Source organism: Streptomyces sp. NBC_01454 (genome assembly GCF_036227565.1).
Taxonomy (GTDB): Bacteria; Actinomycetota; Actinomycetes; order Streptomycetales; family Streptomycetaceae; genus Streptomyces.
In genome coordinates this window covers 1-115,343 of sequence record NZ_CP109461.1, presented here as the reverse complement: position 1 = coordinate 115,343, position 115,343 = coordinate 1, and the positions used below count along the sequence as shown (strand labels likewise).

General features: G+C 66.5%; 97 protein-coding genes and 5 pseudogenes (1 of these 102 running past the window's edge). 33 read left to right on the top strand and 69 right to left on the bottom strand.

Annotated elements, in window-relative coordinates; all coding sequences use genetic code 11:
* On the bottom strand, positions 1-2,062 hold the 5' portion of the coding sequence (locus tag OIU81_RS37175; protein ID WP_329142683.1) for an Ig-like domain repeat protein. 239 nt of this gene lie to the left of the window's left edge; only the first 2,062 of its 2,301 coding nucleotides appear in the window; its start codon is at positions 2,060-2,062; the stop codon falls past the left edge of the window.
* 724 nt (positions 2,063-2,786) lie between these two features.
* On the opposite strand from OIU81_RS37175, the gene OIU81_RS37170 reads away from it, so the two are divergent.
* The 3 genes from OIU81_RS37170 (at position 2,787) to OIU81_RS37160 (ending at position 7,474) form a co-directional block, all read left to right on the top strand.
* The gene (locus OIU81_RS37170; RefSeq protein ID WP_329142684.1) at positions 2,787-3,857 is read left to right on the top strand and encodes a tyrosine-type recombinase/integrase; all 1,071 of its coding nucleotides are present in this window, start codon (positions 2,787-2,789) and stop codon (positions 3,855-3,857) included.
* The gene (locus OIU81_RS37165; RefSeq protein WP_329142685.1) at positions 3,854-6,187 is read left to right on the top strand and encodes a tyrosine-type recombinase/integrase; all 2,334 of its coding nucleotides are present in this window, start codon (positions 3,854-3,856) and stop codon (positions 6,185-6,187) included. Before OIU81_RS37170 ends, OIU81_RS37165 begins: the two co-directional genes overlap by 4 nt.
* A 106-nt stretch (positions 6,188-6,293) precedes the next feature.
* Positions 6,294-7,474 (top strand): IS3 family transposase gene (locus OIU81_RS37160; RefSeq protein WP_329142686.1). Its coding sequence is split into 2 segments (ribosomal slippage): positions 6,294-6,561 and positions 6,561-7,474, totalling 1,182 coding nucleotides; the frame shifts between segments, so codons are not numbered across the junction.
* On the opposite strand, the gene OIU81_RS37155 is transcribed toward OIU81_RS37160, so the two are convergent.
* The 5 genes and pseudogenes from OIU81_RS37155 to OIU81_RS37135 form a co-directional block, all read right to left on the bottom strand.
* Positions 7,435-8,229: an ISL3 family transposase gene (locus tag OIU81_RS37155; RefSeq protein WP_329142687.1), complete on the bottom strand. Its 795-nt coding sequence runs from the start codon at positions 8,227-8,229 to the stop codon at positions 7,435-7,437. The genes OIU81_RS37160 and OIU81_RS37155 overlap by 40 nt on opposite strands.
* 1,043 nt (positions 8,230-9,272) lie before the next feature.
* The gene (gene istB, locus OIU81_RS37150) at positions 9,273-10,064 is read right to left on the bottom strand and encodes an IS21-like element helper ATPase IstB (protein ID WP_116211604.1); all 792 of its coding nucleotides are present in this window, start codon (positions 10,062-10,064) and stop codon (positions 9,273-9,275) included.
* Positions 10,064-10,957 (bottom strand): annotated as a pseudogene (locus OIU81_RS37145) (Mu transposase domain-containing protein); the annotation flags it as partial. The gene istB and the pseudogene OIU81_RS37145, both read right to left, overlap by 1 nt.
* 33 nt (positions 10,958-10,990) lie before the next feature.
* Positions 10,991-12,171 (bottom strand): IS3 family transposase gene (locus OIU81_RS37140; protein WP_329142686.1). Its coding sequence is split into 2 segments (ribosomal slippage): positions 10,991-11,904 and positions 11,904-12,171, totalling 1,182 coding nucleotides; the frame shifts between segments, so codons are not numbered across the junction.
* 66 nt (positions 12,172-12,237) lie between these two features.
* Positions 12,238-12,864: pseudogene (locus OIU81_RS37135) on the bottom strand (IS21 family transposase); the annotation flags it as partial.
* 593 nt (positions 12,865-13,457) lie between these two features.
* Here OIU81_RS37135 and ltrA point away from each other — a divergent pair.
* The 3 genes and pseudogenes from ltrA to OIU81_RS37125 all read left to right on the top strand — a co-directional run.
* Positions 13,458-14,324 (top strand): annotated as a pseudogene (gene ltrA / locus OIU81_RS37130) (group II intron reverse transcriptase/maturase); the annotation flags it as partial.
* A 53-nt stretch (positions 14,325-14,377) separates the two neighbouring features.
* Positions 14,378-14,671 carry a group II intron maturase-specific domain-containing protein gene (locus OIU81_RS42510; RefSeq protein WP_443074897.1) on the top strand — a complete coding sequence of 98 codons (294 nt, stop codon included), beginning with the start codon at positions 14,378-14,380 and terminating at the stop codon, positions 14,669-14,671.
* A gap of 327 nt (positions 14,672-14,998) precedes the next feature.
* Positions 14,999-15,466, top strand: coding sequence for an SCO5717 family growth-regulating ATPase (locus tag OIU81_RS37125; RefSeq protein WP_329142688.1), 468 nt, complete (start codon positions 14,999-15,001; stop codon positions 15,464-15,466).
* A gap of 879 nt (positions 15,467-16,345) precedes the next feature.
* Here OIU81_RS37125 and OIU81_RS37120 read toward each other — a convergent pair.
* Positions 16,346-16,918: a hypothetical protein gene (locus OIU81_RS37120; RefSeq protein WP_329142689.1), complete on the bottom strand. Its 573-nt coding sequence runs from the start codon at positions 16,916-16,918 to the stop codon at positions 16,346-16,348.
* Positions 16,919-17,917: 999 nt separating this feature from the next.
* Positions 17,918-18,943 carry a DNA-directed RNA polymerase subunit alpha gene (locus OIU81_RS37115; protein WP_329142690.1) on the bottom strand — a complete coding sequence of 342 codons (1,026 nt, stop codon included), beginning with the start codon at positions 18,941-18,943 and terminating at the stop codon, positions 17,918-17,920.
* A 598-nt stretch (positions 18,944-19,541) separates the two neighbouring features.
* On the opposite strand from OIU81_RS37115, the gene OIU81_RS37110 reads away from it, so the two are divergent.
* Positions 19,542-19,769, top strand: a complete 228-nt coding sequence (locus OIU81_RS37110) for a DUF6225 family protein (RefSeq protein WP_329331978.1) — start codon at positions 19,542-19,544, stop codon at positions 19,767-19,769.
* 858 nt (positions 19,770-20,627) lie between these two features.
* Here the strand turns inward: OIU81_RS37110 and OIU81_RS37105 are convergent.
* Positions 20,628-20,768: a hypothetical protein gene (locus OIU81_RS37105; RefSeq protein WP_329142692.1), complete on the bottom strand. Its 141-nt coding sequence runs from the start codon at positions 20,766-20,768 to the stop codon at positions 20,628-20,630.
* A 10-nt stretch (positions 20,769-20,778) separates the two neighbouring features.
* Positions 20,779-20,952, bottom strand: a complete 174-nt coding sequence (locus OIU81_RS37100; protein WP_329142693.1) for a hypothetical protein — start codon at positions 20,950-20,952, stop codon at positions 20,779-20,781.
* 131 nt (positions 20,953-21,083) lie between these two features.
* On the opposite strand from OIU81_RS37100, the gene OIU81_RS37095 reads away from it, so the two are divergent.
* Positions 21,084-21,266, top strand: a complete 183-nt coding sequence (locus OIU81_RS37095) for a hypothetical protein (RefSeq protein ID WP_329142694.1) — start codon at positions 21,084-21,086, stop codon at positions 21,264-21,266.
* Here the strand turns inward: OIU81_RS37095 and OIU81_RS37090 are convergent.
* Complete coding sequence (locus tag OIU81_RS37090; protein WP_329142695.1) at positions 21,247-21,756, bottom strand: helix-turn-helix domain-containing protein; 510 nt, start codon at positions 21,754-21,756, stop codon at positions 21,247-21,249. The two genes, OIU81_RS37095 and OIU81_RS37090, sit on opposite strands and share 20 nt — an antisense overlap.
* A 424-nt stretch (positions 21,757-22,180) precedes the next feature.
* On the opposite strand from OIU81_RS37090, the gene OIU81_RS37085 reads away from it, so the two are divergent.
* The 19 genes from OIU81_RS37085 to OIU81_RS36995 all read left to right on the top strand — a co-directional run bounded on the left by OIU81_RS37085 (position 22,181) and on the right by OIU81_RS36995 (position 54,180).
* Positions 22,181-22,573: a hypothetical protein gene (locus OIU81_RS37085; RefSeq protein ID WP_329142696.1), complete on the top strand. Its 393-nt coding sequence runs from the start codon at positions 22,181-22,183 to the stop codon at positions 22,571-22,573.
* A 138-nt stretch (positions 22,574-22,711) separates the two neighbouring features.
* Complete coding sequence (locus OIU81_RS37080; RefSeq protein WP_329142697.1) at positions 22,712-24,016, top strand: hypothetical protein; 1,305 nt, start codon at positions 22,712-22,714, stop codon at positions 24,014-24,016.
* Between the two features lie 58 nt (positions 24,017-24,074).
* Positions 24,075-26,276, top strand: a complete 2,202-nt coding sequence (locus OIU81_RS37075) for a phage tail tip lysozyme (protein WP_329331973.1) — start codon at positions 24,075-24,077, stop codon at positions 26,274-26,276.
* 194 nt (positions 26,277-26,470) lie between these two features.
* Positions 26,471-27,472, top strand: coding sequence for a hypothetical protein (locus OIU81_RS37070; RefSeq protein WP_329142699.1), 1,002 nt, complete (start codon positions 26,471-26,473; stop codon positions 27,470-27,472).
* Positions 27,469-28,170, top strand: a complete 702-nt coding sequence (locus OIU81_RS37065; protein WP_329142700.1) for a hypothetical protein — start codon at positions 27,469-27,471, stop codon at positions 28,168-28,170. Before OIU81_RS37070 ends, OIU81_RS37065 begins: the two co-directional genes overlap by 4 nt.
* A 74-nt stretch (positions 28,171-28,244) precedes the next feature.
* Positions 28,245-29,033 carry a hypothetical protein gene (locus tag OIU81_RS37060; protein ID WP_329142701.1) on the top strand — a complete coding sequence of 263 codons (789 nt, stop codon included), beginning with the start codon at positions 28,245-28,247 and terminating at the stop codon, positions 29,031-29,033.
* The gene (locus tag OIU81_RS37055) at positions 29,030-29,740 is read left to right on the top strand and encodes a hypothetical protein (protein WP_329142702.1); all 711 of its coding nucleotides are present in this window, start codon (positions 29,030-29,032) and stop codon (positions 29,738-29,740) included. Before OIU81_RS37060 ends, OIU81_RS37055 begins: the two co-directional genes overlap by 4 nt.
* Positions 29,741-29,803: 63 nt before the next feature.
* Positions 29,804-30,328: a hypothetical protein gene (locus tag OIU81_RS37050; protein ID WP_329142704.1), complete on the top strand. Its 525-nt coding sequence runs from the start codon at positions 29,804-29,806 to the stop codon at positions 30,326-30,328.
* A complete protein-coding gene (locus tag OIU81_RS37045) occupies positions 30,328-31,365 on the top strand; it encodes a hypothetical protein (RefSeq protein WP_329142706.1) in 1,038 nt (345 codons plus the stop codon). The genes OIU81_RS37050 and OIU81_RS37045 overlap by 1 nt, the downstream gene beginning before the upstream one ends.
* 94 nt (positions 31,366-31,459) lie before the next feature.
* Positions 31,460-33,748 carry a relaxase MobL gene (gene mobL, locus OIU81_RS37040; protein ID WP_329142708.1) on the top strand — a complete coding sequence of 763 codons (2,289 nt, stop codon included), beginning with the start codon at positions 31,460-31,462 and terminating at the stop codon, positions 33,746-33,748.
* Positions 33,749-33,885: 137 nt separating this feature from the next.
* Entirely contained in the window at positions 33,886-34,434 is a 549-nt protein-coding gene (locus OIU81_RS37035) for a hypothetical protein (RefSeq protein ID WP_329142710.1), read from the top strand.
* 189 nt (positions 34,435-34,623) lie between these two features.
* Positions 34,624-38,919, top strand: a complete 4,296-nt coding sequence (locus tag OIU81_RS37030) for an AAA family ATPase (protein WP_329142712.1) — start codon at positions 34,624-34,626, stop codon at positions 38,917-38,919.
* A gap of 142 nt (positions 38,920-39,061) precedes the next feature.
* Complete coding sequence (locus OIU81_RS37025; RefSeq protein WP_329142715.1) at positions 39,062-41,128, top strand: hypothetical protein; 2,067 nt, start codon at positions 39,062-39,064, stop codon at positions 41,126-41,128.
* A gap of 137 nt (positions 41,129-41,265) precedes the next feature.
* Positions 41,266-45,318: a type IV secretory system conjugative DNA transfer family protein gene (locus OIU81_RS37020; RefSeq protein ID WP_329142716.1), complete on the top strand. Its 4,053-nt coding sequence runs from the start codon at positions 41,266-41,268 to the stop codon at positions 45,316-45,318.
* 177 nt (positions 45,319-45,495) lie between these two features.
* A complete protein-coding gene (locus OIU81_RS37015) occupies positions 45,496-51,042 on the top strand; it encodes a hypothetical protein (RefSeq protein WP_329142718.1) in 5,547 nt (1,848 codons plus the stop codon).
* A gap of 1 nt (position 51,043) precedes the next feature.
* On the top strand, positions 51,044-52,783 hold the full coding sequence (locus OIU81_RS37010; RefSeq protein ID WP_329142720.1) for a hypothetical protein: 1,740 nt from the start codon (positions 51,044-51,046) through the stop codon (positions 52,781-52,783).
* Between the two features lie 41 nt (positions 52,784-52,824).
* Complete coding sequence (locus OIU81_RS37005) at positions 52,825-53,190, top strand: hypothetical protein (protein ID WP_329142722.1); 366 nt, start codon at positions 52,825-52,827, stop codon at positions 53,188-53,190.
* A 133-nt stretch (positions 53,191-53,323) separates the two neighbouring features.
* Positions 53,324-53,722, top strand: coding sequence for an HU family DNA-binding protein (locus OIU81_RS37000; RefSeq protein WP_329142724.1), 399 nt, complete (start codon positions 53,324-53,326; stop codon positions 53,720-53,722).
* A gap of 137 nt (positions 53,723-53,859) precedes the next feature.
* Positions 53,860-54,180: a hypothetical protein gene (locus OIU81_RS36995; RefSeq protein ID WP_329142726.1), complete on the top strand. Its 321-nt coding sequence runs from the start codon at positions 53,860-53,862 to the stop codon at positions 54,178-54,180.
* 424 nt (positions 54,181-54,604) lie between these two features.
* Here the strand turns inward: OIU81_RS36995 and OIU81_RS36990 are convergent, their stop codons facing one another.
* The 6 genes from OIU81_RS36990 to OIU81_RS36965 all read right to left on the bottom strand — a co-directional run bounded on the left by OIU81_RS36990 (position 54,605) and on the right by OIU81_RS36965 (position 57,605).
* Positions 54,605-54,847 (bottom strand): hypothetical protein, encoded by a 243-nt coding sequence (locus tag OIU81_RS36990; RefSeq protein WP_329142730.1) that lies wholly within the window; start codon positions 54,845-54,847, stop codon positions 54,605-54,607.
* Between the two features lie 23 nt (positions 54,848-54,870).
* Positions 54,871-55,212, bottom strand: a complete 342-nt coding sequence (locus OIU81_RS36985; protein WP_329142732.1) for a hypothetical protein — start codon at positions 55,210-55,212, stop codon at positions 54,871-54,873.
* Positions 55,213-55,287: 75 nt separating this feature from the next.
* Entirely contained in the window at positions 55,288-55,800 is a 513-nt protein-coding gene (locus OIU81_RS36980) for a hypothetical protein (RefSeq protein WP_329142734.1), read from the bottom strand.
* Positions 55,793-56,185: a hypothetical protein gene (locus OIU81_RS36975; RefSeq protein WP_329142736.1), complete on the bottom strand. Its 393-nt coding sequence runs from the start codon at positions 56,183-56,185 to the stop codon at positions 55,793-55,795. The genes OIU81_RS36980 and OIU81_RS36975 overlap by 8 nt, the downstream gene beginning before the upstream one ends.
* 619 nt (positions 56,186-56,804) lie before the next feature.
* A complete protein-coding gene (locus OIU81_RS36970) occupies positions 56,805-56,930 on the bottom strand; it encodes a hypothetical protein (protein ID WP_329142738.1) in 126 nt (41 codons plus the stop codon).
* Between the two features lie 102 nt (positions 56,931-57,032).
* Entirely contained in the window at positions 57,033-57,605 is a 573-nt protein-coding gene (locus OIU81_RS36965; protein WP_329142740.1) for a hypothetical protein, read from the bottom strand.
* Positions 57,606-57,844: 239 nt separating this feature from the next.
* On the opposite strand from OIU81_RS36965, the gene OIU81_RS36960 reads away from it, so the two are divergent.
* Positions 57,845-59,065, top strand: a complete 1,221-nt coding sequence (locus OIU81_RS36960) for an IS110 family transposase (protein WP_329142742.1) — start codon at positions 57,845-57,847, stop codon at positions 59,063-59,065.
* A 20-nt stretch (positions 59,066-59,085) separates the two neighbouring features.
* Here the strand turns inward: OIU81_RS36960 and OIU81_RS36955 are convergent, their stop codons facing one another.
* The 4 genes from OIU81_RS36955 to OIU81_RS36940 all read right to left on the bottom strand — a co-directional run bounded on the left by OIU81_RS36955 (position 59,086) and on the right by OIU81_RS36940 (position 61,248).
* Positions 59,086-59,769, bottom strand: a complete 684-nt coding sequence (locus OIU81_RS36955) for a hypothetical protein (protein WP_329142744.1) — start codon at positions 59,767-59,769, stop codon at positions 59,086-59,088.
* A gap of 70 nt (positions 59,770-59,839) precedes the next feature.
* The gene (locus OIU81_RS36950) at positions 59,840-60,484 is read right to left on the bottom strand and encodes a hypothetical protein (RefSeq protein WP_329142746.1); all 645 of its coding nucleotides are present in this window, start codon (positions 60,482-60,484) and stop codon (positions 59,840-59,842) included.
* Positions 60,481-60,729, bottom strand: coding sequence for a hypothetical protein (locus OIU81_RS36945; protein WP_329142748.1), 249 nt, complete (start codon positions 60,727-60,729; stop codon positions 60,481-60,483). The genes OIU81_RS36950 and OIU81_RS36945 overlap by 4 nt, the downstream gene beginning before the upstream one ends.
* 51 nt (positions 60,730-60,780) lie before the next feature.
* On the bottom strand, positions 60,781-61,248 hold the full coding sequence (locus OIU81_RS36940) for a hypothetical protein (protein WP_329142750.1): 468 nt from the start codon (positions 61,246-61,248) through the stop codon (positions 60,781-60,783).
* Positions 61,249-61,509: 261 nt separating this feature from the next.
* On the opposite strand from OIU81_RS36940, the gene OIU81_RS36935 reads away from it, so the two are divergent.
* A complete protein-coding gene (locus OIU81_RS36935; RefSeq protein ID WP_329142155.1) occupies positions 61,510-62,706 on the top strand; it encodes an IS110 family transposase in 1,197 nt (398 codons plus the stop codon).
* Positions 62,707-62,836: 130 nt separating this feature from the next.
* Here the strand turns inward: OIU81_RS36935 and OIU81_RS36930 are convergent, their stop codons facing one another.
* The 16 genes from OIU81_RS36930 to OIU81_RS36855 all read right to left on the bottom strand — a co-directional run bounded on the left by OIU81_RS36930 (position 62,837) and on the right by OIU81_RS36855 (position 79,974).
* The gene (locus OIU81_RS36930; RefSeq protein ID WP_329142752.1) at positions 62,837-63,418 is read right to left on the bottom strand and encodes a DUF262 domain-containing protein; all 582 of its coding nucleotides are present in this window, start codon (positions 63,416-63,418) and stop codon (positions 62,837-62,839) included.
* A gap of 104 nt (positions 63,419-63,522) precedes the next feature.
* Positions 63,523-63,873, bottom strand: coding sequence for a hypothetical protein (locus tag OIU81_RS36925; RefSeq protein ID WP_329142754.1), 351 nt, complete (start codon positions 63,871-63,873; stop codon positions 63,523-63,525).
* A 267-nt stretch (positions 63,874-64,140) separates the two neighbouring features.
* Complete coding sequence (locus OIU81_RS36920) at positions 64,141-64,530, bottom strand: hypothetical protein (protein ID WP_329142756.1); 390 nt, start codon at positions 64,528-64,530, stop codon at positions 64,141-64,143.
* On the bottom strand, positions 64,527-65,228 hold the full coding sequence (locus OIU81_RS36915; RefSeq protein ID WP_329142758.1) for a hypothetical protein: 702 nt from the start codon (positions 65,226-65,228) through the stop codon (positions 64,527-64,529). The genes OIU81_RS36920 and OIU81_RS36915 overlap by 4 nt, the downstream gene beginning before the upstream one ends.
* Positions 65,225-65,554 (bottom strand): hypothetical protein, encoded by a 330-nt coding sequence (locus tag OIU81_RS36910; protein WP_329142761.1) that lies wholly within the window; start codon positions 65,552-65,554, stop codon positions 65,225-65,227. Before OIU81_RS36910 ends, OIU81_RS36915 begins: the two co-directional genes overlap by 4 nt.
* Positions 65,555-65,806: 252 nt before the next feature.
* Positions 65,807-66,987 (bottom strand): IS3 family transposase gene (locus tag OIU81_RS36905; RefSeq protein WP_329142510.1). Its coding sequence is split into 2 segments (ribosomal slippage): positions 65,807-66,720 and positions 66,720-66,987, totalling 1,182 coding nucleotides; the frame shifts between segments, so codons are not numbered across the junction.
* A gap of 24 nt (positions 66,988-67,011) precedes the next feature.
* On the bottom strand, positions 67,012-67,233 hold the full coding sequence (locus OIU81_RS36900; RefSeq protein ID WP_329142763.1) for a hypothetical protein: 222 nt from the start codon (positions 67,231-67,233) through the stop codon (positions 67,012-67,014).
* A gap of 386 nt (positions 67,234-67,619) precedes the next feature.
* Positions 67,620-70,418, bottom strand: a complete 2,799-nt coding sequence (locus tag OIU81_RS36895) for an ATP-dependent helicase (protein WP_329142765.1) — start codon at positions 70,416-70,418, stop codon at positions 67,620-67,622.
* A gap of 455 nt (positions 70,419-70,873) precedes the next feature.
* On the bottom strand, positions 70,874-71,539 hold the full coding sequence (locus OIU81_RS36890) for a hypothetical protein (RefSeq protein ID WP_329142767.1): 666 nt from the start codon (positions 71,537-71,539) through the stop codon (positions 70,874-70,876).
* 38 nt (positions 71,540-71,577) lie between these two features.
* Complete coding sequence (locus OIU81_RS36885) at positions 71,578-71,946, bottom strand: hypothetical protein (RefSeq protein WP_329142769.1); 369 nt, start codon at positions 71,944-71,946, stop codon at positions 71,578-71,580.
* Entirely contained in the window at positions 71,943-72,293 is a 351-nt protein-coding gene (locus OIU81_RS36880) for a hypothetical protein (protein WP_329142771.1), read from the bottom strand. Before OIU81_RS36880 ends, OIU81_RS36885 begins: the two co-directional genes overlap by 4 nt.
* A 156-nt stretch (positions 72,294-72,449) precedes the next feature.
* Positions 72,450-74,360, bottom strand: coding sequence for an AAA family ATPase (locus OIU81_RS36875; RefSeq protein ID WP_329142773.1), 1,911 nt, complete (start codon positions 74,358-74,360; stop codon positions 72,450-72,452).
* Between the two features lie 176 nt (positions 74,361-74,536).
* Positions 74,537-76,222 carry a hypothetical protein gene (locus tag OIU81_RS36870; RefSeq protein WP_329142775.1) on the bottom strand — a complete coding sequence of 562 codons (1,686 nt, stop codon included), beginning with the start codon at positions 76,220-76,222 and terminating at the stop codon, positions 74,537-74,539.
* A 108-nt stretch (positions 76,223-76,330) separates the two neighbouring features.
* Positions 76,331-77,572 (bottom strand): MoxR family ATPase, encoded by a 1,242-nt coding sequence (locus OIU81_RS36865; protein ID WP_329142777.1) that lies wholly within the window; start codon positions 77,570-77,572, stop codon positions 76,331-76,333.
* A gap of 339 nt (positions 77,573-77,911) precedes the next feature.
* Positions 77,912-78,970, bottom strand: coding sequence for a hypothetical protein (locus OIU81_RS36860; RefSeq protein ID WP_329142779.1), 1,059 nt, complete (start codon positions 78,968-78,970; stop codon positions 77,912-77,914).
* Positions 78,971-79,065: 95 nt separating this feature from the next.
* Positions 79,066-79,974, bottom strand: coding sequence for a hypothetical protein (locus OIU81_RS36855; RefSeq protein WP_329142781.1), 909 nt, complete (start codon positions 79,972-79,974; stop codon positions 79,066-79,068).
* A 270-nt stretch (positions 79,975-80,244) separates the two neighbouring features.
* Here OIU81_RS36855 and OIU81_RS36850 point away from each other — a divergent pair, with 270 nt between their 5' ends.
* Entirely contained in the window at positions 80,245-80,715 is a 471-nt protein-coding gene (locus OIU81_RS36850; RefSeq protein WP_329142783.1) for a LysM peptidoglycan-binding domain-containing protein, read from the top strand.
* A gap of 105 nt (positions 80,716-80,820) precedes the next feature.
* Here OIU81_RS36850 and OIU81_RS36845 read toward each other — a convergent pair whose 3' ends face one another.
* The 3 genes from OIU81_RS36845 to OIU81_RS36835 form a co-directional block, all read right to left on the bottom strand.
* Entirely contained in the window at positions 80,821-81,033 is a 213-nt protein-coding gene (locus tag OIU81_RS36845; protein WP_329142785.1) for a hypothetical protein, read from the bottom strand.
* A 501-nt stretch (positions 81,034-81,534) separates the two neighbouring features.
* Complete coding sequence (locus OIU81_RS36840) at positions 81,535-82,053, bottom strand: hypothetical protein (protein WP_329142787.1); 519 nt, start codon at positions 82,051-82,053, stop codon at positions 81,535-81,537.
* A 285-nt stretch (positions 82,054-82,338) separates the two neighbouring features.
* Positions 82,339-83,103, bottom strand: coding sequence for an ATP-binding protein (locus tag OIU81_RS36835; protein WP_329331959.1), 765 nt, complete (start codon positions 83,101-83,103; stop codon positions 82,339-82,341).
* A gap of 511 nt (positions 83,104-83,614) precedes the next feature.
* Here OIU81_RS36835 and OIU81_RS36830 point away from each other — a divergent pair.
* The gene (locus OIU81_RS36830; protein ID WP_329142789.1) at positions 83,615-84,592 is read left to right on the top strand and encodes a nucleoside hydrolase; all 978 of its coding nucleotides are present in this window, start codon (positions 83,615-83,617) and stop codon (positions 84,590-84,592) included.
* Here OIU81_RS36830 and OIU81_RS36825 read toward each other — a convergent pair.
* A complete protein-coding gene (locus OIU81_RS36825; RefSeq protein ID WP_329142791.1) occupies positions 84,582-86,792 on the bottom strand; it encodes an ATP-binding protein in 2,211 nt (736 codons plus the stop codon). The two genes, OIU81_RS36830 and OIU81_RS36825, sit on opposite strands and share 11 nt — an antisense overlap.
* Positions 86,793-87,867: 1,075 nt before the next feature.
* Here OIU81_RS36825 and OIU81_RS36820 point away from each other — a divergent pair.
* Entirely contained in the window at positions 87,868-88,329 is a 462-nt protein-coding gene (locus OIU81_RS36820; protein ID WP_329142793.1) for a helix-turn-helix domain-containing protein, read from the top strand.
* A 36-nt stretch (positions 88,330-88,365) separates the two neighbouring features.
* Here OIU81_RS36820 and OIU81_RS36815 read toward each other — a convergent pair whose 3' ends face one another.
* The 16 genes and pseudogenes from OIU81_RS36815 to OIU81_RS42500 form a co-directional block, all read right to left on the bottom strand.
* Complete coding sequence (locus OIU81_RS36815; RefSeq protein WP_329142795.1) at positions 88,366-89,043, bottom strand: hypothetical protein; 678 nt, start codon at positions 89,041-89,043, stop codon at positions 88,366-88,368.
* Positions 89,024-89,650: a hypothetical protein gene (locus tag OIU81_RS36810; RefSeq protein WP_329142797.1), complete on the bottom strand. Its 627-nt coding sequence runs from the start codon at positions 89,648-89,650 to the stop codon at positions 89,024-89,026. Before OIU81_RS36810 ends, OIU81_RS36815 begins: the two co-directional genes overlap by 20 nt.
* A gap of 95 nt (positions 89,651-89,745) precedes the next feature.
* Positions 89,746-90,219, bottom strand: a complete 474-nt coding sequence (locus tag OIU81_RS36805) for a hypothetical protein (protein ID WP_329142799.1) — start codon at positions 90,217-90,219, stop codon at positions 89,746-89,748.
* Positions 90,220-90,245: 26 nt separating this feature from the next.
* Positions 90,246-90,626 carry a hypothetical protein gene (locus tag OIU81_RS36800; RefSeq protein WP_329142802.1) on the bottom strand — a complete coding sequence of 127 codons (381 nt, stop codon included), beginning with the start codon at positions 90,624-90,626 and terminating at the stop codon, positions 90,246-90,248.
* Positions 90,627-90,628: 2 nt separating this feature from the next.
* A complete protein-coding gene (locus tag OIU81_RS36795; RefSeq protein WP_329142804.1) occupies positions 90,629-91,024 on the bottom strand; it encodes a hypothetical protein in 396 nt (131 codons plus the stop codon).
* Positions 91,021-91,359: a hypothetical protein gene (locus OIU81_RS36790; protein WP_329142806.1), complete on the bottom strand. Its 339-nt coding sequence runs from the start codon at positions 91,357-91,359 to the stop codon at positions 91,021-91,023. The genes OIU81_RS36795 and OIU81_RS36790 overlap by 4 nt, the downstream gene beginning before the upstream one ends.
* 89 nt (positions 91,360-91,448) lie before the next feature.
* Positions 91,449-92,629, bottom strand: a protein-coding gene (locus tag OIU81_RS36785; RefSeq protein WP_329142686.1) for an IS3 family transposase whose coding sequence is annotated in 2 segments (ribosomal slippage) — positions 91,449-92,362 and positions 92,362-92,629 — 1,182 coding nt in all. Because the reading frame shifts where the segments join, the coding sequence is not laid out codon by codon here.
* A gap of 24 nt (positions 92,630-92,653) precedes the next feature.
* Positions 92,654-92,848, bottom strand: a complete 195-nt coding sequence (locus tag OIU81_RS36780) for a hypothetical protein (protein ID WP_329142808.1) — start codon at positions 92,846-92,848, stop codon at positions 92,654-92,656.
* Between the two features lie 110 nt (positions 92,849-92,958).
* Positions 92,959-93,135 (bottom strand): hypothetical protein, encoded by a 177-nt coding sequence (locus tag OIU81_RS36775; RefSeq protein ID WP_329332037.1) that lies wholly within the window; start codon positions 93,133-93,135, stop codon positions 92,959-92,961.
* A 206-nt stretch (positions 93,136-93,341) separates the two neighbouring features.
* Positions 93,342-93,803, bottom strand: a pseudogene (locus OIU81_RS36770) (HU family DNA-binding protein); the annotation flags it as partial.
* 90 nt (positions 93,804-93,893) lie between these two features.
* Positions 93,894-94,241 (bottom strand): hypothetical protein, encoded by a 348-nt coding sequence (locus OIU81_RS36765; RefSeq protein WP_329142810.1) that lies wholly within the window; start codon positions 94,239-94,241, stop codon positions 93,894-93,896.
* 72 nt (positions 94,242-94,313) lie between these two features.
* Positions 94,314-94,586, bottom strand: coding sequence for a hypothetical protein (locus OIU81_RS36760; RefSeq protein ID WP_329142812.1), 273 nt, complete (start codon positions 94,584-94,586; stop codon positions 94,314-94,316).
* A gap of 36 nt (positions 94,587-94,622) precedes the next feature.
* A pseudogene (locus tag OIU81_RS42505) lies at positions 94,623-95,701 on the bottom strand (IS630 family transposase).
* Positions 95,702-95,962: 261 nt separating this feature from the next.
* A complete protein-coding gene (locus tag OIU81_RS36745) occupies positions 95,963-96,229 on the bottom strand; it encodes a hypothetical protein (protein ID WP_329142814.1) in 267 nt (88 codons plus the stop codon).
* Positions 96,222-96,734 carry a hypothetical protein gene (locus OIU81_RS36740; protein ID WP_329142816.1) on the bottom strand — a complete coding sequence of 171 codons (513 nt, stop codon included), beginning with the start codon at positions 96,732-96,734 and terminating at the stop codon, positions 96,222-96,224. The genes OIU81_RS36745 and OIU81_RS36740 overlap by 8 nt, the downstream gene beginning before the upstream one ends.
* Positions 96,735-96,736: 2 nt before the next feature.
* Complete coding sequence (locus OIU81_RS42500; RefSeq protein WP_443074896.1) at positions 96,737-96,988, bottom strand: hypothetical protein; 252 nt, start codon at positions 96,986-96,988, stop codon at positions 96,737-96,739.
* A 212-nt stretch (positions 96,989-97,200) separates the two neighbouring features.
* On the opposite strand from OIU81_RS42500, the gene OIU81_RS36735 reads away from it, so the two are divergent.
* A complete protein-coding gene (locus tag OIU81_RS36735; RefSeq protein ID WP_329331954.1) occupies positions 97,201-97,470 on the top strand; it encodes a hypothetical protein in 270 nt (89 codons plus the stop codon).
* On the opposite strand, the gene OIU81_RS36730 is transcribed toward OIU81_RS36735, so the two are convergent.
* The 12 genes from OIU81_RS36730 to OIU81_RS36675 all read right to left on the bottom strand — a co-directional run bounded on the left by OIU81_RS36730 (position 97,440) and on the right by OIU81_RS36675 (position 115,205).
* On the bottom strand, positions 97,440-98,120 hold the full coding sequence (locus OIU81_RS36730; RefSeq protein ID WP_329142820.1) for a MazG-like family protein: 681 nt from the start codon (positions 98,118-98,120) through the stop codon (positions 97,440-97,442). The two genes, OIU81_RS36735 and OIU81_RS36730, sit on opposite strands and share 31 nt — an antisense overlap.
* A 775-nt stretch (positions 98,121-98,895) precedes the next feature.
* A complete protein-coding gene (locus OIU81_RS36725; protein ID WP_329142822.1) occupies positions 98,896-99,384 on the bottom strand; it encodes a hypothetical protein in 489 nt (162 codons plus the stop codon).
* Positions 99,385-99,938: 554 nt separating this feature from the next.
* Positions 99,939-101,807: a DEAD/DEAH box helicase gene (locus OIU81_RS36720; RefSeq protein WP_329142823.1), complete on the bottom strand. Its 1,869-nt coding sequence runs from the start codon at positions 101,805-101,807 to the stop codon at positions 99,939-99,941.
* A 21-nt stretch (positions 101,808-101,828) separates the two neighbouring features.
* On the bottom strand, positions 101,829-102,116 hold the full coding sequence (locus OIU81_RS36715) for a hypothetical protein (RefSeq protein ID WP_329142825.1): 288 nt from the start codon (positions 102,114-102,116) through the stop codon (positions 101,829-101,831).
* Positions 102,117-102,703: 587 nt separating this feature from the next.
* Positions 102,704-103,030, bottom strand: a complete 327-nt coding sequence (locus tag OIU81_RS36710) for a VRR-NUC domain-containing protein (RefSeq protein ID WP_329142827.1) — start codon at positions 103,028-103,030, stop codon at positions 102,704-102,706.
* On the bottom strand, positions 103,030-103,497 hold the full coding sequence (locus OIU81_RS36705; RefSeq protein WP_329142830.1) for a hypothetical protein: 468 nt from the start codon (positions 103,495-103,497) through the stop codon (positions 103,030-103,032). The genes OIU81_RS36710 and OIU81_RS36705 overlap by 1 nt, the downstream gene beginning before the upstream one ends.
* A gap of 142 nt (positions 103,498-103,639) precedes the next feature.
* On the bottom strand, positions 103,640-106,813 hold the full coding sequence (locus tag OIU81_RS36700) for a hypothetical protein (RefSeq protein ID WP_329142832.1): 3,174 nt from the start codon (positions 106,811-106,813) through the stop codon (positions 103,640-103,642).
* 66 nt (positions 106,814-106,879) lie between these two features.
* Positions 106,880-107,029, bottom strand: coding sequence for a hypothetical protein (locus OIU81_RS36695; RefSeq protein WP_329142833.1), 150 nt, complete (start codon positions 107,027-107,029; stop codon positions 106,880-106,882).
* Between the two features lie 93 nt (positions 107,030-107,122).
* Positions 107,123-108,964 carry a DNA primase family protein gene (locus tag OIU81_RS36690; protein ID WP_329142835.1) on the bottom strand — a complete coding sequence of 614 codons (1,842 nt, stop codon included), beginning with the start codon at positions 108,962-108,964 and terminating at the stop codon, positions 107,123-107,125.
* A 2,427-nt stretch (positions 108,965-111,391) separates the two neighbouring features.
* Entirely contained in the window at positions 111,392-112,411 is a 1,020-nt protein-coding gene (locus tag OIU81_RS36685; RefSeq protein WP_329142837.1) for an ATP-binding protein, read from the bottom strand.
* Positions 112,408-114,492 carry a Mu transposase C-terminal domain-containing protein gene (locus OIU81_RS36680; protein WP_329142839.1) on the bottom strand — a complete coding sequence of 695 codons (2,085 nt, stop codon included), beginning with the start codon at positions 114,490-114,492 and terminating at the stop codon, positions 112,408-112,410. Before OIU81_RS36680 ends, OIU81_RS36685 begins: the two co-directional genes overlap by 4 nt.
* A complete protein-coding gene (locus OIU81_RS36675) occupies positions 114,489-115,205 on the bottom strand; it encodes a TnsA-like heteromeric transposase endonuclease subunit (RefSeq protein WP_443073916.1) in 717 nt (238 codons plus the stop codon). Before OIU81_RS36675 ends, OIU81_RS36680 begins: the two co-directional genes overlap by 4 nt.
* Positions 115,206-115,343: the final 138 nt, after the last annotated feature.

Here is a 115,343-nt window from a genome sequence, read left to right as displayed (position 1 = left end):
ACCAGGGCAGCGGGGGGAAGTCCAGCGTGTAGCAGGCCGGGTGCGCCGTGAACGTACCGCCGGAGGGCTGGACGGTGACGGTGACCGGTGTGGAGGTGACGTTGGTGCAGGTGCAGGCGGTTCCGGTGGCGGTGACCGTGGCGATGAGGGTGTTGGCGCCGGGGGTGGTGAAGATGACCGGGCTGGTGGCCACCCCGGAGGCGTTGGTGAGCGCGAAGCCGATGATCGCACCGTTGCTGGTGAACGTCACCCCCGCGTTCGGCACCGGCGCCCCGTTGCAGGTGACGGTGGCGGACACGGTGGTGGGCTGGCCCACCGTGACGGTGCCCGCGGGGGGCGTGAGGGTGACAGCGCAGGTGGAGGGCGGCTGGACGGTGACGGTGACCGTGCCGGACGACGTGGTGAAGCATGCCTGTCCGCTGTAGGCGGCGTTGATGGTTCCCGATACCAGGGTGGTGGAGGTGAAGCATGCTTTGCCGGTCGCATCCACCGCAACGGTTTGGTTCAGTCCGCCGGGGCCGGTGAACACCACACTTCCGGTCGGGATGCCTGCGCCGGGGGCGGTGGCGGTGACCTGCGCGCAGACGGTCACGGACTGTCCTGGAGTGGACGGGTTCGGGGTGGCTGTCACCGTCGTGGTGGTCGCAGAGGTGGTGACGCTCAGCGGTGTGAGGGCAGACCCTGAGCCGAGGTAGTTGCTGTCGCCGCTGTAGACGGCCACCACCTGATGCACCCCGGCAATGAGCGGAGTGGTGAGCACGACGGTGGCCTGGCCCGCAGCGTTGACGGTGCCGGTCAGCGCCGGGCCGTCATCGCTGACGATGAACGTCACCGTTCCCGTCGGAACGGGAGTGCCACCGGGCGGAACTGTGGACACCTGCGCCGTCAGCGTCACCGGCTGACCGCACGGCACCGGATTCGGGCTCACCGACACCACCGTCGACGACGTCGGCTGCGCCGTGAAGGTGTAGTTCAGCGCGTTGCTCGGCCCACCGGGAGTGGTCACGGTCACCGGCACGGTGCCCAACCCCGCAGGAGCCGTCACCGTCAGCGACATACCACCCGGGCTCACCACGACGCTCGTTCCCGGCGTGGCCCCGAACAGCACCTGTGTCGCGCCGGTCAGGTCAGTGCCCGTGATGGTCACCGTATTGCCCCCTGCGGGCACTCCCTGCGCCGGACTGAGGAAGATCAGATGCGGGACCGGCGGAAACACACTCACGTTACCCGAGTTCCTGTTGGTGACGTAGATGTTGCCGTTGGGCGCCACCGCCACCGCCTCCGGCTGGGTGCCGGCGGGGAGGGTGGTGGTGACGGTGTTGGTGGCACTGTCGATCACCGTCACATTGCCCGAGGTAGCGTTGAGGACGTAGACGTTGCCGTTGGGCGCCACCGCCACCGCCCGCGGACCGGTGCCGGCAGTGAGTGTGGTGGTGACGGTGTTGGTGGCACTGTCGATCACCGTCACATTGTTCGAGCCGAAGTTGGCGACGTAGACGTTGCCGTTGGGCGCCACCGCCACCGCCCGCGGAGTGGTGCCGGCGGTGAGGGTAGCGATGACGGCGTTGGTGGCACTGTCGATCACCGTCACATTGCCCGAGTTCCTGTTGGTGACGTAGACGTTGCCGTTGGGCGCCACCGCCACCGCAGTCGGATTGGTGCCGGCGGTGAGGGTAGCGATGACGGTGTTGGTGGCACTGTTGATCACCGTCACCCTGTTCGAGGGACCCTTGGGGACGTAGACGTTGCCGTTGGGCGCCACCGCCACCGCATTCGGACCGATGCTGGCGGGGAGGGTGGTGGTGACGGTGTTGGTGGCACTGTTGATCACCGTCACATTGCCCGAGGTACCATTGGGGACGTAGACGTTGCCGTTGGGCGCCACCGCCACCGCCACCGGGCTGGTGCCGGCGGGGAGAGTGATAGCGGCGAGCAGCGCCATGTGCTGCTGCGCTCCAGCCACGCTCCCGGCGCCGAGCGCGGCCAGCCCTGCAGCTGCTTGCCCTTGGGCGAGAAGAGCGGAGATCTGCGGCGGCAGCCACAGTTGTGCGTTTGTGTTCATGGTCAGGGAGCCTCTCGATTCGCTCTGAGCGGCACTGCCCATGCGGCCGAGGCATGGACAACGCCAGATGACGTCGGCACCAGAACGCCTTGCTCCCGAAAGGGCGGCACCACACAGCACGAACGAACCGAATGATCGCATAGTGGGCTGCTCATCCAGGAGGGATGGGCAGCCCACCGGTTCACATCCATTAGGCATCTGGCACGACAGTCAACCAACCCTTCAGACGCACATTCACCCGACCGGCCCACCACCCCCGCCCGACTCTCCACAACGCAGAGCCCCACAGCACCAGAGCAAGACAGCAAAATCCCCCACCTGCACAGCCAACGAGACCGACCTTCCCTCACAGCGTAGAAACCGTGACTGCAGGGGAAGTTGGAAGTCATGGCGGACAAAAGGCGGGAATTCGACACGGAGTTCAGTGCGGGGGCTGTGCGGATCGTCACCGAGACCCGCAAGCCGATCGCGCAGGTCGCCAAGGATCTCGGTATCAACGAGACCACGTGTCCTCGTACTCGTCTGAGTGCACCACCGAGTACAGAGTTAGGCTCTGTTGCTGATCTTGTGACGTGGCCCGGTTCAGGTCCGTAGGAGGATTCGGGTGCGGAGGAGGTCGGGTTTGGCTCGGCGGTACCCGGTGCGCTTGAGGAGCTTAAAAGTTACGTGGAATCTGCCGGGGTGATCATGTCTCCCTGGTGCAACCACGGACTTGGGAGATGGCTTGAGCGGCACGACGGTGCTCACAGAGAAGTGGCCGGTGCTCGGCCGGCACGCGCAGGCGGCGGCCTGGCTGACGGTCTGGACGGATCTCGGACGTGCGCCACGCACGATCGACGCGTACGGGCGGGGACTGGCCGAATACCTGCTGATGTGCGAGCGGGAGGATGTCGATCCGGTCACCGCGAACCGTTCCCATGTCGCCGTCTACGTACGGGAGTTGAGCTCGCGGCCGCACCGCCGGGGCGCGAACGTGATCTCGATCGACTCGGGGGCGGGACTGGCGAACGCGACGATCCAGCAACGGCTCGTGCCGGTCCGCCTGTTCTACGACTTCCTCATGGAAGAGGGGCTGCGGGAATCCAACCCCGTCGGCCGCGGTCGGTACACCCCCGGCCGACGGAACGGCGGTCCGCAGCGCGGCCTGGTGCCCCGGCTGACGAAGCTGCCGTGGATTCCCGGAGAACAGCAGTGGCTCAGCGTCCTGGAGATGGCCAAGCGCGAGCCCGTACGCAACCGCGTGATGCTCGCCCTGGCCTACGACGCCGCCCTGCGCCGCGAGGAACTGTGCTCACTGCGGACCGACGACGTCGATCCGGCCCACCGCACGCTGCGCATACGGGCGGAAACAACGAAGAACCGGCTGGAGCGGGTGGTGCCCTACTCGGCACCGACCGGGATACTGCTGTCGGACTACCTCGCCCACCGCGCCCGGATCAGCCGGGCCCGAGGGCCGCTGTTCTTGTCGGAGTCGCGGCGCAATCACGCCCAGCCGCTGAGCCTGTGGACCTGGTCAAAGGTGGTCCGACGGATCGCGCTGACCTCCGGCGTCGAGCGGTTCTCCACGCATACCACCCGGCACCTGTGTCTGACCGATCTGGCCCGCATGGGCTGGGAGTTGCACGCGATCGCGTCGTTTGCCGGACACCGTCACACCGACTCCACGCTCCAGTACATCCACCTCTCCGGCCGGGACCTGGCGGAAAAGCTGGCCCGCGGCATGGACCATATTCACGCCTGGCGAATACAGATGCTCATCGCCCCGGCCGGCGCGACGGCGGAGGTGTCGCGGTGAGTGCACCGTCGCTGGTCATCGCCACTGAGGACGCCGGTGGTCGCTGGTCCTGGCCGATCGTCCCGGGCCGCTACGACACGACCGTCGCGGTCCGTCCTGTTGAGGCACGGGCCGTTCTCGAGCTCGGCGTGCGCAATCTGCGCCGGCTGCAGTACCACGACCCGGCCGCACCGGGCTGGCGCGTGATCGCACGGCTGTTGGGACCGCTCGAGGCGGTCAACGCCGCACTCGACTCGCCGCCCACCCCGCACCGCCGACGGGCCATGCTCGACGTGATCGCCCTGCTGCTGACGCACAGCGCGGAGACCGGACGGGCCTACTGGGGCTGGACCATGCAGGAATGGACCCGTCTACTCGGCCGCACCCAGGCCGAGTTCCGCCAGCACGCACCCGGCTGGGCCGGGGACGAAGTCCGCCCCTACCTCGCGGCGCACGCCTACCTGCTCGGCTCTTTCAACGAGTTCCACCGGCTCAGCAGTTTCCAACGTCTCACGCTGTCCTGGCGGATCTTCGGACGCGACCGCGTCACCAGCGAGATCACCCGCATCCGCACGGTCCTTCGCACCTGGGGCTATCAGCTGGGCCAGGACGACGACACGCTGCTGCCGGCGGTCGCCTGCCAGCTGTTTCTGCTTAATCACAGCCCGCACCTGGAAGACATGGGCACCGCGCTGTTCGACAGGGTCCGCCGCGAACGGCTGCTGGAGGGCTCCCAGCTGAACACCCTGCACGCTCTGCAGCGAGCGGTCGCCGAGCTCGGTTTCTGCGAGCCGCCCCTGCAGAGCACCGGCCGCCACTCGGTGCGGGCCACTGGCGGCGCCAAGATCTGGGAACAGTGGGCCGACCGCTGGCACGACACCTCCACCCTCACCCCGCGCGTCCGCGGCAGCATCCGCTCCACCCTCCTGCGGGTCGGCCGGTGGATTGCCGCCGAACAGCCCGACGCCGCCGATCCCACCGACTGGACCCGGCAGACCTGCGCGACCTGGATCGCGGCACTGGACCGGATGAAAGTCGGCGACTACGTCCAGCGCGCGGTCGGTCTCAAGGACCGGCTCGGCAAGCCGCTGGAGGCGCCCACCAAGGCCGGGCAGATCACCGCGCTGCGGACCTTCTTTCGGGACTGCCAGGAGTGGGAGTGGCTGCCCCGCCGGTTCGACCCACTACGCGCTCTGGCGATCCCCCGCAGCATCACCGCCCTCCTCGGCCCCGATCCACGCGTGATCGCCGACGAGGTCTGGGCGAAGCTGTTGTGGGCCGGTCTCAACCTCGATCCCGCGGATCTTCCGCAGACCCGGTCCGGGCACTTCCACCCCTTCGAACTGGTCCGCGCGGTCACGCTGACCTGGCTGTTCTCCGGCCAACGCAGCAACGAGATCGCCCGGTTGAGGCTGGGCTGCATCCGCTGGCAGCAAGACGGAGATCCCATCGCGGGCGACTCACAGCAGGTGCTGGCCCGCGATGCGGTCTGCCTGCTCGACGTCCCAACCCACAAGACCGGCACCGCCTTCACCAAGCCGGTCGACCCGATCCTCGGCCAGGCCATCGACGCCTGGCAGGCCGTCCGCCCGGACCAGCCGAAGTTCACCGACCGCCGCACCAGCGAGCACGTCGAGCTGCTGTTCGCCGTCCGGGCCCGCCGGGTCTCCACCAGCTACATCAACAACACCATCATCCCGATGCTCTGCCGCAAGGCCGGAGTCCCGGACGCCGACGTCCGCGGGAACATCACCAGCCACCGATCCCGGTCCACCATCGCCAGCCAGCTCTACAACGCCAAGGAACCGATGACGCTGTTCGAGCTGCAAGCCTGGCTCGGCCACCGATCGCCACAATCCACCCAGTACTACGCGAAGATCACCCCGAACACTCTGTCCAAGGCGTACTCCGAAGCTGGCTACTTCGAGCGGAACGTCCGCACCATCGAGGTCCTGGTCGACCGCGACGCGGTCGCCTCCGGCGCCGCCGCGACCGGCGAACCCTGGCAGCACTACGACCTCGGCCACGGCTACTGCACCTACACCTTTTTCGAGCAGTGCCAGCACCGCATGGCCTGCGCACGCTGCGACTTCTACACCCCCAAGGACTCCACAAGAGCCCAACTCCTGGAAGCCAAGGGCAACTTGCAGAAGATGGCTGTCTCGATCCCACTCACCGAGGATGAGCAAGCAGCCGTCACCGACGGCCAGACCGCGCTCGACCGCCTCCTCGACAGACTCGCCGACACCCCCACCCCCGCCGGACCAACACCCCGACAGCTCGACGTCCCGGTCGGCGCCACCCTCCTGCCGATACTCGACGTCCGCCAGGGCAAAGCACAGCAAGCTTGACAATTCTGATTCCACAGAATCGTCCTTGTGACCTGCCGGGCGTTTCCCCTTGAGCGTGGACACCCTGATCATTGGATCGTGATGATCCATAGGACAGGAGTTCCCGTTGGGGACGTCGAAGTACTCGCCTGAGTTCCGGGCCGATGCCGTCGCGCTGTATCACTCGAGCCCGGGTGGGACGTACGCGTCGGTGGCCAAGGACCTGGGCGTCAACCACGAGACGCTCCGCACGTGGGTGCGGGATGCCGAGCAGGCCGCCCGGCCCGGGGCGGTGGAGGCCACCGCGATGGAGAAGGAGAACCGGCAGCTGAGGGCGCGGGTGAAGGAACTCGAGCTCGAGCGGGAGATCCTGCGGAGGGCCGCGAAGTATTTTGCGGCGGAGACCAGTTGGTGAGCAGCCGCTTCCAGTTCGTCGAGGATCACCGTGGCGCCTTCGGCGTCAAGCGGCTGTGCCGGGTACTCGCGGTCTCGCGTTCCGGCTTCTACCGGTGGCTGGCCGGCGCATCCGCGCGGGCCAGCCGGGCGAGGGCGGATGCCGAGCTCGCCGAGCGCATCAACCGGATCCATCAGGAATCGGACGGCACCTATGGGGTTCCGCGCGTCACCGCCGAGCTGAAGGAGGCCGGGAAGCCGGTCAATCACAAGCGGGTCGAGCGCGTCATGCGCAAGTTCCACATCGTCGGGCTGCACCTGCGCAAGAAGGTCCGCACCACCATTCCCGAGCCGTCGGCGACACCGGTGCCGGACCTGCTCCAGCGGGACTTTGCTGCCCCGGTGCCGAACACCAAGTACGTGGGCGACATCACCTATCTCCCGATCGGCAACGGCCAATTCCTTTATCTGGCAACGGTGTTGGACCTGTGCTCGAAACGCCTGACGGGCTGGTCGATCGCCGACCACATGCGGACCTCGCTGGTCACCGACGCGCTCAGGGCCGCAGCGAGGGCCCGCGGCGGGGACGGCCTGCGCGGGGCGATATTTCACAGCGACAACGGGGCGCAATATGTGTCGAAGGAGTTCGCCCAGGTCTGCTCGGAGCTGGGCGTGACCAGATCGCGAGGCACGGTCGGCACAAGTGCGGACAACGCCGCCGCGGAGAGTCTGAACGCGACCATGAAGCGCGAAACGCTCCAGGGCCGCAAGCGGTGGAACGGGGCCAGTGAGGCCCGCCTCGCGGTCTTCCGCTGGGCGACCCGCTACAACACCCGCCGACGGCACTCCCGCCTCGGCCAGATCAGCCCGATCACCTACGAACAGCGATCAACTACGCTGGCCACCGCCGCATGACAACCGGTGTCCACGATCACGGGGAAGGCCCCGGTCTTTTCGACGGCCTCGCCGAGGTTGTGCCACAGATGCCAGGCGTCTGCGACCTGCACCGCTTGCGGGGCTCCGCTGCGGGTACCCTCGGCGTAAGCTCCGGCCCGGTCCCGGCAGATGATTTCCACCTCCGGATGGCTCTTCAGCCATGCGGCCAGCGGCCCGGCATCCCGGCCGGGCAGCACGTCCACCGGGCGCCGCCTCTCCAGGTCCACCAGGATCGTGGCGTACGAATCGCCCTTGCGCAGCGCGAAATCGTCGACACCGAGCACGCGGATCTCTCCCACTGGTTCTTCCGGCGCGGCGCGGACCAGGCGTAACAGCGTGTCCTTGGCTACGCGCAGGCCCAGCACACCGGCCAGGCGGGCGCCCGCGCGGCCGGCCAGCGCGAGAGCGATCGAGGTCAACTGCTCACGCACGAGTGGCGTGTAGCGGGCATGTGGGCTCGTTAACCCTGCAATCTGTTCGGCGAACGTCGCCGCCGGGCACGCCGGATTCGAGCACTTGAACCGACGCACCAGCAGCTCGATCACCACTCCGGCCCCACCGACCGCGGCGTCCGCGAGCCGTCGCATGTACCGGCCGTGCACCCGTCCCGACGCACTACCGCAGTGCGGGCAGTTCGCACCTACCGAGCGGGCCCGGGCATGCATCGTGACCACCCCGGCCACGGCCCGCTCGACCAACTCCACCACGACGCCGGCCAGATGAGGGAACAACACCTCGAAACTCCGCGAAGAACACGCGAGCCATGATCACAGCCACCACTGACACTGCCTGCGTCACAAGATCAGCGCCAGAGCCGGAATCCGTGAGCGGCCAGTACGGCCGCCACGTCATGCGTGACCTGTTCGCTGAAACGCGGGGCCGCGCCCGAGGCCGGGGCTGGGACCGGATAAGCCCGATCCCAGCCCCCGATGAAGTCCATCACTCGACCGACTCCCCGACCATCAGGGCCTTGGCGCGGTAGGCCACGCCCGAGGACACCTGGCCGTTGAAGGGATTGGCCCAGGAGTTGGCCATCACCGGCCGCACCGTGCGGCTGGCATGACACAAGTAGCACCCGAACGCTCCCGAGCAGTCAAGGCGAATCAGAGCGCCCCAGAGCGACAGATACGCGTGCGGCCCGTAGTGGCGACCCCAAAGGGGAATAACTAGCATGCCTCTGGGCAAAATGAAGCGGAGAGCGGCGGAGGGCGATGATTCACCGCACTCGGAAAGCCACCCTCTCGGCGCCAGCGAGGGTGGCTTTCCACTTGCCGCAGCAGCCAACGACAGTCGCCCAGACCAGCCCAGGGCCCAGCGATGACCACGAGCGCCGATACCTAGCCCCGCGGCGGCCGGAACGCACCAGCCGGGACCGCAGGTGGGACAGCACAGGGACCGCGGCCTGTCCGGGGCGGTTCAGCAGAGCGCCCTGGAACAAGCACGCTCGTGAGCGACCTGCCAGCGGTAGACCCAAAGTGGAGTAACTCCGCACATTCCTGGACAGAATGGAGCCAAGGCCGGTGGGCTGCGCAGATCACACCACGCCCCGAAAGCCACCCTCCCGTGGGCGTGAGGGTGGCTTTCCACTTACTGCGAGCCGGTGACAGCCGTCCAGACGGGCCCAGGGCCAGCAGCGTCGTTGCATAACCCTCACAGTGGCCGGATGTCAACGGCCTCTTGGGGCGCCCCGCTGGCGGCCTGGAGACATCCCCGCTGGTGGACGGCATGATCGCCCCACTCGCGGCCAGATGTTCTCCCCGCCTTCGGTCGGTGTGGATCAGCTGAAGGGCTTCACGCCCTTCCCGGTGGTGGCCTCGGTGAGCCGGAACGAATCACCCTGGGTGACAACGACATGAGCGTGATGCAGAAGGCGATCGACAGTCGCTGTGGCCAAGGTCTTGGGCATGATCTCGTCGAAGCCCGAGGGGTGGAGGTTGCTGCTGACCGCGATCGAGCGCCGTTCGTAGGCGGCATCGACCAAGCGGTAGAAGCCCTCGGCGGCGTCCTCGGAGACGGGCAGGAGCCCGATGTCGTCCACGATGATCAGATCTGAGCGGATGATCCTCGCGAGCGCTCGGGCGATGGAGTCGTCCGCGCGGTGGCGGCGGACCAGAGAGCCGAGGTCCTCGATGGTGAACCAGGAGACGGCCAGGCCGGCTTCGACCGCGGTCTGACCGAGGGCCTCGGTGAAGTGGCTCTTGCCCGTGCCGCTTGGCCCGCAAATACAAAAGGACTCCCGGCGGCCGACCCACTCCAGGGTCTTGAGCGCGTCCTGGGTGGCCCTGGGTATCGAGGACTCGGTCTCGCGCCAGTCGCCGAAGGTCTTGCCGGTGGGGAAGCCGGCCCGCTTGCGGCGGGTGTGCAGGTTGGCGCGGTCTCGTCCGGCGGCCTCCTCGGCGAGAAGGACGCGGACGACCTCGGCCGGGTCCCACCTCTGGGCCTTCGCGGTGGGGATGATGTCGGTCAACGACCGGCGGATGTGCGGGAGTTTGAGCCGCCTGGTGAGCTCGATGGCCTCGGCGAGGGGGTCGCCGTTGGTGCCGGGAACGGTGCGAAGAGGGGTGGCCATCAGTCGAGATCGCTTTCGTCGTACTCGGAAACGTCCGAGGCGGTGGTGGACTGGCCGAACGCGGACCAGGCGCCGGTGCCGGGCTGCAGGGAGTGGTCCTCGCTGCGGCGGTGGAGCTCGGCCGGTCCATGGACGGCCTGGTAGTCGAGGATGGACAACAGGTCCTTGTCGGCGAACCTGCCGGTGACCGCGGCGGTGCCGAGCGCGCGGTCAACTTCCGCTGCGGAGTGCAGTTTTGCCAGGGCGACGACCTCGGCCATCTTCGCCTTGATCCGCCGGACTCCGGCGGCCGCAGCCTCGATGAGCCAGCTCGCGGCGCCGGGGCCGAGGGCGAGGAACGCGGCCTCCTCGGCGCTGGTGGCCTTCGGGATGCGGTCGCCCTGCTTGTCCTCGCGGGGCGGGTAGTGAGCATCGTCCAGGACCGGAGATCCCGGCTCACCGCGGCGGTGGCGGGCGACCTCGCGGGCCGAGCCGGTCTCGCCGACTGCGGTGACGATCAGCTCGTCGCCGTGGAAACGGGCCCAGACCCGGGTGTCGATCAGCTCGTGCGGGACCGAGTAGCGCACCGCCTCGACCGAGATCGTCGCGTCCCAGCAGACCCGGCGGGTGGTGCCGAACGCTGCGGTGAACGGGCTCTTCGGCAGCGGGTGCAGCCGCTGGACTTCCTCGGCGAGCCGCTCGACGGGCTTGCGCCGAATCGCCTTGTGAATACGGGAGTTAACCTCTTCACAGAACGCCCGGCAGGCCGCCTCCAGCTCGCCGAAGGTCTGGTACTGCTCGCGCAGATTCACGTCCTTCGGCACGAGATCTGCCTTCGCGATCTTCACCGTGGACTCCGAGCCGCCCTTCGTTTCCGGATCCGCCGGCAGGCAAGTACGTATGGTCGTGCCGTAGGGGGCCTTCCCCGTGATCGTGGACACCGGTTGTCATGCGGCGGTGGCCAGCGTAGTTGATCGCTGTTCGTAGGTGATCGGGCTGATCTGGCCGAGGCGGGAGTGCCGTCGGCGGGTGTTGTAGCGGGTCGCCCAGCGGAAGACCGCGAGGCGGGCCTCACTGGCCCCGTTCCACCGCTTGCGGCCCTGGAGCGTTTCGCGCTTCATGGTCGCGTTCAGACTCTCCGCGGCGGCGTTGTCCGCACTTGTGCCGACCGTGCCTCGCGATCTGGTCACGCCCAGCTCCGAGCAGACCTGGGCGAACTCCTTCGACACATATTGCGCCCCGTTGTCGCTGTGAAATATCGCCCCGCGCAGGCCGTCCCCGCCGCGGGCCCTCGCTGCGGCCCTGAGCGCGTCGGTGACCAGCGAGGTCCGCATGTGGTCGGCGATCGACCAGCCCGTCAGGCGTTTCGAGCACAGGTCCAACACCGTTGCCAGATAAAGGAATTGGCCGTTGCCGATCGGGAGATAGGTGATGTCGCCCACGTACTTGGTGTTCGGCACCGGGGCAGCAAAGTCCCGCTGGAGCAGGTCCGGCACCGGTGTCGCCGACGGCTCGGGAATGGTGGTGCGGACCTTCTTGCGCAGGTGCAGCCCGACGATGTGGAACTTGCGCATGACGCGCTCGACCCGCTTGTGATTGACCGGCTTCCCGGCCTCCTTCAGCTCGGCGGTGACGCGCGGAACCCCATAGGTGCCGTCCGATTCCTGATGGATCCGGTTGATGCGCTCGGCGAGCTCGGCATCCGCCCTCGCCCGGCTGGCCCGCGCGGATGCGCCGGCCAGCCACCGGTAGAAGCCGGAACGCGAGACCGCGAGTACCCGGCACAGCCGCTTGACGCCGAAGGCGCCACGGTGATCCTCGACGAACTGGAAGCGGCTGCTCACCAACTGGTCTCCGCCGCAAAATACTTCGCGGCCCTCCGCAGGATCTCCCGCTCGAGCTCGAGTTCCTTCACCCGCGCCCTCAGCTGCCGGTTCTCCTTCTCCATCGCGGTGGCCTCCACCGCCCCGGGCCGGGCGGCCTGCTCGGCATCCCGCACCCACGTGCGGAGCGTCTCGTGGTTGACGCCCAGGTCCTTGGCCACCGACGCGTACGTCCCACCCGGGCTCGAGTGATACAGCGCGACGGCATCGGCCCGGAACTCAGGCGAGTACTTCGACGTCCCCAACGGGAACTCCTGTCCTATGGATCATCACGATCCAATGATCAGGGTGTCCACGCTCAAGGGGAAACGCCCGTAGTGCCTCGCGACCTCGACAATCTCCGGGTTACGGACCGCGATCCCGGCGACGTGGTCGGTGGTGACCGTCTTCTCGTTGTCCGTGAGGACGTAGGCCGGGACCCCGCCGATCCTTCGCAGCGTGGCGTCCAGACAGGCGGTGACGGTCGGCAGCGTCTTGTCCCAGATCGGGATGACGACGCGGAAACGAGACCAGGCCAGCCACGCGCAGAACAGGGTCGTCTTCCTGCCCTTGATCACCGGGCCGTCGCCGAAGTCGTACTGAAGCCAGAGCCCGGGCTCGGTCACCCACGGTCGATAGACCCGCCGCCGACCTGCCCTGAACTGGGCTTTTGCCTCGGCGACGGTGCGGCGGGTGGTCCGTTCCCCGCCAGTGAAGCCCATCGCGGCGATCCTCTTGTGGACCACGTCCGCGCGGATCTTGCCCTGCGAGCGGACCACCAGCTCCTCGATCTTCGGCAGATAGTCGTCGATCTGCCGGGCCCGGTGGCGGCGCTTGTCGGGCTGCTGTCCTGCGGCCCGCATCTTCACATACCGGGCCACCGTGTGGTGGTCGCACCCGGCCAGCTCCGCCGCGGCGCGGTAACTGCCCGTGAGGTCGTAAGCCTCAAGGATTTCCATGATCTCGTGTGCCACGAACGCGGAAGGAGCGCGCAATGTAGGCAAGCTCTCTCAAAGCGATGCTATGTGAGAGATGAAGGAATTGGCCCTTCGGAGCCGCCTTGCAGGAGGAGGCTTCAAACCCCCACATGCTGCGGAAGCGGTGACGCGACCGTGGTGAGCGATGTGGAAAAGGCGCCCGAGAGGCGTCAGGTAGGGATCAGGAAGACGAACGCAAGTGAACCACTGCTGAAGTGTCGTTATGGAGAATCAAGTGGCATCGAAACCGGGCCCTGAGATTGTGTCCGGGATAAGCCTGACGGGAAACCTGTCTACTGGTCAGGCGGTGTCCGGCATGGAGGTGGCGTGAGCCTGATCTGCCGCTCTCGCATGGAACGTGGGAAGGCACGTCCCGACACAGCACTCGCCCAAGGGTAGTGCGAGAGGGAGCCCTCCAAGCGGCTGAACCGCAAGGAGCTGAGTACCGTCGCGGGACGCGTTGGCGGACCGGTCCGTAGTAGTGCCGAAGCCTCTGTAATGGGGGTGGAGCGAAGGGACCGGGTCATCCGTGGCTGTGTGTGTCAGGTCAACCGGACGTTCTCCGGGAGGAGCCGATGGACAAGCTGAAAGCACCGGACAAGCCGTTCAGTATCTCCAAGTGGGAAGTACTGGAGGCATATCGGGAGGTGAAAAGGAATCAGGGAGCACCAGGGGTGGATGGGCAGTCCATCGACGACTTCGAGGAGGATCTGAAGGGCAACCTTTATAGAATCTGGAACAGGATGTCGTCAGGGACGTACTTTCCTCCTCCGGTGCGTGCGGTGGAGATCCCGAAGCAGCATGGTGGAGGCACGAGAATGCTCGGCATTCCCACCGTGGCGGATCGTGTGGCGCAAACCGTAGTAGCCAGACACCTGGCAGTCCGCGTGGAGCCTGTGTTCCACAAGGATTCCTACGGATATCGACCTTATCGGTCGGCCCTTGACGCGGTGGAAACCTGCCGACGGCGCTGCTGGAAGGACAACTGGGTTATCGATCTCGATATTCAGAAGTTCTTCGACAGCGTCCGGTGGGACCTCGTTGTCAAGGCTGTGGAGGCTCACACCGACGCCGTTTGGGTGAAGTTGTATGTTAAGCGGTGGCTCGAAGCGCCGCTTCAACTGCCCGACGGCACCTTGCAGAAGCGGAGCCAAGGAACCCCTCAGGGATCGGCGGTTTCGCCCGTGCTGGCGAACCTGTTCATGCACTACGCGTTTGACATGTGGCTCGCCCGGAACCACCCGGACGTCACGTTCGAACGCTATGCCGACGACGCGGTCGTGCACTGCATCAACATCCGCCAGGCGCGGAGGGTGTTGGCAGGGCTCACGGACAGGATGGAAGAAGTCGGGCTGCGGCTGCATCCCGACAAGACCAGGATCGTGTACCTCAAGGATGGGAGGCGACGTGGCTCGTACGAGAACACGTCGTTCACCTTCCTCGGATTCACGTTCCGAGCCCGCGGGGCGCGGAACAGGGACGGTGAGAGAAGAAGATCAGCCGGGAAGTCCGCTCGTGGCGGCTGCACCGGAAGACCCAGTTCACCTTCACCGAACTCGCCCAGCGGATCAACCCCGTTGTACGCGGGTGGATGCAGTACTTCGGCGCGTTCTGTCGCTCCGCGCTGTATCCCCTCCTCCAGCGCATTAATGCCTACCTGTTGCGCTGGGTCCGCAGGAAGTACAAGCGGCTCCGGGCATTCAAGAAGGCCCACAGGTGCTGGAAACGCGTGATCCGCCAGTACCCCAGGCTCTTCGCCCACTGGGCATGGATGCCGGACGTGTGGTGACCAGGACGACAAGAGCGGAGTGACGAGAGATTGTCACGCTCCGTTCTGAGGGAGCCCGGAGGTGAGATCCCTCCGGGCCACCCGACCCTGCTGTTCTTCACCCGCTCCAGCGTCGTCGAGCGGGATTACTCGGAGCGAGCGGGGAGAAATCTGGCCGTACACGGGAACCCATGCCGTACGTGGGGAAAACCGTGGCCATAGATTGCGCCGTATATGGCCGCCACCAGGGAGCTTACGGAGACCGCCGTCAGCCGGATCGCGGCAGGTGGGACCGTAGGTGGGACGGCGGACTGTCCAGGGTGGTCTAGAGCGGACTACCCTCGCGGCATGAGCATGCCGACAGGCCACCCGTTGCCGCCCTACCAGCTGGCGGCCGGCAAACTGCGCAAGCAGATCCAGGAAGGCAAGCTGAAGCCCGGCGACCGGCTCCCTTCCTCACGCGAACTGCGCGCGGAACTCGGCATCGCCAACGCCACCGTCCACAGCGCCCTACGGGTACTGCGCGATGAGGGGCTGGTCTACTCCGTCCCCAACCGCGGCACCTACGTCAGCGACCCCACCAGCGCGGAACACACGGGCCAATTCAAGATCGATTACACCCCGCCCGCCTGGTACAGCGCCGCCAAGGAAGAGACCGCCTCCGCCAACAAGACGGCCCCCTCCTCCGTGACCGACGTCCTCACCCAGACCCTGGAGCAGCTGCGCGAGATGGCTGCGGAGATCACCGCCCTCAAGCAGCACGTCGAGACTCTTGAGGGCAAGGTCCAGAAGCTAGAGCAGAAAGACGCTCGCTGAGGCGACCGGCACGCTCACGCACCTCAGCCATCTCCCGGTTCAACTGCGCAGCCGCCTCCGCGATCGCAGCCAGCAGCCTCAGATCCGTCTCGTTCACGGCGCACATCCCCGATTCGTCTGTCATTTCGCTTCCACCCCAGTTAGCGCCCGCGTCCTTACCAACCCGCGCACCAAATCGGTTGGTTGAGGTAGCGGAAGCGGCACAACCACCCTGGTAAGCCCCCGGAAGCCTTGGTAAGCACGGTCCCGCTCACCACGCACCGGCACCCGGCCTACGCACTGTCGCCTGACACCAGCACCACCTTGCGGGCAGCGCACAGCCGCCACAGCGGCATATCCCGCCCACCGGCCGGCATCACCCCGGGGACCCGCCACAGGGGAAACAGACCGCAGCCGCAGCCCGCATGACGGCACGTTTCTGCACTCACCGCTCACCGCGAACACGGCGCACTCCTCCACTCCGTCGGACCCATACAGGTGGGCGGAGAAGATACGCGTAATAGCCACCACTTCGTAGCAGAGCGTGACGATCGAATGCGATGAGTGTGCGTACGTTCCGTGATCTGGCCCGGACCCCGCTGCCGGGTTCGCCTCTGTCTATGGTGGCCGCTGTCAGTCGGTACCGGCGGCGGCACCAGCGCCCCGCAGACCTACACCCGGCTGTCGTCGCCCGGCATCTGACGCCCGGGACACCGGGGCCGGCCGTCGCTGATTGCCAACGGCCTGTCGGACAAGGCACCCTTGCTGACCGGCCACATGTCCCCCAACTCACCCGTCCGAGCGACAACAAGAATGCCATACCGTCCGAAACTGCACTCGGAAGCTCGTCCGGTACGCGGGCCTGTTGCTTGGCGTCCCCCAGCTCGTGCTGCTGGTGCGTCACCGGTCCGTCTGTGCATCGCCGTCGTCAGCCAGGTCTCGGGTTTGCGAGACGTACCTTGTCAGCTCGTCCGCGGCGTCATACATCGCCGCGGACTGCCGGGCTGCCTCTCCGGCGTCGAAGCGGTCGGAGTCGAGGCCCATCGCGATCTCTGCGGACGCGGCGAAACCGTGGCCAGCCACCCTCAGCGCCAGTGCGGTCACCGCCATCTGCTGGTAAGCGCACGGCAGCCTGTCGATATTGTGTTCGGCGAACTGCGCGAGAGAGAACGACCGGGACGCCTCCGCCGTCAGCATCGCCGACGCACTGCGCTCATACCCGGTCAACCGGCCCCTGTCCACATCGGCCTGCAGCTCGCCGCCACGCAGCCCCTCCTCAATCTGCTCCACCAGCGCCTTCAGGACGCCGAGGAACTGCGCAGCCTCACCCCGCTCTCCCCTCGGGTGGTGTTTCCCTGGAGACCGGTTGACCCTGATCCCCGCACTGAGTGACTCGATCGCCCGCTTCAGACGAAGCGCTTCCGGCAGTGGGATCACGTGAGCACGGGCACCACGCGATTCGTCATTGCTCATGCCCCAGCAGCGTAGTGAGCCCGAGCCCAGCAGACGGCGACAACGGACACACCTCACCCGCTACAAAGCGCAGCACAGAGCGCCACGCCCAGGGGTATTCCGCACCGTCGGGCTCCAGGCGTGCGGATCCCTCGATTCTGCGGCCGGTAGAGTCCGACGTCGCAGCGCTGCAGAGTTGGTGACCACCGTGATCGCCCAGGACCCGAGTTGGTGGTGGTCAACGCATGGCCTGTACCACTGTCCCGTGCGGCGGCGTCGGGATCATGAGGGCCGGCCCTTCGGCGGGCTGGTAGCGGGAAGCCATGCCCAGAAAAAGAGCAAACAGGGCCGGAGCGTGACCGCCGACCCCGACTGGGGGCTACTTCGATGCGGCGGAGCACGCCGGCGCCCGCGCGGCCTCCGCCCGCGACCTGGCCCAGCTCGGCCGCCCCGCAGGACCACGAGCTTGCACTTCGAGCACGCGCTCAGACTCAGGAAACCAGGGTTCGACCGGACCAGGTCAGGGACCGCGTCGGTCTCGATGCCGGGGTCGCCCGGGCGGAGTCGGCCTGCGTGCTCGGGGCGGGCACGGCCGCTGCCACGCCCTGGCCGTCCACAGGTGTCCGACGTGCCCGGGCCTGGTCATCGAGGGCCGGCAGAGCGCCCACGACCCGCCAGGCCCCTGGGGTGGGGGCAGACGATCCGCAGGAGGCAGGAATACTCAGTGCGACCACGCGCCGCTGACCGTGCATCTGACGGTGATCGCGCAGTCCAACCGGCAACGGGAATAGGCCGTTTGGTAGTCTCTTGCGGCTCAGTGTGGTGGTGGGCCGACGATCGAACCGATCGCCCCGCCGACCGCGACGACGAGCAGCAGGAAGAGCAAACATCCCTTGGTGGAGAACTGCACGATGACCCCCTTTGTCGCTCTGTATGAGGAACCATCGGTGCAGCGGCCGGTTCAGCGGGCGGATGGATCGCTTTAGCTGGGCCGCTGGCGACTCTCGTGAACTGCTCTGGTCAGTACAGTTCGGTCTCGACGAACCCGGCGTCTGCCGCCTCGGCGAAGCTGAAGGCGGCGGCAGCAGCAACAGGGTCGAAGGGTAGCAGCGGGCTGTCTTTCAGCGTCAGGCCCATGCCGGCCAGCTTCGCCTTGACCTCGTCGATCGACTTCGCCCCGAAGTTGCGGACCTGGAGCAGCTCCGCTTCTGATCGGGCCACGAGCTCACCCACCGAGTGGACGGCCTCACGCTTGAGGCAGTTGTAGGAGCGGACCGACAGTTCCAGCTCCTCGATGGGCAGCGCCAGGTCCTCAGTGAGTGCGGCGTCCGTCGGCCACGGGCCCATGTCGATGCCCTCGGCGTCGACATTCAGCTCGCGCGCCAGAGCGAACAGCTCGACCAGGGTCTTGCCGGCCGACGCCATGGCGACGCGCGGACGCATGGACTGCTTGGTCGCGACGTCGACGATCAGCTTGTCGAAGTCGGTGCGCTGTCCGACACGGGTCGCCTCGACCTTGTAGGTGACCTTGAGCACCGGGCTGTAGATCGAGTCGACCGGAATCCTGCCGGTCTCCTGGCCCACCTGCTTGTTCTGGACGGCAGAGACGTAGCCGCGACCGCGCTCGACTGTCAGCTCCATCTCCAGCTTGCCCTTGCCGTTGAGCGTGGCGAGGACCAGGTCGGGGTTGTGCACCTCGACACCTGCCGGCGGGGCGATGTCCCGGGCGGTGACCAGGCCCGGGCCCTGCCTGCGCAGGCTCATCACGGCCGGCTCGTCGTGCTCGGAGGAGACGGCGAGCTGCTTGATGTTGAGGATCAGGTCGGTGACATCCTCCTTGACGCCCGGCACGGTGGTGAACTCGTGCCCAACGCCGTCGATCCGGACGCTGGTGACAGCAGCGCCGGGGATCGAGGACAGGAGCGCGCGGCGCAAGGAGTTGCCGAGGGTGTGGCCGAAGCCCGGCTCCAGCGGCTCGATCACGAACCGCGAGCCAGACTCGTCAACAACCTCTTCGGTCAACGAGGGACGCTGAGCGATCAGCATAGAGGTGCTACCTCCGTTCGGCGCTCGCCATGTGACGCCGTAGACCCAGCAAGGATAGAGGCGAGACGGCGTCACAACAGGTCGCACCGCCCGGTCCGGGGTGGTCGACGAGTTCTTTACCCCGAGCAGACACGGAATTGGCCTGCACGTATCGGCAGGGGGTGCCGGTCAGGTCAGCGTCCCTTCTGCGGGTCAGACGTTGGCCAACGAGAGACCAAGCAGCGGCCAGAAAACGGCATGGCTACCTGTTGTTCACCGTCAACCTCTACCCGCATAGACCGTGGTCTTGGCGCCATGGCGTCAAGAGCGCGGATCCAGCCGGGCCCGACCACTGAGCCCCCATGCGATCGACACAACGACTCGCCTCCGCGACCACCGCCATCGCGCTGACCGCCGCAGGGCTGGCCCTCGCCACCGGCAGCGCCCGCCCCGCCCCGCCCCGGCGGGGCGGGGCGGGGCGGGGCGGGGCGGGGCGGGGCGGGGCGGGGCGGGGCGGGGCGGGGCGGGGCGGGGCGGGGCGGGGCGGGGCGGGGCGGGGCGGGGCGGGGCGGGGCGGGGCGGGGCGGGGCGGGCAAAGCTGCCTCCTAGCCTGCTCGGTATGACTGACACCTTCGAGCACGCTCCCCGAGTGTGGACAGCGGGGCAACTGCGGGACGCGCTGGACAGCGTGCCACACGACACACCGGTCAGCATCGGCGTCGCGGACGGCCCCGGTGACTTCGATTGGTACAGCCACTTCGTGCTCGTGGGCTTCGAGACGGGGATCCCGAACGGCCCGCCGGTGCCAGGATGCAGCCGCAGGGCACCGAGGTGGACTACATGCTGATGGCGGACTATCCAGCAGGCCGCTACCACCACGCCGAAGCCTGACCCCGACGACCATGTCCATGATCGGCGAACCCTCCAGGCCGACACCCGAAGACCGGGGCGGCTCACCTGGCGCAGCCATGATGCACGCATTTCGTCGGTCGAGTCGGTCACCGTACGAAAGACGATTCGGCGCAGCACAGACGCCCGAGATGGTCACAGCCCCGCCGGGCACCACGACCAGGGCCACTCACCCCCTCATCATCCGGAGTGGCACATTCCTGCCCACAACGTCCCCATCCCGAACGGCAATCAACACGCGGCGAGTCGCGACAAGCTCGCGAACCAGGCTGGCCAGTGGTGTGGGGAGGAGGCCGGCGAACTGCCGAATGCAGTCGTGACGACGTCCCCGTCAGCGTGGACGTCGGTGACCGTGATGTGAGATACACACCCTCAGCAAGGAGCAAAAAGCCCCTCTGACCTGGGCATTTGGCTTGATCACTAGAATCGAGTCCTAGCCTATGCAATGTCCACCTGGTCTGCTGTGGTCCATGGCAACGGCGAATGTCCAGGTCAGGGGTTCTCGCGTGCTTCCGTGCGCTCTCGTGTGTGAGAGATGTGTGAGACGAGGTGAGACGAAGAGCCGTTTGGTCGCACGGCACCCCGACGGGTCTCCGGTGCGGCGGGACACCCCGCTCCGACCGGCCCTGCGCAGAACTCCGGCCGGCCGGGTGGCTTGCCCATCGTCTCGGGGGTAGAGCCGAGTGATCGTCACAGCGCTGGCGACCTCGGGGGGGGGCCTGCGCAGGCGGCCTTGGTGCGCCGCCGAGAGGACGAGCGATCATAGGTAGGGTCGGTCACTCGAGGGGGACGCCGGTCAGTCCTCATCAAAGGGTAGCGCCGGCTCGTCGCCCCCGAGGCCCCCGTCGTCGTAGACGGCTTCGGAAGCGACTCTGTCATATGCATCAGCGAGGTCTGCGCCACTTGCCCCGAGGATGCTCTCCCAGTCTGTTCCCATGGGTGCGACTCTATTCGAGCTCCTGGAGGAGCTTGGCGATGTGGGCGTTGATCTCGTCGGCCCAGGCGAAGATCCGCTCCTCCTCTTCAGGGGCGATGCGCGAGAGCGCCGGCGGGCGAGGATGGCACTCTCGCGTATCGGCTCGACGAGCAGGTCTGCGGCGTTGACGCGGCGCGAGACTCATCACGAGCTCGCACCTGGCCTCGTCCGTTCCTCACGCTGCGGGCGACGTACCGCAATAGAGGGGACGCCCGGATTCACGAGACTGGTGTACGTGGCTACGCGCTGCACACGCGCACGAGGGAGGCCTTGAGGGTGGATCCGTTGGCGTACGGTTCCACAGTCTGCGAGCTGGTCACATCACTCAGGCAAGGCGTGGGCGCGAGCACCGAGGAGATCATGCGGGCCGTCCGGTGGCGAAAGCTCGAGACGGTGAACGTCTACGGTCGGGAGTTCAACCCGGCCGCCCGCAACAGCGTCATGCGCCTGGGTCTGTGACCTCTCCAGCCGATTTGTTGCGGACATCACGCATCCGGGCGTCGAGAGCTGCCTGGGTCTCAGGGTCGAGCTCGTAGTCGCTGGCGGTTTCAGGGTTGACGTCCAGCGCGTGAGAGTGGAAGGCCTCCCGCTCGGCGGAGAGTTGCTGGATGGTCTGGGTGATCCGGTGGATCTTCTGGCGCAGCCTCTCCCATTCCTGCTCGGCGAGGGCGAGCTCGGCGAGCTGGTTCTGGATCTCAGTCTCGTTCTCGCGGGCGTAGTTGTCGCTGACCAATGTGATCAGAGGAACCCCGAGAGCCTCGGCAGCGGTGACCGCCTCGTCGAGCCTGACCGCGCGGGTCTGCTGCTCGATGCGTGTGATGGCGGTGGAGTCGACGTTCGCGCCGAGCAGCTCGGCCATGCGCCGCGCCAGCTCTGCCTGGCTGATGCCGAGGCGTTCGCGTTCTTGACGAAGCCGGCGGGCGAATAGGTCCCCGGGCAGTGGGTTCATGGCGGTTTGGTACTTCCTGGTCAAGATCGCGATCGACGGGGCGTGTGAGGGTGACCCGCCTCGAAATCGAGCAGGCCAGCGTCGCAGCAGTGCTGGAGCGGCACATTACACATCTCGCACTGCGGATTCCACAGGCGTCCGCCACGGCGCTGCGGTCACGCGCCACGATGCCGATTCACCTCGTTTCCGAGTCCCTTTGGACTCTTTATCGATACACCTTTTGCACGCCTCTGCCGTCCGCTATTCGAATGGGGTAGATTAGTCACTGCAGATGCGCACGTATACGAGCAAGCGGGGGAGTCGACAGCATGCCACCGATCACTTCAGTCTCTATCGCCGCCCGTCCGGGTGGGCGAGCTGCGCTTGTTGCCTTGTGACTCACTGTCATGCCACCGAATGATTCGAAAGGTGAGAGGAAAGAACCATGACGAAGATCTACGAGGCAGCCGTCCTCACACATGCCTCCCTGCCGAATGCAGCCTGGGACCTGACCAGCTTCCTGACGAACGCCAAGTCCCAGATCCAGCTCTGGGGCGGTTCTCTGCTCATGCTGCTCGGTGCTGTCGGCCTGGTCTGGGGCGGCGTGCTCCTGATCAAGAAGCTGATGGCCAACCCGCAGTCCGCGGGTCAGCAGCAGGGCTGGGGCACGATCGCGCTCCTCATTCTCGTCGGCGGAGCCCTGGGCACCGGCGGGTGGGCGCTGATTTCGACGGTCGGTTCCGGCGGCCAGCAGACCATCACGGACCTCGGCGGCGGCACGGTGATCGTCCAGACCGTCGATCAGTTCAGCGACTTCCTGAGCGGCCCTTCCAAGTAAGAGGCCGTCACAGGCCGCGCACACGACCGGGGACAGAGGCGTCGAGCGAATCCGGTCGGTTGAGGTGCAAGGCCTCCTCCGGCCCGGTTCGCCATATCCGGGCCCGCAGCACGGTGCAGGCACGAAAGAGAGCAGAACATGGGGATCAAGGACAAAGCGCTGGCCTTCAGCAGGAAGTTCAAGCTCGACTCGCACCACGCGATCGAGCGTTTTGGGGTGTTCTTCGGCATCTTCGCTGTCACGGGCGTCATCGTGATCAGCGCATCGGGGGCCTCGGCGTACCAGGCGGAGCATGACTCGCTGTCGCAGACGGCTCTGTACACCAGCGACTTCAAGACCTCGAAGACGAATCTCGACGGCACCGTCGACGGGGTCTATACCAACGAGAGCGGCAACAAGGCGCTCGTGATGATGCACTTCAGTCCGACCGCTCAGATCTCGTACAACGCCGCGGACTACAGGGCGTTCCTGCTCGGGTCGGACACCTCACTGAACAGCGAGTCGGTCAGCACCAGCGGGATCAAGGGCTCCTTCTACGCCTTCGGCTCGACCGGCTACGTCGGGGTCCTCCTGAACGCCGACCGGCCCTTCGACCGCCAGGTGTTGAACCTGACGGTCCGTGCGAACGCTGAACTCACCACGCCCGGAGCGGCGCAGGCGCAGAGCAGCGGCAAGCTGGCCGGCGACGAGACCTTTTCCAAATACGACCAGTGGCGGGTCTTCTTCAACCCCGGCGCATCCGGGGTCCGGAAGATCGCGGCGCTCAACGCCCTGACCTTCGACCCGGCGCAGGCCTACTACGAGGTCGCACTCAAGGAGAAGGAGGCCGACGCCAGGGACGCCCTGGACCAGAAGCTCGTCGAGATGCGCACGAATCTGACGCAGATTCAGTCGTACACCTCCGACCTGCAGACGACGAAGATCGACGGCCTGTTCCTGCGTCCGCCGACCGTTCCGGTCTCGATTGCCACCGACAAGATCACGGGCGTCTCCGCGGCCGAGGCCAAGGACGGCGTCTCGACGCTGGCACTGCAGACCAAACACGTCGTCCCGGGCGGCTTCGACCTCAACTGGCGTGCAGGCAACGTCTACGACGGCTACCTCGACGCCCTGGTGCCGGCCGGTCAGAGCTACGCCCAGTTCTTCACCAAGAAGCGTGACGAGGGCTCGGATCCGACGAGCCAGCAGATCTCGGGCATGCAGTGGACCCTTTCGGACGGCACCAGCCTCACCAAGGACTACCAGTCCTCTGACGTGACGATGCGCCCTCTCATGAACATCATGAACAACCTTTCACAGGCGTATCAGAACTACTCCAGAAACAAGTCGCAGTACGAGTCGGATCTGTCGCTCGACCTGCTCCGACTGGACGCGAGCCTGCGGGACGTGCAGTCCAATAGCACCATTCGCGACGACAAGGAGTTCCTCACCACTCTCCATTGAGTGTGGTGAGGAAGTGACGCATCCCGTTACCTGGCATTGAGCCAGAAAGGAAAGCGACATGGCCACCGACAAGCCGAATCGGAGTCCCAAGAAGGGGACGACGAAGGACCAGCCGAGCACGTCGGTGAGTCAGGGGATGCCCCGGCAGGGTCGCGGGACCAAGAGTCTCGGCCCCAAGGAGGGCATCGAGAAGCCTCCCGAGGACAAGGCCAGCGCGCCCAAGCAGCTCCCGGGGCCGGGAGCTGATTCTTCTGGTCCTTCTGGCGCGGTGAACACGACGCCGAAGATGCCAGAGGCCGCGCCGAAGATGCCGGACGCTGCAAACACCGCAGGCACGGCGGCCGGTGCCGCGAATGCCGGGTCGAAGATCAAGCAGGGCATGAACGGCGTCGCCGGGAACATGGCCGGAGGCGCAGCCCAAAAGGCGATCGAGGGAGACGGCAGCAGCGCGGCCCGCCGTAACGCCGGGCGTTACGCAGGAGCTGCCGTCTCCGGTGCCGTGGCCGGCGCACAGGCTGGCGGGCTTCCGGGAGCCGCCGTTGGCGCAGCGAAGAACGTCGGCGTCGAGGGGGCCCAGGACGCGGTCAAGGGCGTGTCCAAGGTCACCGGTGGCAGCCCGGACGCCAAACCGGCCGACCAGCGCGAGCTAGGTGCCGGTGGCACGGGCTACGAGCGCGGTGCGTCGAAGGGCGACGAGGGCCTGGGCTCGAAGGCGGCCAAGGGCGTCGCCGTCGGCGGTGGCGCGGCTGCGGCTCCGCCGGCCATGGGGGTGGTCATGGCCATGGCCCTTCTGAACTGGCTGAAGTCCATGTTCTTTGCGGCCATGGCAATGGCCATCAACGCCGGGAAGCTGCTGTGGACGCTCATCGTCAACATCGTCAAGGCGGTTGGTCATGCGATCGCTGCGCCGTTCATGGCGATCGGCAGCTTTATAGCCAAGGGGGTCGGCGCGGTCCTGGGCGTCGCCGTCACGGCGACGATGGCCCCTGTAGCGGCAGCGATGTCGGGCGTGGCCGCGGTGACCGCCACCGTTGCTCTGCTGGGCACGGTCTTGACCGGCGTCCTCAACTCGACGGCGCTGACCGAGGGCAGCATCAAGGTGAACGGGACGGGGTGCGTCGTCAACGCGGGTAGCGTCGGCAACGGTTCCGGGGCCACCGTCCCGGCGGGCGTGGAGAAGAACGCCAAGGAGATCTACTCGGTGCTCAGCAGCTGGGGTATGCCGATGGAGAACATCGCGGGCATCCTCGGCAACTGGTCGCAGGAGTCCGGGATCGACCCGACGAGCGTGCAGAACTTCCCCACGGGGACATATGCCATGACCGCCGAGAAGGCCAGCGCTGCACAGAACACGGACAAGGGCATCGGTCTCGGGCAGTGGACGTTCGGCCGCAACACGCTGCTGCGCCAGTACGCGAAGAGCAAGGGCGTCGACTGGTACACCATCAAGGCCCAGCTGGCCTTCATGGTCGATGGCGACAACCCGGGCGACGCCACGGTCTTCAAGGACATGCTCAAGAAGTCGCAGGGCTCGCCGCGTGCGGCGGCGCTGCACTTCCACGAGAACTGGGAGCGCTCCGCTGACGGCGCGGCCGGGCTCACCGCACGAGGCGACAACGCCGAGATGTGGTTCGGCAAGATGAGCGGCTGGTCGGTCGACAGTTCGATCGTGGGCGGCGTCAAGAAAATCGTCGGCGGGATCATCGAGAACATCGGCAACGGGATCAATACGATCCTGGGCAACTGCACCTCCAAGGGCGGCAGTTCCGTCTCACTGAAGGACGGCGGGATGACGCAGAAGGAGGCGCAGGCCCTGGTCGACCTCTTCAACAAGGAGGGCGACAAGTTCCTCGACGGCCGCTACGGCGACCAGGGCGGGCCTGGCTCGTGCGGGCACGACCACGCGATGAACTGCACGAGCTTCTCGACCTATTTCGTGAACAAGTACACGACGTTCCAGACCTACCCGGCCGGTGACGGCAAGCGGACGGCGTACACGATTGCGGAGGAGACCGGCAAGAAGATGCAGTCGACCCCGGTCCCCTACTCGGTCGGGTCCTGGCCGGGACACAGCCCTGTCGGCCACACCCTCGTGGTGCTCGGGGTCCAGGGCGACAAGGCCATCGTCGGCGAGGCGGGCTACTGCGCCTACATGGGCCGGGTACGGGTCGACAGCGCGGCGCGGATGGCGGCCGAGGGCTGGAAGTTCGTGGATATGTCGGATCGGATGCTCCCCTCCTACAAGATCAAGAAGGCCTGATGCGCCGCATCTGATCTCGGAGCGAGAAGCCGGTGCCCGGATCGCTGGGCGCCGGCTTCTTCATGCCTGGGACAGAGTGGACTTCCGGCTCACCTTTCGCCACCCTGTCGAATGGATTCGTACTCAGCCATGAATGGCATTAGAGATAGGCTTGAGTCATTTATGAGAGCAATGTCAAGTGAGGAGTGTGTTCCGTGGCGACAGCCGATGGGGAGTTCGAGAGCGCGAGCCCAGAGCAGGGGAACGACAACGTGGTGTCGACCGGGCCGACGCCCGAGGAGAAGCCCACGGCACCGAGGACGCGCAGGAAGCTCACCGGTGTCGAACTCGAGGAGCGCTTCACAAACTGGACGATGCGTCGGCGCGAGAAGATCCAGGCACGCACCCTGGAGGGCCACTCGCGCCTGATTCGGCGCGGCGTAGCCGCGGTGATGGGAGTGGGGATCCTCGCTCTGGTCGTCGCCACGGGGGTGACGGGCGAGAGCTTCAAGACGACCACGGCTGACACCGAGGCCCGGATCGTCCAGCTCAAGGGGAAGCTGGCCGATGCTCAGTCCACACCCGTGAAGGCAGACGCCGGCGCGCAGTTGTTGAAGCTCACGAAGGCGGCAGCCGCCGACGCGAAGAAGGTCGCGACCGGGCAGCAGATCTTCGCTCAGCTGTATCACCAGTCCAGCGTCCAGCCCAGCCCGAACAACGGGGCCCCGAACCAGGCCACGCTGGAGATCATCAAGCACCGCCGGGAAATGGCGCCGCTGTTCAGCAGGGACTCCTTCCTGATCGATGACAAGGAGGCGTACAGCCTGTCGTCGCTGACACCGTTCGATGCGACCTCCGAGATCGATCCGCGCCACGCCTGGTACATCCGCTACGCCGGCCAGAACGCAGCTGCCCCGAGCACGTACGCATGGAAGGTCGAGACGGTGATGCCAGACCTGAGCATGAAGAACGGCTCGGGCGCGTCAAACCAGGCAAAGGTCGTCTGGCTGTGTCGGGACACGAAGAGCGGCGAGGTGCTCGCCTGGGCGAGCGCTCGCTACGTGCACAACGGCACGACGGGGGCCTTTGACCACTTGGCGCTCGTGATGACCGCCGCCGGGGCTCAGTACGAGAACCCCGCGATCAAGATGACGGCCGGGTCCGGAGTCCGTGAATTCAGCGGCAGGGGCACACAGAAGAAGGGCGGGAAGCGATGACGGAGCAGACGGCAGCACCCACGCGGCGGGGATTCTTCCGGCGCAACCTCTCGGTCCTGGTGACGACAGCGGTCCTCACGGTCGTCGCGACGGTTGCCGGCGTGACCTGGAGCAGCCAGCACGCGGCCCTGGCTGAGCAGGAAGCCCAGATCAACGACGTCGAGGGACGGCTGGCAGGCATCCAGAAGAAGAACGCCGAGCAGGTGAACGCGGATGTTACGGCGGCCCTGGGTGTCAGCCAGAACCGGCTGAGCACCGACGGTGAGCACATCAAGGCGCTGCTTTCGATGGTCTTCACGTGGGACTCGGGACAGAGCTACGAGGCGGCGCGCGCGAGCCTGAAGAGCCGGTTCGGCCTCGCCGAGAACGAGACGTTCCTGAAGTCGTTCATGCCTCCGTCGAGGTTCAACGAGGACTCCCAAGGGCGGCGTTACTACTACATCGACACAGTCGGCCTGAACTCGGCCCTCGGCGCGGATCCGGACATCGAGGTCGTCGACGTCAAGGCAGGCGTCTACACCTACGCCGTCCTGGCCGACGTCGAGGTCACCTCCGACGCGGTGTCCCAGAACAAGGCGAGCAAAGCCAGCGTCACGGCGCACCGGCGCGCGCTGCTCCTCGTCACGGTCGACGCCCAGGGCAAGGTCTCGGATCTCTCCGGCGTCCCGGCGAGTGGCGAGACTCGCTATTCCGGATGACTCAGACTCTCTTTTGATTCGCCTTGTTGATAGAGTTGTCTTGATATTCGAGTGGAACGGCGAGTTGAGGGCTAATGGCATCGACACAGGCCGATGAGTCGAGTGGAGGCGCAGTACGCAAGACGCACTTCGTCGCGACGTCCGCGTCCTCGCAGGAGGGCGCGGACACTCCTGAGCAGACGGAGCCCGCGGGCGGCCTCCGCAAGCGCACCCTCGTGGCCGGCGTGAGCATGGGTGTGGGCGCACTGCTGTGCTTCGTACTCTCCGCTGGGTTCTCCGGCGGTCAGAGCGCGGTGAGCGATACAGCTGCGCCGAAGATCCCCTCTGTGCAGGAGCAGATCAGGATCACCGAGGCGAAGACGGCGGCACTACCGAAGGCCGACGACGCCGAGCGTGGTTTGACCGCGGCCCTGACGGCGACTGGTCAGGTCGCGAAGCTGCAGAACGACTACCGCTACCTGACGCCCAGCGTGGCGGCAGGCGGCGGCACGCTCGACACGGCGATGTCTCAGTCGACGCTGCGCAACCTCATCCCCTACTTCGCCCCCTCGGTGCACCAGGCGGACCTGGGGCCGTGGTACCTGCTCGCCAGTGACAAGGACGTGGCGGCCGGCGTCGGGATCCCGATGAGCTTCAACTCCGGCTTTGAGTGGGTCGCCCAGGTGCCCTACCTGGTCAACGACGACAGCACCATCACGGTGACCTGGCTGGCGATGGAGACCAGGACAGGTGCGGGCGAGAAGCCGGCGGTGCTGGCCTGGGCCCGCGCCGATTACGACCTGGTCCGCAAGGCGTTCGTGAACATCCAGACCGGCACGACGGCCACCGGCGAAGCCTTGAAGCAGGAGGTGAAGGCACCGTGAACGAGGAGATCAAGGACAGGCTGCGCCAGCACACCGGGAAGATCCTGCTCGGCGGTACCGGGGCGCTGCTCGCGCTCTCGGTGGTCACGCTCGGAGCCAGCCTGCTCAGCGACGGCCCGGCCGCGTCGGGCACCCAGGCCGATGCGGTTAATCAGAAGCTCGAAGGCAACCTCGGCGACGCCCAGGCCAAGCTGGCAACACAGCACACGGCACTGCTGGTTCAGCTGCCGGGCATGGACATCGAGCGGGTGAACCGTGACAGGGCGACGGGCCGGTCCCTCCTGCTCAGCCTCACCGACAGCTCGGCGTCGACCCGGACCATCAAGGAGCAGCAGGTACTGCTCGACGCGCGCTACGGCTTCCTCGACCACAAGTCCCGGGTGCTCACCGAGTTCGTGCCGGAGTGGATGACGGCGACCGGAGCCACGAAGGGCGCTGGGACGACGTACACGCTCGCCGATCTGGACATCGATGTGAGTCGGGTGCAGGGCCTGAACTACTCCTACACGGGGGTGGCCCGGCTCGATCCAGTCCGCGTTGGACCGAAGCAGAACAGCGCTGCCAAGAGCGAGTTCGTGGTCTTCACCTACTCCACCTCTCAGGTCGGCACGGTGACGTCGCTGGACGCCTATCGGGCCTCCAGCAAAACCCGCGACGCCCTCGCTGCCGCCAGCGAGGAACACCCCTCCCCCAAGCCGACCGGGTGAGCGAAGCGCCCACCGCTTCAGCACGCACCCCAGAAGACCCCAACGAGACGTAAGGACACGAACATGTCGACCCAGAGCCTGGAGAAGACCGAGACGACCGCCCCGACGAGCACGGCCGCGACGGCGAAGAAGACCACGGCGAAGCCCGTGAAAGAACAGAAGCACTCAAAGCTGCGCACCGGATGGCGGCGTCTGGCCCCGAAGAAGGAGACCGGCAGGTTCTCCGTCGTGGTGTGGGCGGGGTTCTTCCGGGCCATCGTCCTTCTCACCGACTACCTGCTGGCGTTCATCACGGCCGTGGTCATCATCCCGCTGCTGGGCGCATGGCTGCACCAGCAGTCGGGCGCATCCCGGGGTGCGCTCAATGCGGACGGAACCATCGCTATGTGGCTGATGCCGCTCCTCTTCCTGGTCGCACTGCTCGCCGCGGGCGAGATCGTCGTGATGCGCGGCATGTGGCGCTGGGCAACGCGGATGATCGCGAAGATCCGGGACGCCCGGGGCGAGACGACCGGGGCCGACGTCACACCGAAGTCCACGACCAGGACCACCAACCAGAGCAAGACCAACCGCAAGAGGAGCAAGTGATGCGCACCGCAGGACTGACGATGAACGACGTATGGGCCCACCGTGTCCTGCGTGAACGAGGAGTGGAGACGTACCGACTGGAGGGGGTGACCACCGAGCTCAGCGTCATGGTCGAATCGCTCGACCTCAAGCACCGGGGCAAGGAGGAGAACTACCGCCCGTATCTGCACATGACGGGCGAGTTGCGCTCGGTCACCCCGGCCAAGGCCCTGCCGTTCGGCATCTCCCAGGTGACCTACTCCCCCGGCCAGGGCGAGAAGGTAGACGCCTTCTACGAGTTCGACGACCAGCAGCTGGTCGTGCTCGCCAGCAAGGGCTACTTCACGAGCGGCTTCGCCGTGCCCGAGCAGGTCACCGGGATCGAGTGGGAGCTGCCGGCCACGGCGGACATGCTTGTCCTCGCTCCGTCGGGGGCGCAGACCGAAGGCGATGCGCCCGTGGTCTTCACCCAGATCCACGACATAGGGGGCCTGGAGATCGATCTCGAGTCCAGCGGCTACGACCTCGCCGGCTACTTCGCCGACCACTCCAAGGACGGCGTCCCGCAGGCTGAGGCCGTAGTCAATGCACGTGGTATGAAGGCGCGCTCGGACGCGATCAACTCGCTGTTCACCGAGGACGAGCTGGGCCTGGACACCGAGGTCAAGCAGGTCGTCGGAGCGCCCGTGCCTGAGGCAGCGCCGGTCGCTGACGGCATGAGCGCGCGTCTGCAGCAGATCGAAGCGGAGATCGCCGCCGAACGGGAGCAGTACCAGACCGAGCGCGCGAGCACCGAGGGCACCACGGAGAACCTCTACCGGGAGCGCGTGGCTGGGGCTCTGCACCGGGCCGAGGAGCAGGAGGAGCCGTTGGCTCCCCCGGCCCCGGCCCGTGAGGCGCAGCGCGATCTGAACCTGGATCTGGAGGAGCAGCCACAGGAGACCCGGCGACCTGAGTTCAAGCCCGCTCCGAGTCTCGACGAGCGCAAGCGCCAGGTGACCCAGCGTGCGGCCGACCTGGAATTCGGCGAGGACGGCGAGCAGAGCCTGGGGACTTGAGGACGGATCAGCCATGGCGAGCGCGGCCCCGGTTGCTGGCGAACAGCAGCCGGGGCCGTAGTGCATCGGTACCGAGACAGGAAGGAGAGCGACGATGGGCCTGAAGCAGGACATCATCGTGGTCAACGAGTTCAGTGTGCCGCTGCCCGGAGGCAAGGGATCGCGCGGTGCGACGCCGGGCAACTACGTCACCCGGTACATGGCCCGCGAGCAGGCGACCGAGTCGCTGGCTCCTATCCAGCGACTGCGCACCGACGACTTCATCCTGCGCTACATGGCGCGGGAGTCGGCCGTCGAGCGCGCCGGCATCTCGCGGGGCGCGGCGAAGCATGAGATGCGCCAGGCCCAGGGTGCCGGCGGCGTGGCCTTCGGCTACGGCTCGGTCTCACTCTCCGACGAGCAGCTGCGCGCGGCCGGCAAGGATATCCAGCAGCACTTCGAGAACGGCAAGACCGTGCTCAAGACAGTGTTGTCCTTCGACGAGGAGTACCTGCGGAAGCGCAAGATCGTCGACGAGGACTTCCACTGCGAAGCCCGCGGCGACTACCGCGGTCACATCGACCAGATGAAGCTGCGCATGGCGATTGTGCACGGTCTGGAGCGGATGAGCTCGGGCACCAGCGGCTTCGACGACCTGCGCTACGTCGGGGTCATCCAGGTCGACACCGAGCACGTGCACTGCCACCTGGCCATGGTCGACGGCGGCCGGGGCCAGGTGACGAAGAACGGTACGCAGCGCGGCAAGCTCCTGGACCGGCACAAGTCCAGGCTCCGCCGCGGTGTTGACGCCTGGCTCGATGAGAAGCAGGCGGTGGTTCATCTCTCCAGCGCCGTCGGCTACGAGCGGCGCAACGTCACCACCTTCATCAAGCGGTGGGCGCACGAGCGGATCCGCGCCGAGTCCCTGCCGCAATTCCTGCTCGCCTGCCTGCCGGCAGACCGAACGTTGTGGCGCGCCGGCTCGAACGACGCCCGCATGCGCAAGGCGAACCAACTGGTGACCGAGCTCGTGAAGGAGCAACTCGACCGTGCCGGATCCCCGATGCCGGAGGCCATGGAACGCATCGTCGACTACGCCAACGAGCGCCGTGCCAAAGAGTCTCTGAGCACGGAGGAATGGCAGAAGCTCGTCGAGCAAGGACGTACGCAGCTCATGGAGCGCGCCGTCAACGGCGTCTATCAGATGCTGCGGGCGATGCCGGAGTCGGAGCTGCGGGTGCGCACACCGATGCTCGAAGTCATGGGGATGGACTACCAGCAGATGGCGGTGCTCGCCGCGGACCGGCAAGGCAAGGACGAGAATGCTGAGGCCGACTTGGTCTCCTTCGGCTTCCGACTGCGCAGCTACGCCTCACGCCTGCAGCACCACCGGGAGAAGGCCGGGGTCTACCGCGACCTCGCGCACCAGTGGGAACAGGCCGAGAAGGCCGACGTCGCCGACGAGGACTCGCGCCCGCTCTACGACTTCTACTGCTTCGAGGAGAACTACCACAGGCGGCTGATGAGCAAATACCGGCACTTCCTGCCCTTCCTCGGGGACGCCGGCCAATGGTACGAGCAGCAGCAGGACGTGGCGGCCTACGGCCAGCGGCTGTTCTCGCTCATGGCGCTGCGCGCGGATGCCTCCCTGCAGCGGATGAAAGACTCCGAGGAGGCCGAGAACCTGGGCCGGGCGATCTACGATCAGGCCGGCGGCCGGCTTCTGACCGAGGGCAAGCGCGGCCGGGCGGTGCTGGACGCGCGCATCCGGACGATGAAGCAGTCCTATGACCAGAAGCTGGACGGCCTGCGGGCTGATCTCGCTTCCTCCGGCCTGGTGCTGCGCGTGGGGTCGAGCGCCGAGGATCCGGCGAGTACGGAGACCGACGCGGTCAGCACGGACTTCAAGATCGTCGCCGGTGCCGCCTATGACTTCGCCGAGGTCAAGGCCCTGGACCTGCACCACCTGGAATACGACTTCGTCACCGACATCGAGATCGGGCCGCAGGCACGCCAGACCTTCGTCGAGACGACCAGGGATCGCCGCCGGCTGCTGCTGGCGGCGATGGACTACCTGGACCAGTCCGGCCAGGCCGAGGCAATTCCCGATCTGCCGGTGGACGATGTCGCGGCGATGACACGGGTCTCCCGGGAGCTGACGCCTCAGCAGACGGACGAGGAATCCGGCACGCTCGTGTTGCGTTCCCGGATCGCGGAGCTGCGCGCCGAGCGCGAGCAGGCCGAGCGGATGCGGCGGTCCAAGGCTTCGTCGCTCGACGCCGGCCTCGTCGTGCGGGTCCAGGCCCAGGCCGATCAGGCTGTGACCACAGCGGATGCCGGAATGGCATTCGACTCACAGTCACCTTCCATCCCGACCAACTTGGAACGCGAGCAGAAAGACTAGTCACAGGTCTTGTCGAATGCTCTATAACAGTATTAGCGTGAAGAGCGTTCGGCAGGGACTCAATGCCTTGTCCAGGCGATGTGACTAATCGCGGCCGACTTGTCAGAGGCAGTCGGAACAAACGGAAGGAAGAGATCATGGCACTTCTCAAGGGCAAGGGCGCGATGACCGGAGTCAATCTCATCGCGAAGGTCTACAACAATGGCGTCACCAAGGACGGCAAGTCCCAGTACGTCGACGTCCAGCTCGACGCTCGAGATCCGCGCGGTCCGGAGCAGACGAACCTGCATCTGAAGTCCGATCGGGTTCAGGGTGAGGACGGCAAGGTCCGCTACAACAACGGCGCCCCGTACTCCACCGGTCAGATGGAGGAGATCATCAAGGCCGCGGATCCGAACACCGAGCCGATCCTGAACAAGGACGGCAACGAGGTCGGCACCATCTACGGCTTCAAGGGCAACGTGATGCCCGCGACGCGCGGAACTGGCCTGGTGGTCAACACCAAGTCCGTCGAGGCCTCCGAGTTCAAGGTCGACGACAAGACGCTGGACAACCAGTTCGCGTCCATGCGCGCTGCCCGCGAGGCACGGGCGGCGGCCAAGGAGTCGCAGGCTCAGGCCCCGGCTCCCGAGGCCAAGCAGGAGCAGGCAGCCGAGGTCGAGGTCGACAACCCGGCGGTCGGCTGAGACCGAGGTCGGGTCAAGCCTTATCGGTGAGTGAGCGACCCGCGACCAGTACACGGAACGAAAGGCCCCGGAGTCCATTCCGGGGCCTTTTGCGTTACCCATTGAATATCCTATCGAATGCGACTCGTGATACGATTCTGACTGATTTTTCAGTTGAATCCTCAGTCCAGTCGAGAGGTCTTGCGCGGCATGTTTCACGAGGCACAGCTCGATGAGCGCTACCCACTCCTGTCCAAGCTCTCGGAGCCACTGAAGAAGGCCGAGCGTGACATCGTCGGCCGTGAGCACGAGACGATGCAGTTGCTGGCTTCCATGAGCCGGCCTGAGCTGTGCAATGCACTCCTGCTGGCCGAAGCCGGTAGCGGAAAGCTGCTGCCGCTGGGCACTCCGATTCCGACGCCGTCCGGATGGACGACGATGAGCGATCTGCAGCCCGGCGACTTCGTGCTCGGGCGCGACGGCAAGCCGACCAGGGTCTCGTACGTCTCCGAGGTCGACGAGACGCCGGCGCTGTACGACATCGCACTGAGCGACGGTCAGGTGGTCACCGCCTGCGCGGATCACCAGTGGCTGGTGGCGTCTGTCTCCGGACGGGCGGAGTCGTATCCGACGAATGTCGCGACGACGCAGGCGCGTCGCGATCGCGTCCAGGTCCGCAGGGAGGCTCTCCTGGCATTGGCAAAGGGCGACGTCCCCGAGTTCTCCACGGCAGGCGAACTGATCAACTTGATCAGCGAGATTGAGGGCGTGACGTGGCACAGGCCCACGGGTCTGCACACGTACCTGTCGAAGGAGGGTGTGGAGCGGCGCGATGCGACGCGGACCACGGAACAGACCTGGAAGGGCGGCACTCGGACCTCTACGGTCCATGTACACGAGTTCAACACCCAGATAGCGCTGAAGGCACTGTCCGAGCAGGTCTTCCGCCGTACGTCGTGGGGCACCAACGGCGAACTGCAGGAGTCGGTCTTCACAACCCAGCAGATGGTGGACGCTGGTGTGCTGTGCGCGGGAGGCAAGCGCCGCCGGTTCTCCATCCGTATCACCGAGCCCCTGGATCTGCCGGAGGCCGATCTACTGGTCGATCCCTACGTCCTCGGAGCGTGGCTCGGCGACGGTTCAGTGGGGAAGGGAAAGTTCACCCAGTCCGATCTGCTCGCCGACGGCGAGACGTTGTCCGACATGGACCACCTGATCGAGCAGACCGACGCGGCGGGCTACAAGCCGCATCGGTTGACGAGCGATGACAAGACCGTAGGTGCCGAAGGACTCCGGGCGCAGCTGCGCCAGGTCGGCGCGCTCAGGCGCAAGCACATCCCGATTGTCTACTTGCGTGGGTCGATCGAGCAGCGCTTGGCGCTGCTGCAGGGGCTCATGGACACGGACGGGATGATTGACGAACACGGCATATGCGAGCTGGCTTTCTCCGACGAGGCGCTGGCGCTTGGCGCCGAGGAGCTGATCCGCTCGCTGGGCATCAAGGTGAATCGTACGGAGTCGGCTGCGGGATACCGCAACGCCCACGGCGAGCTCGTGAAGTGCAAGCCGCTGCACCGCATGGTGTTCACCACGGCGCAACAGGTGTTCCGTCTGCCGCGCAAGGCCGATCGTATGCCGCGCACGACGCGTTCGACCCAGGAGCGGCTCTACATCACGGACATCTCCCCCGCGCCGACCCAGCCGGGTAAGTGCATCCAGGTCGACAACGAGGACCACATGTATCTGTGCGGCCCCGGGTTCGTGCCGACGCACAACACCGCCCTGGTTCAGGCCACGATGCTGGTGGACATGGACCGCCTCTACCTGGAGGTGGACCCGGCGCGCATGATCTCCGAAGCGGGCAACGCCGAGAACATGGCCGCGAAGCTCAAGGGCTTCTTCGACGAGGCCGAGGACTTCGTCAAGGACGAGAAGCACGAACTGGTGCTCTTCATCGACGAGTTCCACCAGATCATCCAGCTCTCCGACGCCGCCGTCGAGGCGATCAAGCCGGTCCTCGCGGCTTCGGGAACCCGAGGCATCAGGATCATCGCGGCGACGACCTACGAGGAGTTCCACAAGCACATCTCGCCGAACCAGCCGCTCGTCGAGCGCCTGCAGCGCATCAATCTCAACCCGCCCGACCAGGCGACGACCATCAAGATCCTGCAGGGCATGGCCGAACGGTACGGCGTGGCCGACGAGTTCTACGACGACCACATCTTCCGGCAGATCTACGAGTACACCCAGCGCTACATGCCGGCCAGCGCCCAGCCGCGCAAGTCGATCCTCGTGCTCGACTCCATGGTCGGCTGGCATCGCCTGACGCACCGGCCGATGGACCGGGACCTGCTCTCGGACGTGCTCATGGAGTCCCTGAACGTGAACGTCGCATTCCGGGTCGACGGCGCGAAGATCAAGCAGCAGCTGGACGCCAAGGTGTTCAGCCAGGACTGGGCGACCGGCGCGGTGGCGCGCCGTCTGCAGTTGTCGGTGGCGGACCTCAACGACAAGGGAAAGCCGATGGCGAGCCTGCTGTTCACGGGATCGACGGGAACGGGGAAATTCTGCATCGACTCGACGCAGGTTCCTGTCTACTCGAGCGACGGCGAGACCACCTGGAAGCTGCACGGCGACCTGGTCCCGGGCGACAGAGTGTTCGGTCGCCAAGGTCGCCCGGTCGAGGTGCTCGGACACTTCCCGCAGGGCATGCAGGACGTCTACCGGGTCACGCTCTGGGACGGCCGGACTCTCGACGTTGGAGGACCGCACTTGTGGACGGTCTACACAGCCAAGCAGCGGTCGAAGAAGCATGCGGGCAAGGACGTCGCGCCGATGGTTCTGAGCACGCGGGAAATGGTCGAGCGTGGCGTCGTGCGGACCTACCCCGGCGACTCTCGGGAGCATCTGAGGTTCTTCATCCCGGCGAACGGACCGGTGCACTGGCCGGAGCAGGACTTCGACGTCGACCCGTACGTCTTGGGCGTCCTCATCGGCAACGGGTGCCTCACTGAGACGCAGCTGACGCTCTCGTCTGACGGGGACGACGCCGACCACACCGTGTGGACGGTGGGCGAATGGCTGGGATCGGCACCGAAGTCGTACGGGCACAGCTACAGCTGGGTCTTCCCTGTCGGCGTTGGCCCGGTGGACGACCGCCGCGATTCGCTATACCAGACGAAGGACGTGCTTGCCTCGGTTCCCGATCTGATCGGTGCGCGGTCGGCGGAGCGCCGTATCCCGGAGAGGTACAAACACGGATCGGTACAGCAGCGGTGGGCACTGGTGCAGGGTCTTTTCGACACCGACGGATCGATCGGCGGCTCGAACGACCGCTTCAACGTCTCGTACTCGACGTTCTCCAAGGGGCTCGCGGAGGACCTCAGGGAGGTGCTGTTCTCGCTCGGCGTCTCGAACACGATCAAATCGTGGACACGCACGAAGGAGGGCGGGCGCGAACTGGCCGAGTACGGCGTGCACGTGAAGGTCGGCAACGAGGATAAGGCCCGGTTCTTCTCCCTCCCCCGCAAGCACGAGATCGCACGGCGGGCGGTCATCGAGACCTCGGGTCGTAAGCGCGTGAAGAAGTTCGACATGGTCGGCATCGCGTCGATCGAGAAGCTGCCGGAGCAGCAGAGCTCGTCGTGCATCTACGTCAACGACGAGGAGCACCTCTACCAGGCTGGTCAGTTCGTGGTCACGCACAACACGGAGCTCACGAAGCAGCTGGCGCGACTGCTGTTCGGCGATGACCAGCGGCACCATATCCGGTTCGACATGACGGAGTACGCCGAGGACTCGTCGTTCGCGGCGTTCCGTTCTGAGCTCACCAAGCGCGTGTGGGACCGCTCCCACGCTGTACTGCTTTTCGACGAGGTCGAGAAGGCCTCGGCGATGGTGACACGCGTGCTGCTGCAGGTGCTCGACGACGGCCGACTCAACGACGACAACAACCGCGAGGTGAGCTTCCTCAACACCTACATCGTGCTGACGACGAACGCGGGCTCAGAGATCTACAAGGACATCTCGCAGTACGCCGCCGACGACACCGGGTCGGGCAAGCAGCTGCTGGAGTACGAGAAGCTCATCCGCCGCTCGATCTCCTCAACGACGGGCGACAACCGGTTTCCGCCCGAGCTCCTGGGCCGTATCGACGCGATCGTGCCTTTCCAGCCGCTGTCGCTGCCAACGCAGCAAAAGATCGTGCGGAAGAAGCTGCGCCAGATGGTGCAGGAGGTGTTCGTCAAGCACAACGTGCGGGTCGACGTCGATGCGAGGGTCCTTCAGTACCTCATCGAGGACAAGGGCGACACCGACTCTGATGCCGGCGGCGCGCGTGCGGCTGTGGCGAAGCTGACCGACGAGGTCACCACCGCGGTGGCGACCTTCCTCAACGAGCACCCCTCGGAACGACGGATCCGCATCGACGTCGTCGGCGACCTGGTCAGCGACGACAAGAACCTGCTGAGTTCCGACGCCTACGTCGAGGTCAGCGCGGTGCGATGAACCAGCCGAGGACAGCGGGAACGAGTCGACTCGTGCGTCAATAGCCCTTTCATGTCCTATAGTTGCCTACTATAATAGAACGGAGATAGGGTACTCATAAACCAGGCGAACTGTGTTTTATTAGCGAAGGGATCGAGCGTCAATGGCCATTCCGGGAGCGGCAGCGGTCAGCCAGAAGAAGGGACGGAAGAAGAAGCCCGACGAGCTTCTGGCCTCCGTGGTGAGAGAGACGGCGATCCCGGCGGCGGTCGAGCTGCTGCGGTCGAACACGCAGTTCGTCTTTCCCAGCGGTACGGCCTGGGTGATGCTCGTGCTTGCAGCCGACGAGATCGGCGGCTTGAGCAAGCGGCACGGCCGGGACGAGGCGAAAGGCTCGATCATCGAGCTCATCAGCTCCGACCAGATCCGAACGGTGGCCACGGCGGAGATGCTCGAAGAGGAGGTCTTCGGCATCATCCCCACCGACGAGACTCTCGCGCGCATGGAGGAGTACTCGCTGCTCACCGGCGCCACCTACGCCTGGGCCGTCGTGTGGCAGAAGCCCAGCGGCGAACTGCTCGTCGATCTGGGGAACGATGCGACCTTCGCGCAGGCGCGCCTTGTCGCTGCAGGTACCACGAGCCTCGAAGAAGCCGTGGGCAAGAAGGCATGGATAGAGCACAGCGGCCTGGTCGCCGAGGCTGGAGCCACTGCCGCCGCGGTCCTCGGGGAGGACGAGGGCGATGCGATCTTCGACGGGATCCCCGGTGACGGGGGGGCTGACGAGGGCCTGGACGACGAGCCGCTCTTCAGCGACGTCGTCGACGCGGATGAAGGAGCGGACACACCCATGTTCGACGAGGACGCCGCAGGTATCGACGACGCGGGTACCGTCCCGGTCGAGTCGGAGCCGGACTACGACGGCGACGAGGTGGCCGGCTACGAGGGTTTCGACGAGACCGACGCCGGCTACGGCGTCGAGGGCGACTACCAGGAGGCCGACGACACTGTGCTGCTGGCCGATCAGGCCCAGGTGCGCGACGTCATCGCCCGCCGGTTCCTCTCCGAGGAGCTGGACCTGGACGTCCGGCTCGATGAGTTCAACGCCACCTTCGCCATCGGCGCGCCGGTCGTGCAGATCGCTGTGCCCGAGGGCTCGACGGAGTGGCTCGGGGACCAGGTCGCTCAGCTCAACCGGCAGGCCAACGCAGATCTGATGCAGCTCCGTTCCGCGCACGAGGATGAGCTGCGTGCGCTCTACGTCAACCTCATGTCGGCGCACACCGAGCAGGTCATCCGCGATGTGGCCACCGACCGCGCGTGCTCCCGGTACAAGCTGCTGAACGACGCCGCCCAGGCCGAGCACCAGCAGCGGCAGACGGAGAAGGATGAGAAGATCCGGGCCCGCCGGGCGGAGATCGCCAAGGACTACGAGTCGCAGGCCTCCAAGGTGGCCCAGCAGGCGGCGCTCTCGGCGGAACTGCAGTACAAGGAGCGCAACCGCTCGAAGATGGAGCGCGAGCAGATCGACTCCGTCGCCGAGATCGAGCGGGACATCGAGGATACCCACGCGCATAACCAGCAGGAGATCCTGCGGGTCCGGCGTTCGGACGCGACGCTGAAGATGCAGACCGGGCAGACGCGGATCTTCGAGGTGCTGGCCGAGCGGCAGTCGGAGTACCTGGCGGCCGAGGAAGAGTGCCTGAACCAGTGGAAGTCCGAGATCCAGCGGATCGTCGACGACAACCGCAAGGCCGACATCGCCCAGTCCGAGGCACTGGCCGAGCACCTGCGGACCACAGACGAGATCGGCGTCCTGCGCCGGGAGCAGCAAGGCCTCCTGGAGTCGGTGCGCTCTGAGCACGCCGACCGGATCCGCCGGATGGAGGACGAACTCGAACGCAACCGCAAGGACGCCATCACGCAGATGACGGCGCGCGACGCGGAGTGGCAGCACAACCTCGACCTGGAGAAGGAGAAGACCAACTCCCAGCTGGCGCGGGTCACCGACCTGCTCCAGCAGCTGTCGACGGTCGAGGATTCAGTGGCCAGGCGGTATGAGGTGCGCCTGGCGGAGGTGCAGGCCGACAAGGAGTCCTACACCAACGAGCTGGCACGGGCCTCCGAGATGCAGAGCCGCTCGAACAAGATCCTCGTCGTCATGATCGTCACGCTCTCGCTCCTGATGGGCGTGGCCGGCTTCATCGTCGGGGTGGTCTTGACCCGTTGAGCGGACCGGTCATGACCGACGGGGTGATCTGACGGCGCATGGGGCGCGTTCCCCATGCGCCGTCGTCGTCTGCGCCGGCAGGGCGCACTGGACAGCAGGACAGCAGAACGAGCGAGGCTCGAGAGTAAGGGATCACGATGGCCACGAACAGGCGGAAGGCGGCACGGCCGAAGGCGAGCAGCTGGGACAAGATCTCGGCGCGGACGCCCGGAGAAACGCTGACGAACCGAGACGTCTACGACAGCCAGCAGCTGGACCGCAGCAAGTTCCTGACCCTGAGGTCGACCAGACCCGGCATCGTCGTCGCGGTGATTACCGGCGTACTGGTGACGCTCGTCGCCTGGGTCTTCTACTCGCTCATCGCCGCGGCAGTGCTCTCGGTGGGCGCGTCCGTGGGTTCGGGTGTGTCCGGCAGCGGCAGCAGCACCGGCAAGCCGAGCGCGTACTACGTCCAGGACACCACGACGGGTACGGGCGGCTCGGTCGTGAAGTGTTACCGGCCCCTGACCAAGGACGGCAACCCGGACGTGAAGGCGAAGTGCTACCCCAGCGCTGAAGCTGTTCCGGTCCCCAGCTGGTACACCCCGGCGAAGGACGGCAAGCCCAGCGCCGAGAGGCCGGCTGAGCCCAAGAAGAGCGCGACGACGGTCCGCGAGCATCTGGCCGACGTCTCGGGGTTCAAGCTTTTCATCACGCTCGGCTCGGGTCTGATGGTCGCCCTCATCATCGGCACGTGGTTCTCGCGGAGGGTCGCCGCGGCGAACCTGATGAACACCACGAGCGACATCAACCAGTTCCACAACGACCAGCACATCGCTCTGCCGGAAGAGATCCAGCAGAACTACGACTGGTTCCCCGACGCCGGTGCTCACTCGAGCGTGCAGGTCAGCTCGATGCTCAGCCACATGATGCTCAAGAAGAAGGGTCTGGGCACCGTCGAGGTCGCCCAGCGCGCCAAGAAGGACGTCATCGATGACGAGGGGAACCTCGTCTACTACGTCGGCGAGGTCATGGACGACGACGAGGGCGATCCGCTGACGCAGACCCTGCCGATCATCGACGAGGACTTCGGCGACGAGCTGTTCGAGGCATCCGGTCTCCCCGATGACAAGACCCTGCGGCAGAAGTACGACACGACGTTGATCCCGTACAACCCTGACGGCAAGAACCGGGACAAGCTCGGCTTCGAGTCGGACACGTACAAGACCGTCGCTGCCCTGATCAAGGAGGACTGGACGTTCCCGGCGTACGAGGTCCAGCGCCCGGCCGGGGCGTACGTGGTCGATACCGCGCCGGTGAACACCATGGTGCTGGCCATCACCCGAGCCGGTAAGGGCCAGACGTACATCGAGCCGATCATCGACATGTGGTCGCGGGAGAAGAAGCCCTCGAACATGGTCATCAACGACCCCAAGGGCGAGTTGTTGGTGAAGAACTACGTGCCCCTGGTCACACGCGGGTTCGAGCCGGTGCAGTTCAACCTGATCAACTCCATGAAGACCGACATCTACAACCCCCTGGGGCTGGCGGCCGACGCGGCGCGTGAGGGCAACTTCACCAAGTGCGCGCTGTACGTGGAGAACATCGCCGGGATCTTCTTTCCGCTCGACGGCGGCGAGGACCCGGTCTGGCCCAATGCCGCCAACAACGCCTTCAAGCGCGCGGCCTACGGACTCATCGACTTCTATCTGGAGGAGGAGCGGGAGCTGCGCAGCGCCGCAGCCGTGCTGAATATGGACCCGGCGCTGCTGGAGCAGAAGCTCGATGACCTCTGGGGCAAGGCCACGCTCTACAACTGCTACCAGCTCTTCGTGCAGATGAGCTCGAAGAAGATCAAGAACCCTGAGGCCGAGCTGGAGAAGCGGGTCAAGGCCGGTGAGTTCGAGAACAACGAGGACGCCCTGGCCGAGGAGCAGGAGAAGGCGGCGGCCCAGGCCTTCATGTGGGAGGGCAAGGCCGATCAGGACATGCTAAGCCTGTACTTCAACGCGAGCGAGGAGCTGCCCCGCAACAACATGCGCACGCTGGTGGGCAACGCCCACAACGCGCTGCGCTCGATGGCCGGCGCGGAGAAGATGCTGGCCTCGGTGTACGGCATCGCGATCACCGCCATGTCGTTCTTCACCGACCCCACGATCTCGACGCTGACCTCGGGCAAGCCCTCGCAGAACACCGATCTGGCCGGCCTGAGCTTCCCGCGTCGCCTCGGCGTGCGCTTCGCGCCGAACTACGTCAAGCGCGACCACCTCGTCGGTCAGCAGGCCGTGTGGTCGGCCTACGCGGACCCGATGTTCACCGAGAACCTGGGTGAGGACTTCGAGCACGAGGAGATCGTCGGCCGCGAGGGTTGGGCCCGGTACAACTTCAAGGGCAAGTTCCCTGGCGACGATGCCTGGCTCAAGCTGGAGCTGGTCAACCCGCAGACGAAGATGCTGGTGCGCACCTTCTACTTCAGCTTCACGAAGAACTACCAGGTCTCGCTCAACGGCCGGCACTACGTGGTCGAGCCGGTGACGGGCAAGAAGATCGTGAAGAACGGCGTGATGCGTGAACTGAAGCCGGTGCGTGAGGGCGGCACCCGGGACGGGAAGATCCTGTCCTTCCAGGCCGGGGACACCCTCTACCCGGACACGCGACTCGACTTCTCCGGCGGCGGCACCCCGGAGAAGGTCTCGTACCAGGCACGGGCGATCACGCAGACACTGTCGCGCTACTCGGAGTCCCCTAAGGCGCTGTTCCTGGTGACTCCGCCTCACCTGATGAAGTACGCGAAGCTGATCCTGATCCTGGTCAAGCAGCTGTTCGACGTGAGCGCCGACCAGGCGTACATGACGAAGTCGGACCAGAAGCCGCTCTACCGCACGCGGTTCATGCTCGACGAGCTCGGCAACCTGCAGTCGGAGGGCAAGGGCATCGACGGCTTCGAGACCATGCTCTCCATCGGCCTGGGCCAGGAGCAGCAGTTCACGCTCATCCTGCAGACCCTGCAGCAGCTGCGCGACGTCTACGGCGAGAGCGTCGACAAGATCGTGCAGGGCAACACCTCGAACATCGTCTTCTTGAAGTCCACGGACGATTCGATGATCGAGACGCTGGAGAAGATGAGCGGCAAGACGCACCGGTCGTACCGGGACAGCAAGCAGATCAGCCAGGATCTCGACAAGGTCATCGGCGGCAAGACCGAGGGCCGGGTCTCCTACACGATGAACACCAAGGAGGAGCCGCTGATCAGCTACAACGACATGGCCTTCCTCTCGCCGCGCAACTCGATCGTCTTCCGGGCCGGCGATGCGCCGATCTGGAACCGCAACCAGACGATCCTGCCGATGTCGTTCCGGCTGCTGGGTAACACGATCAAGCACCCGGGGCACACGTACTCGCTGCAGACGATCCCGACCCTGTCCAGTGCCATGGACTTCGACGTGCGGATGAACCAGCCGGACTTCGTGAAGATGCTGGAGAAGCGCATGCGGCAGGCGGTCAAGGCCGCGGACGCGAAGGCGCAGTACAAGGAGATCTACGGCTACCAGGAGGTCGACATCGAGCGCCTGGATCCCGATGTCTACGCCGACGAGGTCATGGAGGTCATCACGACGATGACCACGGTCGACGAGGGCCAGGACCCCAACGCTCCGGTGGTCGTCGACCCCGACGAGTACGAGGGGATGAGCATGTTCGACGAGGACCAATTCATCGAGAACGTCGAGGTCGGGGTTGCGGTCGCCGAGAGTCAGGCGGTCAGCGCCGAGCGGCGGCGTCTGCTCTACGCCGAGGGGACGATCAGCAAGGAGATGCTGGTCAACCCCGACGGCTCGGCGAAGGTCAAGAGCCTGGACATCGAGATCGGTGAGGCCTACAAGTCGGCGCAGACCGAGTTGGAACAGGATCGCGAGCACTTCTCGGTCGGCGGCGACGGCGAGCTGCGCAGCGCCGATGGGTCCCAGACGTACATCAGCCAGATCCGCTCGGACGCGTACGCCCATGCGGCCCGCCGGATCAACGGCCATGTGAACGACGAAGACTCGCGGGTGTTCGCGGAGGAGGACGTCACCGAGGACGACCTGAAGTCCCTGGCGACGGTGAAGGTCCACTCGGCCTTCTACCAGTACCTGGCCTCACTGCCGAGCTGGGAGGTGCTGGCCGACGGCCGGTTCGACCGGGCCATGGCCATCGAGATGAACTCAAAGTAGCCGACGGCCACTTGGGGGCCAGTCAAGGATCACGGCCAGTGCCGAGGTCGTCTCCCGACTAAGGGAGACTGCCTCGGCACTGGCCTTTCCGGATGACCTCTCACCCCCTTTCAATAAGAGGGGTAGGCTCTATACATACTTATGTAACCCCGAGCATCCACAGGAGGCTGATTGACTATGAAGAAGGCACACGGATTGCGCCGGTACTTCTACGAGTACGTCTACTACAAGGCGGTCGAGCAGGCCCGGGATCAGACCGGACAGGTCATTCCGATCTCCCAGGCCAAGGCGGTCCGCGCCCGGGTCGACGAGATCCTCGGCCAGCGGGGCACCGCGCTGGCCGACCCGAGGCTGGGCGTCACGGAGTGCCTCACCGTCATCGACCAGGCATTCGCGGAGAAGGTGTCCGACTACGAGGCGCAGTTCGGTGACCATTCCCCGCAGAACGAGCGCTACCAGCAGTCGCTGCGGGAGTTCACCCGTGCCACCGGTGTCGGTGTCCAGGCCGACCCGAAGTCGGTCCGACTGCCGATCAGCCCCTACGCCCCCGACTGGTCCGAACGCGCGACCGTGAAGCGCGCCGGGACCGCGCTGGTGTACCTGCCGGACGAGACGATCGGACGCGTGGCCGGCGGCGAGGTGGAGACCCTGGCCGATCCCCGGCGCGGGAACATGGTGCTCTGGCGCATCGACGACGAGGGCAAGCCTTTCGAGGCCGGCCGAGCGATGACGAACGATGACGCCGCTGGGCTCACCGCGCTGATGGACAAGATGAGCCAGCAGGAGTACGACCAGGTGCGCGAGTGGGTCGTCGACGGCGGCCGGGATCCCCAGACGAACCGTGTCGACCGCAACCGCTTCATGTCGCAGCGCGCCGTGGCACGCTCGGCAGCACTGCTCGAAGAGCTGAAGGCCCAGGGCGTGTCCTACGAGGTGATGCGCGACCGCGAGCCGGGTCAGATCAAGGCGAAGATCGCCGGAACCGGCATGGAGATCCGTCTCACCGACACGCGCCAGGAGGAGTACGCCGGAGCGCGGATCTATGACAGCGGCACCGTGCTGCGCTACTCGACGAACTACCGGGTCCCCGGCGGCATGGCGGTCTACTCCCCCTCGCCGGCACAGGCCGTTCAGCTGCTGCGCTTCGCCCAGGGCCGCCGCGTCGAGCGCACGGATCTTCCGGGGTACGCCGCCGGCGAGACCGGCACGACGCACCGGGAGCGCAGCCGTGGCCGCACGTTGGTGGATGTGCCCGACAGCTACCACGTCGACCGGGAGTCGATGTTCGTGGTCGGCGACTACGTGGCGCCCGGCGAGTCCGGTCCCCGGCCCGGGTCGAAGGTGATGCTGCGCCGGGACGCGAAGAACCGCTCCCTGCCGACCTTCTTCATCGACGCCGAGCCCGCTGAGGCCTACGCGAAGGCCGCCGTCGAGAGCGCGCGGGAGAATCTGCAGGCAGCTCTTGACGTCGAAGACCTGATCGCTCGTGCTGAGGCCGAGCTGGAGCGAACCGGCGGACAGCTGGATGCGATCGAGCCGCCGGAGTACTCGGCTGACTCTGAGGTCGCTGCGATCCAGCGCTCCTACTGGGACGTGCTCACCGGTGCGCACAGCGATCTGCTGCGCCCGGGTGCGACCGAAGAGATGTACCAGGAACGGCTGGAGGAGATCGGCGAGTTGCAGGCCGAGGAGGTGCCCGAGTTGGGCAACCTCGTCTACGGCGGCACCGCCGTTGAGAAGATCCGGCAGCACGCCGAGGATGTCCCCTTCGAACTTATCGGGACCTGGGAGGCGGAGCCCCACGACGTCGACGGCGAGTGGGTCGATCAGCGCTTCAACCCGGACCGGGTGGCGCGGTACATGACCAGCCCCACCGGGCAGTGGTCGAACCTCGACAACCTCGCCTCGGCGCTGCGTCGTTGCGGGATCTCCCCCGACGAGATGATGGGCTCGACCTTCCAGACGACCCGGTTCAAGGACCGGCTCGTCCGCTTCAGCGCCGAGCGCTCCGTGCCGATCGCCGATCACGAATCTGCGTTCATGCGGCGCATCGGGGCCACCGTGCGCGAGAGCATCGAGCGCAACGCGGCAACGGTCTCCGAGATCTTGGTCGACGAGCAGGGCGTCATCCGCTGGAGCGGCGAGAAGCTGCGCCGTGACGGCAAGGGGACTCCGATCTCGGGTGAGATCGGCCAGGTCTTCGATGTCGGCGAGTACGGTGAGATCACCACCGCCTTCGCCAGCGGGGAGAACGCCCTGGTCGTGCCGGGCTATGAGGCCACGATCACGGCCCAGACTCCGGGCGAGGCTCCGACCTCGGTCGAGGAACGCACGCGCCTGCGCGGCTACGAGCAGCTCATGCACGAGCGCATCCAGTACCAGATCGCCGGCGACCTCATCGCCGGGCGCAGCGAGACCGGCGAGCCCTCCTCGCTCAACACGGTCTACTCGCAGCTGTACGGCACCAAGCACCCGATCGACTTCATCGAGCGCGCCACCACGTACCAGCTCGACGAGTCCACCGGCGAGGTCAAGGAGCACCTGGACGAGTGGACGGCCGCGATCCTGCAGACCGAGGCGCGCCGTGTGCGCTACTCCAACGAAATCAAGGCCGGCTCGACGATCTACGCCGAGTACCGGGCCCAGCGCGACCGAACTGACCCGGCTGACGACAACCGCTTCGACGCCTGGCGGCTCACCGGCGGGCGGAACATGACGGTGCTCACCGGCAAGGACCGGAACAACGTCGCTGCGCCCAGCGGCTACTTCGACCCGGTGATGACCGGAGGTGCGACCAACCAGGGCATCGTGCGGTACCTGACCACTCAGGCTCAGGTCGACGCCGACGGCCGGATCGTGCCGGGCGACGAGAGCGTGGCTGGACAGCGTGCGCCGCTCATGGCTCTCCCCGAGCTCGAGACGCTGCGGTACGACCCGTTCGACCGCCAGCAGATGACGGCCTCGACGATCATGCAGTCTTCTGAGGTCACCGCTCCGGCGAAGACGGCGCTGATGACCTTCGGCGGCTGGACGGCTGATGACCCGATCGTGGTGTCGAAGGAGTTCGCTGAGCGCCACCGCATCCGCGGAGCCGGCGGCCAGGAGCGCGATCTCGTCGTGGGCGACAAGATCTCGGATCTGCACGGCAACAAGGGCGTGATCTCGCTGATCGTCGACCGGGACATGCCGCTGCAGGACGCACAGGAGCGGGATGTCGTCGACGAGGTCAACTGGTTCCGGGCCAACCCGGGCCTGGACGTGGTGATGAGCCCGTTCAGCCTGATCTCCCGGCGCAACGCGGGCTCGGCGCGCGAGCTGATGAGCGGGAACGTCTCCGACCTGCGCTCCCCCAATGGAGAACTGCGGCCGAGTGCCCTGGGCGAGATGCGCTTCGTGGTCACCCACATGGCCGTCGACGAGAAGACGAAGATCTACGACGACGAGCAGGTGCGTGCTGGCAAGGGCCGTAAGGCCTCCTCGCAGCTGGCCTGGGCGCTGCAGTCCCAGGACTGCCCGTCGATCATGCGCGAGTTTTACGGACACAACAGCGGGGCCGAGTCGAACCTGCGCGAGTACCTGCTGGTGACCGGTATGGACATGGAGGCTGACGGCATGCTGCGGGTGATCGGCCAGGCCGAGGGCCTCGACGAGCGCCCCGAGCGCCGGTTCATCCCGATGCCCGAGCTGCTGCGCACTCAGCCGCGCAAGGAGGGCCAGCTCCCGGGACTGAACACCACGGCGATGCGCAAGTCCTTCGGCGGTCTCATCGGCGACCGCGGCGGCGACATGGAGATCCCGTTCCCACTCTCGTATCCGACCGGTGAGCAGACCGAGACGGTGAGCGCGAGCTCGTGGAAGCTGCCGGTGATGTCCTCGAATCTGCGCAGTGGCCAGGAGTTCGAGGACGGGTCCTCCGTCACGCACGACTACACCCGCAGCTACCAGGACGTCTTCGTCGAGGCCTGCCGCTACCGCTACATGACCGAGCAGCTGGACGGCCAGGGTCTGTCCGCGGAGAAGCGCGCCGAGGTGCGTCGCGGCATGAGCGAATCGGTCTCACGCGCTCAGCGCGCCTTCGAGGCGATCACGACCGACGTGCAGAACCGGGTGCTCACGGGCAAGAACAACATCTTCAAGACCGGGCTGATGGCCTCGCGGCTGACCGACTCGGCGACGATGGTGTGGACTGCGGACCCGCGGCTGGACGTCGACCAGGTTGCGCTCAGCTCGGTCAAGGCCGAGCAGCTGGGGCTGGCCGAGGGCGACCACGCGCTGGTGTGGCGTGACCCGGTGCTCCGTGACGCCGGCGTGCGCTTCATGCGGGTCGCGATCGACGACCGGCTCACCGGTGCCGCGATCAACCCCGTGATGGACGCCTGCTTCGACGGCGACTTCGACGGCGACGCGGTCGCCGTGGTGAAGCTGCACAGCGAGGCCGCCAAGGCGGAAGCCCTGGCGAAACTCTCGGTGCCGGCCAACCTGCTGGACACCGGCGTGGTCAAGGGCGACGGCTCGCACCCGCTGGCCGTGCAGGTCTCGCTGGACACCCAGGTCGCGCTCTCCAAGGACGCTGCTCTGGCCGATGAGCTGGAGAGCTCGCGGAGCGAAGCGAACCGGCTCCGGCTGCAGGCGCTCACGGGCGCAGAGCCGCCTGAGGACGTCAAGCTCGACCAGCAGGTTGTGACGGAGGAGCTGAGCGGGCTGTACCGCCAGGCGCAGCGCGGCGAGTTCGGCGCGGCACTGACGTTCTCGGACCGCGCGGCGCACCTGCAGAGCGTGCGCGAGGTCTGCGTCGAGACCGGTGCCAAGGGCAGCGAGAAGAAGCTCACCGACTATGCCCGGAACCTGGGCGATGCGCAGGGCACGCCCGGCATCACGCAGGCCGACCAGGAAGCCTCGATGTTCGCCACGGCGATCAAGGCCCACGGTACCGGCCTGGGCGGCTCGTTCAGCCAGCGCGCCGTGCGCGCGCTGCGCGGCGAAGACCTCAAGGCCGTTCTGGAGGTCACCTACCCGGTGACCCAGTCGATCCTGCAGGCCAAGCACGACGCCGCCGAGGCCCGGCACAAGTACGCGATGCTCCAGGGCCCCGGCCGCGAGCTCTGGAGGGGCCGCAGCATCGAACACGTCGGCCCCGGTCAGTGGCGCACGGCATTCCTCGACGGTGAGCCGGTCCAGGCCACGGCCGAGGAGTGGGAGAAGCAGTTCATCGAGTTCTACGAGTCCAAGGAGGGCTTCGGCGTCACGGTCAACCCGGACTACGTGGCCCGCGTGGCCGGCGCGCTGGAGGACCCGAAGACCGGGCTCATCCGCAACCTCGAAGAGGACCCGTCGCTGCGGGGCACCGTGATGGACCGGATGGCCTACGGCGGTGGTTTCGAGGCGCTCGTGCAGGCGGCCAAGAACCGCGAGAGCGTCTACGACGGCGAGAAGAACGAGCAGTTCGCGTCCTCGGGGACCCGGAAGGCCCGGGCGGAGATGTCCCGGCAGCTCGATCAGCTGAGCTCCGCTGAAGCGCACAGCCTGGACAGCGCTGCGATTGCCGTCGATGACTCGGTGGTCAAGCGCGACGTGATCACTCAGGACGCGGGGGACTCCCGCACCCGCGGCTCGCACCGCCGCTCTGCGCATGCCGTGGGCGTGGGCGCGTCGCGCCCGCTCTACACGCCGAGCATCGAGATCGATCAGCCGCAGGGCGACGACGACTACGGGATGGGGTACTGAGATGGCACAGCGCAAGGAACTGGGAACGGGCCCTGCGGGCCGCCGGCGCGCGGCCAAGGAGCTTCCGGTGGACGACGATCGGCAGCAGGCCGACGAGCCTCAGGGCAACGCGTACGCCTACTGGGACTCGCGCTCGGACGAGCCGATCGACGCCGAGGTGATCGACGAGCCGGGACCGGAAGACGCAGACGGTTCGCGCGCCTGGCGCGAACGGCTCCGGGACCGCGCCCGCGGGTTCTTCGGCGCGAAGACCCGGGAGCGGATGGCCGACCGCGAGCGCGTGCACTGGATCGACGTCGACCGGGCCGAGGACGAGGCCGAGGGCCTGGACCAGCGCGAGCAGCTGCTCAAGCTCCGGGCGGAGACGCGGCTGGCCGGCGAGAAGTACATGGCTTCGCTGCGGGACTCGAAGCTGCTGGTGCCCGGCTTCAACGACGAGGAGCGAACGCAGGAGCTCGGCGTCATGCACCACGTCTACATGCAGATGATGATGCAATCGTGTCTCAAGCCGCTCTCGCGAGGGGTGAATGCCAACTCGGTCGTCCAGGCGGTCGGCATGGTGATGGCGATGCGGATGCTTGCCCCGGACTTCAAGAAGGAGATGGACAGTTACCTCCAGCCCTTCAAGGACAAGATCCAGGAGCGTATCGACACCAGGACCCGCGGCATGGTCGCCTCTGCCGAGAGCGGCATCGCGCACCGGCAGAGGATCTTCAAGGATGTGCCGAGCGACGCCCGGCGCGAGCGCCTCATCGGCAGCACCGATCCGCGTGATCACCTGACGAAGAAGTGGCGCAAGCGCTTCGACGCCATGCAGCACCGTGAGCGCGGCTACCGGGAGATGTTCACTCCGGATTCGGCGGCCATGACCGAGGTCGCGCTGATGGAGAACGCCTTCTGGAAGATGCGTGAGCCGGGCGCGGATGCCGGCTTGATCCGCGACAGCTACCGGGCGATGCGCAAGCGGCTGCACGAGCAGATGAGTGAAGACGGCTTGGAGCGCCAGGAGGTCGTCCAGCGCGCGCGGATGATCATCGGCGAGCGGATGGAGTACGAGCCCGAGCTGCGCATGATGTTCAACGGCGTGGCTCACGGCCGGATCGTCAAGGCCCCTGCGCACGAGGAGCGGATCGCGGGCTCGGACCGGGTCCGCACGGTTTGGAGCGGGGAGTTCGACGATCAGTTGGGCCAGCGTCTGCCTGAGGACGGGATGTTCACGCTGCGCCGGCCCATGGACGCGGACGCCCACCAGGTCCAACTCGCCGAGACGATGAAGACCTCGATGCTCGACGCGCTGGGCCGCGGCGACCAAGAGGGCTACGGGGGCAACATGCTCGGCTACCTGGTCGGCTTCGCGGCGCAGAAGCAGGGCTTGGACACCAACGGGCTGCCCGACATACTCCAGCATCGCCTGGACCAGTCCGAGGTGATGATCGCGAGCATGGACATCGACGGTCTTTCGCCCGAGGAGCAGCAGCGGGTCTACTCCAACGCCTACGTCGACGCGATGGAGGCAGTGAACGAGAAGTACCCGGATCTTGAGGCCGAGCTGAAGCGGAGCCTCGGGGAGAACTGGCAGCAGACGCTGCAGACGGCGGTCGACGACCCGGGTGCCTTCTTCGAGGAGCAGCGGCTCAAGCCGCGGTCACGCCATACGGGCCCGTCGTCCGAGCGAAAGGCTGGCCCGCAGAACGAGAGCCCGAACACTGAGGCCGATTCCGAGGACTACCAGCCCGCCTGAGGGCGATCCGAGAACACGAACAAGGAGCGGGAGGAAGGGTCATGAGCCAGGAACAGGATGAGGGACAACAAGTCAGGTTCGGATCGCGTTTCGCGCGGATGTTCGGCTACGTCACGCCGGAGGACCGGAGCCGATGGGAGCAGCAGCGGGCGCAGAACGAGCCGAGCGTCAGCGCGATCAAGCAGGGCGCGAAGTCGTTGCTGGGCTCGATGATGGAGTTCGGGGAGCGCAACATCGGTGCGAAGCTCGATGCGGCCCACCGCGTGGCGGCGCAGCAGCGGCTCGAGGAGTCCCACGACAAGGTCGTGAACCAGCGCCGCGATCCGAACACGCGGAACATCATCGAGTCGGTCGACTACGAGCCCAAGGACGACCGGGAGGAGATCGAGCCGGACCTGGAGCTCTAGCCGAATGGGCCACGACAAGCGTAGCGAACGGCACTCAATAAGCCCGGCGCCCCTTCTCGACTCATGACTATCTTCGATAGACTGGTTTCTAAGCGAAACCGCGGCTTGAAGGACGATAGGACAGGGTGTAGGCATGGAGACGACGAATCCGCGTGTCAGTAAGCGCGAGTTCATCTCGCGGGTCGCGACTCGCAGCGAGTTGTCGGTCCGAGTGGTGAACAAGGTGTACGAGTCGCTGCTCGGTGAACTCACGGGCGCGGTCAGCTGCGGAGAGGCGGTTGTGCTCACGAGCTTCGGCCGCTTCTACCGACAGGACCACAAGGGCCACAAGGTGCGCTTCGGCAAGAGCAACGTCGACGACTACGTGGTGCTGAAGTTCTCCGCATCGAGCAGCTTCAACCGCCGGCTCGGCGGCGAGGTGAGCCGAAGCACGAGAGCTGTCACCAAGGCAGGCTGTTGTCACCAGGACTTCCGGACGGGGCGCGCGGGGCTGGAAGCTGTGCCAGAACCCGTGATCCTTGACGTCTTGTGACAGTGGACCGGCCGGTGGAGCTCGTGCAGCTCCCGGCAGTCGCCTGAAACTCATCAGATTCTCGCTTCCGCAACCCGCTTCGATGCCCTTGGCGTCCAACGCCATGACGGACGGCTGCCGATCACCCGGGAGAGCACATGGCGAAGAAGGACCAGAGGACGGACGCGGCGAGGGAGAAGGACCGCGAAAAGTGGATGGCGCGTTTCCAGGTACGGCTGGCCATGCAGCCGGGCGTGGACCGGGCAGTCGTGCTCCAGGCGGTCAAGGATGTCACGACGCACTGCGCGGATACGGCAGAGCACCCGCGGACTGCCTTCGGCGACCCAGACGCCTGTGCCGTGCAGGCCGCCGCGCGGCTGGTGCCGGCGGACCGGGCGGCGCGCGCGAGGCGACACGACGCCGTGGTGGACACGCTCGACTCCGTGCTGAAGAGGGCCGGGGACGTCGCCGGTCTGTGACCGGTTGGAGCGACTTCCGTCAGAGCCCGGCGCACGGGTTCTGACACAGCTTCTCGTCGTCGGGGCTGCCGGGCAGCTCAGACGATTGGCGGAGCGCCGGAGCCCGATGACACCGATTCTGCTTTGCGCACTGCTGGTGACAGACAGCGTGCCGTCCCGGTGACAAACATCGTGCTTCGCCCGGTCGAAGCCGCAGGTCAGCCGACGCCGCAGGTGACACCTACCGTGCTTCGGCTCACGAGGACGAGATCCCACCGGAGACCTACGGGATGGTCGAGGATGCCGACGAGTTCGAGAACGTCATTGAGGATCGTGAGCTACGGGCCGCATCGTAGGCAACGAGGGGCCAGCAGAAAAAGAGAACCCCCGTGATGCAGGCATCACGGGGGTTCTCTTTATGGCGGGACGAGCCCAGTTGCGAGGCTCAGCCGTCGGCGATGGCAAAGATCAGCACGAGCACGATGACCGGGACGATGAGCACGCCAGCCCCGGCGAGAAGGTGCTCCCACCCCAGCAGCGAGTTGACCCAGCCCATGAAGTCGTTCCACAGGCCGGCGACGGTGCTCGCGATCGAGGCGAAGAAGCCGGTGACCCATCCGACGATGACCGCCAGACTGACGCCGCCGATCAGACCGAGAGCGATGATGGCACGAGCGCTCTTGAACATGGTCCTGAACATGACGCCCCGTCTTACTTCCGGTCCTCGAAGAGCAGGTAGTACAACCCGATGTGCGGGATGACGAGGGCCGCCAGCGCAATCCAGGCCCGCCCCGGGCCCTCGACCACCCAGCCGATGAAGTCCTTGACGGGTCCGACGTAGGCCAGCGCGGGGGTGAGCACCTCAGTGCGGAAGATGACGTGGAAGATTCCGTAGGCCATGCCGAGGGCGATCGCCAGTCCGGTGCCGCGCCGTACGAAGAGGACGGAACGAGGACTGATCCGCCGGCGGCGTCCCATGGCTGCGCTGGACTGGAGTTCGACATCAGGAGCAATCGCCTGAGCCACTGGCCCGTAGTCGTACATCGTCACCATCTCGCTCTTATCGAATCGCTATTTCTTCCATTCTATGAGAAGCCCTCAATGGTCAGAAGAATGGCGGATCGTAGGTCAGTCGAACTGCAGGTCAGGTTCGCCCGAGGATGGCGCATGGAAGTTACGGATCGAGCGCTGCCGGGATCGCGAGTCCCTCGCGATCGGCTCGCGCTGCGCGGCCAGCTCGGCGAGAGTGAAGCCCACGGGACGGCCGAGGCGCTGGCCGGCCATGTAGTAGGCCTGCCCGTTCGCACGCTCGCCCAGGGCGATGATCTCGCAGGTGATGGAATCACCCGGGCGCCGAGGTGCGCGTTCCCGCCAGACGATCCGGTGCGAGGGCTTTGCATGCGGATCTGCACCAACGTAGGTGGTCTCGCAATCGGAGAGGTCGGGATAACTGGGCATGTACTCCAGCGGGTGTGTGCTCGGCGCGCCCTGCTGGATCCGGCCCAGCTGGTTGAGAGCCACCCGCAGGAGCCGGTCCTCCGGTCCATGAGGGTGCATCACCGCGGCGTCGTGGAGCGTCTGGAGGTCCTGCTTGAGACCGGCCGTCGGCAGGAGGCGGATGGGAGGCTGACGCTCACTCATCACGCTTCTCCTGCTGGGCAGCACGATGCTCATCCGCCCACTGCTGACCGAGCGGGCCGAGGCTTTCGGCGAGCTCTTCGATGGTCATGCTCGCCTCGTCGGAGGCGTCGGACTCCTGGATGCGGCGGGAGAGCTCGGCCTGAAAGGCGGTCTCCTCGTGGACGTGGTTCGCGTGGTCGTACTTCATGAGGCGCACCAACGCGGCGAACGGGATAATTGCGGCTTCGGGATTGTTGTTGTCACCGAAGACCAGCGGCTCGACCTCACCGCGGCGATATCGGCTCAGCAGCGCACTGAGGTGCTTGTGCGTGACCTGGTTGGTTGGGGCGACATTGACGGAGAACTTCGGAACGCCGGCGTCGGGCGTGCTGTCGTTGTGAGTCATAGATTCACTCTAGTAAGTTGTGAATGACTTGTCATTGCCTTGCATACGACTGCGTTCGTCGAGTCGATAAGGGTGCCGAATGGCGGTTCGCCTCGTCTATGCGCGGCGGGACAGGCAAGAGGAGGAGGGGCCCGTGTCCCGGTTCCGCATGATGTGGAGCCGGAAGGCACGGGCCTGGGCGTACTCGCCATGTCGGACGGGTGCGCTCCGCCGTGTCGGACAGTGGGGCGCAGCCGAGGTTGGGTCAGCAGTCGTTGTGGCGTTCGGCCCCGGCCTTGACGCAGGTTTCGCAGGCGCCGCAATTCTGGTCGGAGGTGGTGTTCCGCAGTCGATCAGCCGGTCTCGTTGCAATGCCTCGTGCGTCTGCCTGGCAGCTTCCTCGGTCCGCAGGTATCACGGGGTCTGGTAGCCGCAGCCACCGTCGGCCGTGGGACAGCGCCAGGGTCCAGTGGGTGTTATCCCCTGGGCGCTGGGGTCAGTGCTCCTCGGGGTTCTCGTCGGCCGGCGGCCGGTTGTGCGGTTTGAAGTCCCCCCGAAGGCTGGCATCTGGTAGACCGCTTCAACGCCACTCGCTGCCTGCGTTCGCTGGCCGCGCGGGCCACGGCGCGTCGGACGCCGATCACGGCCGCTCCTTGGCGCCGCCGTATGCGTCGCGGAGCTCGGTCCAGGTGATGTCGGCCCCTCGGTCGAGGAGGACGCGGATGCGGGCCTCGAGGGCGCGCAGCCGGTCCAGCTCGGTCTGCACGACAGTGGACACCTGCTTCGGTCACTGCTGCTCCTTGTGGTGTGGGCCCGCCGCGGGTCACGGCGGGCCGGGGTGGGCTCGGGACGGATGGCCACAGCCGTCCTACTCCGCGTTCCAGTTGCCGTCGCCGTCGCGGACCCAGCGCAGCCACTCGACCCACTGCCCGGCAGACCACTTCTCGACGACGATCCGGTTCGCTTCAGTCGTCGCCTTGTGATCCGCGACAGCGTTCTGCGTGGCGGCCTCGGAGCGGTGCGGGTAATAGGCAGGGCCGCAGGGCCCACCGATGACGATGCGCCACGGCTTGGAAGGTCGACGAGCGGTCATCGGGGCTCCCCCTTCTGGGCGGTCGGGGTAGACGCCAGCGATCCGCCGTCCACACGAGCAGTGCTGCCCTTCACGGATGTAGCAGTGCTCGTGATGCCCGGCGTACTTGTCCGTGGCGGCGCTCATGACAGCTCCCCCCGGCTTGATCGTCTCGAAGTGCCACCAGCGGCCGTCGGACCACTGGTTGATGCGGATCGCGTTCGTCTTCGTCTCGCCGGCCTCCGCCTTCCGCAGCTCGGCACGGACGTACTCGTAGGTCTTGGCCTCGCTGGTGAACTCGGCCTCCGGGCTGGAGCCGGTCGGACTGTCGAGGACGACGCGCCACGGACGGCGGGGACGGGCGCTCATTAGAGGACCATCCCTTCTGCAGCCCTTTTCGGTAGGGTTGTGACCTCTCGGTCCCGGTGGGTGCACGGCCAGTGCGGCGAGCCGTTCGACGGCCAGCATGAGTTCCGCCGGCCCCATCGGACCGAGGCCGTCTGATCGGCTTCAGGGACACGCCCCGCAGAGGGCCGATTAATGAGCTCCCGGCAGACGTCCTCACCCCCGAGCAGGTGCTTCGTCAGAGCCACAGGAGTACTTCTTTCGTGTTTATCGGATGGGACTGGGCGACCGAGACCCATGACGTGACCGTCATGGACGCCTCCGGCAAGCGCGTCGACCGGTGGGAGTTCGCCCACACCGAGGAGGGGTTCGCCAAGACCCTGGCCAGGATGGGGAAGCACGGTGTCCCGGCCGATCTGCCGGTGATGATCGAGACCACCCGTGGCCTGGCCGTGGACCGGCTGCTGGCGGCCGGTCACCCGGTGGTGCCGGTGCACCCGAACGCCTTCCACGCCATGCGGGCGCGCTGGGGCGCCTCCAAGGCCAAGACCGACGCGGGCGACAGTATGAAGCTCGCCGATTACCTCCGTACCGACGGCCATCTGCTGCCCCGCCTGGAACCCACCGAGCAGGCCACCATGGACATGCAGGCCCTCACCCGCCAGCGCGCCGACCACGTCGAGGCCAAGGTCGCCGCGGTCAACCAGCTCGCCGCGCTGCTGGACATGCACTGGCCCGGCGGCAAGGCGCTGTTCGCCAACCTCGACAGCGACATCGCGATGGCGTTCCTGGAGCGCTACCCGACCCCGGCCTCTGCCACCAAGCTCACCGTCGGACGACTGGAAGCCTGGTGCAAACGGCGTGGCTACTCCGGACGCCAGCCCGGCAGCGTCCTCATCGAGCGCCTGCGTGCGGCCCCGGCCGCAGCCTCGCGCCTCAGCGAGGCCGTCGTCGAGCAGCTGGTCCGCGTCCAGGTCCAGCTCGTGCAGGGCATACGCACGACGATCCGTCTGCTCGACAAGAGCATCGCCGACGCAGTCGAAACGCACCCCTACGCACCGCTGTTCGCGACGATGCCGCGCATCGGCAAGGTCAACCTCGGCCAGATCATCGGCGAGGTCGGCCCGCTCCTGGAACGCGCCCAGAGCTGCGAACAGTTCATCGCCGAAGCCGGCGTCGTCCCCGTCACCCGCGCTTCGGGCAAGTCCCGCTCGGTCGCCTTCCGCTTCGCGACCAATCGCAGAGCCCGCCTGGCACTGACCCAGTTCGCCGACAACAGCCGACACGACAGCGAATGGGCCGCCAAGATCTACAACGACGCCCGCGCCCGCCAGAAGCGACACCCCCACGCCATCCGGATCCTGGCCCGTTCCTGGCTCCGCGTGATGTGGGCCTGCTGGCGCGACGGCACCTGCTACGACCCCGTAATCCACCAAGCCAACGGGAAGATCAACGCAGTCGCCGAGGAGCCCTTGGCTGCATAGAGGTTGACTCAGGAAACTCATCAGTCCTCCTCCAGAACAGGCCCGGCCTCGGGGGCAAGCAGGGCCCGGAGCTGGGCGGCACGTTCCGCAAGGTCGGCACCGGGGCGGTCGTCGGCGGCCACCTCAGCGCGGGCCAGCATTCCCACGGCGGCATCGTCCAGAGCGGGGCGCTCGTCGGCGAGCTTCCGGTAGGACTCGGCTAGGGCCTCAAGGGCGTCGAGCCGGGCGGCTGCCTGGGCGAGCAGGGCGCGGGCCACCGGGCTGTGGTAGGCACCTGACCAAGCCCGGCTGTCCCCCATGATTTGGGCGTCCCGGCGGGCGAAGAAGTTTCCGCCGAAGGCGGTCTGGCGGCCGTACTCGGTACGGCGGTGGGTTCGTTCGGCACGCTGGGCGTCACGGGCGAGTACCGCCAGATGCCCGATCTCTGCCGTGGTGGCCGCGGCCGTCTCCTCCGGGTCGAGCAGCTGGGGGTAACGGCGCGCGTGCCGGAGAACGTCATCGCGCAGGGCACGCCCCTTCTCCACCCAGTCCCGGAAGGCAGGCGCCAAGCGACGGACGGAGACTCGCTCGCCCGCCACGTGCACCGGTACCGGCCGGGCCACCAGCCAGTTCACCACCGGGTTGTCGCGGTTACCCATGCGCTGGGTCCAGAAGATTCGCCGCTTCTCCTGCTGCTCGGTGAGGCCATCCTCTCGGTCCGTCATCGGGAGGCCTCAGTGATCCGGTCCTCGAAGTACGTGCCGCCGACGGCCGTGCCGTCGATCTGGTTGGTGTTCACTGGTTCTGGTCCTCCTTGGTCTCGGTCGCGGCGGCAGCGTCGATCTGCGCCTTCACCCACTTCGCCGCCGCGGCGACGCTCGTGAACTTCTTGTCGCCGCTGACCTTCACCCAGGTCGGGTAGCGCGGCGCCCGGCCGGTCACGGACGGCTCGAACGTGGGGAGTGCGCCCGCGCTCCAGATCGTCCCGCCGCGCGGGTCCCGGCCTTCGCTGATACCGCCGACGATGTCCTTCTCGGTCAGCCGGTCGACCTTCTGAAGCGAGCACAGGTAGACGCTGGGCCCGGCGTCCATGAAGTCCAGCAACGGTGGGCCGGGGTAGAGCCACGGCCCACCCACGCGCTTGGGGGTTTGCCCGTAGCCGGTGCTCGCCGTGGTGGTCGTCTGGCTGGTGTGCTCTTCGCCGCTGATCAGGCGCACCGTTCCGCAGGAGCGACACAGCACCCGCACGGTGACCTTGTCGTAGTGGTTGTGGTGGCCGCAGTCCTCGTTGGGGCACGAGTGCTCGGGGCCGCCGCGCCGGTCGCGCCACTGGTCGGATTCGGTCTGCTGGTCGATCTCCCAGACCGGCTTGACGCAGTCCGGCCGGTGGCGGAACGGGATCCAGCCCAGATGCGCGGCGAGGGCGTCATGGGTGCTCATCGCTGCTCCTCGTCGGGGTCGAGCCGGTCGGCCATGGCGAGCAGGGCTCGGGCGGGCTGGCCGGACCAGTGGTGGCCCTCGCTGCGCACCACCTCGGCGTCGCGCCGGCGGACGGCCCGCTCAAACCGGTCGAGTTCCTCGCGCGCGGCGTCGGCGGCCCAACCAGGAAGACGGATCAGGGTCTCGTGGATCGCGTGGCGCGCCTCAGTCACCGCCTTCTCTGCCTGCTTCAACTCGGTGCTCACTGCTTCTCCTCGGGGTGGGTGGCCCGTCCCAGACCGGGGCGCGCGCGGGGCTTATGCGTTGGTGACATGTGCGGCGCGGCGGTGGGCGATCTCCTTGGCCGCCATCAAGGCCACGCCGACACCGATCGACATGTAGCCCGCGACATCAGCGCTCGGCACGAAATCCGAGCCGCCGCTGCGGTCTGTGAACACGGCGGCGACCAGAAGCAGAGCCATCGCCATGAACAGGGCATCGAACGCAATGGCCACAGTCGCCCAGCCTGGGCAGACATGAACCTTCAGCGGCTTACCCGTGGTCTCGGCCTCGGCCTCCTCGAGGGCGGTCGAGACCACCGACTGCTTGTGGACCAGCTGGTAGGTGGCCACGCCGATCACGGCCAGGGCAGCGAACAGGATGATCTCCAGTGGCTGCACTCGGACGATGGCCATGACTGCCACGAGGCCGGCTATCGCGCTCACGCCGTGCAGCGGCCGGCACAGGCGGTGCGGGCAACTACGGGTGGGATGGAACTCGGACACGGGGGTCTCCAATCGGTGGGTGGTTCAGGCGGCTCTACCTTCTTGATCGGGTTGATCGAGCCATTCGTAGGGTTGGGTCGCCCAGGGGTGCTGGGTGTGGCTGTCAGGCGGCTGCCACCTTGTGGCTTGCGAGGCTTCGCCGCCCGGCACCCCACGACGACTCGGCCGCCGATTAGGAAGTGCGAACAAGTCGCTGCGTAGAGCAATGCCGGCGAAGTCGTCCGTGGCACGAACAGTACGAACACGAACGTCAGGAGCACGATGAGCCGGATATGGGCGGGGATCGACAGCGGCAAGGGCCACCACCACGGCCTCGCCTTGGACACCGACGGCAAAACACTGCTGTCGCGGCGGGTCGCCAACGACGAGCCCGAGCTGCTGAAACTGCTCGGTGACGTCCTCGACCTGGCCGACGGGCGTCAGGTCACCTGGGCCATCGACATGACCGGCGGAGAACCCGCACTGCTGCTGGCCCTGCTGGTCAACCACGGCCAGGAGATCCTGTACATGCCCGGCCGGCTGGTGAACCGGGCCTCCGACGGCTACCGCGGCGAGGGCAAGACCGACGCCCGCGACGCCTACGTGATCGCCGACCAGGCCAGGATGCGCCGCGACCTGCGGCCCATCCGCCCCGGCGACGAAGCCGCCATCGAGCTGAAGCTGCTGACCGGACGCCGCGCCGACCTGGTCGAGGACCGCACCCGCACCGTGAACCGCCTGCGCGGCACCCTGCTGAGCATGTTCCCCGCCCTGGAACGGGCCCTGGACGTGACCAACACCGGCCCGCTCAAGCTGCTGACGGGGTACCAGAGTCCGGCCTCGATCCGCCGCGCCGGGGTCACACGGCTGACCAAGTGGCTGGCCAACCGCACCGTCCGCAACGCAAGATCCCTGGCCGAAGCAGCCGTTGAGGCAGCAGAGCGGCAGCACACCGCCATCCCCGGGGAGAAGACCATAGCCAAGCTGGTCCACACCCTGGCCGGGGAGGTGATGACCCTCAACGAGCAGATCTCCGAGATGGACAAGCTCATCGAGGGCCGGTTTCGCGAGCACGAACTCGCCGACATAGTCCAGAGCGTCCCCGGCATCGGTGCCGTGCTGGGAGCGGAATTCCTCGCCGCTGTCGGCGGCAGCCTGGACGACTTCGACTCTCCGGACGCCCTGGCGGCCTTCGCCGGCGTTGCGCCCGCGCCTCGCGACTCGGGCAAGGTCAGCGGCAACCTCCACCGGCCGGTCGCCTACCACCGAAGACTCCAGCGCGTCTTCTACACCTCCGCGCTCGTCAGCGTCCGCTGCGACCCCAACTCGCGGAAGTTCTACGACCGCAAACGCGCCGAGGGAAAGAAGCACGTCCAAGCCGTGCTCGCCCTCGCCCGCCGCCGCGTCAACGTCCTGTGGGCCCTGATCCGTGACCGACGGTGCTACGAGGTCGCACCCCCAGTGGCTACAGCGGCTTGACAACTTCATTAGGAAGCTTCGGCGTCGTCGTAGTCGTCGGGGTCCAGGTCGTACAGGTCGTTGAAGTAATCCCGGTCCTCTCAGGCCAGCTCCCGTATCGACGGCTCCGGGAAGAGCGGGACCGGGGCGACTACTCGGCACCCCGGGCGATACGGGCAGCGTTGGCCATGTCAGCGTCGGTCTGCGGTGTGCCACCGCCGTTCACCAAGAGGTAGATCACCGCCTCCTCCTCGACCGTGGCTACCCGGGCGACCGCCACTGTCAACTGGGCTCGGTTCGCGAAGTGTCGGCGCCTTGGAAGGGTGAGCCCGGAGTGCCGGACGTAAGGGCCGTCGTCCGTATCCACGGCGGCCTCGACATCCTCAGGGGCGAACCAACTGGCAGGTACCACGAGCTTGTCGTCAAACCACTCGCAGGCTGTGCTGATGCGCTGCTGGCCGTCGATGCAGGCATACATCGGCTCGTCGCGGTCGACCGGGTCGTAGCCGTTGGCCTGCTTCCACTCGATGGTGGACCGGTCGTTGAGGATGACGACGCCGGTCGGGGTGCCAGTCAGCCACGAGCGGATCAAGGAGACTTTCTGGTCGCCGCTCCAGACCAGGCCGCGCTGATACGGCGGGTTGAGGTCAAGGCCGAACGACACTCGGAAGCTGCGGGCGAGTTCCTTGATCTGTCGGTCAGCGGCATTGAGGCTCAGGTGCTCCAGCGGCATTGAGGCTCAGGTGCTCCAGCGGCTGGGCGGTCTGGCGACTCACGGCGGGCTCCTTCGGGGTAGAGAGGGCGGGAGGGGCTTGGGGCGGCATGCGAGGGCCTGGATCAGCAGAACTCGCCGTCGTACAGCTCGCAGCCCTCGGCGTCGACCAGACCTCCGGACCGGGGGTAGGCGCGGTGCGAATGGCGGGTCTTGAGCGGCCAGCCGCGCGAGTCCTGCCGTCGCAGCCACGTCTCCTCCATCTCCTCGACGGTGATGTCCCGGCCGTGCTCGGCCTTGATGGAGACGCCGGGTCGGCGAATGAACTCCGCCCACGCCGCGCGGCTGATGAGTCCCATCTCGGGGTGGGCTCGGAACAGGAAGCGGTGAACCGAGGCGTACTGCCCGATGTGCAGGCCCTCGCCGGAGGCGTCGCCGCCTACGAACGGGCCGAACGCGTAGAAGTTGACAGACATTGGAATCTCCTTGATCAAGCGGCGAGTTCGAGGTCCGTGGTGGCGAGGGCCCGACCTCGCCGGAGAGAGCCGTGTAGCGGAGGTGTCGGCTGGTGGTGAGAGCGGCGGCGACCGTGCGGCGGATGGCGGTGCGCATCAGGGTCCCCCTCGGACAGTGCGGATGCGGTGAGCGCGCCGGGCGGGAGTCGAACCCGCCAGCCTCGTAGGACTCCGACGGCGCCGAAGGCCGATGTGCGGCCCGGCCCCGAAGGGCCAGGCGAGATGGGGCTACCGGGACTCGGTGGCGGGTGCGCCGTAGCCCTCGTGGTGGTGATCCGTGAAGCAGTGGCTGCACAACGGGGCGCGGCAGATGCGGCACGCCGTGACTGCTGTCCCCTGGCAGCGCTGGCAAGCCTTGGCCGGGAAGACCTCGGTGTCCGAACCGACTGCTCCGGACATGACCTGCATCGTGTCGAGTTTCTCGGCTGCGAGGAGTTCGGCCATGGGGTACTGCGAGCCGAGCTGGAGTTCACGGCCGCCGGGCCCGAAGGCGGACCAGGACCAAGCGCCTTCGTTGCGCATGGCGCGGCTGGGGTAGACGCGGACGAGGCGCGAGCCTTCCGGGAGGTCGAGGCCAGCCTCCCGGAGACGCGCGATGAGGCGCTCGGCGGTGGTCATCCCGCGTTCACCGCGTCCCAGATGGCGCGGCCGACGGTGCCCGGCTTGGCGTCGCCGTTGGTGGTCCGGGTGGGGCCGAAGGTCTCGCCGTTCCGCTCGGACCAGTACGAGACATAGGCGCGGGCCTGGGCGACAACCTTCTCGCCGGTCTCCACGAGCGAGTCGATGGTGAACTGGGCGTTGCTGCCCGCACCGGCGACGGCCTTCTCGAGCGCACAGAGTGCGTCCTTGGTGGCCTTCACGCCCTTCTTCTCGTGGATCGCTTCGTGCAGCGCCACAGTGGCGGCCTTGACTCGGGTGTACATCCGGTTGGTGACCTCGCGGACCTCCCGCAAGCTCTCGGCGGTGCGGGGCTGATGAGGGATCTCGGGCACGAAGGCGTCGTGCTCGGTACGCCGGATGGTCACCGGCACGCCGCTGTCGAGACCCATGGAGGACACGAGCGAGCCCCACTGGGCGAGGCTCATCTCGATCTCGACGAGTTCTTGGCCCGGATGGACCCAGTCGTGGTTGAGGTCGCGCTTGCGCACGGCCTTGCGAACGGAGAGCGAGATGGTCTCGTTGTGGAGCAGGTCGGACTGGAACAGCGAACGACCACCGCCGCTCCGCCGTGTCACGACCGCGACGCCGAAGGCAGGGTGGATCTCACCAACGCGCTCCGGGTCGATCTTCGGATCCTGTGTCGGACGGCGACTCATGCGGCACCGCCCTTGGCGATGTACTGCGCGAACTCGACGGCAACCCGTCGGCTGTCCCGGCTGTTCCACGTCCGGGCCCGTCTGCGGTCGCCCTCGCGCCAGTGCACGCGCCACCCCGTCGCGACCCGGTCCACACGGATCGCGGTGCGTCGAGCAGCACGCCACGCGTCCGCCGCCCTGTCGCAGCAGAGCGGGCTGCCCATCTCGTGCGCCTCACCCAGGTCCGGGTAGGACAGGGCCGTCTCAGCAGTCAGCACCTCACGGGGCAGGTCACAGAACCCGCACATCAGGTGGGGGCCGGAGTAGTACGTACGGTCAGTGGCCATCGGTGCCTCCGAAGACGTCGGGGATGGAGATATGGCCGCTCGGGCCGATGCACACGGGGCCCAGGGGTGCCGCTCGAGCGCATCAAAGGTTTCAGCCAGGCACATCGACGCGGAACTCGATCGGTTCGGTGCCGGCGTAGCTGAAGAGCGCGGCGGCCGGGGCGACGGTGACGGTCTGGCCGGCGAGCGGGTGGGTGGTGGTGTGCTGCACGGGTCAGTCGGGGCCTTCCCCGTGATCGTGGACACCGGTTGTCATGCGGCGGTGGCCAGCGTAGTTGATCGCTGTTCGTAGGTGATCGGGCTGATCTGGCCGAGGCGGGAGTGCCGTCGGCGGGTGTTGTAGCGGGTCGCCCAGCGGAAGACCGCGGGGCGGGCCTCACTGGCCCCGTTCCACCGCTTGCGGCCCTGGAGCGTTTCGCGCTTCATGGTCGCGTTCAGACTCTCCGCGGCGGCGTTGTCCGCACTTGTGCCGACCGTGCCTCGCGATCTGGTCACGCCCAGCTCCGAGCAGACCTGGGCGAACTCCTTCGACACATATTGCGCCCCGTTGTCGCTGTGAAATATCGCCCCGCGCAGGCCGTCCCCGCCGCGGGCCCTCGCTGCGGCCCTGAGCGCGTCGGTGACCAGCGAGGTCCGCATGTGGTCGGCGATCGACCAGCCCGTCAGGCGTTTCGAGCACAGGTCCAACACCGTTGCCAGATAAAGGAATTGGCCGTTGCCGATCGGGAGATAGGTGATGTCGCCCACGTACTTGGTGTTCGGCACCGGGGCAGCAAAGTCCCGCTGGAGCAGGTCCGGCACCGGTGTCGCCGACGGCTCGGGAATGGTGGTGCGGACCTTCTTGCGCAGGTGCAGCCCGACGATGTGGAACTTGCGCATGACGCGCTCGACCCGCTTGTGATTGACCGGCTTCCCGGCCTCCTTCAGCTCGGCGGTGACGCGCGGAACCCCATAGGTGCCGTCCGATTCCTGATGGATCCGGTTGATGCGCTCGGCGAGCTCGGCATCCGCCCTCGCCCGGCTGGCCCGCGCGGATGCGCCGGCCAGCCACCGGTAGAAGCCGGAACGCGAGACCGCGAGTATCCGGCACAGCCGCTTGACGCCGAAGGCGCCACGGTGATCCTCGACGAACTGGAAGCGGCTGCTCACCAACTGGTCTCCGCCGCAAAATACTTCGCGGCCCTCCGCAGGATCTCCCGCTCGAGCTCGAGTTCCTTCACCCGCGCCCTCAGCTGCCGGTTCTCCTTCTCCATCGCGGTGGCCTCCACCGCCCCGGGCCGGGCGGCCTGCTCGGCATCCCGCACCCACGTGCGGAGCGTCTCGTGGTTGACGCCCAGGTCCTTGGCCACCGACGCGTACGTCCCACCCGGGCTCGAGTGATACAGCGCGACGGCATCGGCCCGGAACTCAGGCGAGTACTTCGACGTCCCCAACGGGAACTCCTGTCCTATGGATCATCACGATCCAATGATCAGGGTGTCCACGCTCAAGGGGAAACGCCCGACCAGCCCCCGGCATGGCCGGGTGACCTCGTTCCACTCCCGCTCGAACACGGCCTTCTCCGCGTAGTTGAAGATACGCAGCGGCAGGGTGGCGTGGGTCTGCTCGCGGATGCAGTCGGCGTCGAGGCATCGCGCGAGAAGAGCGGGGTCGAGCAGGTCATCTATGTGGGAATGCATCGCCTTTCCTGAGGTGGGGCGGGATTTACCGATCACGCACGTGCGTCGGTGCTTGGCGCCTGCAGATTTCTTGGGGCTGGAGCACCGCCATCTGCCGGGCATGGGGCCTTTCGGCCGTTGTGCTGGCAACTCTCGCAGGCAGCTCAGCCGCTGCTCGGGCGACTCGTCGTGGTCGGAAGACGATCCGGTCCTGTTGGCAGATGATCCGGTCGTAGGTGGCCGGCGGGCCGGGGGAAAACTCGTCGGAGTCACCCTGTACCAGACGTCATCACGGCATGCCCCGTCGGGCTGCGTCATTCAGGGGCGTGACGTGTGGAAGATCGCAGGGGCGGATGTCTCGTTCGTCGAGAACACCCGCCCCTGCGGCATGAGGTGGCGGCGGTTGGTCAGACGGCCGCGGTGACCGCGGAGCGGTCGTCGGCGCTGCCGGGAGCAGCGCTGTCGTTGTCGTCCAGGAGGTCCGGATCGATGCCGAGGGCGCGAGCGGAGTTCCTCTTGTCGCGTTCGGTCAGAGCCGTCACGATCTGCTCGTAACTGCTCTGGATCGGCGGGTTCTTCACGGTGCCGTAGCCGAGTACGTACTGGCTCTTCATGGCACGAGTGAAGGCGACGTAGAACATCCGCTTGGCGTCTTGGGTCATCTTCGTGTCCTCCCTGTAGAGGACGACAGCGTTGTCGAATTCGAGACCCTTGGCACCGTGGATCGTCGAAACGACCAGGTCGGCCTTGGACTCGAGGTTCTTCCGCTTGCGCTCCTGGTTCCTCTGCTTGTTGATATTCAGCTTCTGCTGGTTCCGCTGAATCTCGAAGGAGAGCAGGTTGTCGCGCAGCCGATCGAAGAACGCCTTGTGTGTGAGCGTGCCCTGGTGGCAGAGCGCGACCCAGCCGTTGATGGTCGCGCTGTTCTCGATCCACCACTCGGAGATCGTGCGCAGGATCGCCTTCTCAACGTTGGCGTTGGCAGCGTTCTTTGTCAGCTTGTCCATGTTGTCCTTGATCCCCTGGGAGACCACGAATGCGGCGCTGGCCGGCGGTGCCTGTAGGACGTCGTTCCAGAAGAACTTGATGTACTTCGAGAAGATGTCCGTGGCGTAGACGCGATCGCTGACCAGAGAGGCGACGTGGCGGTCCGGGTAGCGCTTTTCGAGCACATCCTGGATCAAGGACACCTCGCGGCGCGAGTAGGCCAGGAAGGCCACCTGCTCGCCCCGGTCCAGGCACTTGTCCACGTAGTCGGGGATGACCGTGTTGCGCACGATCGCCTGCAGGTCCTGGGTGACGAACCCGGTGAGTCTGGCCACCTCGCGGTACTCCAGGGTGACCTTCTCCTGGAACGAGTCGGCCGTGGGCATGGCGAGCGAGTTCGCCTGCAGCTGGATGTTGGCGAACTGGTTGGTCTCCAGCCCCCCGAGCACGACGTTCGCGAAGTCCAGGATCTCCTGGTTGCTCCGGTAGTTCGTCGTGAGCTTGAAGGTCGCGAAGACCCCCGAGCCTTCCAGCGTGTTGAGCGCGCGTGGGTTCGCTGAGCGGAACTCGTACAGCGTCTGCGAGGCATCTCCGACGATGAACAGGGACTGAGCGTGCTTGGTGATGTACTTCAGCACGTAGATGAACTCAAACACGCTGTTGTCCTGCACCTCGTCGATGATGAGGTACTTCGACTGCACGTGGGCCGGCTCGGCCATGTCGTCGATCTTCTGGTAGCAGATGATGATCTGCAGCTCCAGCGACGTCTGCTCGATGCGGTCGAGCAGGGCGATCACCTCGTCGAAGTGGCTCTCGACGAAGGTGTTCAGCGCGGTGAACGCACCGGTCTTGTTCTGGTCGACCTCCAGCAGGCGCGAGCGGAACTGCGCGGCGAACTGGCTGCTCGGGTAGAAGATGTCGATCGAGTTGATGATTGTGTCGATGGCCGAGACCTTGTGGGTCGGGTGGTTCATCGAGTAGATGTCGATGATCATCTTCGCGATCGTCATCGAGCCGACGTTGGGGTTCTTTTCCGTGATGTTGTCGGCTGCGGCGTTGGTGAACGAGAGCACCGTGATGTCCGAGGCGGGGACGCCGCAGGCTTCGAGGTACTTGATGCGTTCGAGGATCACGGTCGACTTGCCGGTGCCGGCTCCCGCCTGCGTCATCACCAGCGGCTCGTGCGTGGTGAACGCGTCGCGCTGCTGCTTGGACAGGTGGGCCGGCAGCGCCGGAGGCGTGGCCGGCTGCGCTGGCACGACCAGCTGAGGCTTCATCTGCTCCAGGTGGTCGAGCGTGTGGTTCATCAGCAGGCTGAGGTTCTGCTTCGACAGCTTCGTGGCAATCCGGTCGGAGAAGGTCGCATCCAGCTGCTTGTGGATCTGGCGATAGGCCTCCAGCGGGACGTTGTAGTTCTCCAGGTAGCGCAGCTGGACGGCGAGCATGTTCAGCTGCTGCTCCGTCGGGCCCGCGGGCATTTCCTGGATGTAGCGGCAGACCTCGTCGGCAATCGCCTCGGAGTCCCATATCTGGGCCAGGCGCGTGATGCGCTCGTAGATCGAGTACTGCCGCATCCACTCGTCGAACTCATCGCCGAGGTTGGAGGCCGTCAGGCCGGCGGATGTGAGCACGTCCTGGACGTAGTCACGGGAGTTCTCCAGCGGGCTGGTGTCCCACTGCAGGAAGACGGCGGCGTCGTGGTTGCCGTAGCCGACCGAGCGCGAGACGGCGGTTGCGTACTCGGGCTCTGGGAGCCCCTTCTTGAAGAAGTACAACTCCATCCGGTACTGGATGACGAGGTCGCGCGTGGACTTGCCGCCGGACTTGTCCTCGTAGAACACGAGCGCCTGCGGGGTCATGTCGAAGGCGACGTCCCAGTCGTCGAATCGGCTGGCCGAGGTGTCGACAGCGAAGCGGTCGTCGGCGTGCGGACTCGGCAAGGTGAAGGACCCGCCCGCGTTCAGAGCGCGGCGCGTGATCGGTGCGAGCGGGATCGATGTCGTGGTGATGTCGTGCTGCGTCGAGCTCTGCTTGACCTCAATATCGGTGGCCATCGCGTAGGCGGTGTTGGTGGCAGTGTTGACCGGCAGCAGAGATTCGTTGAGCAGGCCGATCTTCTTGCCGTTGCCGGTGAGCTTCGAGGAGAAGAACTTCGGGTCGACGGCCTTCTGAGCAACGGCATTGGCCGAGAGGTCGAGGTCATCAAGCAGGACAGGCATGTCGTTGCCTTTCTCCAGTGGATCGAGAGGCGGGTTGAGAGAGGGCATAAATCATGTCGCATAGCAATTCCGACAAGGTTGAATAGTCAGCCGAATGCTCGAAGGCGAGCGAAAAGCGCAGCGACAGGGCTGGGTCATGGGCGCAGGTACGAACACGGGCGGGGCTCTCGTCAGCTGACGAGCCCCGCCCGTGTTCCTCTCAACCCACCCGTCAGGGGCCGTTAGGCCCCTGAATCCGGGGTATGTGGCGAAGCCACGCCCCGGACACCGCGCGCTACCCAGGCGCGCGGTCGTTCATCAGCGGCAGCTCATCTCACTTCGAGGTCGAGTCCGAGCGCCGGTCGGGACCATCGACGGCAGCATCGCCGGCATCGAGATCCCAGGGACAGGCCGCGACGAGGGACCCCCCGGGATCGACCTCCATCAGGCCGAGCATGAGGCCCAGTTCGCGGAGTTCATCGGTGCTCCGGACATGGGTGGTGAGGTTCGCCCGGGCCGCGAAAGAGAGCTCCATGGCTCGCTTTCGGTGCTCCTGGAGCAGCGGTTCGGGGAGCATGGTGGACATGGCTGTCCCCCTTTCTGAGCAATGAGAGCGTGGGGGCGAGATACGCCGTCCGGCGGGGCGCGCCGGTGGGGCCGGACGGGGCGTCGCCTTGCGGATCGGGGTGCGGGCGAGGCTCGTCGCCGGGACGGCCGTACTCCCCGGCGAGCACCGCCATCACGGTGCCGAGCATCTGAACGGTCTCCTCGACGTGCTGGTCGAAGACCGCGTCGTAGTCGTTGTAACCCTTGCCCTTCAGTGTCCCGTCGGCGTACATGAAGACCGCGATCTCGGCGCGCTGACGCGCGAGCATCCCTTGGTAGGCGGTGATCAGCCCGTGGACCACGCCGCCGTGGGCGGGCCCGGGCACGCCCGGGGGTTCGTGGAGATCCTGGGTGCGCCACGCGGTGGCGCACTGGAGCCAGCCGGCCAGCTGAAGGACCTGCTCGGCGCGGGCATGGTCCCAGCGGTCGAAGGGGTCGGCGGCGGCACCGGCCAGCGCGGCCAGGACGTCGGCGACGTCGCAGGGCCCGGCGTCGCCGGGGGCCGTGGACAGGGCGGAGGGTGTGGTGGTCACCATGGGAATCCTCAAAGGGGCGTGTTCGGGGGGATTCGGCGTCAGCTCTGCGGGGCGGTGCCCGGGTAGCGGCCGTAGGGGTCGAAGAGGAGCTCGCCGTTGTCCAGCAGGCCGTCGAGGTCGTGGAAGCCGCGGCCGGCGATACCGCCCAGGCCCGTGCCGATCAGCGCGTCGGTGGCCAGCGCGTAGTGGGGCCGCAGCACGAACTCCCCGACGATCATCTGGTGCGTGCGCTCGCTGCCGTACCGAAGCGGGTGCGCTCCGGCCTGCGGGGTTACGCGGCTGGCGCCGACGAAGCTCACCAGGCCGGGTCCGGCGTCCTGGACGTACATCCAGGCGGGTACGTGCCGCGCGCGGGGGGCGAGCCGGAGCCCGGCGAGCGCGGCGTCCGTGGGCAGGTGGCCGCTCATGCCGTCCTCCGCTCGACGCCGGGGACGTACAGCTCGCTCACGCACGGCCACCCGGCGAGGATCGCGCGTAGCTCCGGCAGCGTGAACCCGGCCTCCCTGGACGCCTTCGGCAGCGCCAGACGCAGTTCCACCGTCACGGGGTCGATCTTCACCTCCCGGGAAGCGATGTAGTCGGCGTCCGGGCAGAGGTACTGCACCGAGCGGACCACGGTGAACAGCTCGCCGAAGGCGATGCGTTCACCGCCGCGCGGCAGCGGCAGCGCTCCGATCTCCCAGGCGAACTCGACAGTGGGCTCGGCGCCGTCGATATCACCGCCGCCCAGGTCGAGGGCAGTGCCAACGCGCACGTGAAACTCCTTGGGTACGGGCCGGCAGCGCCGTGGTGGCGCCGGCCGGTGGGTGTTTGAGCGAGGTGGTGGTGCTCCTGACGGGACTGCAACCCGCAAGCGCTCCTGTTCCGGAACATCCGGAACAAGGGCGCTCGGTGCGATGTGGACGGCTGCTCAGTCATCCGACAGGGATGCCGAGGCTGTGCCGCCGGTCTGGGCAGCGAGCAGGTAGTCCTCGATCCAGGTGCGAACAGCCTTGCGCGCCGGCCGCGCACCCTGGGAGTCCACGTAGGTGGTCGCTTCAATGGCGCGCAGCTCGTCGTCGGGCATCGACACGGGCAGCGCCTGGGCCATCCGCGGCTTGGCCTCGACGATCCGCTCACGCTGCCGCTCGTAGTCGGCGGCCATGATCTGCCGGTAGGTCTGCCGGTCGATGGGGTTGAACCCCACGACCAGTGAGAACCGGCCCAGCAGCTCGGCGTCGAAGAACTGCTCCAGTGCCTTGTTGAGGCTCTGGTTCGAGATGGTCTTCGGGTTGTTGCCGAAGCCGATCATCTTGCCGTCGAGCGAATCACGGGCGGCGTTGGTCGTGCAGATGACCAGGGCCTTGGAGAAGTCCAGCATCTTGCCATGGGCGTTGCGGATGTAGCCTTCGTCGAACGCCGAGAGGAACAGGCGCTGCACGGCCTTGTCGGCCTTCTCGAACTCGTCGAGCAGGATCATCCGGTGGGGGTTGGACTCCAGCGTGTCGAAAGGGAGTTCCTGGTTGGAGTCCGAACCCACGTACCCGGGAGGTGCCCCGACGATCTTGGCGATGGCCGACGGGGTGTGGAACTCGGTCATGTTGAGGATGATCGGCTCGGTGCCGGTTGTCTCCTGAGCGATGATCTTGACCGCCTCGGTCTTACCCACACCCGAGGCCCCGGCGAACAGCCACGTCGTGGGCGTCTTCGTCGGGAACAGGTCGAGCTCTTCGCGGGCCAGACGGTCCGTGAGCTTGGCGAGTACGTCGTCCTGGCCCTGCAGGCGGCTGGTGAGCGTGGCGCTCAGCGCGGCGACGTCGAGGTCCTTGCGCTGGGCGTTTCCGGTCATCAGGCGCTTGGCCACATCGAGCACACGGGTGCTCGTCAGCGGCACCTGCGGGATGGACCGCAAGGTCTGCGCGAGTACCGTGTTGCCGGCGTTCTCGGCCTGGACGATGAGCTTCTTCTGCTCCAGGACCCGATCAGCCATCGCGCGGTCGAGCAGCGTGATGGCGTTGTCCGGCCGGTGCTGGCCGGCCCTCGAGTTCGCTTCGGCGATCTGCACCACCGAGGCCAGGACGTCGTCGGAGACCCCGATCTGGTGACGGTAGTGCGCCATGAGGCCGGGCCGGACCGCGGTCATCACGGCCAGCGTCTGTTCCACGCTCAGCTCGTCGACGATGAGCCGGGTGAAGCGGCGGGCGAAGGCCGGGTCCTCGTCGAATGCCCGAGACTCGGTGCTGGTGGTCGCGCCGATGACAGACATGTCGCCGCGGGCAAGAGCCGGCTTGAGGATCTGCGAGATCTTGCGGCCGACGGCGTCGCCATGGCTGCCGGACCCTCCGGTGATCTGGTGGATCTCGTCCATGAACAGGATGGCCTTGTTCTTGGGGTCCGAGGCGAACTCGACGATCGCCTGGACCTTCTCCTCCAGCGAGCCGACGATGCCTGTCCCGGCGATGATGTTGGTGATGGGCAGCTCGTAGATCGTGTAGTCCTTGAGCTGGTCGGGAATGAGGGCGTCGCCGAGCGCGATGCGCCGGGCGATGTCCTCGACGATCTTCGTCTTGCCGACGCCGGCGGAACCGACCAGCAGAGCGTTGGGCTTGGTCTTGCTGATGACGACCGAGAGGACCTGCCCGATGAGCGTGTCACGGAACATGGTCGGATCGGCGTTCTTGAACTTCTCGTTGTAGTCGACGAGGAGCTCCTTGACGTCGTCGGCGCTGCCACCGCTGGACGGCAGCCCCATGGGCGGGAACTGCGGAGGGAAGCTGCCACCGCCGCCGTTGCCCTTGTCGTCGTCGTCGGAGCCGCCGGGTGTGAAGTTGCTGAGACCCACCGGGTCCTCCTTCGGTGCGGGTCGCTCGGCGTGGTGGCGCGCTGGGTGGATGCGCCACGGTGTCCCGAGCAGGGATATGGATGAGTGAGAGAGAAAGGCAGGGGTCGCCAAGAGCGGTGCTGGCCAGGTGAGTTGGTTGCACGGCACCGCTCTTGGCGGTCCTTGGGGCAGCAGGGTCAGACCACCATGCCGAGGAGCCTCTGCCGGATGCTTGGATCGATGTGCTGCATCGAGTCGGCGTAGCGTTTTGCCAGGTCAACCATGAACGACCAGTCCATGGCGGAGCACGGTGCGTAGTACAGGTTCTTCGGGTGGTCCTGACGTGTGGACGGCGGCAGCCAGTCGAAGTCGGTGACCATGAGTGAGAGCCTGCGCTGGCGCACGCGGCTGGCGTTGATGTACTGCCAGATCTGCGTGTACTCCGTTCCGCCCGACACCTTCGGGATCCTGCGGAACTCCTTCCAGATTTGAGCCGTCGACTTGTTCTCCGTGCGCAGCATCACCTCCTGGGACAGGAAGTGGCTGAACGAGTTGAAGTACAGGTTGATGTTGAGCTTCTTGGCGATCCGGATGAGCATCATGACCGCCTCCTGGTAGTTCTCCTCGGAGATCGAACCGGAGGTGTCGATGTAGATGTGCAGGTCGGGCATGTACTGCAACGAGGTGATCCGGCCGGGCTTGTTGCAGTCGTCCGGGTCCCGGCGGTTGGCCTTGAGGAAGGTCGCCTTCGTCGTGCGGAAGATGTTCTGCGACTTGTTGACCTTGCCCATCCGGCGCAGCACACGGGTGATGTCCTTGAGCAGGTCGAGCTTGCTCGGCGGCTGCTTGCGAAATGCCACCTGGGCGCTACGGCTGCCAGGCTGGCCCGGTTGCTGCTTAGCTCCCAGGGCGGCAGCCCGGGCGGCTGCCCGTGGCAGTGACGTGAGCTTGGACAGCGACGTGTTCGAGACGACCTTCACCGGCGAAGCCAGCGACTGTTTGATGAGGTTCCACTCCCCCGTGATCTTCGCCGCGGTGGCCCGGGCATGGGCCTCGACGTTGACCAGGACGAGGGAGCGCGGGCAGAACAACTCCCCGACCGTGAACGGCAGGACGCCGGTGTCCAGGGTGGTGTTCTGCTGGCTGGCCTGGGCCCGCTGCTGCTCGACGTAGTTCATGAGCATGTGCACGAGCACGCGAGCGAAGGAGTGCTCATCGTTGGCGTCAGAGTCGTCCTTGCGCACCAGCAGCGACTCGGTGAGCCCCTTCAGGGACAGGGCCGAGAAGTCGTTGAGCAACTTGGTGGTGGCCGGCGGCAGCGCGCTGGCCATCGTCTGCGTCTTCTGGGACAGCCAGACCTTGAAGTCGTCGAAGGCCGCGGAGGACTGGAACCAGAACCCGAGGGTGTCGGGGTGGAAGGTGTAGGCGATCGAGGCGAAGAAAGCGCTCTCGCCGCCGGTCCCCGCCAGCAGGGCCTTCGCGGCCGGGAGGACGTCAGCCTGTGCCGTGTAGAGCACCCGCGGGGAGGGCGCGGGCATCTTGTTCTGCTGCCCGGCCTGGACGGCGAAGAGCTCGGCGACCGGCAGCGGCGTGCCCTGGTCGAAGCTGATCAGGGTCTGCCCGAGCAACTCCTTGACGGTCTGCTCGCTGCCCACGTTCAGCGTGTCGTCGAAGCAGCTCATGATCAGGTCCGAGATGCCCCCCGTCAGATCCGCGCCCTGGGCGTCGGTGATGCTTGCCGGGGCGTTGGGGTTCAACGGCTGCAGCAGCGGGTCGACGAGGACCTGCTGGATCGCAGGTACCGGGTCGTAGTCGCCGATGCACGCGATGGTGTGCAGTGCGTCAAGCACGGCCGGCTTCTGATTCGTGACGTTGATCGTCATGTGTCGTGGTCTCCTTCTGAGGACAAGGCAGCGGCAGAGCGCCGCCGGTGGTGGGGAGTTGCAGCAAGGGCTGCACCGCAGCAGTCCCCACCACCGGTGATCGATCGATCAGAGGAAGGCCGAGAGGACCGGCTTGGCCTGGTTGACGATCGGAGCGTCGATCTCCATGAAGGCCTCCAGGTTCTGGCGGTCGATCTGCTGGCTGGTCACCATCTGGATGAGCGTGCGGGTGTACTCCGGCCCGATCTGGGTGGCGGCCTGGGCCAGCTGCTCGATGAGGCGCGCGTTGTCCTCGCTCTCCTTGAGCGCGTACAGCAGCGATCCGGACTTCTCGTTGTCGGTCAGCGTCGCGACGAGCGCGGCCATGTCGGTCACGGTCGCTGCTGCCTTCAGGCTCTGGTAGCAGTTCGGCTTCGGGACGTTCACCCGGTTTTGCTGCACGCCGCCGGCGTTGTTCGCCAGGTCCTGGGAGATGGTGGCCACGAGCTGCGTGGTGAACATGGTGTCCCCGACGTAGGCCTCGATGGCCTCGTTCAGCAGCGAGGTCTCGCGGTCGCCGATCTGGATCGGGGTGGCCAGGTACTGCGCCAGCTGCTGCGGATCCGCCGCGTTGAGCCACTTCGACAGGTTGTCGATCGTGCGCGGCGTGGTGAGCTGGTTCATCTCCTCGCCGCCGTCGAACAGATCGGCCATCGTGACGTTGCCGCTGTCATCGTCGTCCTGGCCGTCGGCGACGATGGCCTCGGGCGTCGACTTCTGGAAGATCAGCGCGGGGTACTGCGTGAGCACCGCTTTCACCCAGGGGTTCATGTTGTCGCCGAGGACAGACATGAGGGTGGCGGCGTCGGGCTCGACGTGGAAGATCGCGAAGCGGGACAGGCTCGCCTCGTCGAGCGAGGTGACGTTGCCCTTGTCGTTGCCGGCCACGACGATGCGGACGTTCTTGGGCAGCTCGACGTAGCCCATGCGGCGCAGCGTGACCAGGGTCAGCGCGCCGGAGGTGACGTCAGAGGTGGTGCGGTTGATCTCGTCGAGGAAGAGGATCGGCCACTCACGCGGGTTCTTCTCGGCGTAGTCGATGCACTCCTGGATCACCTGGTGCGGGTAGAAGACCTGCTTGTAGCTCTGAGTACCGTCGTGCTTGGTGTACGGCGCCAGGCGCGCACCGGTGAGGTCGGCCTTGTCGGCGAGCTGGTTGCACGGCAGCGTGAAAGCCTGCGTGCCCATGGAGTAGGCCAGGTCCTCGACGAAGCTGGACTTGCCGATGCCGGGTTCGCCCATGAGAGCGGGCGTCGCGCCGACCTCAAGGGACTGCTTGATGAGGGTCGTCAGGGTGTCGTTGAACTTCATGTCGACGTCTTTTCTGTGCGTGGGCGAGGAAGAGAGAGAAAGGCAAGAGATGTCGGAGGACGGCGCTGCCGCTCTCGGCGTCGCCGAGGCTGCATAGGCCGTGAACGGTCCTGTGGCGCGGGCCGCGCCGTCGGAGCCTGGCGGAGACCTGCACTCCCGCCGTGGGTGGCGATGGAGCCCCGCTGCGCATCGCCGCCCGATCGCGCTCCGCGCGATCCAGCACTGTCCCCCACCTGTGCTCGGCCCCGCCGCAGCACCCGTCACCCACCCCACCCGCTGCCGGAGGCAGCAGATGAACCAGGAGCTGAAGCAGCAGCAGGAACGGGCACAGAGCGTCGGTCAGTTGGTCGACGAGGAACGGGCCTCGCGGTCGGCCACGAGCGCAGCCGCCCGGTCAAGGAGGAAGGGCCGGCCGTTGCGCCGCTCGCTGTGCTTGGGGCGCGCAGGGATGACATCGACCGCCGCCTTGTAGAGCAACCACGCGGTGTCGCCTGTCGAGTACTCGACGCCGAGGGCGCTGTAGGCGCGCAGTTGCGTCCGCATCCAGCCGTAGAGCGAGGCAAGAACGGAGAACTCCCAGCGGGACATGTCGTGGTTGAAGTCTCCGGGATCCCGGAGCTGATGGCGTGCACTGGTCAGGGTCTGCTCGACGATCGCCTGCGAGTACGGGATGTCGGGCATGTCCTCGGCGGTGTCGACAGCTGATGCTGAAGCACCGGAGCTCTCGCTGGCGTTCACGGCCAGCTGCGCGTAGAGGCCCTCTATGGAGGCGAAGGCCGGCGCGGTAGTTGCTGCGTTGACGTGAGCGACGATGCGATCGGGCACCGGCTCGCGGGTGAAGGTCGACCAGTGGTCCAGGAGCAGCTCGTACCAGCCGTGTTCCTCACGCAGGACGCGCTTGCAGGCGGCTACGGGGAAGTCGTGGAAGTTCTTCGGCAGCGGCATGACGAGATGGAAGCCCTGGCCGGACATCGACAGCTCCGAGTAGAGGATTCTCGGCAGCCGCAGCAGGTCTGTGGCCACACCTGGCGGGCAGTCGGCCTCGATGTCGAGGACGAGCAGCCCGTCAGTCTGGGCTTGGAGGTAGAAGGCGGTGTTCGCAGCGTTCGGTATCGCCGCGGTGAGTTCATCGAGGGTGAGCAGGCAGGTCTCGTCCAGGGCGAAGGCTCCGCGTAGTGGGCCAGCGTGCTTGCAGCTGGAGGTGCAGCCGGCGAGCAGGTGCCGTACGTCGATCGGGGCCTTGCGCTTCGGCGGCTTGGTGGGATCGTCGGGGGTCTCTTCCCCGATCTGTCCGGAGATGGTCCACCGACAGGCACTGGCGAGAGTGCGGATCGCGGGGTTGCCGTAGAACTGCGGGAACCAGGCATGGGGGTCGGCTGGAGTCATCGTGGGACGCATGCTTTCGATCGGAGGCGTCAGGAGGGGAAGAGAAAGACAGGACCCCCGTACTGCACGGATGCGAGTACGGGGGTCTCATCGATGGTCAGCGTGGATCAGCCCTGGTAGGTGATCCCCGCCTGCTGGGCCGGGCCGGAGCCGTTCCAGAGGCCGGTGGCCACGGGCGAGCCCACCGCCGAACCGGCGTCCTTGAGGGAGGCGTTCTCGGCCTCAAGACGCGCGAGCTTCTCCTCCAGGGTGTCCTGCTGGACAGGAGCCGGAGCTGGAGCGGGAGCAACAGCGTCGGTCGCCGGGGCGGTCTGAACCGGAGACTGCGCGGCCACGGCCACAGGTGCGGACGCCGGCTGCGGGGCCGGGAAGGACAGGCCGTCCTCTACCTCGGTCGCCACCGGGACGGCGGCGGCAGGGGCAGCACTGGCAGGAGTGGCCTGAACGGGGCGCGGCGTGCCGTTGAGCACGATGCCACGCGCAGCCAGCTCCGCCTGATCGATGCCGCCGGCATTGTAGTAGCGCGGCGTCTCGTGAACGATCACCTGTTCGAGGGCCAGGCCGCGGTTGTTGAAGTTCTTCGGCTTGTAGGTGCGCAGCACGAGCGTGACGTCGAGGCCCTGCGCGAGCTCCCGGCCGGACTCGTCCTGGTCGTAGGTGCCGTCGCCCTTCGGAGAAGGGATCGCGATGACCGGCAGGGTGCTGCCCTTGGAGTCGATGGAGTAGTTGGGTCCGGTTTCGGACCGCTTCGGGGAGTCGTAGCGGCGCTCGGAGACGAACTGCTCTTCGAGAGTGGGGTTGTTCGGATCGGCGAACTGGACCTCGGCGTGAATGATCGTCGCAGTGGTGTGCGGCTTACCGACGGGGTTCAAGCCGTTCTTCGTCTTGCGCTGGTCGCTGGCGACGAGCTCCGCGCCCTCAATGAGGCGGGCGAGTACGGCGAAGCCGAGCTTCCCGCGGATGAAGACGTTCTTGCCCTCGGTGATCTGGCTGGCGGAGATGGAGTAGTTGGCCATGGTGGTGCGTTCCTTCGTTCGGTCTGGCGGTCGGTGGTTCGGGGGTCCACTGGGGGGCTATCGGACAGGATTCGGGCTGCCATCCAATCCCTTATTCTATCAACTTCAGTTCGGCTATGAGTAGAATGTCAATGCCGGACGCGAATGACTGTGCGCGCTATTCAAAGAGGAGTTGGGACAGGGATGGCGGCTACGATTCAGAGGCCAGTGGGGACGGCGTTGAAGCCGTCGGCGCAGACGAGAGCAGCTGCCGGGAGTCACGCCGGCCCGATGGGCTTCGGCAACGGACCCGTCATCGCCGCCAGCGTCATGGTGGGCGGAGCAGCGCTCTTCGCCGGATGGGGCCTGACGCAGCTCGCGACGTCCGACAGCGGCATCATCCAGGCGCTGCAGGGCAATCACGCCCCGGTCGAGGCACCGTGGAATCCCGGCGAGAAGAACGCCGGAGGCGGCAGCGCCCAGCAGCCGAGCGAGGGCGGCACGGGGAAGCAGGACGAGAACGGGGCAAGTCAGGATCCGACGCCGGGTCGCGGCGACGAGGACAAACCCAACGGATCGGGTGCACCGGCCGAGGCGAAGCCCGCGCCGAAGGCGAAGCCATACACCATCAAGCCAGGCGATACGCTCACCGCGATCTCAGGGACGACGGGGGTGCCGATCGGCATCCTGGTCGAGACGAACAAGATCCAGAATCCGGATCTCATCTACGCGGGGGCCTCGCTGCTCATCCCGCCGGTGTGACGACCCGGCAGGGCGGCACCGCCGCGTACCGAGCCTGATTCGACGCCCTGACCGCCACGAGGCGGTCAGGGCGTCGTCGTCTTCTCTGGCGGAGGACTCCGCTTCTCAGCGGGCCTGCAGGTCCATCAGTCGCGCGCGCAGCTGGTGCAGCTGCTCGACCTCGTCGTTCATGGACCGGATGCCATCCGGAGCGTAGTCCTGCGGGTATTCGAGCTTGTACTCGCTGAGCAGCTCGATCTTCGCATCGGCGAGATCGAGCGCTGCGCTCAGATCGAGGACGTCGTCCAGCGTGAGCCCGGAATTGGTGGAGGCGGTCATGCTTCGGTCCTGGGCGCTGCCACCCAGTCGCTGCTTGAGGTCGGGGGTCAGAAGCGTGATCCACCCGGTGGGGACGAGGGTCGCGATCTCGAACTCGGCCGGGTCCAGACGCTGGACGACGCGGTAGAGACTTCCCTCAGGGGCCTGCCAGATCGTGGTCTCGCCGCGGTAGACACCGGCGCGTTCCTGTGGAACTTGACCGTGAGGTCCTCCATGCTCAGCGGTTCGCTCATGGTTGCTGCTCCTGGAAGTCGAAGGTGTCGAAGGCGAACTGCGTGGCCTCGTAGGGCTCACCGCGAGGCGTCACCCGGGACCGGCGTGAGCCGGTCCACGGCATGTCTCCCCGCAAAGCACTCGGCCTGGGTTCGACACCCGGATCAGCTGCGCTGATCCCCTCCCCTACTGCGAGCGAAAATGCAGCACTGTAACAGCGTCAGAGATCAGACGACCCCGTCGGCCAGGCTGCCGGCGGGGTCGTCTGAGGTACGAGGTCGTGGTCTCTCACGCCGCATCGGTGTCATCGGACTCACCCCGGCCAAACAGGAATCCACGGACGTCACCGTTCTTCATCATGTCCTGCAGATGCGCCAGGAACACCGCGCGCTGCGTGGCCCGGCGATCGGCTAAGGAGTCGTACTCGCGCAGTACCTTCAGGTTGACGACCCATCCGTTCTCGCGAGAGATGGCCTGGTCAAGCTGAGAGTCCGGCACGACGTTCATGCCGGTGAAGTCGTGGTCGAACTCGGGTGCGATGTCCAGGTGTTGATTCGGCTCGTCGATGTAGAGCGTGTCGACGCCGACCTGCTGGCCGGCCTTGTCGAATGCCACGAGGAACACACGGTCTGCCCTGTTGGTGTTGTCGACGTGGACCGCTGCAACGTTCGTGTCACCGATGAAGCTCGTCTGCTCGAACCGCTCGTACACGCGGGTACGAGCCTCATGGCACCACATGATGCGCCGGGCTTCGTTGAAGCCTTTGAACTCGTCAGAGTTGGACGCTTCTGGGTGGGGGTGGATCATCGGTGCGCTCCTTCATATGCAAGATCAGGGAGGTTTGCGATGCCAGGGGGCGTATCGGCTACGAAACACGCCTCAAGGCAGCGAGCCTCAGCCGTTCTTCACTGCAGCGCGGCAGGAGCAGCTGCCGGGAGTCCGCCTCGCTCCTGACGCGCGCCGCTCGCCAGGGGAGGAGATGCTCTGGCTGCGCCGCGCAACCTGTGCAGGTGTGTGAGGCGAAGTTGCAACGCGATAGTCCCCGCTGGAAGTTCGCGTAACTCCCCCACCTCGCGTCTGTTCCCTCCGGGGTCATTTGACTGAAGGTTTGCCCGGCTCGTCCGTGGGGTTCTTGGGTCGCTTGTTCGGCCGGTAGCTGGGACCGTTCATGATGACCTGGTGGCTGGTGTTGAGGAGCCGATCCAGGAGTGACTTGGCGACGACGGGGTTGGGGAAGAGGGGGTACCAGTCGCTGGGCCCCCGGTTGCTGGTGATGATCGGTGACCGGCCCTGTCGCTTGCTGACCAGCTCGTATAAGTCGGCTTGTGGTGCGGTCAGCTGGCGCATCGCGAAGTCGTCGAAGATGAGGACGTCGGGCCGTACCAGTTTGCGGATGTTCCAGGTGCGGTCTGCGTGGTCGCCGGCCAGGTCCGCGAGGATCCGGCTGATCTTGACGAAGCGGACGTGGGCGCCCTGGCAGACGGCGAGGTCGCCGAGAGCTTGGGCGATACGCGTCTCGCCGACCCCGACGGTACCGAACAAAATTACGGACTCGCCAGCGTGCAGCCAGCGCAGGGCGCCCAGGTCGCAGATCTGGGCAGCAGGCGGTTTCGAGGAAGCGGTGAAGTCGAACTCCTCCAAGGTGACCTGCGGCTCGAACTTTGCTCGCTTCAGGCGTCGTTGCAAGGCGACGGTCTCGCGACAGGTGATCTTGTCCTGGCAGAGGGCCTGGAGGAAGTCGAGGTGCCCGAACTCTCCGCCGTGGGCCTGGGCCAGGCGGGCGTCCAAGGTCTCCAGCATCCCCGACAGCCGCTGTGCCTTCAGCGACTCGCGCAGGGCGGTGTCCATCACGCCCACCAGAGACTTCCCTCAACTTCGCCGATGGTGAAGTTGAGGAATTGTCAAGGGGATTGCCGTATCCCCTGCGTGCCTGCCAGGTAGCGACAAGATGCCAGTTCACGGCCCTCTCCCTGCTCCACCATGGCTCCTCCCCCGTGCTCGTCATGGTCTCCCCCGTTCTGCTCACGCCCCTGGTACACGCCCCCGTCTCCCAGTGCCTCCCAAACGAGCTTGTGCAATGGCAAGCCAGCCCGTGTCCCGCACCCTCCCTCTCCCCGTGAGAAAGGGAGGCGCCCCCCGTCCGGCAGTAGTGAAGGTGCAGCCAACACCATGGCGCTGAAGCAGGGGTCTGTGCGGTCCGTGGTCGATCGATCTGTGTGACGAGTGACAGATGCGGACGTTGAGGTAGGAGTAACCTTCCGACACCGCGCTGCCGGCCGCCACCGTTTACCTGTTGCTCAATTCGAGCAACACTGGTGTCCGGTTCCGTCGCCGAGCAGAATCGTGGCTCTACCTTCGAGGAGACCATGTGACATCCAGCACCGTTATATCCGGAACCCGCCCCGTCATCATCGACACCGACCCAGGCGTGGACGACGCCTGGGCGATCCTCTACCTGGCCGCACAGACGGACATCGAGATCGTCGGCGTGGGCGCGATCCACGGGAACGTCCCGACCCAGCAGGCCGCCGCGAACGCGTTGCGCATCCTCGACGTGGCCGGGCTCACGGACGTGCCCGTCGCTGTCGGCCACCCCGTTCCCCTGCAACAGCCGCTCCACACCTCCGAAGTCGTCCACGGCACCGACGGACTCGGCGGCCACGCCGGCCCGCCGTCCGGACGCGCGCCCAGCGCCGAGTCCGCGGCCGAGCAACTGGTGCGGCTGGCACGTACGCATGCCGGCGAACTCACCGTGCTGTCGCTCGCCCCCCTGACGAACATCGCGTTGGCGCTCCGTCTCGAACCCGCCCTGCCGCAACTGGTGCGGGAGATCGTCTACATGGGGGGGGCGATACGGGTGCCCGGCAACACCAGTGCTTGGGCGGACGCCAACACGTGGCACGACCCCGAGGCGGGCGAGGAGGTCATGCGCGCTGGTTTCGACATGCGGATGGTGCCGATGGACGTCACCGAGTCGGCGTGGGTGGATACCGAGTGGCTGGAGGAGATCGCGTCGCACGACACCCCGGCCGCCCGTTTCGCCACCCAGGTGCTGGACACCTACGTGGGCATCTACTCGCAGCTGAACGGACGCAAGGGCTGCGTAATGCACGATCCCCTCGCAGCGGCTCTCATGATCGACTCCACGCTGGCCACCTATGAGGAGCACCGGGTTCTCGTCGAGCTTGTCGGCCATTGCCGGGGAGCAACGCTGATCGACGGCCGGGTGGGGTTCCCGCCGGAGATGTCGAGTATCACCGACGGCCGGCGCCCGGTCCGGATCGCGACCACCGCTGATGCAGCCACCGCCATGGACCGGGTGCGCCGGGCCCTCATCAACTCGTGAGACGGTCGCGCAGGCGGGTTGCTCGCAACTCGGAGAGGCCGTCAAATGCTTCGCAGGCTTCTCCCCACGACTGCCGGGCCTCGCTCGTCCTCCCCAGCTCGGCGAGCGCGTCGCCTCGCTGCTCCAGCCCCTCGGCGATCCCCCACGCGTCAGCGGCCGCACGTCGGCACTCAAGAGCCCGGTCCAGGCACGCGACGGCCTCGGCTCGGCCCTCGTCCTGGAGGTGAGCGGCGGCGCGGCGCGCCCACAGTTCCCCCTCGGCGTACAGGTCTCCCATCTCACGTGTCAAGGCCAGGCTTGCGTCGAACACCTCTTGGACCTGGTGGAATTCACCGAGTTGTGCGTAGACCTCCGTCAGGCAGGCCAGCGTCACCGCTTGGCCGTGCTTGTCCCCGGTTTCCTTGAAGAGCGCCAGGGCCTGTTCAAAGTGGGGGCGTGCGCTGCTGTGGTCGTCTTCGTCCCTCGCGGTGAACCCGAGGCACGTGGACGACCACGCCTGTCCATGCCGGTCCCCGAGGTCGCGGCGAAGGTCCAGGGAGAGCTGAATGTGCTCGTGGGCCCGCTCGGTGTCGCCGGACTGCCGGTACGCCTCGCCGAGATTCATGGCCACCCAGCCTCGGCTGGCGGTGTCATCTGCGACCGTGGCGGCGTCCAAGCCGGCCTGATGGGTGTCGATCCAGACGCCCCACGGCTTGCGAAGGAGTAGCCAGTTCCATAGTCGCGCGGGAATCTCCCACGCGTCGGGCAACTGGTGCCGGGCCGCGAGACGGACTATCGGAAGGAACGTTTCTGCTTCCGCGTCACACCAGGTCTCCGCGCCTGCGGCCGTGGCGAACTCAGTCGGTGTCACGCCGGCGGGCGGGGGGCCGAGGCGGTCGATCGGGCGGTGTGGGGCCATGCGCCAGCACGCACGGTCGATGGTGTGTGCGTACCAGGCTGCCAGTCGGCGCACGGCGTCGGCGCGCTCGCCCTCGCTGTCGGTCTCCGCGCAGCGTTCCGCCGCGTAGTCGCGGAGCAGATCATGCCGCTGGTACCGGACTGGTCCGATCTCCTCCACAAGGTGCACCGACACGAGAGCGTCAAGGAGGCGTCGGGCCCGGACGGTGGAGAAGCCGAGCAGCGCGGCGGCTGCGGGCGCGCTCACCTGGGCGGCCGGGTAAAGGCCGAGGAGGCGGAATACCTGGGCTTGGTCAGAGGGGAGAGCGCGATACGAGCTCTCCAGGATCGGGCGGATGTCCAGCCGCGGGTCCTCCGCGTCCGCCAGTGCGTCCAAGGCCGCTTCGCCGAGTTCGCCAACCACGTCCGCGACTCGACGGTGAGTGTGGGTGGCCAGTCGCTCGGCCACTATGCGCAGAGCCAAGGGGAGGTGCGCGCACTGACGAGCGAGGACGGTCGTGGCGTCCGGTTCCTCGTCGATGCGAGGGCCGACGATGGCGCGCAGCAGCGTCTCAGATTCCGCAGGGCTCAGTGGTGAGAGGGAGATGCGCTGCGCGCCGGAAGTGGTAGCGAGGCCCGTTAGGCGGCGACGGCTGGTCACGAGCGTGATGGAGCCGGGGGTGCCGAGGAGCAGCGGGCGAACCTGCGTGGAATCCGATGCGTTGTCGAGGACGAGGAGCATAGGCCGGTCGTCGGCGATGGTCCGCAGGGCTGCAGCACGTTCGTCAAGGCCCGTGGGGATGCTTTCCGCAGGGACGCCGAGGGCAGTGAGGAACCGTTCGAGGACGTGGTCGGGGCGTTCGGGATCGGCATCGGAGTAGCCCTGCAGGTTCGTGAAAAGGACCCCTCCGGGGAAGCGCTCGGCCATCCCGCGGGACCAGTGCACTGCGAGTGTGCTCTTCCCGACCCCCGCTGGACCGTCGATGGCGACGGTCAGGCCCGTTCTGGTTTTGGCAGCGGCTTCGAACATCTCGTTCAGGGCGTCGATGACGGGCTGTTGGACGACGTATCCGGTTGGCGCGGGCGGCAGTTGGAGGGGGCGGGTGTTGGGGTGCTTGGCGTTCTTGGCGAGAGCAGCCAGTTCTCCGTCTGTGCCCAAGAGTTCGTCGCAGCGCCGAGCCATGTCGAAGGTTGGCTCAGCCTTGCCGTTCTCGATGCGACTGATCCAGCCTGGGCTGTAGGCGAGCGCTTGAGCGAACTCGCGGAGTGAATAGCCGGCCGCGCTTCTACGCGCTCTCAGCAGCTCGCCGAACTCGGTACCCACCAATGTCCCCCGCCCCGTTCGATCGACATGTGCGTCCTGTTTACCGCGAAGAGGATCTAGGTGTCATCACTTGCCATGGATCTGTGACGAGATCGACTGGCCAGGAGCCGAGCGGGTACCCGAGGGCTGCTTCAGCCAGGCGGCCAGGGCAGGCGCAGGCCGAGGGGGTGCGGAGCAACGGTTCGGAGGGATGCGGCGGTTGTGGCCGGAGTCGCCCCTGACGCACAGGCCCGCACAGTTGTTGTGTTCGTAGCCGAGGGCGCACATCTCGGGCGGTCAATGCCGTAGGCGCGTCAGGTCCATGAGGGCAGCACAGCTCCTCACCGCACCCTGGCCGCGCGACGGGCAACCCTCTGGCCCTACCCGGCGCGGTCTCTGGTGCCGCTGGTCGCAGGGCAACTCACCCTCGTGAGCGGCCAACTCGATCTACGTGCTCGAAAGCAACGGCTGGCACGCACAGAGACCGCATCGCGAGCATCCGTCCTCCGCGCCCTGATTCAAGGAGATCTCCAACAGGCGCGCCGCCTCATAGCACCGCTTCTCCCCACGTTGCTGTCGACGCTCCACGGAGAGATCAGCGTGCTGGAGGTACCTGCCAGCGACGACCGTTGCGCCGCGGCCGCGGAGGTCGACCAGGCGCTCGACTGGGAGGCGCTGACGATCATCTGGCCCTCCGACAGCCGGCGCGTCATCATCTGCCGGCCCCGAGCCCACGGGGGGGGGAGGCCGCAACCGCGGAGTTGCTGAAGCCGGTACTGCGCGCGGCTCCGTTGCGGACCCTGGGAGTGTGCGCACCTCTGCCCTGGGCCCAGGCCGCACAGGGATACCTCGGCGCGCTCAAGGCGCTGGAGACCGTCCGGACCAGCGCCGAGGGGCTGCGAGTGGCCGTGTACGACAGCGGCCCGCCCTTGTCCACCGTGCTTGCAGAGACTGGCAAGGCGTGGGCGGCCAGCCTGTTGCGCCCAGTCCGCGAGGCCGCCGGTACTGAAGCCGAGTACCAGCGGAGGCTGGAAACCGCACGGTTGTCGGCCTCAGTGGGGACAGTCAGAGCGGCAAAGCTCCTGGGTCGGTTGGAGTGGCCAAGCGGTTCTCGACCACAGCCGAACAAGCCGGCCTCGGTGACGGCTTGGCCGACCGTGCCGTCCTGGATCTGGCCTTGCAGCTTCTCGATGCGCGTCCCGGCGTCGCCACCCTCGCCTCACCGAAGGTTCGGTCGCTGCGCGAATTGCTCCAGGACCCTGAAGTGGAGAGCTGGGCAAGCAGTCTGCTCGGCTGTCTCTCGGCCGAGCAAGTAGATCTGCTGGCTGTAAGGCTGTCGGAGGAGAGCAGTATTCAGCGGACAGCGGCGCGGTACCACGTACATCGCGACACTCTCCGGGCTCGGCTGGAGGCCGCGGGGCATTCCCAGTCCCGGTCGCTCTTGGATCCTGGCAGCGGGCCGCATGACGTGCTCTTCGCACTGATCGTCAAGGGCCATCTACCACTGTCGTTACTGCCCGATCCGCTCGCTACCACAACCGTTCATACAGCTGCCTAAGGGCTTGCCGTAGGCCATTCTGTACCAGCCTGTACGTCATGCGGTGATCTCCAAAACTCGGGTGAGGTCTTCGACCCATACCCGAAGGCGGACGGTCGTCGTGCGGATGGGCTGGCAGAGGATGAAACCGCTGTTGGCGCCGATGTTGCCGTAGTCCTGGTCGACCTGGACGTAATTGACCGCCAGCAGGTTTTCTCCGCCGAAGGTCACCAGGTCCCCAGACTGGATGCCGAAACAGGGCGTCCAGTGGTCGGCGGCGTGGTACGCCAGCCACGCCTCCTGGATTTCGGCCGGCCGCCGATAGGTGCCCTCAAAGCCTGGGCCGGCCAGCCGGTTGGGGCAGCCGTTGAGGATGTTGCCGGCGCCGTCGATGATGTCGATGACGTAGGGGACCAGTCGGCCCGCGCGAATTGCTGCGGCACCCTTGTCCACCCAGTCTTCGATCGTGTAGGCGTCGGGCTCGTTCTCGTGCTGTACCCGGATCCTGATCCTGGGCGGCGCCACTGACACGATCGCCCCGTTCCGGGCCAGATACGGACGGCAGCGCTTAACCCAGTTCGTGCGCATGTAGCTGTTGCCGCACTCTTCGCACACAAGGTCGTGCACTCGACGCACGTTGTCGGCGATCGGGTTGTCGTCGGTGGTCTCCAGGATGTGGGTCGCCCTGGCGCGGCACCCACCTGTCGTGCACGTCCTACGCGGCAGCACTCGCACGGTCGCGCTCCCCCTTCCACTGCTCGTACAGCTCAGCGGCCGGGACGGGGACGAGCCAGGGGAAGGCGTCGGCCCACTCCCGGTACGATTCACCCTCGGACTTCTCGTAGTAGGAGTCTCTGGCCGGGCCGACGAGCGGTTCCGGGTTCGCGGTCAAGGCGGCGATGATTTCCCTGCTGTCGCGCCCGTAGAACATGACATGGTGGCCGAGCCGAGCCAGCTCTTCGGGCTTGTAGCAGTCGTTGCACAGGCGCACGCGCTGCCCGGACTGCTTGTGGATCGCCATAACCTCGGCGCCCTTATAGGTGAAGCCACCGCAACGCAGGCACTTGAAGTACCAGTCGTTCCACTCCCGGGCGTCCGCGTGGATCGTGGAGTGGTCGGTGATGATCTCGAAGTCGTCGACCGCCTGGGTCAGCTTCGTCAGCGGCAGAACCTGGGTGCTGCTGTGCTCGGGGGCCAGGAATGCGGCGTACGGCTGCGTGGGCTTACGCCGGTAGTTGTTGCCGTCCCGCTTCCGAAACTGCTCGATCGTCGCGTAATGGCGCTCCGTGAAACCATCGTCGGTTTCGATATCGAAGCCGACCAGGTCGCCAACGGCAAACACTTCTTTCCCTCCCTGATGTCGAAGTTGACTTTCTGAGTGCCCGGCGCGGAGGCAGGGGGGCACGCATTCGGTTGCCTGACCGGCCGGGCCCGTTTTCAATACCAGGCGAGTCGCCTACTGCGCTCACTGCTGGATTCGTGCGCCTCTTCGGTGGGGATTTCAAAGCGCCACACGGTGACGCCCCCGCCGGTGTAGCCGTGTGCCTTCTTGGTCTCGTAGGACCCGACCGGCCAGCCCTTGCCGGCCAGCCACTCACGGGCCAACTGCCCGGCCGCGAACTCGCTGTCGATCGCGACGTACGAGCAGTCGACGCACTCGAAGAAGTCCGGATGCTCGTGCCGGAACATCCGGTATTCGATGCGGTAGAACAGCTTCAGCATGGCGGCCGAGGAGATGCCCTTTGTCCAGTGCGGTGACTGGAGCCCCCAGTTCTTCGCGGACAGGCCGCCGCCGTCGGCACGCTCACTGAATTCGATGTACGCCCCTGTGACTTCACCGGCCTCGTCCCGGCGGACGCCGTACACCGACCACTTCGATCCCCGGTTGTCAATCAGGACGCCAATCGGCATCCGTAGGTCCCTGCCGTCGCTTTCCATCAGCATTCGTCGTCCCCCTCTTCGATTCCGGCAGCCCATAACGAGAGCCGGTCCGCGTTCTTCCCGCCGAATTCCATCGCCGCCTCTGACCAGTTGGCCAGGGAGTCGTCGTTGACTGCGTCGACCAGATGCAGCAGTACGCTGGCGGCGACCTGCTTGGCGGAGAGCGAGGTTCCGGACTCGAAGCGGTTGTCGGACGCGACGACCTCGCCGCTGACCCGGAGCTCGTAGAACCAGCGCCCGGAGTACTTCCGGCCCGGTGTGCCTCCGCCCATGGGCTGCGCCGAGATCGTGGCCGGCGGGTCCCCGTCGTATATTTCTGGAATCTCGAACACGTGGGCCGGGTCAAACGCGTCCCGGTAATCCTCGATCGTCGCCATGATTACGCCCCCTCGAACTCGGCGATGCCGTTCTTGCCCTTGCACGCCGCGCACTCGCACTCATGGACCCGGTGCAGCTCGCTCGGCTTAAATACCCCCTTCGTCTGCCACGGCGCACTGTCGGTCTTCCAGACGAATTCGACCATCACCATGTCTTCGCCGCTTGTGCGGATTACGTATGCCTCGAAACAGAACGCCGACCGGACCACCTTGAGCGAACCTCGACCGTCCGGCACGTGGTAGTGCGGCCGGACGCGGACCAGCATCCTGCCTGCCGCCAGAGTCTCTGTGGTGTCCTCGGCGTGTGTGATCGGCTCCCGGATCTGTCGCACTTCGCTGCTGAACGCCGAATACCGCGTGTAGGTTTCGACTTCCCGAGTGGTCGATTCATTGCTCACGCGTTTTCCCTTCCTTCCAATTGAGAGTTCTCTGCCACGCACACCTTGTCGTAGCAGAGCGGATCGCGAGTGCCGTCCTCGAAGACCAGGGCAAAGCCGGTCACCGGAGAATTCGGCACGACGTCCTTGAGCCGCTTGAAGGCGAAGTTGTACATGTGCGCGGGCTGGAAGATGTCGTGATGAGGGTCGTCCTGGCCGCGCCAGTAGGCACGGCAGACCAGCTTGCCGACTAGTTCGCTACTGCGACACCACACCTCGTACGAGGTGTCGATGTACTCGTATGTCCAGCCCTCTGCCGCTGCTTTTGCTTCGACCTCTGCGTACTGCTTGCGCACGCGGTCGTAGTGCCGGGTCTCGCTACACGTTCGGCAGACTCGTTCGCCGGTCTCGTGGGGGCCTTCCCCGTGATCGTGGACACCGGTTGTCATGCGGCGGTGGCCAGCGTAGTTGATCGCTGTTCGTAGGTGATCGGGCTGATCTGGCCGAGGCGGGAGTGCCGTCGGCGGGTGTTGTAGCGGGTCGCCCAGCGGAAGACCGCGAGGCGGGCCTCACTGGCCCCGTTCCACCGCTTGCGGCCCTGGAGCGTTTCGCGCTTCATGGTCGCGTTCAGACTCTCCGCGGCGGCGTTGTCCGCACTTGTGCCGACCGTGCCTCGCGATCTGGTCACGCCCAGCTCCGAGCAGACCTGGGCGAACTCCTTCGACACATATTGCGCCCCGTTGTCGCTGTGAAATATCGCCCCGCGCAGGCCGTCCCCGCCGCGGGCCCTCGCTGCGGCCCTGAGCGCGTCGGTGACCAGCGAGGTCCGCATGTGGTCGGCGATCGACCAGCCCGTCAGGCGTTTCGAGCACAGGTCCAACACCGTTGCCAGATAAAGGAATTGGCCGTTGCCGATCGGGAGATAGGTGATGTCGCCCACGTACTTGGTGTTCGGCACCGGGGCAGCAAAGTCCCGCTGGAGCAGGTCCGGCACCGGTGTCGCCGACGGCTCGGGAATGGTGGTGCGGACCTTCTTGCGCAGGTGCAGCCCGACGATGTGGAACTTGCGCATGACGCGCTCGACCCGCTTGTGATTGACCGGCTTCCCGGCCTCCTTCAGCTCGGCGGTGACGCGCGGAACCCCATAGGTGCCGTCCGATTCCTGATGGATCCGGTTGATGCGCTCGGCGAGCTCGGCATCCGCCCTCGCCCGGCTGGCCCGCGCGGATGCGCCGGCCAGCCACCGGTAGAAGCCGGAACGCGAGACCGCGAGTACCCGGCACAGCCGCTTGACGCCGAAGGCGCCACGGTGATCCTCGACGAACTGGAAGCGGCTGCTCACCAACTGGTCTCCGCCGCAAAATACTTCGCGGCCCTCCGCAGGATCTCCCGCTCGAGCTCGAGTTCCTTCACCCGCGCCCTCAGCTGCCGGTTCTCCTTCTCCATCGCGGTGGCCTCCACCGCCCCGGGCCGGGCGGCCTGCTCGGCATCCCGCACCCACGTGCGGAGCGTCTCGTGGTTGACGCCCAGGTCCTTGGCCACCGACGCGTACGTCCCACCCGGGCTCGAGTGATACAGCGCGACGGCATCGGCCCGGAACTCAGGCGAGTACTTCGACGTCCCCAACGGGAACTCCTGTCCTATGGATCATCACGATCCAATGATCAGGGTGTCCACGCTCAAGGGGAAACGCCCGTGGTCGGTGAAAACACCCGGGCCTTGGAATGTGAAAAGTTCACCCGGCGTGTGTCCGCAGTCAAGTACCTGGTGGTGGTTGATGAGTTCCATGCCGCTCCTAGAACTTGACCCGATTGCGGGCACCTGCGGGCCGTCGATGTAGGTCATGGCCTGTTCTCCCGGGCCGCCGTGAGGCTGCGGATAGCGCTCAGCCGTTGGTTGATGGTTTTTCGAAGCCGTTGGCAGTCGGCGCGTAGTACTGCCTGCCGAGCGCTCGGTCAGGTAGGTAGGTACTGCTGGGTGACGACTCCGTGCTCGAAGTCGTGCGGATACAGGTAGCCCTGGCCGTGGCCGAGGGTCTTGGCTCCGGGGTAGTGCGCGTCGCGCAGGTGCACCGGAACCTCCCCGGTGCGGCCTCGCCGCACATCCTCGAGTGCCTGGTCGACACCGCGGATGATCGCCGGACTCCTGGGTGCGGTAGCGATCGCGACCGTCGCTTAGGCAAGGTTGATCCGGGCCTCGGGCGTGCCGATCAGCTGCACAGCCTGCGCCGCGGTGACGGCCACCGAGCGCAGCGAGGACATCAGCCACGCCGACGTCCTCGCTCGCGTGCACGATCGCCCGGGTAAGGGGCGCCCGGACAAATGGTCTACACCGAAGGCTTCTTGGCTGTCGCCGCGCCCTTCCTGAAACGGGCTGCTGTGGCCTTCTTGGTGGTGGCTGCCTTGGGCTTCTTGATGGCGGACGCCCTGGCCTTCTTCGCCGTGGCCTTCTTGATGGCCGCGCCGCCAGTCAGGCTGCCCTTGGGAGCCTTCTTGACGGAGACCTCGCCGCCCTTGGGGAGCTTCTTCGAACCGCTCACCAGGTCCTTGAAGCCCTGGCCGGCCCGGAAACTCGGCACCGAGGTCTTCTTGACCCACACACGCTCACCCGTCTGCGGGTTGCGGGCGTAGCGGGCGGGGCGGTCGACCTTCTCGAACGAACCGAATCCGGTGACCGATACGCGGTCACCGGAGACCACCGCACGGACGACTGCATCCAGTACCGCGTCCACCGCATCGGCGGCGGTCTGACGGCTACCGAGCTTGTCGGCAATGGCTTCTACGAGCTGCGCCTTGTTCATCTGGAACTCCTTCAAGGATGGTGGGAAGGGGGAGACGGCCTCATGCCGCTTGGGGCCCGAGCGTCAAAATCAACGAGCCTGGGCTGGTTTTCAGCGACCGGACCGGCGGCGGAGGGCCTTCTCGTAGTCCTCCAACCGCGCCTTGGCGATGTGCCCGCGGTCGTGGGTGCGCAGCACGATGCCCCCGGGCCGACGGCCGCATTGGGTCTCCAGCGCTACCGACGTCGTCGGAAGTTGGGTGGCGAGGAAATCGCGCATCTCCTCGATGCGGGTCGGGACCTGAGACGCCGGAATCACGCCGATGCGCGAGGTGAGTTGGATGCCCTCCATGATGGAGAGGCACAGGAGCCTGCTCTCGGCGAAGAACTCCTGCCCGCCCTGCTTGCGCCACGTGGAGATGTCGGCGGGGGTGAGGCTGAGGACATCCTCACGGATCACGGCCGCGTCGAACAGGCGGAAGCCCCGTGCCAGCCAGTGCAGGGCTGCATCGGGATCCGAGCCAAGGCGCGCTTACAGATACCGTGCCCCGGCGCGCACGCGGTCCTCGGGCCGGTATATGCGGATCGGGTCCGGGATGGTGCGCCAACGGGCTGTGCGGCCCTCCCGGGCCCGTGTCACGGTCATCACGGCGTCGGTCTCCGGGAGCATGCCGGAGGAGTACAGCTGCCGAGCGATGAACCGCAGGACATCCCGCCGCACGCCCGGCTGCACGGCCACGCCCCAGTCGTACTCGGCGCGCCAGGCTCGCCACTTCTCTACGGGAACGTCAACGCTCCAGAGCATGCGCGCAACGATCCGGCCGTTACTGACTTCGGCTTGTCAGGGTGACGTCGGGATGTCGAGGGCCAGGCCGGTTCCGGCGATGAAGCCGTCGAGGGTGGCGGGCCGGTATTAGAGTCGTTTGAGCCGGTTGCGAACGAGCGCCTCCAGGCGGTCGAGGGCCATGACTGCGAGGTTGGCCAGGCTGCGTTTGACGTGTGCCCACACCCATTCCACCGGGTTCAGGTCGGGCGAGTAGGCCGGCAGCAGGAACACCGTCAGCCACGCGCGCTGGTCGATCAACTCACGCATCTTGCGGGAGACATGGGTGTTGAGCCGGTCCCATACCAGCACGATCGGCGCCTTGACGAGCCGGTGGGCGCCGTCGATCAGCGCGATGATGTCACGTTCGTCCATGCTGCGGCGCTTGCCCTTGCCCGCCGGGTGGGAGATCAGCCGGTGGCACAGCCGGGTGCGCGAGCCGGGCCGCATGGCGACCAGTCCGGCCACGGACAGGCGTCCCGACCTGCGTCCGCTGACGGTCACGACCGGCGTGATGCCGCGCCGGCCCCAGGTGCGGCCTCGGGGCGGCCGCCGGGTGAAACCCGCCTCGTCCTCGAAGCAGATGTAACCCCCGCAGGCCGCCCTCGTTCTTTTACCTCCGCCCAGGTCGCCTCCTTCCACACGGTGACGGCCTGCTCGTCGCGCTCGGCCACCCGGCGCGCGGGCACCTGCGGACTGAAACCGAGCCGGCGCATCAGCCTCGTTGCGCCCGAGACGCTGTATGAGACATGGAACTTCCTGCCGATCAGCGTGGACACCCGCGCCGCGGTCCACACCTGGTCCTCCACCCAGCCATGCGCGGCCGGACCCTGCTCCAGATATGCGGCGAGCTTCTCCAGGCAGCGCGGCGACAGACGGCACCGTGACCCGCTCGCCCCACGCGAGACCAGGGCCTGCATGCCGCCGTCTCGCCACAGCTGCTGCCACTGGTAAGCCGATTTCCGGCTCACCCGCAGTCGCCGGGCCACCTCCGGCGGCTTGATCTTCTGCTCGAACAACTCGGCCGCCTGCATCCGCACCGTCTCGCGACGCTGACGCCCCATCGCGGTCAGCCCGCCCCCATCCGCATACCTCACACACCACGAACTACTACCAACACCCCAGCCACATCATCGACTTCCACAAAGATCACCCTGACGAGCCGAAGTCAGTAACCACCCGAGCCGCCCCAGTGTGCAGGCCGTAGAACCACGTCTCGGTCTCCTCCACCCCGGGAATGGTCTCCACGGCCGTCGACAGGTAGTAGGTGAACTCGATGGGACCCCGATCAACCGCGCACCTGTAGGTGTTCACCCAAGAGTCCAGACCGACGGACCAGTGAGTGAACAGTCGCGCCCTCACGAGCTCTGCTTCTGAAGAGCGGCGACGAAACTACCAATGACACGGCCGAGTTGGTCGCCGAAGAAGTTCCCGTCCGGTGCGCCGGTGCTGTACAGGTACCAGCCGGAATCGCCGCGTTCAGCCTGGGACCTACGACGCTTCTCCAACTCGTAGGTCACCCCGAACAGCTCGGCCTGATACTTGCCGTCCTCCTGGCGCTCCCAGCCGATGCCGCCCTCACCCGCGATCAGCTTTTTGCCACACCACTGGACGCGCTTAGCCATCTGCCAGTCCCAGACCGGTCAGCTCCGCGTACCGAGCGCCGTACCTTGACGCAGCAGCCCCAGGATCGGAGCGGTAGTTGCCGTGTTCCCACTCCGACGGAACGCCTTCGGCCGGGATGGTCGCTATGACGAACTTGCCGTCCAGCTCAGCCAGGATCAATCGACGGCCCGCCACGGGATAGCAAAGCTGCACCTCATACCCCTGGATCATCACCGGGTCCTTCACCACAGGAGTGTCGAATCCGGTGGGTGGGATGTAGAGTCGCAGGTCGCTGACAAGCTTGTCAGAGAAGGTGCCTCTGGCCTGCGGGACGATCCCTTCGATACCAGGCGGGAAGTTCTCCGCAAACGCAGCGTCTGAAGCCGCCTTGTACGTCTTGAAAAGAACGCCGCCTGCGCGCTGGATGCGGGCCTGCTCCCTCTTGGTGGCGACCGAAATTTCCCCCACCGCCTGTTCGAACCCTAGCCCGCCGGAGTGCTGGACCAGGGTGTACATCGTCGACATCGCTATCTCCTTGTTCCCGAACATGAAAAAGCCCGGCTGGTTCGAACTGGCCGGGAGCGGAGCGACTTGATGAACGCCGAGATGACGTCGTAGTGCTGCAGCGCGGATCCGGTGATCTGCTCCAATACCTGCCGGTCGATGGTGCTCTTGCCGACGGCCTGCGCCGTGGCAACAGCGGTCTCCAGACGGTTCAGCGCCTGGCGGACGTCGCCGCTGGAGAGGTCGGCGATCGCACCGAGTGCAGCGTCCTCGATGCCGATTCCGGTCGCGCTGAGTTGCGGGGCGTCATTGAAGTGCCCGCGCCAGGAGTGCGACGATGTGTCGGCTCTCCAGAGGTCGGAGCACCACGAGGATGGAGCGTGAGACGAGCGCGGCGTTCACGCTGTAGCTCGGGTTCTCGGTCGTCGCGCCGATCAGAGAGATCAGTCCTGCCTCGACGGCGGGGAGCAAGCCGTCCTGTTGGGCCTTGGAGAAGCGGTGGATCTCGTCGATGAACTACGTGGGCAATGGTCTGCCGGTCCTTGCCGATGGGCTCGCCCTCCGGGTGCCGCATGCCCTGGACGTAGCCCATGACAGCGGCGTCATGGACCAGCGCCTGCTCCCACTTCGAGAGGGAGGCGAGGATGGTGTTCACGGCTTCGGCCCGGTGCGCTTCCCGCTGCTCCAGATAGTCGACAAGGAAGGCGGGGACGGCCGGCTTCTTGGTCACTGCTGCTCCTCGCTGGCACTGGGGTAGGGGCAGGTGCAGCCCTGCCCGGTTCGGCAGCCGCACGGGAATGTGGCGCTGCCCATCTGGCGCATACGCTTGTCGACTCGCCGCATGTGGTGCTCGAGGATGGCGGCTGGCTGGGTGGTGAACTGGTGGAGGGCGACCGCGGCGGTGAGGATGACGTCGCATAGTTCGGCGGCCACATCGTCGGCGGTGTGCGTTTGCCCCTTCCGCGGGTTTTGGCCCTGCAGGCCGATGTACGCCTGCATCACCTCGCCTGCCTCTTCTGTCAGCTTCATGAGCCGCATGGCGGTCTCATGGTCGCTGGCCGCGTTGGTCGAGTTGAGCCAGGCGACGGCGTTGCTGGCGGTCTGCCACATGCTGGCCGTGTCGGCACTGGGTTCAGGGAGGTCGAACGTCTCGGGCTTCCAGTACGGGGCCGACCATCCGTCTTCGGCGATGCGGACGTGGATGTTGCGCATGACGGAGACGACAAGGTCGGGGCGCTCTCCGTCGGCGAAGGTGGGCCGGTCGGCGCGGTGGATCTCGTCGGCGACGCGTTCGCGCTCATCGGCTCGGGCTTCGGCTTCGAGACGGTCCAGGTACGGAGCGAGACCGTCGGCGGTCACGGTGCGGGCCGTGGCCGCATAACGGATCAGGTCATCGCGGGTGGTCATGCTGCTCCTCGGGGTTGGGCCCGCCGCGAAGTGCGGCGGGCCGGTGCATCTGGGAGTCAGGCTTGGGTGCGGCGGTAGGCCTCGGTGGCGGTGTGGCCGTTGACGGTCAGGCCGGGCCGCACGCGGTTGCGTCTGTCACGCGGTCCGGCCGGGTGTCTGGGGGTGGGTGCGGGCGGCTACGATGCCGGCCGCGTGGCCCTGTACAGCTCACGCTTCAGTCCAACCCTCACCGATCAGTACCTGTACGTCCGACACTCGGCACTCCCGGCCGCGCACGGAATGACGGCCGAGCCTGCCGTTGATCAGATCGACGACCGCCCCGCAGTCCGGGGACGGGCAGCGGGGCGGCCATCACATTCCCCTCGTCGTCGATGAGGGGCAGCTCGGAGCTGATGGCCATCGCGGTCTGCTCGCCTTTCAGGCGTACAGAGAAACTCACCGCGCAAGCGGTCTCTACGTCATCGATACACGGCCGGCACAGGGGGTGCCTGCGGGCTCTGGCCGTGGCCTCTAGCGACGGGGGCACACGGTGACCGTCGGGGCGGATGCCGGGCGGCAAGCCCGTCTCGGGGTCGATCAGGAGGCTCGGGGCGGAGTGCCGCTCCAGCTCGTGAAAAATGGTCGGGCTTCCACAGCAGGGGCATTTCATCAAGTAAAACAACGGGGCCGCCCCCTGAAGGCACGCCGGAACTCGGGAGAGTCCTCTTCTGCGTGGACCAGGGCGTCGAGGTACTCCTCCAGCTCCCGCTGGGACATCTTGCGGGGGTCCATCGAGTCAGCTATCGGAGCCCCCCTCGGCGGCGCGGCTCTTGCGGGCCGAGCGCCGGCGGATGCCGGCGGCGATACGGCCGTGCTCTCGACGTGCCTCGCTCGCCTTGTCACGGTGATGTGCACCCTGTCGGTTGTGGTCTGCGATCGCCTTCTCAAGTCGAGTGAGCTCGTGGCGGAGACTGTGCTCTCTGTCGCCCCAGTAGATCTCGCGCACGGCGGACGTCAGTTCCGATTGGTGCATCATCAGCCACTCAACGGGGATCCTGGCCTGGATCTTGCACATCATGCCGAGCTCAAGCAAGATTTCGCTCTCGCCGTTCATGGGCGGCCGCGCGAACGCAACGCTTGGTGAGCCGAGGAACGGCTTGAGCCTCTGGGGCACGGTCCTGGCCGGGAACTTCGCGAGCACGCGTGAAATCAGGCCCACCGTCTTGTCGAGTTCGGCGAACAGCTCGATCGTGGCGTCGACGATCTCTGCGGTCTTGCGTTTCATCACTTCTCGTCCTTGAAGATCGGATCCTGCTCGGGGAACCGGGACAGGGCCGTCCCGTCCCGATTGGCCTCCCCCTCATGACGTAGAGGAAGGCGCTGCCCTTGACGCAGAGGATGGAGGCGCTCTGTTCCTTCGTATCCATGGCCAGACCCGTCGTCAGGGCGCCGTCGTGAGAGGCCGTCAGGGGTCTGGTTGGAGGCCGATGCGTGTCCCGGCTGGCGCATTGACGGGTCTCATCGGTGTCTTGCTCGGGGCTTCGGCGATCAGCGTTCTTTTCGCGTCCGGCCGGTGGCAGCAAAACGTCTCCTCGGGACACCACCGGAACCCAGGGATACCCATGACGAGACGCCGACGTATCAACGGGGAACAGGCCGGGTGTTTGTGCACCCCCGGCCTGTTCCGGTCTCGATCCCGCACCCGGGTCGGCTATGCCGACCCAGACCCCCGAGGCCGGCGCCCGTAGGGCGCGAAGCCGAGGGGGCAGGCTGTCACCCATCGGAAGGTGACGCGACGGCTGTGGGATCACAGCCGGGCCGTCGTCGGATGGATGTGGGTCAGACCCGCTCGGAAGCCCAGAGGCCGTTGAGGTCCTCGCGGATCTCCGCCTCCAGGGCGGCGAGAAGCGCCTGCTCGGCGCTGAAGTCCCCGGAGACGGCCTGGATGAGGTCGTCCTGGACCTGCTGCTTGCCGGCGAGCACCGAGGGTATCCGCTCATCCTGCGTGCCCTTGGCGATGAGCCGGTGGATGATCACCGGCCGCTGCTGACCGGGGCGGTGCAGCCGGCCGTTCGTCTGCATGTAGTGTTCGAGCGAGAACGGCAGGGTGTACCAGATCATCGTCGAGCCGCCGTGCTGCAGGTTCAGGCCGTGGCCGGCCGAAGCCGGGTGCAGCAGCATCACAGGGATCTGCCCGGCGTTCCAGCGGCCGACCATGGCGCGCGAGCCGTCGAAGGCTTGCACGTCGATAGCTGCCTTCTTGAAACGCGCGAGCAGTTGCTCCTTGTCCGACTTGAAGTGATAGGCGATGAGCACGGGCTCGCCACCGTTGTTGCGTACGAGGTACTCGGCCATCTCGAGCTTCTTGTCGTGGATGACCTCGTACTGGCCCTTCGTGGCCGGGTCGTCAGGATCCGCGGTGTAGAGCGTGCCCGAGGCGAATTGCATGAGCTTGCTCGTGAGCACCGCCTGATTCTGGGCGATAATCGACTCGACGCTCTGTGTCACCTTTCCGTCGTCGTCGGTATAGGTCCGCACGATGTCCAGGACCAGGTCGCGCTTGAACTCCTTGTAGGCCTGGATCAGATCCGGCGGGAGCGTGACGTTGACGTCCTGAATGGTGAGCGATGGCAAGACGAGCGTGGTGTTCTGCGCGCTCATTACCAGGTGCCCAATCGCGTCGTAGATTTCCTGCTCGGCGTTGGCGGTGGGGATCCACTTCGCCGGCGTCGTCGTACCGGGAACCATCTTCGGGACGAACCACCGGTTGCGGAACTGGGTGATGTCCCGGCCGAGCGCTTGGCCCTGGTCGAGCAGGTAAATCTGGCTCCACAGGTCGTGCAGGCCGTCAGGGCTTGGTGTTCCCGTCAGCTCGATGAGCCGGGTGATCGCCGGCCGGACTTGCGCGAGGGCCTTGAACCGGTTACTGGAGTGCGACTTGAAGCCTTGCGACTCGTCGACGATGACTGTCTGGAAGGGCCAGAGGATGGTGTTCTGGCCGTTGATGTTCTGGACCGGCATCTGGTCGACCAGACCGAAGCGGCACTGAGCGCAGCCGGCGCCGGAACAGGTTCGGCAGTCATAGGCTTCCCACGTCACCAGGGCCGACTTGAGCAACTCCTGAATCCAGGCGCGGATCTTGTCCTTGGCGGGGACCCGGTTGTTGGGGTTGCCGGCGACCAGAGCACGGTACTCGTCGATCAGCTCATCCCGGTCCAGCGGCCCCCGTGTCTGGAGCAGACCCAGGATCGCCGTCGCCTCCGGTGAGACGGTCGGGGCAGGCACTGCGCCCGGCACCGGCGTGATCAGCTTCGTCTCTTGGGACGGCTGGGTCAGCAGCTCCTGGTTGATGAAGTACATCGTCGGCGGATCGGTGAACACCTCCTGGAAACGCTGCAAGCGCTTGACCTTGGAGAGCTTCCTGTCGTTCTCGTCGACGATGAGCGACTTCGTCCGGATCGGAAAGCCCCACTTCTCGATCTCATCGATCCAGGTGGAGCGGGCGATCGCCACGGGCGCGATGACGAGGATGTGGCCCATCGGGCGCACTGTCTGCAGTACCGCGAGAGTGCTGAGCGTCTTCATGCCGCCTACGGGGACCCATGCACCTGCGAAAGGGTGGTCAACGAGAAAGTCGTGGATCTGTTGCTGATGCGGCATCAGCAAGATGGGGAGCGAAGCAGTAGCCGTGGTCATGTCGCTGGACATCCCTTCTCTTCGAGTGAGTGGTCAGGCATGGAATGCCTCGTGAATGAGCGTGAGTCGGGCATTGGCCTCGTCGGCTCTCTGTTTTTGCTGCGCGACCTCGGTCTCCAGCTCGGCGACCCTCGCTTCGAGCTGCGTGACGCGCGGGTCGGGGCCGAGGGTTTCTCGCACGCGTTGCAGCACTGCCACCTTTTCGTCAGACTGCTCGGCTGCGTCAACCGGTGCCGCCTGGGGCGTGGATTCGGCCTCGGTCTCGGCTTCAGCCGCGCGTATGACCTCGAATAGCGGCTGACCGGACTCGTCGAAGGTCACCTTCAGCGGCGTATCTGCGGGAGGGCTGCCTTCTTGGGCGTCGAGCCAGGCGGTGAAGGCTGTGCTGTGCTGTGCTGGATGAACGCCTGGCCACCGTGATCTCTTGGGCCGGTCTGGGTTCCTCAGCGGAGTCCGACGACGGAACTTCAGCATGGTGCTCGGCCATGAGCCGGCGCATGTCGGCCCTGGTGTTCTGCGCCGTGCGGTTCTGCGAGGTCAGGTTGGACGGCACCGAGGCTGTGCCCCCGGTGTTGTTGTGCATGATGCAGTGGCCTTTGGAGGAAATCCGTCCAACGCAGCCGATGTCCATGGCCGCGAGGATGAGGCTCTTGGCTTGTGGGGAGGTCGCCCGGGTGAGCCGGTGGAACGACAACGGGGCCTTTGAACCCGTTGGCCTTCGTGCTGCGGTTCCTCATCAAACCCCAGCTCGCTGTTCTTGCCCCCCTGCTCGATCCGGTACGCGGTCGTCTCGGCAGCTAGGAGATTGAACACGACGGCGGCAGCGTGATCCTCGTCGGTCTCGCCAGTGAGCCACTCGTAGTGCTGGCCGGAGTCTTTGGTCTCATACTGGGGTTGCTGGGCCGCGGCTATGTATTTGTAGGTCGTGGTGCTCTCTGTTGGTCGGATGAGGTCTTGAGGAGGTGCGCGATGAAGACGTCGACGCTCGGCTTGTCGTCGACGACGTGAACCTCGGCCCCGTGGCGGCGCAGCTTGGCGTGCGTGAGCTGTTGCAGTTTTTGCAGCTGGCCGCCGGGGCGTTTGACCTCGACGAACACGGTGCCGCGGAGGGCCACGACGATCCGGTCGGGCACTCCCCTGCGTGCCGGCGAGACGAACTTCAGGCACAAGAAGCCGTTCGCCCGGCACTGGGTCAGGAGGTAGTCCTCGACGACGCCTTCGGGCGTGCGAGCCATCAGCGCTGCGTCTCTTCATCCGAGGGAGCCGCCGGCGCGCCGTACCTCAGCTCACCGGGCGCGACGAGCCGGAAGCCGGTGGAATGCTTGTGCATCCGGGAGACGCTGAGGGTCGAGAGCCTCGTGCCGTAGTGCGCCCGGACTCGGGCCCTGCCGCTCTGCACAGACACGACGACGACGCGGCGCTTCTTCTGCCGGGAGTCGAGGTCCTCCCAGATCTGGCCGGGAGCGACCAGGACGCCGTCACGGGTCGTGTTCAGCTTCTGCTGGAGCTGGGCGTCTTCGGCCTGCGCCGCGGCGTCGACCGGTACAGCCTCGAACGCGAGCTCGTACTTCTTCAGGAACGCGCCGAGAACCGAGCGCCGGAACTGCTCCGGCGGATCCACGGAGATGATCCGGGTCAGGACCCTGTCGCTTTTGCGCCGCCAGCGCTGACCGGGCTGGACTGGTTCGGTCGCGGCACTCACAACTTGTCGCCCCCCTCAGCGGTGCGGACGGGAAGTGTGGTCTGGAACATGACGTCTCTCGATTCTCTTGCCAGGGCGAGCCAGACTCGCCTTCATCTCAAGGCCCGGCACCCTGCGGTCCGATGGTGGTGCGGGGAGCTGATCAGGCGGCGTTCTTCCAGTTCTTGGTGAACGTCTCATTGAGCATCTGGGTATAGATGTCGAGGTCGAGCGCCCCGATGAGCTGCTCGACCCGGGAAGCCGGCAGCGTACGAAGGTCGTCGTTGACGACGACCACCGACCAGTGCGGATCGATGCCGTTGATCCGGCGGATCACAACGTCCTGGTCATCGGGCAGCAGCGTGAGGCCGTCGGAGGTACTGGCCTCGCTGCGGTTCTTCGCCCACCCGTGGTGGCGCAGGATCTCCAGCGCGATCGGGTCACGTCGCACCCCGGCGCTGCCGGACTCGCGCCGCTTGCTCTGGCTGGCCGGGTTCACCTTCCATGCTCCTGCGTTGTGCAGGCTCACGGCACCATCGGTGCCGTCGTGGACGATGAAGACCCGGTTGACCATCTGCAGGGCCCGCGGGTTCACCAGCTGCGCATCGGCGTCCTCGTTGTCGTCACGGTCCGGCCCGGCGCTGACCGGGTCGGCGGCGAACGGGTAGGTGATTGATCCACGCGAGGCGGCGGGGACGTTCTGGAACAGCAGCAGCGTCCGCACGGGATCGGCCGGGTCGATCGCCTCCTCGATCATCTTCCGGCCCAGTACGGGATCGAACGGCTCGGCGAGAGCCTCCTCTCCCCTGCTGGCGACGGTCTGCAGGTAGCGGGCCAGGGCGAAGTCGATCACGGCCGGGTGAGCCAGCGACTTCGTCGGGGTAGGGCCCGCGTGGCAGGCCAGTGTCCCGCCGGAGGCGGTGATGATCGGGCTGTCGGCGACGCTCCGGTCCTCACTGGGCGACTCCAGCTCGAGCCGGTTGTTCGAGTCCTTGCTGATGAGGAACATCAGTTCCGGTTCGATGTCGATGCCGATGGCGGCCTGCTGCTCGGCAAGCACCCGGTTGTTGGTGGTCTCATCGAAGCCGTTGTCGCCGCCGACGACGGAGTAGAGGCCGTCGGTGTTCGTCGAGATGATCCGCGCGCCGGCCAGCGTCTGGGCCTGCCCGATCCGCCAGCTGAACAGCTGGCCGATGATTCGCATCGAGATGGTGCGGTTGTTCATCCTGATCGGGGTTCGGTGCGCGGCGTCAGCAGCTCCAGAGGCCGAGTTGAGGATCAGCTTCGTGCCGTCGCGCAAGGTCGTGAGCCGGGCCTTTTCCTCGGCGGAGATCCTCGGCTTCTTCATCTCGAAGCCCAGGCGCTCCTTCTCGAAGAAGATCGTCGTGTAGCGGTCCTCGCCCAGCTCGGGGTTGTAGAACGCCCTCATGTTGCGCAGCAGGTTCGGGTAGTAGCTCGTGAAGTCCTCGTGGATGACGAGGCCTGCCGAGGTCCGTGCGAACTTCGGGTGCAGCTTGGTGGACTTGTCGGCCTTCGCAGTGAACAGCGCGGGGGCCTTCTTCGCCGGCTCATCGCGATAGACGGCCTTGCCCGCCGAGGTGACCGCCAGGACGACCTTGCCGTCGAGCACGGTCCCGTCGGCCAGGCGCACGTGCATCGCCTCGGTGTCCGGGCGCTGAGTGTCCAGCAGCTGGGCCGGATCCGGCACTTGGGCCTGCGCACGCGCGAGCTGCTCGGCCTGGTCCTGGTCGTCCTTCTTCGGCTTGCGGTACTTCACCTTTTTCGGGTCCGAGCCCAGCAGCACGAGCCGCTTGTCGACGGCCGTGCCGTCGGGCAGCGCGAGCAGGTTGTGCTGGCGCTTGGCCTCGGCGACGAAGTCCTTCGCGTCCGGGTAGAAGAGCTTGGCGAGGCCGATCATGGCTGTCTGTTCTCGGTGCTCGAAGGAGTCGGCGTCGAAGACTGTCATGTCCGCTTCCGCGCCGTGGATGCCGCCTGTGCTGAACGTGGCGAAGCACGACGACGGGGAGGCGTCACGGTGGAAGTAGGGCACGTTGTTCGGTGTCTTCGGCAGCTCGCGCAAGGACCTGGCCGGGAGGTCGAACAGGTCGCGGTACTCCTCGGAGTCGTTGAAGTTCTGTCCCTCGATCGAGCGGTAGTAGTTGACGACCTGCATGAACTGGCGGTGCGCCTTCGCCTGCGCCGGCGTCGCGGCTGGGTCCTTGGAAGGGTCGGGGGCCACGTTGTCCTCGAAGAAGCGCACGCACTCGTCGAGCACGTTGACCTGGGAGATGCCCTGCTCCTCGGCCACCTCCTTGGCCGGATAGAGGAACGACACCGCCTCGATGTCGTTCAGCGAGATGTACGGCGCGAGGATGCGGCTGACGAACTTCGCCGAGGACGAGTCGATGGTCAGGCGGTCCCGGCGCACCGAGCCGTTCTTGGCGTAGACGGTCTCGGAGTACTGCGTCAGCAGGCCGGCCTTGAGGTCGAAGTTGCTGGCGTAGGCCGGGTGCTGGAAGAGCTGGGCCAGGCCCAGGCAGTCGGAGACGTTGTAGGCCAGCAGCTCGTAGAGATCCTCGATCGCGGCGATCGAGGTGTCGTGGCTGAGCTTTTCGGATTCCTTGATCTGGCGGCCGAGCATCCCGAGCAGGCGCTTGAGGCTCACCTTGGTCTGCAGCTCGTTGAGACGGGCGACGTCCAGGTGCCGGCCCGAGTGCATCATGGCGCGGCGGATCTTGGCGGCCGGGCCGTCCCAGCCGAGGTATCCGGGCATGTACTCGATGTGCTCGTTGAACAGCTTGTCGTTGTGCTCGCGCATCTCGCGCGCGGTGGTCGGCTGGACAAGACGATCGGAGTGCGGAGCCGGGAAGGTCTCCATCAGGTACAGCGCGAGCATGGTCATGTCGTAGTTCAGCGAGTTGTACCCGGCCAGGAACGGGTGCTTCAGCGGGTCGTACTCGGGATCCGTGTCGCAGACCGGGCGCAGGCTCGCCGGATAGGACGAGACCTCGCTGCGGTCGTTGACCTGGTCGGCGTTCGAGAGGCCCATCAGCTCGGCGAGGCGGAGGTTGCCCCGCTCGCCGCGCAGGTTCCACAGATGGACGCTCACCGCGGGCAGGCCCGGGTTGGAGCACACCACGGCTTCATAGAGTGCCTGCGGGTCCACGGCGTCGGAGAGCTGCTGGTCGTCGGCGAGGAAGAAGATCTCCAGGTCGTCGACGGCTCTGTCGGGCCGCGGGGTGTAGGCGCACAGAGTGAAAACGTCCGACAACGACTCGATGTCGTAGAAGGTGAAGCGCGCCTTCGAGGCCATGACGGGTGTTCGCTGTGTGGTCATGATGGGGATCTCCTTTCGTCGGTCCGACCATCACGGCCGGTGTCTGGGCAGGAGGCGCGCGTGGCCTCAGAGGGAGTCGTGAGGAGAGCGCCGACGCTGGGCATCCATGCGCCGGGATGCCTCACTCATGAGCCGGGCCTTCTCCACGGGGTCTGCCGTGATCTGCGGGCGGACGATGAGGTTGGTGATCCGCTGCTCGCGCGCGACGTCGGACATCGCCGTGATCAGGCGGCCCTGGCCGCGGGCGAGTTCGAGTACGGCCTGGGTGAGTTCGCCGAGTGCGCCAGCAGTTTTGGCGCCACGGGTGCATCAGTCCTGTTCGTCAGTGGCGTCGTCGGTCGGGGCGGATGCGCCCGTCTGCCGGAGCAGTCCGCGGTAGTTGGCCTGCAGCGTCGGCTGGGATTTCTTCTTCGGGTCGCTGCCGGTGTAGCCCGGGTGCATCCACTTCTTCAGCTCGTACTCGGCGATGAGCACCTCGGGGTTGCTCATCATCTGGCCGGGCCGGATCTTGCGGTTCTTGTCCGGGCAGTGCCACAGGGCATCCGGCCGGACGATCGCCACGAGGTCGGTGATGAACTGCTTGTTGCTCACCGGGGAGCCCGACGGCGAGACGTCGGCGAACCAGGCCTTGTACAGGTCGTAGAGGAACGTGAACGGTGCCAGGTCCCAGACCAGCCGCCCGCGGAATTCTTCCCAGAAGGCGCGCACGGGGTCGTTGGCCTCCTTGTACTCGGCCAGGACTTCCTTGGTGGCCACCGGCTCTGAGAGCTGGTAGTAGTCACCTGGAGATGACGCGCCGGCGCGGTTGATCGCGTACCAGAAGACGTACTCCAGGACCTCGCGGCGCTGGAGGTAGTCGTCCTTGATGTACTTCTTCTCGGCTCCGGTGAAGCTCTTGGTGAAGGGCACGAAGAGCTGCCGGCGGTAGAACGACTCGGACTTGTCCTTCACGCGCGGGAACTCGTTCAGGCACTGGACCATGAAGCCGAAGAACTGGTAGGCGATCGGCATCCGGTACTTGCGGTTGATCTGGATGACGTCGTTGGTCACGGTCGCCTTCAGGTTGGCCGCCTTGTCGATGAAGCTCCCGACATCGTTCTCGTCGACGATGATCGCGTTGGCGCGCACCAGCGGTTCGAGCGCGAAGTCCTTGCCGAAGTCCGAGAGCGGAATCGAGGTGTGCGCGCCGCTTCCGACGAGGTTGCGCATGAGCGCGCAGAGCGTGCCCTTACCGTTGTTGCCCTGCTCGGAGTAGAACCAGGCGGTCTTGCCCCAGCGCACGTGCGGCCGGATGATCGCGCCGATAATCTCCCAGATCAGGTCGGCGAGGCCCTCGTCACCGGGCTGGTCGAAGAGCTCTTCGATCCAGGCGACGACTTCCCAATCTCCGTCCTCGGGGTGCGTGATGACCTGCTGCGGGGCGTCGTCCACGTAGTCGACGTCGTTCTTGGTCAGCAGCACGATGGCGGGGTCGAAGGGGTGGACCTGCTTGGGCTCGAAGTGGAAGTCCTTGGCGAAGATCGTGACGTCCAGCGGCTCGGCGCCGTAGAAGACGATGCCGTTGCGCGCGCCGATAAAGTCGCGGTTCGTGCTCTGGTGCCGGCGCGGGCTGTCCTCGCGCAACACGGCCAGGACCTCGGCGAACTCCTTGAGGGTCAGCTGGGTGTTGTACATGCGCGCCGTGGTGCGGATGTTGTCCTCGCTGGTGGTGTACGTCCCGCGCGCGCGACCCGTGGCCTGGTACATCGCCAGCAGGTCGTACTCGCGGTCGGTGTCCTTGGCGTTGGGCGCGATGCGGATGACGTGGTGCAGACGCAGGAGGATCTGCGCGACCTGCCAGTACGTCAGATATCTCGGCAGGGGGTACTTCTCGGCGGCTACGGCCGCCTTGGAGTTCTCGGCCTTGATGACGCCGCCCACGATCGCCAGCAGCTCCTTCTCCAGCACGCGCGGCGTCGGAGGATCGGTCGGGTCGACCTGGTCGAGGTAGGCAGCGGTGACGTAGGTGACGATCTCGTTCTGCGGAGCCATGTCGTCGCGGTTCGAGAAGTACCCCATGACGCTGGCCAGGACGTCGGCGACGGGGTTGGTGCGCGGTCCTGCGTTGGAACCGGCGACAGGTACGGACATGAGGGCGTCAGGAGGCGTCATGTTGCTGCTTTCTCGATCGTGATCGAGTTCCTGCCGGCGATGAGTGGGAAGCCGATTGGACTCGCAATCGAATGGAACGTGATCTTGATCCTACGTCACCCCAGTGCCCTTTTGCAACGATTGAGACACTAGTCAATAAGAGAGTCGGCTGAAGCCCCGAATGGTGGCCAATGGATGATTGAAAGGTCTGCCGACAGGGGCTGCAGAGAGCGCGCGGGGCCGCCATGGCCATGCCACACGCGTCGCGAGCCTGGGTGGGACGTGAGAAGTCAGTGGCTCCGCGGGGCGCGTGCACGACGGAGTCACTGACTTCTCACGCTCGACCACGCACCCGCGGGCGGCGTGAGCCGCCCGACCTGCGGTCGAGGTTCGGAGGAGTTCTTCTGACCGGCCGAGCCAGCTGCCACCAGGGCCTCGACTGGACGCTCTTCAGGAGGATCCCGAGAGGCGCATGCCCGCATACCCTCTAGGGACATCCGAGCGCGTACCACGTGACGTGGTACACCCTTTTTCCCAGGTCAGAGTAGGAATTTCGGGACTTCAGGAGCAGGCTGTACCACGTGCCATTTTCTACGTGGTACAGGTGTTTCCCCAGGTCAGGCAGGGTTTACATACCCCCCGTACCACTTGTACCAGGAAATAGAGACTAGATACACGCGCAGGGGGGATAAGAGAGCAGACTGGCGCGCTGGGACTGGAGCTGCCTGGATCGCCCCCCATTACCGTCCCTATGTAAACGGTCAAAAAAACGTGGTACTCGTGGTCCATCGACGGGAACCGCTCGTTGACCAGGAAAAACGTCGTACCACGTCGGCACTCCCACGTGGTACACCCGATACGGGAAAGAGCCTCGCGGTACAGGTGTTTGCCCAGGTCAGACGCGGTTTTCAGGGGTGTACCACGTCTCGTGGTACACCTGGCAGCTCGATGCGCCCCCCTGGCGACCAAGTCGAGGCGGGTGACCTGTGACAGTGAAGATGGGCCGTTTGCCGCCGAAGTTGGACCGACGGCTATTTGTGTCATCGAAGATGGGTCACTGCATGGTTTGTGCCAGTGAAGTTGGGCCGATGGTGACCCGCGTTGTGCGGTCGCGGAGCTCCGCTCGCCAGCGGACCGCCTTTTGCCGACAGGTGCCCGAGCACCACTTGCGAGTGGGAACTGGCTTGCGGTGGGCCATGGAGGTTCCGCAGGCTGCGCATTCCTGCTGGTCGGATCGAGCGAGGACTTCCTGGTCAAAGCACTGGTCCGAGCACCAGGGGTTGGGTCTGAGGGGCTGGTAGCTGCGGTGGCAGCCCCGGCAGGTCGGCGGGCGGTGCTGCTCCGGATCTGGCTGGCGTTCGTCGCCGCTGATCACCAACTGCGCTCGGGCCCGAAATTCCGCGTTCCAGCGGGTGGTTCTCTGACGACATGCGATCGAGCACCAGATGCGGCCAGTGATCGGCTTGCGGTGGGCCATCGAGGCCCCGCAGCCCCCGCATTCCTGCAGTTCAGCGCGTGTCAGCACCTCCCGCTCCAGGCAGTGGCGAGAGCACCAGGGGTTAGTCCTGAGAGGCCGGTAGCGCCGCTCGCAGCCCCGACAGGTCCTCGTGCCGAAGGGGCCAGAGGTCTCCGGTCCAGCCGGATCGAGCTCGGCTTCCGTTCCTTGGGACGGGATCGCGGCTGCGACCGGGGTCCGCTGTCCGCGCAGTTCCTGGGTTCTGCAGTCGATCGAGCACCACTCGCGGGGCCGGCCGTCGGCTCTGGGAAGGAGTGGTTCCTGGCAGTGGCGGCAGGTTGCGGTCGGCGGGAGCGGGCTGCGGGTCCAGTGGGCGATCCTGGCACTGCAGCGTCTTGAGCACGCCTTTCGCCTGGTGGCGATGTTCATCGGTCCTTCGCAGACCGGGCAGAGGCCGGTGAGTTCGTCCTCGCCGAAGGGCACGGCGTCGGCCTTGGAGTTCGGCGGCCGCGGCAGTGGTTCACCGCGCTGGCGGAACTGGAAAGCGACCCGGCGGCAGTGCGAGGAGCACATGTGGCGGCGTTGTCCAAGCCGGAGCCTCATCGCCTGCCCGCAGACGCGGCAGGGGACCTTCTTCCAGTCCGCCGCTGGGATGCGTCGGCGGTATCTCTTCTGCCGACATGCCTTCGAGCAGGTTCGCGGCTTGACACCGAAGCTCGCCATCGGCCGCATCGGGGCGCCGCACTCCTCGCACTCGATGGTCTCCAAGACCTGCCGCAGTTCGACCGGATCGCGCCCAGCGGCCGCGGCGATGCGGTCCCAGCTCGGACTACCGTGGTGCAAGGGCGGCTCGGCGAGGTATTTCCGCAGGTAGGCGGGCGGAAGACAGTTCGCATGGGCGAGCCGGGTGATGAACAATCGGGCTCCTTCGCCGCTCTGCGGACGGACCTGGAACGGCAGCCGGACGACGGGGCTTTCCCCGGCCGGCGGGATCACCGGCCTGCGTCCGGGCGCTGACGGCGGGACGCGATGTCCAGGTCGACGGCCAGCAGGCCCGCCTTGTTGATCTTCTCGGTGCGGCCGAGGATGGCGTCGACGGCGGCTCCGCGGATCTGGTGGGAGAGGGTGCCGATCATGCCGCCGGTGCGGGTGTGGATGAAGCGGTCCAGGCGGGTCAGGGTGCCGCGTTTGTGCTCGTGCAGCACGAGGTTCGCCTCCATCTGAGCGACCAGCGCCTTCCACTCGGTGTTGTAGGGGAAGGGGTGGGTGGCCATCGGGGTGAAGCGGGCGGCGATCTGGTCTCCTCGGGTGCCGGAAAGCAGGCTGCCGGACTCAACGTCGATGCCCGCGTAGGCAAAGGTCGCTGGGATGCGCTCGGAGAAGTACTTCAACGTGTCCGAGGCTTCGGCTCCGTGACGCGTCATCAGCGAAATGTTGTGGATCTCGTCCACCAGAATCAGCCCGGTCCGGGCCTTGGTGCAGACGCCGACGACGGCCTCGGTGAGGTCGGTGATGTTCGAACTCCGCAGGACCGGCAGGCCCAGGAAGCGGGCGAACTCGGCGGCGATCATGCGGGGTGTCGCGGCAGGCGGGACGGTGATGTAGATGACCGGGATGCGGTCGTCCTGTCCGGGGTGCCGGCGCCGGTCCTGCAGCTCGTGGGCCAGGCCGAGTTGGGTGAGAGCGATCGTCTTGCCGGTGTTGGCGGGCCCGGAGACGATCAGGCCGCGGCGAGCGCTGATCGCCCCGCGGTTGAGGATGATCAGACGGCGCCCGCAGGTGACGGTGGAGCGGACCGTGGAGGTGGCGACCACCTGGAGGCGGGCATGGTGGTCAAGCCGATCGTCGTCGTAGGCATTCTGGCCCTCCGCCTCCAGTGCGCCGTACTCGGCCTTCGTCAGCGTGACCATGGGCTCGCTCAGGGACGCGCCGACGAACTCACGCCAGCCGGGCAGAGTGGTCAGCTGCCGTCCGAAGTCCTCATCAGGATCGTCGGCAGGCAGCGTGGTCACGAGCGCCCCCAGGGGTCTTCGAGCGGGTTGAACAGTCCGAGCGGGATCACCTCGGCGAGATCATCGTCTTCGGCGGATGCTTCGACCTCAGGTTGCCGCGGCGGTTCCGGTGGCGGGGCGGGGACGGTGGGCGGGGCGGCCTTCGTCCGGGCTGCGACCCGCCGCTCGGCCTTGACCACCTTGGCCGACCTGGCCTTCCTGTCCTTCTTCTTCGCAGCCGGCCGGTCGGGGCCAGCGTGGGCGCGAGTCAGCAGGCCGGCGACGGCCTGGGCGAGCTCCTCCTCGGTGGCCCTGGGCAGTTGGTGGCTGATGTGGTCCCAGGCCAGGTCTCCGAAGGGGACCGGGGCTCGGTTCAAGTACTTCCAGGTCGCCTGGACCCAGCCGCCGTCGCCGCGGTGGTCGCGGACCCAGACCCTGGAGGCGTCGTAGGGATCGCGGTGGACCTCCCAGAGCCCCCGCTTGGCGGTGACGCCGGAGTCGCGCATGCGCATCGGCCCCAACTCGGGGCTGTCGTAGGTGCGGTTGTTGATCCGGATGCCGTAGGAGTTGACGGCCCGCCAGGCTGCGGGCAGCAGCTCGACGTAGTCCTGCCCACTGAGCGCGACCGGGACGTAACCGCATGCCTCGACCAGGGCGGCGTACTTCTGGTTCGGGGTGAACAGCCGCCCCGGGTGGTCGGGGTCGCGCAGGCCCTCGTGGGGGCGGTTTTGCCAGTGCGCGATGATCCACTCGTCCAGCAGGTCCTGCAGTTCGGGCAGCGACCACAGGTTCTCCTGCTCGGGGTGCCGGCCGCGCTGGTCGGTGCTGCGGCCGGTATGACCCGGCAGGAACTGGGCGAACATCGTGGCCACCGAGCCCAGCATCTTCTCGATGTGCCCCTTCTGAAAAGGCGCCCCCTTGTGGGTCGGCTGGAAGTCGATCTCAAGGAACCGGCAGGAGGCCCGGAAGTTCCGGGAGATGAACGCCTTGCCGTGGTCGCAGACGATCATCTCCGGGACGATGACCGGCTTGGCCGCCGCGTGCTCCAGACGCTCGTCCAACGTCAGCAGCCTGCGGTGCGGCAGCACCGACCGGGACATCCTCAGCGCCTCGACCCAGCCCGGCCGCATCAGCTCGGGAGTGACGGTGCGGGCCAGCAGCACGCTCGCGTCCACCGACTTCGTCGTCGGCCGCAGCACCGCCGCCGACAGCGTCCGGGACGCGACGTCGATCATCCCGGTGAGCTCGACCTTGCCGACGACCCCGTTGTCGAGGCGGACCATCACATCCAGCGGGGTGGAGTCGATCTGCATGACCTCTCCGGGAGCCGACACCGTCAGCTCGCCGAACGGGGCCGCCGCCCCGTGGGCCTTCGAGCGGCGCGTGACCGCCGATCCGGTCGCGTGGGTGCCCTTCGTCAGCTTCGCCAGCAGCCGGTAGAGGGTCCGCCGGGCCGGCGGTTCGACCGGCTCACTGCCCGATTCCCGCAGGATCTCCCCGGTCCGCCAGATCAGGTAAGCCCCGTTGCGGGTCGAGGTGTCGACACCCTCCTTGATCGCCTTCCGCATCGCCTCGACGACGGCCTCGGGCACCGAGCCGAACTCCGCGCGCTTGCGGACCGGGCGGTGGTCAGCCAGCCCGACCAAGCCCTGTTCCTGGTAGCGGCGACGCCGGTTGCCAATCGTCTTGGCCGCGACATCGTGGCCGGCGACAGCCAGCTCGGCCGCCTTCACCCGCTGCCGCGACGTCACCGACGAGCCCGGTCCGTAACCCGGCCGCGGTTCCGAGCCGGGCTCCACGCCCGGCGCAAGCCCATGCAGGACCTCCAGGATGTGCCCCTCCCACCACAGCGCCTGCTTCACCGCCTCGGGCGGGAATGCCTCCAACAGCCCGACTGCGGGCAGCGGCATCCGCTCAGGCTGGAACAGGACCTCGAAATCCACCGCGTCGAACAGGTCGATCAAGGCGACCACCCGGTGCGGAGTCTCCGCGTCCTCCACCACCGCCGCCTGAGCGGTGACCTCGAGAACCCCCCTGACCTGGCCCTCGAACCGGACCCTGTGACCGACCGCCAAAGCCGGCGGCCGCCTCAACCCGCTCATCCGCTTCCCTCCGTCCAGACCAGGCTGTCGGTCTGCATCAAGCCGCCCACCAGGTCCGTTCCCAAGGCACCGGACCACAGCAGGTGGAACAGCACCGGCAGAACCCGCAACCGGTCCCCGACCAGACCGGCGCCCTCCCACAACCCCTTCGGCTCGCGGAAGACGTCCAACAACCGGTCGGCCACCACTGCGGGCCGACCGCAGCGCACTCGTCGGTAACGGGCCAGCCAGCGGATGTTCGCCATGAACACCGGATCGGGCCGCCCAACCCAGGCGAACTCCCAGCCCACCGCCTCGCAAGCGCGCTCGGTCGCGGTAAAGGACTCCCGGGTGTCCTCGTCCATATCGTCCTCGGCACGGACGTCGACCACGCGGGCCCGCCCGTCGGCGAGCCGGACGAAGTAGTCGGGAGCATGCCGGCGCTTGCGGACACCGTCGTGCCAGTGCAGCCAGAACGGCTGCGAGGCGATAGCCGTGACCTGCGGATCCCGGTCCATCAGGACCAGCCGGTCCCGCTCCAGCCACGACTCGTAGCCGACGTGATCCCGTACGGTCACCGAGTAGTACCAGCCCGCGAAGCCCCGACCGTACTTGTGCCAGGTGAACTCACGGACGGGCTCCACCCCCTCGAACCGAACATCCCAACTCGTCTGCAGCAGCCGACGCCTACGCACCCCGTCGACAGAAAAGTCCAGCTCAAAGCCCGCGAGCACAGCCTGATCGACTGCACGGACAGGTAACCCCACCGCATCCCCCGCCTGACGACTTCCCCATCGGTCCAACTTCGCTGTCACAAACTAGCGTTGGCCCAACTTCAGTGACAAACGGCCCATCTTCACTGTCACAGGTCA

Coding starts and splice junctions, on each gene's coding strand:
- istB (WP_116211604.1), bottom strand. CDS start 10,064: ATGGCCACCCCTCTTCGCACCGTTCCCGGCACCAACGGCGACCCCCTC.
- OIU81_RS37125 (WP_329142688.1), top strand. CDS start 14,999: ATGAGCATGCCGACAGGCCACCCGTTGCCGCCCTACCAGCTGGCGGCC.
- OIU81_RS37120 (WP_329142689.1), bottom strand. CDS start 16,918: ATGAGCAATGACGAATCGCGTGGTGCCCGTGCTCACGTGATCCCACTG.
- OIU81_RS37115 (WP_329142690.1), bottom strand. CDS start 18,943: ATGCTGATCGCTCAGCGTCCCTCGTTGACCGAAGAGGTTGTTGACGAG.
- OIU81_RS37110 (WP_329331978.1), top strand. CDS start 19,542: ATGACTGACACCTTCGAGCACGCTCCCCGAGTGTGGACAGCGGGGCAA.
- OIU81_RS37105 (WP_329142692.1), bottom strand. CDS start 20,768: ATGGGAACAGACTGGGAGAGCATCCTCGGGGCAAGTGGCGCAGACCTC.
- OIU81_RS37100 (WP_329142693.1), bottom strand. CDS start 20,952: ATGAGTCTCGCGCCGCGTCAACGCCGCAGACCTGCTCGTCGAGCCGAT.
- OIU81_RS37090 (WP_329142695.1), bottom strand. CDS start 21,756: ATGAACCCACTGCCCGGGGACCTATTCGCCCGCCGGCTTCGTCAAGAA.
- OIU81_RS37085 (WP_329142696.1), top strand. CDS start 22,181: ATGACGAAGATCTACGAGGCAGCCGTCCTCACACATGCCTCCCTGCCG.
- OIU81_RS37080 (WP_329142697.1), top strand. CDS start 22,712: ATGGGGATCAAGGACAAAGCGCTGGCCTTCAGCAGGAAGTTCAAGCTC.
- OIU81_RS37075 (WP_329331973.1), top strand. CDS start 24,075: ATGGCCACCGACAAGCCGAATCGGAGTCCCAAGAAGGGGACGACGAAG.
- OIU81_RS37065 (WP_329142700.1), top strand. CDS start 27,469: ATGACGGAGCAGACGGCAGCACCCACGCGGCGGGGATTCTTCCGGCGC.
- OIU81_RS37060 (WP_329142701.1), top strand. CDS start 28,245: ATGGCATCGACACAGGCCGATGAGTCGAGTGGAGGCGCAGTACGCAAG.
- OIU81_RS37050 (WP_329142704.1), top strand. CDS start 29,804: ATGTCGACCCAGAGCCTGGAGAAGACCGAGACGACCGCCCCGACGAGC.
- OIU81_RS37045 (WP_329142706.1), top strand. CDS start 30,328: ATGCGCACCGCAGGACTGACGATGAACGACGTATGGGCCCACCGTGTC.
- mobL (WP_329142708.1), top strand. CDS start 31,460: ATGGGCCTGAAGCAGGACATCATCGTGGTCAACGAGTTCAGTGTGCCG.
- OIU81_RS37035 (WP_329142710.1), top strand. CDS start 33,886: ATGGCACTTCTCAAGGGCAAGGGCGCGATGACCGGAGTCAATCTCATC.
- OIU81_RS37030 (WP_329142712.1), top strand. CDS start 34,624: ATGTTTCACGAGGCACAGCTCGATGAGCGCTACCCACTCCTGTCCAAG.
- OIU81_RS37025 (WP_329142715.1), top strand. CDS start 39,062: ATGGCCATTCCGGGAGCGGCAGCGGTCAGCCAGAAGAAGGGACGGAAG.
- OIU81_RS37020 (WP_329142716.1), top strand. CDS start 41,266: ATGGCCACGAACAGGCGGAAGGCGGCACGGCCGAAGGCGAGCAGCTGG.
- OIU81_RS37015 (WP_329142718.1), top strand. CDS start 45,496: ATGAAGAAGGCACACGGATTGCGCCGGTACTTCTACGAGTACGTCTAC.
- OIU81_RS37010 (WP_329142720.1), top strand. CDS start 51,044: ATGGCACAGCGCAAGGAACTGGGAACGGGCCCTGCGGGCCGCCGGCGC.
- OIU81_RS37005 (WP_329142722.1), top strand. CDS start 52,825: ATGAGCCAGGAACAGGATGAGGGACAACAAGTCAGGTTCGGATCGCGT.
- OIU81_RS37000 (WP_329142724.1), top strand. CDS start 53,324: ATGGAGACGACGAATCCGCGTGTCAGTAAGCGCGAGTTCATCTCGCGG.
- OIU81_RS36995 (WP_329142726.1), top strand. CDS start 53,860: ATGGCGAAGAAGGACCAGAGGACGGACGCGGCGAGGGAGAAGGACCGC.
- OIU81_RS36990 (WP_329142730.1), bottom strand. CDS start 54,847: ATGTTCAAGAGCGCTCGTGCCATCATCGCTCTCGGTCTGATCGGCGGC.
- OIU81_RS36985 (WP_329142732.1), bottom strand. CDS start 55,212: ATGGTGACGATGTACGACTACGGGCCAGTGGCTCAGGCGATTGCTCCT.
- OIU81_RS36980 (WP_329142734.1), bottom strand. CDS start 55,800: ATGAGTGAGCGTCAGCCTCCCATCCGCCTCCTGCCGACGGCCGGTCTC.
- OIU81_RS36975 (WP_329142736.1), bottom strand. CDS start 56,185: ATGACTCACAACGACAGCACGCCCGACGCCGGCGTTCCGAAGTTCTCC.
- OIU81_RS36965 (WP_329142740.1), bottom strand. CDS start 57,605: ATGAGCGCCCGTCCCCGCCGTCCGTGGCGCGTCGTCCTCGACAGTCCG.
- OIU81_RS36955 (WP_329142744.1), bottom strand. CDS start 59,769: ATGACGGACCGAGAGGATGGCCTCACCGAGCAGCAGGAGAAGCGGCGA.
- OIU81_RS36950 (WP_329142746.1), bottom strand. CDS start 60,484: ATGAGCACCCATGACGCCCTCGCCGCGCATCTGGGCTGGATCCCGTTC.
- OIU81_RS36935 (WP_329142155.1), top strand. CDS start 61,510: ATGAGCCGGATATGGGCGGGGATCGACAGCGGCAAGGGCCACCACCAC.
- OIU81_RS36930 (WP_329142752.1), bottom strand. CDS start 63,418: ATGCCGCTGGAGCACCTGAGCCTCAATGCCGCTGACCGACAGATCAAG.
- OIU81_RS36925 (WP_329142754.1), bottom strand. CDS start 63,873: ATGTCTGTCAACTTCTACGCGTTCGGCCCGTTCGTAGGCGGCGACGCC.
- OIU81_RS36920 (WP_329142756.1), bottom strand. CDS start 64,530: ATGACCACCGCCGAGCGCCTCATCGCGCGTCTCCGGGAGGCTGGCCTC.
- OIU81_RS36915 (WP_329142758.1), bottom strand. CDS start 65,228: ATGAGTCGCCGTCCGACACAGGATCCGAAGATCGACCCGGAGCGCGTT.
- OIU81_RS36910 (WP_329142761.1), bottom strand. CDS start 65,554: ATGGCCACTGACCGTACGTACTACTCCGGCCCCCACCTGATGTGCGGG.
- OIU81_RS36900 (WP_329142763.1), bottom strand. CDS start 67,233: ATGCATTCCCACATAGATGACCTGCTCGACCCCGCTCTTCTCGCGCGA.
- OIU81_RS36895 (WP_329142765.1), bottom strand. CDS start 70,418: ATGCCTGTCCTGCTTGATGACCTCGACCTCTCGGCCAATGCCGTTGCT.
- OIU81_RS36890 (WP_329142767.1), bottom strand. CDS start 71,539: ATGGTGACCACCACACCCTCCGCCCTGTCCACGGCCCCCGGCGACGCC.
- OIU81_RS36885 (WP_329142769.1), bottom strand. CDS start 71,946: ATGAGCGGCCACCTGCCCACGGACGCCGCGCTCGCCGGGCTCCGGCTC.
- OIU81_RS36870 (WP_329142775.1), bottom strand. CDS start 76,222: ATGACGATCAACGTCACGAATCAGAAGCCGGCCGTGCTTGACGCACTG.
- OIU81_RS36865 (WP_329142777.1), bottom strand. CDS start 77,572: ATGAAGTTCAACGACACCCTGACGACCCTCATCAAGCAGTCCCTTGAG.
- OIU81_RS36860 (WP_329142779.1), bottom strand. CDS start 78,970: ATGCGTCCCACGATGACTCCAGCCGACCCCCATGCCTGGTTCCCGCAG.
- OIU81_RS36855 (WP_329142781.1), bottom strand. CDS start 79,974: ATGGCCAACTACTCCATCTCCGCCAGCCAGATCACCGAGGGCAAGAAC.
- OIU81_RS36850 (WP_329142783.1), top strand. CDS start 80,245: ATGGGCTTCGGCAACGGACCCGTCATCGCCGCCAGCGTCATGGTGGGC.
- OIU81_RS36845 (WP_329142785.1), bottom strand. CDS start 81,033: ATGACCGCCTCCACCAATTCCGGGCTCACGCTGGACGACGTCCTCGAT.
- OIU81_RS36840 (WP_329142787.1), bottom strand. CDS start 82,053: ATGATCCACCCCCACCCAGAAGCGTCCAACTCTGACGAGTTCAAAGGC.
- OIU81_RS36805 (WP_329142799.1), bottom strand. CDS start 90,219: ATGCCGATTGGCGTCCTGATTGACAACCGGGGATCGAAGTGGTCGGTG.
- OIU81_RS36800 (WP_329142802.1), bottom strand. CDS start 90,626: ATGGCGACGATCGAGGATTACCGGGACGCGTTTGACCCGGCCCACGTG.
- OIU81_RS36780 (WP_329142808.1), bottom strand. CDS start 92,848: ATGACCTACATCGACGGCCCGCAGGTGCCCGCAATCGGGTCAAGTTCT.
- OIU81_RS36760 (WP_329142812.1), bottom strand. CDS start 94,586: ATGCTCTGGAGCGTTGACGTTCCCGTAGAGAAGTGGCGAGCCTGGCGC.
- OIU81_RS36745 (WP_329142814.1), bottom strand. CDS start 96,229: ATGGCTAAGCGCGTCCAGTGGTGTGGCAAAAAGCTGATCGCGGGTGAG.
- OIU81_RS36740 (WP_329142816.1), bottom strand. CDS start 96,734: ATGTCGACGATGTACACCCTGGTCCAGCACTCCGGCGGGCTAGGGTTC.
- OIU81_RS36730 (WP_329142820.1), bottom strand. CDS start 98,120: ATGACCACCCGCGATGACCTGATCCGTTATGCGGCCACGGCCCGCACC.
- OIU81_RS36725 (WP_329142822.1), bottom strand. CDS start 99,384: ATGAAACGCAAGACCGCAGAGATCGTCGACGCCACGATCGAGCTGTTC.
- OIU81_RS36720 (WP_329142823.1), bottom strand. CDS start 101,807: ATGTCCAGCGACATGACCACGGCTACTGCTTCGCTCCCCATCTTGCTG.
- OIU81_RS36710 (WP_329142827.1), bottom strand. CDS start 103,030: ATGGCTCGCACGCCCGAAGGCGTCGTCGAGGACTACCTCCTGACCCAG.
- OIU81_RS36700 (WP_329142832.1), bottom strand. CDS start 106,813: ATGACCACACAGCGAACACCCGTCATGGCCTCGAAGGCGCGCTTCACC.
- OIU81_RS36695 (WP_329142833.1), bottom strand. CDS start 107,029: ATGTCCGACGTCGCGCGCGAGCAGCGGATCACCAACCTCATCGTCCGC.
- OIU81_RS36690 (WP_329142835.1), bottom strand. CDS start 108,964: ATGACGCCTCCTGACGCCCTCATGTCCGTACCTGTCGCCGGTTCCAAC.
- OIU81_RS36680 (WP_329142839.1), bottom strand. CDS start 114,492: ATGAGCGGGTTGAGGCGGCCGCCGGCTTTGGCGGTCGGTCACAGGGTC.